This window comes from Pseudomonas putida group bacterium ESBL64, from assembly GCF_045277175.1.
Lineage (GTDB): Bacteria > Pseudomonadota > Gammaproteobacteria > Pseudomonadales > Pseudomonadaceae > Aquipseudomonas > Aquipseudomonas alloputida.
This window is the reverse complement of record NZ_CP145799.1, coordinates 4,060,600-4,173,462: the sequence shown is the minus strand read 5'-3', so window position 1 is coordinate 4,173,462 and position 112,863 is coordinate 4,060,600. Positions and strand designations below refer to the sequence as shown.

The window sequence follows — 112,863 nt, the reverse complement described above, 5'->3', positions numbered from 1 at the left end:
AACGAATCACCTTGATCCCGCCGGCATTGGTGCCGATATTGCCGCCAATCTGGCTGGAACCGCTGGAAGCGAAGTCCACCGGGTAATAGAGACCTTGCTCTTCGGCGTAGGTTTGCAACTGGCGGGTGACGACCCCTGGCTGGCAAACCACAGTACGGTCGAAAGCATTGAAGCCAAGGATCTGGTTCATGTAGTCGAAGGCGACGACAACCTCGCCATTGGCCGCCACGGCGCCGGCAGAAAGCCCGGTGCGCCCGCCAGAGGGCACCAGCGCCACCTTGTGCGCATTGGCCCAGCGCACAATGGCTTGCACCTGTTCTATCGTTTTGGGAAAGACGATGGCGCTGGGCGCTGGCGGGTAATGCTTGGTCCAGTCCTTGCCATACGCTTCGAGGGAAACCGGGTCAGTCAGGACCTTGCCAGGGTCGACAAGGGTCATCAGTTCTTCAATAACAGCGGGGTGGGTCATCGCTGGAACTCTCGACTTATTCATGGTCACCCTGAGCACTCTTCACCTGTCGGGATAAGCTCAGATTGTGTCGCGTATGCTAGCATAGCCCTCCCGCTGTTCATGCTAAGGCTGCCCTCGCGCCTGGCATCACCCCTCGCCAATTTATCTCCGGGATACAGGTTTACGCAGATGAGCAAGACTTCTCTCGACAAGAGCAAGATCCGGTTCCTTCTTCTTGAAGGTGTGCACCAGAACGCGGTCGATACCCTCAAGGCCGCCGGCTACACCAACATCGAATACCTCACTGGTTCGTTGCCGGAAGCCGAGCTGAAGGAAAAGATCGCTGATGCCCACTTCATCGGCATCCGTTCGCGTACCCAGCTCACTGAAGAGATCTTCGACTGCGCCAAGAAACTGGTCGCTGTTGGCTGCTTCTGCATCGGTACCAACCAGGTTGACCTGGAAGCTGCCCGCGCGCGCGGTATCGCCGTGTTCAACGCACCGTACTCCAACACCCGTTCGGTGGCCGAGCTGGTGCTGGCCGAAGCCATCCTGCTGCTGCGCGGCATCCCTGAGAAGAACGCCTCCTGCCACCGTGGTGGCTGGATCAAGAGCGCGGCCAACTCGTTCGAAATCCGCGGCAAGAAACTGGGCATCGTCGGCTACGGCTCGATTGGTACCCAGCTTTCGGTACTGGCTGAGAACATGGGCATGCAGGTGTACTTCTTCGACCCGCTGACCAAGCTGCCACTGGGCAACGCCGTGCAGGTCACCAGCCTGAACGAGCTGCTGGGCCTGGCTGACATCGTCTCGCTGCACGTGCCTGAGCTGCCCTCCACCCAGTGGATGATCGGCGAGAAGGAAATCCGCTCGATGAAGAAGGGCGCGATCCTGATCAACGCCGCCCGTGGCACCGTGGTCGAACTAGACCACCTGGCCGCTGCCATCAAGGACAAGCACCTGATCGGCGCCGCCATCGACGTGTTCCCGGTCGAGCCACGCTCCAACGACGAAGAGTTCGAGAGCCCGCTGCGCGGCCTCGACAACGTGATCCTGACCCCGCACATCGGTGGTTCCACCGCCGAAGCCCAGGCCAACATCGGCCTGGAAGTGGCCGAGAAACTGGTCAAGTACAGCGACAACGGTACTTCGGTGTCCTCGGTCAACTTCCCAGAAGTGGCCCTGCCGGCTCACCCAGGCAAGCACCGTCTGCTGCACATCCACGAAAACATCCCGGGCGTGCTCAGCGAGATCAACAAGGTCTTCGCCGAGAACGGTATCAACATCTCCGGTCAGTTCCTGCAGACCAACGAGAAAGTCGGTTACGTGGTAATCGACGTTGACGCAGAGTACTCGGACCTGGCGCAGGAAAAACTGCAACAGGTCAAAGGCACCATCCGTTCGCGCGTCCTGTTCTAAGGTCGCTGGCGGTATGAAAAAGGGAGGCCCTGGTGGCCTCCCTTTTTTTATTTCACTTCAACCGTGATCTTCGTCGACTCGACGCTAGGCTTGAACGGCACATGATACTGGTCACCCAGAATCAGTTGCAGGGTGTGCTTGCCCGGGGTCAGGGTAATGCTGGTTTCGGTCTGTGCCTTGCCGAAGTGCAGCACTTGCGGCCCCTTCGGCAGTGCGACGCCGGCCTCTGGCATCAGGCTGGTCGGCAGCGGCATGTCAGCCACCGGCTCTTTGTCGACATCCACCAGCAGATGGTGGTGCCCGGTGTGCGGGGTTTGGTCACCCGCAGGTTTGAGGCCCATACCCTCGATACCGAACTTGACGGTGAAGGTCTTGTCGACCGTGGCACCATCGGCGGGGGAAACGATGAAGACCTTCGCCTCCTTGGGCGGCTCCTGGCTCTTCAGGGCGTCTGCGGCACTGGCGAACACCGACGCTCCCATCAGCAGACCGGCAACGGCAGCACGCGAAAATAGGCTGTTCATTCACTTCTCCTGTGGTTCACTTATTGACCGCAGCCTGTCATCCAAACGCGGCGGTAGTTCACCTTAGTTGAAATAACCGCCAAGGTGTTCACATTGCCTGGCAGAAATATTTCAGTCAGGGTTAAACAATGCCGAGGCTTGAAGGTCATAGGCTGCGCTCGATTACGGCGAGGAAGAAAGCCGTGGCGATCGATTTCAAACTGCTAAAAGAAAAGGGGCATACATGCGTTCGACCATAGGGGTACTGCTGGCAGTACTGATCAGTCCATTGGCTCAGGCAGAGCTGATCGACGAAATCGCCGACCGGGGCGAACTGCGCATTGCCGTACAGGCCGAGAACTCGCCATACGCCTTCAAACAAGACGACCACCTGACAGGTTTCGACATCGAATTTGGCCAGGCCCTGGCCAAGGAACTGGACTTGCGCGCCGAGTTCGTCGAAGCCCCGTCTGCCGAAGTGCTGGCGGGTGTCGAGAGTGGCAAGTACGACATCGCATTCACCCCATCGAGTGAATCGCTCACAGACGACGGCCCGCTCGATGTGAGCCTGCCGATTGGTGATAAGAAGCTGGTGATCCCGTTCCAGAAGGACAACCCGGCGTTTGAAAGTGCCGTAAACAATGCGTTGCAGCGTTTGAAAGACAGTGGCCGGACTGCCGAGCTTGAGCAGAAGTGGTTCAAGGGTGTGCAGGAGACTGCAGGCGGGCAGTGAGGTCTTCTTTGCAACCTGTACCCGCTAATACAGTGGCGGCGGCAACGGTGATCGGCGGGGGGAGATTGGCCAGCAGGACCGGCCTCTTCGCGGGTGAACCCGCTCCTACACGACGGGCTGTGTCCAACCACCGATGTGTGTCCACCGCCAATCTGTGTAGGAGCGGGTTTACCCGCGAATACGGTAGCGGCGGCAATGGTGGACGCCGGGTGGAGATTGGCCAGCAGGGCCGGCCTCTTCGCGGGTAAACCCGCTCCTACACGACGGTCTGTGTCCAACCACCGATGTGTGTCCACCACCGATCTGTGTAGGAACGGGTTTACCCGCGAATGCGGTAGCGGCGGCAATGGTGAACGGCGGGTGGAGATTGGCCAGCAGGGCCGGCTTCTTCGCGGGTGAACCCGCTCCTACACGACGGGCTGTGTCCAACCCCCGATGGGTGTCCACCACCGCGGTAGGAACGGGTTCACCCGCGAAAGGGCCGGCACAGGTTCAAACAGATCTATCAGCCAAAGCCCGCTGCGCCTGGTCCAGCTCCAGCTCGCTGAACACCTGCACGCCCGCCCGCCGCAGCAGCGCCGTGGTTACCCCTTCCCCCGCCACTTTCACACCCCTGAAGGTGCCATCATAGGTCAACCGGTTGCCACACGAAGGGCTGCCAGACTTCAGCACCGCTACGCGAATGCCATGCCGCCGTACCAGCTCCAGCGCCAACTGCGCACCCGCCAGAAACGCGGCACTGACATCTTCACCCGTCACCGTCAGCACCTGCGTGTCGCCATCGAGCACTGCGCTGCCCTGCCCTCCCGGGATCTCCGCTGGTGGCCGCGGTGTCGGCAAGCCGCCGGCTACCTCCGGGCACAACGGCACTACGCGCCCTTCGGCCTGCCACTGCTGCAACAAATCAGGATGACCGCTTGCCCGGCCGTCATAGCGTACTGGCTGCCCCAACAGGCAGGCGCTCACCAGCACCTTGGGCCTCTCAGAACGGGTCATTGCCACGCCGCCTGAACCAGCCGGTCAACGACAACCGCTCACGCCCGGCCGGCAGGACTTCGTGAGGCACTTCGCCCGACAGGAATACCACCAGGCAACCGGCCACTGGCTCGACATCGTGCTCGACACCGTCGGCCAGGAACATACGCAACTGGCCACCGTCATGCGATTGCCAACCTTCATTGAGGTAAAGCACCGCTGAGACCATGCGACGGTCATCGTCGCGGAAGCGGTCCAGGTGCCGGCGATAGAACGCCCCCGGTGGGTACAGGGCAAAGTGGCACTCAAAGTCTTCCAGGCCCAGGAAAAGGCCTTGGTTGATTGCCAGGCGCAGCTGATCCATCGCCGCCAGGTACTGGTCGCAGGCCTCGGCCTGCCCCGGGTCGATCCACTGGATCTGGTCACCGCGAATGGCTTCGCGCACCTCCTGGGTAGCACCCCGCCCAACCCCTGCGGGGTTCAGTTCGCCTTCGGCATCACGCCGCCGGCACTCGGCTGCCAGCGCGCGCACCAGGTCGGCAGGCAGAAAGTGCGCCTGCTGGGACCAGCCATGGGTGGCCAGATCGTCGACGACGGCCGCAAGCATCGGGTGTTCAGGGGATATGTGCATGGCGCGCATCATATCCATTCGCCCTGTCGCCGCACAGCGCCACTTGGCCGAGAAACACGCGGGTATCTCGACAAACCGGCGCCGGGCCAAGGACAATAGCCACCTGCCGACAGGAGTCCTGAATGCGCCGTCTGTTTTCCCTGATTCTGCTGATGATCTGCACCATGCCTGTCTGGGCAGACAACCTGGATCAACTGTACAAGGCCGCCGGCTGGCCCGACCAGCGCGCCCACTTCAACGATGCCCTGACCGCTGCCCAGGAGCGCTACCGCAACAGTTTGCCACCCGCCGTCTACCAGGCGCTGGTCAACAACAGCAACCAGCGCTTCCAGGCCCAGGCGGTGGACCGTCGCGCCCAGGCAAAGCTGCGCGCCACCCTGGCCAACCCGGCACCGGCCCTGGCCTTCTTCCAGTCACCGCTAGGGCGCAAAGTGGTGGCGGCCGAGCTCAAGGCCACCCGCAAGGACGAACTGGCCAAGAACGCCAAAGGCCTGCCCAAGATCCAGGCCAGCGACGATCGCCTGCTGGTCATCGGCCACCTGGCCCAAGCCCTGCCTGCGCGTGAAGCCGGCGCCGAAGTCAGCCTTGCCATCGCCGGTGTAGCCGCCGACAGCCTCAGCTCGATGATCCCCGGCCTGTTCGGCGGCGGCCAGGCCCAGAACCTGCTGGATGGCCAGCGCCAGCGGTTGATGGGGCAGATTGGCGAAGACCTGAACAACACCCTGCTGTACGTCTACCGCGACCTGTCCGATGCCGAGCTGGAAGCGTTCGCCACCTTTGCCGAGTCGCCCGAGGGCAAGGCTTACTACCAGGCGGCCCTGGCCGCTGTACGCGCCGGCCTGGCGGTTGGCCAAAGCACCAACGACCTGAAGTGATCAGCCCAGGCGCTGGTCGATGAAGTCGAAGTAGCGCTGGCGGATACCCGGCAACTCGTTGGCCAGGTGGTGACGGGCCTCGGGCAGCATCAGGATCTGCGGCTCGGCAAACTTGGCCTTGAGCACTTCGAGGTTGTAGGGCCAGTCCACCGTGCCATCCGCCTCCCCCTGCACGATCAATGGCCGACGCGCACTGCGCGGCGCGGCCTCGATGCGTTTGACCCAGGCGATCAGTGCGCCCACCCAAGCCGTTGGCAGGCGGCGCGGTTGCAGCGGGTCGGCCTCCAGGAACGGCAGGAAGGCCGGGTCGTTGGTGTTCTCACTGAAGCGCCGTTCGATGCCATTGACGAAGTGGCGCAGCACGCAATAACTGAACTTCGACCAGCGCCAGGAACTTGGCCGCACCAGCGGGGCCAGCAGGATGACCTGGCCATCGACGGGGCTGCGTGCGCCCTGGTGCAGCAGATGGTCCACGGCAATCGCCCCCCCCGTGCTCTGCCCACAAAGGTGCCACGGGTGCGGCAGTTGCAGCGTGTGCGCCTGTTCGAACAAGGCCTCCAGCACCTGCTGGTACACCGCAAAATCATTGATGCTGGCCCGCTCACCGCTGGACAGGCCGTGGCCGGGCAGGTCACAGCTGATCACGGCGAAACCCTGCTTGAGTGCCCACTCGATCACATGTCGGTAGAGGCCCATGTGGTCGTAATAGCCGTGCAGCAGGAACAGCGTCGCGCTTGGCTGCTCGGGCAGCCATGCCTGCCCGACCAGGTCGAACCCCGCTGCCTGAAAGCTGCCCAGCCAGCTGTGTGCCGGCAGGTTCAGGCCATAGAAGCGCTGGTAGTCCTGCGCTTGTGCCGACAGTGGCTGGCGAGTGGTGAACGGCGCCAGGCTGGTGCGCAGGCGGTCGGGGTGAAAGGCAGGGGGCATCGGGTACATCCACATTGATGCAAGTATTGATCTGGAATCTTCAGCTTTGGCCGGCGCCATGGCAAGCTTGCTCACCTCGAACAACCAGCACCGAACTAATTGTGGGAGCGGCCTTGTGTCGCGAGCGGGCCGCAAAGCGGCCCCAGCGATCTGTGCATGATGCCGAGATCCTGGGGCCGCTGCGCGGCCCTTTCGCGACGCAAGGCCGCTCCCACAGGGATCGCGCCAGCTTTTAGAAATTGAGCAAGACAGTTGCTCCCACAAGGGCCACCGACTCTTCATGAATAGCCGAATCATCAAACCGCTGTGCACGGTCATCGCCTTGTTGGTCGGCGCCGTAATTCTCTGGCAGGCCTACAGCGCCTTTCAGGCTCGCTACCTGCGCCCGTTCGACAACCAGGCCACGCTGTTCGACGGCAGCCAGTTACAGTTACCTGCAGAGCTGGCCGGTGCTGGCCCGATCCGCGTCGTGCATTTCTGGGACCCGGCCTGCCCATGCAACGTTGGCAACCAACAGCACCTGGGCGACCTTATCAGCCAGTTCGCTGGCCACGACGTTACCTTCCATGTGCTGCAAAAGCCCGGCAGCCACGGCCAGCTACCGGCCAATATCGGTAGCTTGCAACCCATCACCCACCTGCCCGGCAGCGAGCACCTGCCTGCGTCCCCGGCCGTGGCCATCTGGGACCGGCAAGGCCGCCTGGCTTATTTTGGCCCCTACAGCGAAGGCGCCGTGTGCAACGCCAGCAACAGCTTCATCGAGCCAATCCTCAAGGCTTTGCTCGACGGCCGCCCGGTCAACGCCTCCAATACCCTGGCGGTAGGCTGCTACTGCCCTTGGTCGGGCTGACGGACCCTCGCCGGGTTACCCACCACCGTCGCGCCCGCGGGCACATCCCGGGTCACCACACTGCCGGCGCCGACGATGGCGTTATCACCGATGGTCACCCCCGGCAGGATGATCGCCGCACCGCCGATCCACACGTTGTCGCCGATGGTCACCGTCCGCCCACTCTCCAGCCCGCTGCGCCGCACTTCAGGATCGAGCGGATGGTCGGCGGTATAGATCTGCACGTTGGGGCCGATCTGGCAGTCCTCGCCGATACGCACCGGCACCACGTCGAGGATCACGCAGTTGAAGTTCATGAACGTATTACGGCCGACGCTGATGTTGTAGCCGTAGTCGCAATAGAACGGCGGGCGAATCACCGCGCCTTCGCCAACCTGGCCAAAGTGCTCCATAAGCAGCCCGTGGCGTGCGTCGTTGAGCAGTTCGACACTGTTGTTGTAGCGGTGCATCCAGTGCTTGTTGGCGATCTGCTCGGCCTGCAGTTCAGGGCAGCCAGCATGGTAGAGCTGGCCGGTGAGCATTTTGTGTTTTTCGCTGAGGGACATGGAAACTCCTTCCTGGGGCTATGCTCTGTTCGCGAATCCACCGATGATCGGACCACATTTTTCGTTTGAATGCACAAGGAGTCTGAATGAAGCGCAGCCTGACCCTGCTGGCGGTGGTAGTCACCGTTTCCGCTGGCGCCGCCGGTTACTGGTACGTGCAGGGGAAGCTGCCGCAGCGCGAGGGCGAGGTCGCCATTACCGGCCTGCAAGCACCGGTCAGCGTGCGCTACGACGCCCGCGGCGTGCCACACCTGCAGGCACAGAGCGAGCCGGACCTTTACCGTGCACTGGGCTACGTGCATGCCCAGGACCGGCTGTTCCAGATGGAGATTTTGCGCCGCCTGGCCCGTGGCGAACTGGCTGAGGTGCTCGGCGACAAGCTGCTGCCCACCGATACCCTGTTCCGCAGCCTGCGCATACGCGAGCAGGCCGCGCTGATGGCCAAGCGGCAGGATCCGCAGGCGCCGGCATGGCAGGCCCTGCAAGCCTACCTCGAGGGGGTCAACAGTTGGCAGGCCAGCCACCCCAAGCCCACGGAATTCGACCTGCTCGGCATCACCCCGCGCCCGTTCACCGCCGAGGACACGCTGAGCATCGCCGGCTACCTGGCCTACAGTTTTGCCGCCGCGTTCCGCACCGAGCCAGCGCTGACCTACATCCGCGACCAGCTGGGGCCTGACTACCTGAAAATATTCGACCTTGGCTGGCAACCCGAGGGCGCACTGGGCACGCCACTGGCCGCTGCCGACTGGCAAAGCCTGGAAGCACTTGCGCGCTTAAGCAATGAGGCACTGGGCGACGCCGGCATCCCGCAGTTCGAAGGCAGCAACGCCTGGGCGGTCGCGGGTAGCCGCACCCGCAGTGGCAAGCCGTTGCTGGCTGGCGACCCGCACATCAGCTTCGCCGTACCTGCGGTGTGGTACGAGGCCGAACTGTCAGCGCCCGGTTTCAATCTCTACGGCTATTTCCAGGCACTCAACCCGTTCGCTCTGCTCGGCCACAACCGTGATTTTGGCTGGAGCCTGACCATGTTCCAGAACGATGACGTCGACCTGATCGCCGAAAAGACCAACCCTGCCAACGCCGATCAGGTGATGGTCGATGGCCAGTGGCGCACACTGGAAAAGACCGAGCAGACGATTGCCGTCAAAGGCGAGCAGCCGGTCACCATCAGCCTGCGCCGCTCGCCCCATGGCCCGATCGTCAACGACGTACTGGGCAGCACCACTGGCCCCACGCCAATCGCCATGTGGTGGGCATTCCTAGAAACCGAAAACCCGATCCTCGACGGCTTCTACCAGCTCAACCGCGCCGATACCTTGGGCAAGATGCGCGAGGCCGCCGCCAAGGTTCACGCGCCCGGGCTCAACCTTGTCTGGGCCAATGCCCGTGGCGACATCGGCTGGTGGGCGGCGGCAAAGCTGCCAATCCGCCCCGACGGGGTCGACCCGGCGTTCATCCTCGACGGCACCCGCGCACAGGCCGACAAGCTCGGTTTCTACCCCTTCAGCGTCAACCCACAACAGGAAAACCCGGCCCGCGGCTATATCGTCTCGGCCAACCACCAGCCACCGGCGGCGGTGCCGATACCGGGTTACTACAACCTGCCCGACCGTGGCCGCCAGCTCGATCACCACCTGGCCAACCCAGAGGTGAAATGGGACACCCAAAACAGCCAGGCCCTGCAGTTGGACACCGCCAGTGACTATGGCCCGCGCACGCTTGCCCCGCTTCTGGCAACCCTGCGGGCGGTGGCAGAAGGTGATGAAGAGCAAGAGCTGGTCGAGCAACTGGCGGCTTGGGCTGGGGACTACCCGCTCGACTCGACCAGCGCCACGCTGTTCAACCAATTCCTTTATGAACTGGCATTCGCGGCCCTGCATGACGAGCTGGGCGATACCTGGTTCCCGGTGCTGATCAGCACCCGCGCCATCGACGCCGCCCTGCCACGCCTGGCAGCACAAGCCGATTCACCCTGGTGGAACACCCGTGGTGGCAGCCAGCGAACGGACCGTACCACCGTCGTGCGCACAGCGTGGCAAAGCAGCTTGAAGCACCTGCGCGACACCCTGGGCAGTGATCCGACCAGCTGGCAATGGGGCAAGGCCCATACCCTGACCCACAACCATCCGCTTGGGGTGAAAAAGCCGCTGAACCTGCTGTTCAACGTTGGGCCGTTCGCCGCACCTGGTACCCACGAAGTGCCGAACAACCTTTCGGCGAAGATCAGCGCTGCGCCATGGCCGGTAACCTATGGGCCGTCGACGCGGCGGCTGATCGACTTTGCCGATGCCGGGCAGGCCCTGACCATCAACCCGGTCGGGCAGAGTGGCGTGCCGTTTGACCGGCATTACGCGGACCAGGCTGAGGGGTATGTGCAGGGGCAGTATCAGCGGGCGCAGATGGGGGTAATCCCGGCGCAGACTACCTTACGGCTGGTACCCCCAAGGTAAGGGGCTGCTTTGCAGCCCGTTCGCAGCACAAGGCTGTCTCTACAGATGCTGCGTGTGCCTGCCCGTGCAGGGCAAAAAAAAAACGCCGACACTAAAGGTGTCGGCGTTGGCGCATACCGGGGTTGCAAGCGAAATCAGAACGCCGGCAGTACGGCACCTTGGTACTTCTTGGCAATGAATTCCTTCACTTCAGGGCTGGTCAGGGCCTTGGCCAGTTTCTGGATGGCTTCGCTGTCCTTGTTGTCCGGGCGGGCAACCAGGAAGTTCACGTACGGCGAGTCGGCACCTTCGATCACCAGCGCGTCCTTGGCCGGGTTCAGGCCGGCTTCCAGGGCGTAGTTGGTGTTAATCATGTCCAGGTCGACCTGGTCCAGCACACGCGGCAGCATGGCCGATTCAAGCTCGCGGAACTTCAGCTTCTTCGGGTTCTCGGCAATGTCCTTTGGCGTGGCCAGGGCGTTTTTCGGGTCTTTCAGGGTGATCAGGCCAGCCTTCTGCAGCAGGATCAGGGCGCGGCCGCTGTTGCTGCCTTCGTTAGGGATGGCAACGGTGGCGCCCTCCTTCAGCTCGGACAGGTTCTTGATCTTCTTCGAGTAACCACCGAACGGCTCGACGTGCACACCGATCACGGTTTCCAGGTGGGTGCCCTTGCCTTCGTTGAAGCTCTTCAAGTACGGCAGGGTCTGGAAGTAGTTGGCGTCCAGACGCTTCTGGTCCACCTGCACGTTCGGCTGTACGTAATCGGTGAAGACCTTGATCTGAAGGTCCACGCCTTCTTTTGCCAGGGTCGGCTTGATCAGTTCGAGAATTTCGGCGTGCGGTACCGGGGTAGCGGCAACCACCAGTTTCTCGGCAGCAGCGGCCAGGCCGGAGAACGACAGGGCAGCAGCCAGGGCAGTGGTCAGCAGGGTCTTCTTCATGGTGGTCCTTGTTCTGAATCTGGGCCATCGACGATGGCAAATCGGGTGCCCAACCGGTTCACCAGTGGGCTTGAGGCGGACGATACCCAAATTTTTTATTCCGCAACAATATCTTTTACTTAGCTGCTTATTCCAAAAACACAATACCATCAGCCTCTTTACCCATGAGCGATGTCTAACGCGCGGGGTCAGGCAGTTCGAGGTCTTCTGGCAGGATCTCTTCGCCGTCATTGACCAGCAAGGCAAAGTGGATGACGTTCTCCAGTTCGCGGGTATTGCCCGGCCAGAAATGCGCCTCCAACACCCGCTGCGCCGCCTCGCTCACCAAGGGCACAGGCCGTTGCAGGCGCACGCTGTAGATGCCCACGAAGTACTCGGCCAGCGGCAGGATATCGCCCGGCCGCTCGCGCAGCGGCGGCAGTTCCAGCGCGCCCTCGCGCAGATACTGGTACAGGCGCTCGTTGAAGCGCCCTGCACGTACTACACGGGCCAGGTCGATGCTGGTGGCGGCTACCAGACGCACATCCACCGGCTGTGGCTGCTGCGCGCCCACCCGAGTGACCTCGCGGTTTTCCAGGGCCGCCAGCAGCTTGCCTTGGATGGCCAACGGCAAGTCGGCAATCTCGTCCAGGTACAAGGTGCCGCCGCTGGCCGAACCGAACCAGCCGGCGCGGCTGCTGGCCGTACCGCCATGGGTGCCCGCGCTATAGCCAAACAGCTCGGCATCGGCGTAGGTGGGGCTGATGGCCGCGCAGTTGACCGACACGAACAACCCTCCACGGTCGCTGGTACGGTGGATCTGCCGAGCCAGCAGCTCCTTGCCGGTGCCGGTCTCGCCTCGGATCAGCACCGGCAAAGGTTGTGGCGCCAGGCGCTCAAGGTCCTCGCGCAGCTGCTGCGAGCGCGGGTCGATGAACACCAGCGCCTTGGCACGAATGCTCAGCGGGCTCTTGTCCAGCTCGGGGAAGGTCAGCAGCGGCTGGCCGAACGGGTTTTGAAACGTCATGACGAACTCCCGCCCCAGGCCCGTAATGGCCAGGCGTCAGGCAAAGGGTGAACAGTAAGGGCGATCAGGCGCGGCGCAGTGCGCGCTGCTCGATCCGGCTCTGCAAGCGATACAGGTAGGCGAAGCCTTGTTCCCAGCGCTCATGACCGGACTTGACGTTGATGTGCCCGGCATTGCTCAGCAAACCCGCTTCGGCGCCCCATGCCTGGGCCAGGTACAGCGCCCGTGGCACGTTCACGGCCGGGTCGTTGTCCGAGCTGACGACCTGGCTAGGGAACGGCAGCACCTCGGTAGGGATCGGCGCAAAGTTGCGCAGCACGGGTGCACAAGTGGGCCGTTCGACATCTGCCGGCGCCACCAGCAGTGCACCACGCACCTGCCGCAGCAAGGCTGGGCTTGCCTGCGCTGCCCAATGGGCGACAGTGATGCAACCAAGGCTGTGGGCAATCAGGATCACCGGCGAGCGCTCGGCGGCAATCGCCTGCTCCAGCGCGTGCACCCAGTCCTGCCGCTGCGGGGTGAGCCAGTCTTGCTGTTCAACCCGTGCACTGTTGGGCAGGGTGCGCTGCCAGTGACTCTGCCAATGGTTGTCTGGCGATCCTTGCCAACCCGGCACAATCAGGTAGCGAATCGACTCATTGCGCATGGGGACGCCTCCAGTAAGTTTGCGTGCTTGGAGACAAGTATAGGGAGGGCGAAATATTCGTAAAGGAATAAGAAGATATTTATTAATACCCATAGGGCATAACAAGTGCGCTACCGCCACTCGCTTGTAAAAGGCTGTAAAGCTGCCCTGTCAAACGTTCAGGCAAGAAAAACCCGGGACCATGCCCGGGCTCTCTTTTCCTTGTGCGACTCAGATATCCGCCACCTTCTGCCATACCTTCGGCCGGAAGAACAACGTCTCTCCCCGCGCCAGCCCGGTCAGGCTGTCATGGTCTTTCACCACCTCGGCCTCGATCAGCTCGCTCTGCCCTTCCACCTTCAAGGTCACCCGCGTGGTCGCGCCCAACGGCCGAATGTCGCGCACCTCGGCCGCATGGTGCCCTTCGGTCTCATGCCGCGACAGCGACACCTCGTGCGGGCGAAACAGCACGTGATGCCCTTCGCTCAAGGCCAGGCGGTTGGAGTCACCGAGGAAGTGATAGACGAAATCGTTGGCCGGCTGATCGTACACCTCACCCGGCGAGCCGATCTGCTCGATCACGCCCTTGTTCATGACCACGATGCGGTCGGCTACTTCCATGGCTTCTTCCTGGTCGTGGGTAACGAACACCGACGTCAGGTTGATATCCTCGTGCAGCCGCGCCAGCCAGCGCCGCAGCTCTTTTCGCACCTTGGCATCCAGCGCACCGAATGGCTCGTCCAGCAGCAGCACCTTCGGCTCCACCGCCAGGGCACGGGCCAGGGCGATACGCTGACGCTGGCCACCGGAAAGCTGCTCGGGGTAGCGGTCGGACAGCCAGTCCAGTTGCACCATGTTCAGCAGCTCATGCACCTTCTCGGCAATCTTGCTCTCGCTTGGGCGCTCGCCCTTGGGCTTCATGCGCAGGCCGAAAGCAACGTTGTCGAACACGCTCATGTGGCGGAACAGCGCGTAGTGCTGGAACACGAACCCGACGTTACGGTCACGCACGTCATGGCCGGAAACGTCCTCGCCATGGAACACGATGTTGCCCTGGTCCGGGGTTTCCAGGCCGGCAATGATGCGCAGCAGGGTGGTTTTGCCACAGCCGGACGGGCCGAGCAGAGCCACCAGCTCGCCGCTGTTGATGTCCAGGTTGATTGCGTTCAGGGCCTGGAAGCTGTTGAAGCGCTTGCTGACGTTACGAACTTCGATCGACATGAATCATTCCTCCGCGGCGCTATGGCGCAGGCGGTTAATACGGTTCTCGCTCCACTGCTTGAGCAGCAGGATGAAGAGCGCCAGGATCAGCAACAGGCTGGCCACGCTGAAGGCTGCGACGTGGTTGTACTCGTTGTAGAGAATCTCCACATGCAGCGGCAAGGTGTTGGTCACGCCACGGATGTGGCCCGACACCACCGACACCGCACCGAACTCGCCCATGGCCCGCGCGGTACACAGCACCACGCCGTAGATCAGCCCCCATTTGATGTTCGGCAGGGTCACGTGCCAGAACATCTGCCAGCCGTTGGCACCGAGCAGCCGTGCAGCCTCCTCCTCCTGCGTGCCTTGCTCCTGCATCAGCGGGATCAGCTCACGGGCCACGAACGGTACGGTAACGAAAATGGTCGCCAGGACAATGCCCGGCAGGGCGAACACGATCTGGATATCGTGGTCCTGCAGCCACGGACCGAACAGGCCCTGCGCGCCGAACATCAGCACGTAGACCAGGCCGGCGATCACGGGTGACACCGAGAACGGCAGGTCGATCAGGGTGACCAGGATGCTCTTGCCACGGAAGGTGTACTTGCTCACGCACCAGGCAGCGCTTACGCCAAATACCAGGTTCAGCGGCACCGAGATAACCACGGCGAGCAGGGTCAGCTTCAGCGCCGACAACGCATCGGGTTCGAAGATCGCCTCGAAGAAGGTGCCAAAACCGTTCTTCAGCGCCTGCGATACCACGATCACCAGCGGCAGCAGCAGGAACAGGGCGAACACCAGCCAGCCAAGGCCGATCAGGATACGCCGTGACGTGGCGCTGCCACGGCGGGCGGCGTTGGCTGCGGCACTTGCACTCAGGGATGAACTGGACATGCCGGCCTCCTTCAAGGGGTTTCGATGCGGCGCTGCAGCAGGTTGATCAGCAGCAGCAGGATGAAGGAAACCACCAGCATCAACACGCCGATGGCGGTCGCGCCGGTGTAGTCGTACTGGTCGAGCTTGACCATGATCAGCAGCGGCAGGATCTCGGTCTTCATCGGCATGTTGCCAGCAATGAAGATCACCGAACCATACTCGCCCACGCCACGGGCGAAGGCCAGGGCAAAGCCGGTGAGCCATGCCGGCAGCAGGGCCGGTGCCAGGATGTGGCGGAACACCTGCAATGGCTTGGCCCCCAGGCAGGCTGCGGCCTCTTCCACTTCACGCGGGATGTCGGCCAGTACCGGCTGCACCGTGCGCACCACGAACGGCAGGGTCACGAAGGTCAGTGCCAGGGTGATGCCCAGCGGGGTGTAGGCGATCTTGAAGCCCAGGTCGGTGGCGAACTGGCCGACCCAGCCCTGCGGCGCGTACAGGGCAGTCAGGGCGATACCGGCAACCGCGGTCGGCAAGGCGAACGGCAGGTCGATCATCGCATCGATGATCTTGCGCCCAGGGAAGGTGTAACGCACCAGCACCCAAGCCAGCAGGGTACCGATCACACCGTTGATGATGGCGGCGAACAGGGCAGTGCCGAAGCTCAGCTTGAGCGCAGCGATCACCCGCGGCGCACTGATGATGGTCCAGAACTGCTCGAAGGTCAGCTGCGAGGCATGGATGAACATGGCCGCCAGCGGTATCAGCACGATCAGGCTGAGGTACACCAAGGTGTAGCCCAGCGTCAGCCCGAAGCCGGGTATGACGGGGGAGATGCGACGCGACATAAATATCCCTGGTTGAACGCACTAAGCCCGGAAACAATCCCGGGCCGGTGCAAGCTTTTGTATCCTGGGGCTGCTTGGCAGCCCATTCGCGACACAAGGCCGCTCCCACAGGGGACTATGGTTCCTTGTGGGGGCGGCCTTGTGCCGCGAATGGGCCGTAACGCTGCCCCGCGTTCCTTTGGCCCTTACTGTGCCTGATAGATCTGGTCGAACACACCGCCATCATTGAAGAATTTCGGTTGTGCAGTCTTCCACCCACCAAAGTCCTTGTCGATGGTCACCAGGTCCAGTTTCGGGAACTGCTTGCCGAACTCCGCAGCGACTTTCTCGTCACGCGGGCGGTAGAAGTTCTCGGCGGCAATCTTCTGCCCGGCCGGGCTGTACAGGTGCTTGAGGTATTCGGTGGCAATCTCGGTATTGCCCTTCTTCTCGGCGTTCTTGTCGACCACGGCCACTGGCGGCTCGGCCAGGATCGACAGCGACGGCACGACGATGTCGAACTTGTCGGCACCCCCGTCTTCCTTCAGGGCCAGGAAGGCCTCGTTTTCCCAGGCCAGCAACACGTCGCCCTGGCCATTGTTGACGAAGGTAATGGTCGAACCACGGGCGCCGGTATCCAGCACCGGTACATGCTTGAACAGTTCCTGCACATAGGCCTTGGCCTTCTCTTCGCTACCGCCGGCCTTCAGGCCGTACGCCCATGCTGCGAGGAAGTTCCAGCGCGCACCGCCGGAGGTTTTCGGGTTCGGAGTGATGACCGACACGTCCTTCTTGATCAGGTCGCCCCAGTCCTTGATGCCTTTCGGGTTGCCCTTGCGCACCAGGAACACGATGGTCGAGGTGTACGGGGTGCTGGCGTCAGGCAGGCGGGTCTGCCAGTTCTCGGGCAGTGTCTTGCCAAGCTTGGCCACTTCGTCGATGTCACCGGCCAGGGCCAGGGTCACCACGTCAGCGCGCAGGCCGTCGATCACCGCACGGGCCTGCTTGCCCGACCCCCCATGGGATTGCTGGATTTTCACCTTGTCACCCGGATGGGCCTGTTGCCAGTGTTTGATGAACTCAGCGTTGTACTGCTGGTACAGCTCACGGGTCGGGTCGTAGGACACGTTGAGCAGTTCGTAGTCCTTGGCGATGGCGGAACCGGCAAAAACAGCACTGGCCAGGGCGGCGAGCGCATAACGGCGGATGGACATGGTGAAGCTCCCGATTGGCATTTTTCTAGTTTTGGATGTTGTGGCGCCGATCAGCCGGGCTTGTTGCCGGGCTGTTGCAGGCGGAACTTCTCCTTGCGCTCGATCTGTACGACCTGAGCGTTGTGCACGGTGATCTCCACCGCACCGAAACGCAGGTCGCGCAAGGCGCTCTGGATTTCACGCAAGATGGTGGCTTCGTCCTGACCGTCGATGCTACGCAGAGATGCACTCATGCTCGTTCTCCTTGGAGTGAGGGCGCCGGGCAGAGGTTTGAAGGGGATTTGCGCCTGGCTTGAGGGCAATAGTAGTGAGGCGGGATTATTCTTAAAAATACTGTTTAAGAATTTTTATATAACCATTTAAAAGCACACGCCCCTTGTAGGAGCGGGTTTACCCGCGAATACGGTGGTCGATGCACCATCGCATTCGCGGGTAAACCCGCTCCTACAAGGGGCCATATGGGCCTTCAGGCGTGTTTCTGCGGCTCGCGGATCTTGTACCAGGCCACGTACAGCGCCGGCAGGAACAGCAGCGTCAGCAAGGTCGCCACGATGATCCCGCCAATCATGGCGTAGGCCATGGGGCCCCAGAACACCTCGCGTGCAATCGGGATCATGCCCAGGCTCGCCGCCGCCGCGGTCAGCAGGATCGGCCGGCGCCGATGGTTGGTGGCCTCCACCACCGCATCCCACGGCGACAGGCCCTGGGCTTCGAACTCGTCGATCTGGGTCACCAGGATCACCGAGTTACGAATGATGATGCCCGCCAGCGCAAGGATGCCGAGGATCGCCACAAAGCCCATCGGCGTACCCGTAGGCACCAGCGCCAACACCACGCCAATCAGCCCCAGCGGCGCCACGCTGACCACCAGGAACAGCTTCTGCACGCTGTGCAACTGGATCATCAGGAAGGTCGCCATGAGGAACAGCATCAGTGGGATGACCTTGGCGATCGGCCCCTGGGCCTTGCTGCTTTCTTCAACCGTACCCCCCGTGGCCACTTCGTAACCGACCGGCAGCTTGCTGGCGAACTCGTCAATTTTTGGCTTCAGCTGGGCCACCAGGTCAGTGGGCTGGATCTCGCCATTGACTGAGGCCTTGATGGTGATGGTCGGCTTGCGGTCGCGGCGCCACACCAGCGGCTGTTCCAGTTCGTAGCGCACGGTGGCGAACGACAGCAGCGGGATCGACGTGCCGTTAGGGGTGAGAATTTGCAGGTTCTGCAGGGTATCAGGCGAGCCACGCTCGCTGTCTTCGGCGCGCGCGACCACATCGACCAGGTAGATGTTGTCGTTGACCTGGGTGATCTGCACGCCACTGACGATGCTGTTCATCACATTGGCAACATCTTCGGACGACAGCCCCAGCTGGCGTGCCTTGTCCTGGGCAATTTCCACGCGCAGCACCTTACCCGGCTCGTTCCAGTCGTAGATCATCTCGCCGATGTGCTCGTTCTGGTCGAGCAAGGTGGCCAGCTCGATGGCGTGTTTGCGCACCTGGTCGATGTCGGCACCGCTGACCCGGTACTGGATCGGCCGGCCTACCGGCGGGCCCATCTCCAGCGATTGCACGTTGGTGCCGACGCCGACGAACTCTTCGTGCAGGATCTTCTGCAGGCGGTCCATCATGGCCTCACGCTCTTCGAAGCCCTTGCTGACAATCACCAGCTGCGCGTAGTAAGGGTTCTGCAACTGCTGATCGAGGGGCAGGTAGAAGCGGATCGCGCCCTGGCCGATGTAGGTACTCCAGTGCACCAGGTCCGGGTCGTCCTTGATCCGTGCCTCGAAGCGGTCGACCACCTTGCGCGTCTCCTCGATCGAGGCGTTCTGCGGCAGGTTGAGGTCGACGAGAATTTCCGGGCGGTCCGAGGACGGGAAAAACTGGTTCTGCACAAAACGCATGCAGAAGATCGCCAGGGCAAACAGCACCACGGTGCCGATGATGGTCAACCAGCGGTTGCGCATGCACCACAGCAACCCGCCTTCAAATGCCCGCCCGACCCGGCCAGGCTCAGCCTCGTGAGCCTTGAGCTTGTCGCCTTTGAGAATATGCACGCCAAGCACCGGCGCGAAGAACACAGCCACCACCCACGACACGATCAGGGCCACGGCAATCACCGCGAACAGGGTGAAGGTGTATTCACCCGCAGAGCTGGCGTTGAGGCCGATAGGCACGAACCCGGCCACGGTCACCAAGGTGCCGGTAAGCATGGGGAAGGCTGTGGAGGTGTAGGCGAACGTCGCCGCCTGCTCCTTGCTTTCACCCATTTCCAGCCGCGTGACCATCACCTCCACGGTAATCATCGCATCGTCCACCAGCAGGCCAAGCGCAATGATCAGCGCCCCCAGCGAAATACGCTGCATGGTGATGCCGCTGTACTCCATGAACACGAACACCATGGCCAGCACCAGCGGGATCGAGCAGGCCACCACCAGCCCGGCGCGCACGCCAAGACTGACAAAGCTCACGGCCAGCACGATCACCACCGCCTCGAACAGCGCGCTGGTGAAACCGCCGACCGCCTGCTTGACCACCACGGCCTGGTCAGAAACGGTGTGTACACCGACACCCACCGGCAGGTCCTGGACCACCTGGTCCATGCGCTTTTTCAACGCCGCACCGAACACCTGGATGTTGCCGCCGGCCTTCATGCCGATGGCCAGGCCAAGGGCTGTCTGGCCGTTGTAACGGAACATTGGCGAGGGTGGGTCGACATAGCCGCGCTCGATGTCGGCGATATCAGCCAGGCGGAAGAAGCGGTCGTTGATCCTCAAGTTGACGGATTGCAGGTCTTTTTCCGAGGCAAACTGCCCGGACGTGCGCACCGAGATGCGCTCCGGGCCGGCCTCGATCATGCCGGCCGGCGTCACCGCATTCTGCGCTTGAAGTGCCTGCATTACCTGGCGCTGGTCAATGCCCAGGGCAGCCAGCTTGCGGGTGGAGAAGTTCAGGTAAAGCACTTCGTCCTGGGTACCGACCAGCTCGATCTTGCCGATGTTGGGTACATCGCGGACCTCGGCCCTTGCCTGTTCCACGTAGTCCCGCAGTTGGCGCAGCGTCAGGCCGTCGGCGGTAAAGGCATAGATCGAACCGAATACATCACCGAATTCGTCGTTGAAGCCCGGCCCCTGGATACCGGCAGGAAATTCGCCACGAATGTCCTGGATCTTCTTGCGCACCTGGTACCAGATTTCCGGGATGTCCTTGGCCTTGGTGGTGTCGCGAAGGTACACGTAGACCGTGGACTCGCCGGGGCGGGTGTAGCTTTTGGTGTAGTCGAGTGAATCGAGTTCCTCGAGCTTCTTCTCGATACGGTCGGTGACCTGGTAGAGGGTTTCGTCCTGGGTTGCACCGGGCCAGCGGGTCTGGATGACCATGGTCTTGATGGTGAACGACGGGTCTTCCTCACGGCCCAGGTTGAAGTAGGAAAAAATCCCCATCAACAGGCCAACGAACATCAGGTACCAGACGAACGATTGATGCTTGAGCGCCCAGTCGGACAGGTTGAAGCTTCCTTTCATTGCGCATCCTCGTCGAAGATGACCTTCTGGCCAGGCTTGAGGCTGTTGACGCCGGCAGTGACCACACGCTCACCGGGCTGCACGCCGGCGCTCAGTACGATGCTGTCATCGGTGCGGTCGATCAGCGCCACGTCACGGGTGGCCACGGTCTTGTGCTGCGTATCGATCACCCACACCTGGGTCTTGCCGTCGCGCTCGAGCAAGGCACTCAAGGGCAGTTCGCTGCGCGGGGACACTTCCGAGCTAAGGGTCACACTGATGGCGGTGCCAAGGTGAAAGGCCGCCGGTGTGCTGGCCAGGGTCAGGCGAGCACGGCGGGTCCGGGTGGTGGCATCGGCCTGGGGCTCCAGTTCGCGCAGGCTGGCCGTGGTGTTGATGGTCGGGTCCAGTTGCGAAGCAACGGTGAAGGTCAGGCCTTTGCTCAACTGCTCGGCCAGATCGATCGGCAGGTCGATTACCGCTTCCTTCACGTCCGGCCGGGCCAGGGTCACCACGGCTTGCCCGGCGGTAACGGTTTGCCCGGCTTCGGCCTGCCACGCGGTAATCACGGCAGCGTGGTCGGTACGCAGGGTGCTGTAGTCGAGCTGGTCGCGGGCCTGGCTGACGGCGGAGCGCGCCTGCTCCAACGCCGCGCTGGTGGTTTTCAGGTTGGTCTGGGCAATATCCAGCTGTGCCTGGGCGCCTACCCCACGGTCATACAGCTGCTGCTGGCGACGGGCATCGGCCTGGGCGTTGATCCACTGTGCCTGCACCTTGGCCAGATCGCCTTCGGCGGCGCGCAGCTGGTTCTGCTGGTCGGTGGGGTCCAGGGTGGCCAAGGTGTCACCCGGTTTCACCTGGGCGCCCACGTCCAGCCAGCGCCGGGCAATGCGCCCGGAAACCCGGAAGCCCAAGGTGCTTTCGAAGCGCGCCTGGATACTGCCGGCGAAGCGGCCCAGCTGCGACTGCACCTGGGGTTCGACCTTGACCGACAGCACTGGCCGGATCGCCTCTGGTGCCTCTTCTTCGCTACTGCAACCGACCAGCAGCACCCCGGCCGACAGCATCAGCAGCAGACGCTTCATAGCTCACCCCCTGGGCCCTTGGCGTCGACCTTCTGTACCTGCATGCCGGGGTGCAGCAACTGGCCGCCATTGACCACTACGGTCTCGCCGGCTTTCAGGCCGCTGGCGACCACGATCTTGCCGGTGAGGTAACGGCGGATTTTGACTTTGCGCAGTTCCACCTTGTCGCCCTCGCCCACCACCCACACGGCAGGCTCATGCAAGGCCTTGGTCAGCGCCGACCACGGCAGCTCGATGCTGGGCCGGCCCTGGGCATTGGTGGTGGCAGTAACCGGTGCCCCCAATTGCATCCCGGGCGGCACGTCCTTGAGCCCCACCTTGACCTGCACGGTGCCGCTTTGCGCCGACACGGTGGGGGTTATTTCGCGCACGAAGCCACGGGCCTGGACCTTGGGATCGTCCAGCAGGCTCACGACTACCCCGGCATCGCTGGGCGGCGCCACCAGCAGCGACTCGTAGACGTTGAACACCGCATCGCGGTCGCCATCGACGGCCAGGCTGAAGATCGGCATGGTCGCCTGCACCACCTGGCCGACCTCGGCCTGACGCTCGGTGATCACCCCGGCGGCCTCGGAGACCAGTGCGGTGTAGCTGAGTTGCTCGTTGGCATTGGCCAGTTGCGCCTGGGCGGCCTTGAGTGCGCTCTGATTGCTGCGCAGCGCGGCCTCGGCAGCATCGTACTCGCTCTGGCTGGTGTAGCCCTTGGGCAGCAGTTTTTGCTGGCGCACGAAGGCCGCACTGGTCTGGGTGACCCGCGCCTGCGCGGCGAATACCTCGGCCTTGGCCGAGTCGACATTGTTCTGCAGGTCTTTCGGGTCAAGCCGGGCCAGCACCTGGTTGGCCTTGACGTGATCGCCTACGTCGACGCTACGCGAAATGATCTTGCCGCCGACGCGGAATGACAAATCGGTCTGCACCCGTGCCTGTACGTCGCCGGTCAGGGTGACCCTGGCAGCGAAATCGGTGGGTTGTACCTGCTGCACCCCCACCCGAGGCAGCGTCTTGGGGACCTCTTCCTTGCTACAGCCGGTGAGCATGTACAACAACACCAGACAGATGACCGACAGCGGACGCATCAACGCCATGCTGGCTCCTTGCTTGCGCACAAATGATTTGTGGGATGCGACTGTGAGCGTAGTTCAGGGTTCGATAAACATCACTGGCGGGGGCCATGCTGGCATTTTTGGTGCCTGTGGGGGCCTCTTCGCGGGCACGCCCGCTCCCACAGAGAGAGCGCACTATTTGAGACCTGCGCGGTACCTGTGGGAGCGGGCGAGCCCGCGAACAGGCCTCCACAGCCAGGTATCAGTATCTGCCATATCCAGAAACCATCGGTCTTCTGCCATCCCCGCTCCAACCGCTACCTTTCACAGGGAGGTTCACATTCAAGGAAGATCAAAATGCCGTTAGCCGAATCCCACCGACTGCGCCGCGGGCGCTTCTCCGAGCCTGGCAGGCTCTACATGCTGGCCACCATCACGCATCAACGCAAACCACTGTTCCGCGACTTCCACCATGCCCGTCTGGTGGTCAAACACCTTCGGGTCTCAGATGACATTCAGGACTGCCAATCGTTGGCCTGGGTAGTGATGCCGGACCATCTGCATTGGCTGATCGAGCTGAAAGAAGTGACATTGGGAACGCTGATGCACAAGTTCAAATCACGCACAGCGATTGCCTTGCGCAAGGCCGGTGTCGGGCACAAGCCGATATGGCAATCGGGTTACCAGGACCATGCGCTGCGGCGCGAAGAGTGTGTGGTTCATGTAGCCCGGTACATTGTTGCCAATCCCTTGAGGGCTGGATTGGTCAGAAGTATCAGGGACTATCCACATTGGGATGCGGTATGGCTTTGAATCGGTGCTGGAGCCTTCGCGGGCATGCCCGCTCCCACAGGGCTCACCACAACCCTGAAGGCTGTGAGGTCCCTGTGGGAGCGGGCGTGCCCGCGAAAGGGCCAGGTCAGGCCGACGCAGCCACCTGCGCCGGGCGCTTGACCTGCGGCTGCGAAGCGTTGGCTGCAGCACCCTCTTCGATCGCCTGCTGAATCGCCTTGCGACGACGCTCTTCGGCCTGGCGGCTGAAGTACCAGACGAAGAAGGTCACCAGCGATACCGACAGCAAGATCAGGCTGGCCACGGCGTTGATCTCCGGTTTCACACCCAGACGCACCGCCGAGAACACTTCCATCGGCAAGGTGGTCGAGCCAGGCCCGGAGACGAAGCTGGCCAGTACCAGGTCGTCCAGCGACAGGGCGAACGACATCATGCCGCCCGCCGCCAGCGATGGCGCGATCATCGGGATGGTGATCAGGAAGAACACCTTCCACGGCTTGGCACCCAGGTCCATCGCCGCTTCCTCGATCGACAGGTCCAGCTCACGCAGGCGAGCCGACACCACCACCGCCACATACGCCGCACAGAACGTTGTATGGGCGATCCAGATGGTGACGATACCCCGCTCCTGCGGCCAGCCGATCATCTGCGCCATGGCCACGAACAGCAGCAACAGCGACAGACCGGTGATCACTTCGGGCATTACCAGCGGCGCAGTGACCAGGCCACCGAACAGCGTGCGGCCCTTGAAGCGGGTGACGCGGGTCAGCACGAAGGCCGCCAGGGTACCCAGCGCCACTGCCGCCACCGCCGTGTAGCAGGCGATTTCCAGCGAGCGCATCACCGAACCCATCAGCTGGGTGTTGTCGAGCAGGCCGACGTACCATTTGATCGACCAGCCGCCCCACACCGTCACCAGCTTGGAGGCGTTGAACGAGTAGATCACCAGGATCAACATCGGCAGGTAGATGAACAGCAAGCCGAGCACCAGCATCAGCTTGGAGAAACTGAAGCGTTTCATGCGCGGCCCTCCATCTCTTTGGCCTGGCTACGGTTGAACAGCAGGATCGGCACGATCAGGATCGCCAGCATCACCACTGCCAGGGCGGATGCCACCGGCCAGTCACGGTTGTTGAAGAACTCCTGCCACAGCACTTTACCGATCATCAGGGTTTCCGGGCCGCCGAGCAGTTCCGGGATCACGAACTCGCCCACCACCGGGATGAACACCAGCATGCAGCCGGCGATGATGCCGTTTTTCGACAGCGGTACCGTGATCTTCCAGAAGCTGTTGAAGGTGCTCGAACCCAGGTCGGAGGCAGCTTCGAGCAGGCTCGGATCATGCTTCACCAGGTTGGCGAACAGCGGCAGGATCATGAACGGCAGGTACGAATAGACCACGCCGATGTACACCGCCAGGTTGGTGTTGAGGATCTGCAACGGCTGGTCGATCAAGCCGGTCCACAGGAGGAAACCGTTGAGCAGGCCGTTGTTGCTGAGGATACCCATCCAGGCATAGACGCGGATCAGGATCGCGGTCCAGGTTGGCATCATGATCAGCAACAGCAGGACCGTCTGGGTCTCCTTCTTGGCGTTGGCAATGGCGTAGGCCATCGGGAAGCCGATCAGCAGGCACAGCAGGGTGCTGAAGAACGCCATCTTCAACGAACCCAGGTAGGCCGAGAGGTACAGCTCATCCTCGGTCAACAGCCCGTAGTTGGCCAGGTTGAGGACCAGCTGGATCTTGTCTTCGACGTAGGTGTAGATCTCGGTATACGGCGGGATTGCCACATCAGCTTCGGCAAAACTGATCTTCAGGACGATGAAGAACGGCAGCATGAAGAACAGGAACAGCCAGATGAACGGCACGCCGATCACCAAGTGCCGCCCCTCCGGGACCAGACGCTGGAAGGCTCGCTTGAGCTTGCGCAGTTTCATGACCGCAGTACCACGCCGCTGTCGTCTTCCCACCATACGTACACTTCATCGCCCCAGGTCGGACGGGTACCTTGGCGCTCGGCGTTGGCAACGAACGACTGCACGATCTTGCCGCTCGGCAGCTCCACATAGAACACCGAGTGGCCGCCCAGGTAGGCGATGTCGTGGATCTTGCCGCGCGACCAGTTGTGCTCGCAGGTTGGCTGCTGGGTGGTGACCAGCATCTTTTCCGGGCGCAGGGCGTAGGTGATGTGCTTGTCTTCCACCGAGGTGGTGATGCCGTGGCCCACGTAGATCTTGCGCTCCAGCTCCGGGCTGGCAATGATCGCGTAGCCTTCGGCGTCGTCGACCACGTCACCTTCGAACAGGTTGACGTTACCGATGAACTCGCACACCAGGCGGCTGGTAGGTGTCTCGTAGATGTCCACTGGCGAGCCGATCTGGGCGATCCAGCCCAGGTGCATGATGGCGATGCGCTGGGCCATGGTCATGGCCTCTTCCTGATCGTGGGTCACCATCACGCAGGTTACACCCACGCGCTCGATGATCTCGACCAGCTCCAGCTGCATCTGCGAACGCAGTTTCTTGTCCAGCGCACCCATCGGCTCGTCGAGCAGCAGCAGTTTGGGGCGCTTGGCCAGCGAGCGGGCCAACGCCACACGCTGACGCTGGCCGCCCGACAACTGGTGCGGCTTGCGCTTGGCGTACTGGGTCATGTGCACCAGCTTGAGCATCTCGGCCACGCGGGCATCGATCTCGGCCTTGGGCATCTTGTCCTGCTGCAGGCCGAAGGCGATGTTCTGCGCCACGGTCATGTGCGGGAACAGCGCGTAGGACTGGAACATCATGTTGATCGGCCGCTCGTACGGCGGCATGTCGGTGATGTCGACGCCATCGAGGAAGATCCGCCCTTCGGACGGGCGCTCGAAGCCGGCCAGCATGCGCAGCAAGGTGGACTTGCCGGAACCGGAGCCGCCCAGCAGGGCGAAGATCTCGCCCTTGCGGATTTCCAGGGACACATCGTCCACGGCTACCGTTTCGTCGAACTTTTTCGTGACCCGGTCGATCTTGACCAGCACCTGCTTGGGTTGCTGGCCACCCTCGAGGGCTTTTTTATAGGCACCGGAGGCAACTGCCATGAGTGAAACTCCCAACAAGATTTTTGTGCCCGCGTGGCCTGTTCTACGGTGCCGTCGCGGGTCTGGATTTTTACTTGCCCGACTTGACCTTGGTCCAGCTGCGGGTCATCAGCCGTTGCACCTTGGGTGGCAACTCTGAGTTCACGAACATCTTGTCCAGCACTTCCTGCGGTGGGTAAACCGCGGCGTCAGTCCTTACGGCCTGGTCCATCAGGGCGCCAGCCTTGGGGTTCGGGTTGGCGTAACCGACGTAATCACTGACCTGGGCGATAACCTCAGGTTTCAGCAAATAGTTGATGAAGGCATGCGCCTCTTTGACGTTCTTGGCGTCCTTGGGGATCGCCAGCACGTCGAACCAGAGGTTGCCGCCTTCCTTGGGAATGGCGTAGGCCAGGTTCACGCCCTTCTTCGCTTCTTCAGCGCGGGCCTTGGCCTGGAACACATCACCCGAAAAACCTGCCGCGACGCAGATGTCGCCGTTGGCCAGGTCGGTGATGTACTTGGACGAGTGGAAGTAGGTCACATACGGGCGCACCGCCAGCAGCTTCTGCTCGGCCTTGGCGTAATCCTTGGGGTCGGTGCTGTTGGGGTTGAGGCCCATGTAGTTGAGCACCGCGGGCAGCATTTCGTCTGCCGAGTCGAGGAAGGCCACACCGCACTTGGAGAGCTTCTTCATGTTTTCGGGCTCGAACAGCACGGCCCAGGAATCGATGGTATCCACGCCCAGCGCAGCCTTGACCTTGTCGACGTTGTAACCGATGCCGTTGGTACCCCACAGGTAAGGCACCGCGTACTGGTTGCCCGGGTCGTTCTTTTCCAGGCGCTTCATCAACGCCGGGTCGAGATTGGAATAGTTGGGCAGCAGGTTCTTGTCGAGCTTCTGGAAGGCGCCCGCCTTGATCTGCTTGCCCAGGAAATGGTTGGACGGCACCACCACGTCATAGCCGGTATTACCGGCCAGCAGCTTGCCTTCCAGGGTTTCGTTGGAGTCGAACACGTCTTGCACAGGCTTGATGCCCGTAGCTTTCTCGAAGTCCGCGAGTGTAGTCGGGCCGATGTAGTCGGACCAGTTATAGAAGTGCACCGTCGGCGCCGCTTGGACGCTGCATGCCAGCGTCAGGCCCGCGCTGGCCATCAAGGCCTTGCGGAATACAGAAATAGACAAGTGGGGGTCCTCACAATCAGTGCCTGGGTAGCGACAATGCTGCCGCACACGCAAAACCGGCGCGCAACTTAACTTCGCAGCTTCGATGCCGCAATCATCAATTACCTTTCAATGGCTCTGGGCCGGCAAACCCGGCCCAGAGGTGTCGCATCAGGCTTACTTGCCCGACTTGATCTTCGTCCAGCTGCGGGTGATCACTCGCTGCACGGAAGCGTCAGGCGCAGCGATCGCGTACAGCTGCTTCTTCACTTCGGCAGGCGGGTAGATGCTTGGGTCGCTGGTGATGTCTTTGTCCACGAACGGGGTGGCAGCAGCGTTACCGTTCGGGAAGCGCACGGCGTTGGTGATTTCAGCCATGATTTCCGGCTGCATCAGGAAGTTCATGAACTCGTAGGCCGCGTCTTTATGCTCGGCATCTTTCGGGATGGCGACCATGTCGTAGAAAGTACCGGCACCTTCCTTCGGAATGACGTAGTCCACTTTGACCTTGTCGCCCGCTTCATGGGCACGGGCCTTGGATTGCTCCAGGTCACCCGAGTAACCGACGGCTACACAGATGTTGCCGTTGGCCATGTCGCCGATGTACTTGGACGAGTGGAAATAGGTGATCGAAGGACGGATCTTGAGGAACAGGTCCTCGGCGGCCTTCAGGTCTTCTTTCTTGGTGCTGTCGGTCGGCTTGCCGAGGTAGTGCAGCGCAGCCGGGAGCATTTCGGTCGGGGCGTCGAGGAAGCTCACGCCGCAGCTCTTGAGCTTGGCGATGTTCTCAGGCTTGAACACCACATCCCACGAATCGATCTTGTCCACGCCCAGCGCAGCCTTGACCTTTTCCGGGTTGTAGCCAATGCCGATCGAGCCCCACATGTAAGGGAAGGCATGCTTGTTGTCCTTGTCGCTGGCATCGCCAACGGCCTTGAGCAGGTCGGGGTCGAGGTTCTTCCAGTTCGGCAGCTTGGACCGGTCCAGCTCCTCGTACACACCCGCCTTGATCTGCTTGGCCAGGAAATTGTTCGAAGGCACGACGATGTCATAACCCGACTTGCCTGCCAGCAGCTTGGCTTCCAGGGTTTCGTTGCTGTCGAAGACGTCGTACTTGACCTTGATCCCCGTCTGCTTCTCGAACTTGGCGATGGTGTCCGGAGCGATGTAGTCCGACCAGTTATAGACGTTCAACACTTTGTCTTCAGCCTGAACAGCGGAGGCCATGGCACCCATCAGGGCGGCGGCCAGCAACGTCTTGCCCATTTTATTCATGCGTAATGCTCCAGAATTTTTATTTAGCAACTGTCCAGCAGCCAGAACCCACGGTGCAGAGCGCGCGGCGACTGAAACAGTCGCTAGTCTGGCAAGTTACAAGGCCCTGTATCAAGGAAAGCAGGGCCATGTAACGACTTAATGTCACAACGCTAGCCTAGCAAACGCTTATCGAATCGCCTCAAGGGTCAGGTCCAGGCACTTGCGCGCCTTTTCCACTAGTTCGTCGATCTCCGCATGGCTGATTACCAGCGGCGGCGCGATGATCATGGTGTCACCCACCGCACGCATGATGAGCCCGTTCTCAAAGCAGAAGGTGCGGCAGATCATGCCCACGCCCTTGCCCTCGTAACGGCTGCGGGTGGCCTTGTCCTTGACCAGCTCGATCGCACCCAGCATGCCCAGGCCGCGCACTTCACCCACCAGTGGATGGTCCTGCAGCTCACGCAAACGCTTTTGCAAATACGGTGCCGCTTCCGTGCGCGCCTTCTCGACAATTTTCTCGTCACGCAGGATGCGCAGGTTTTCCAGGCCCACCGCGGCCGCCACCGGGTGACCGGAGTAGGTGAAACCGTGGTTGAAGTCGCCGCCTTCGCTGATCACCTTGGCCACGGTGTCACGCACAATCACACCGCCCATGGGGATGTAACCGGAGGTCAGGCCTTTCGCGATGGTCATCAGGTCAGGCTTGAGGTCGTAGTAATCAGAGCCAAACCACTCGCCGGTACGGCCGAAGCCGCAGATCACCTCGTCGGCGACGAACAGAATGTCGTACCTGGCGAGGATCTCCTTCACCTTCGGCCAGTAGGTTTGCGGCGGGATGATCACGCCACCTGCGCCCTGGATCGGCTCGGCGATGAAGGCAGCGACGTTGTCTTCGCCGACTTCGAGGATCTTCTTCTCCAACTGCTCGGCGGCCCAGACACCGAATTCGTCAGGGGTCATGTCGCCACCCTCGCCGAACCAGTACGGCTGAGGGATGTGCACGATGCCCGGGATCGGCAGGCCACCCTGCTCGTGCATGCCGCTCATGCCGCCCAGGCATGCACCGGCGAAGGTGGAGCCGTGGTAACCGTTGATGCGGCCGATGATGGTCTGCTTGTGCGGTTTGCCCTTCAGCGCCCAGTAGTGGCGCACCATGCGCAGCACAGTGTCGTTGCCTTCGGAGCCGGAGCCGGTGAAGAACACATGGGTCATACCTTTCGGCGCCACGTCGGTGATCGCCTTGGCCAGCTCGAGCGCAGGCGGGTGAGCGGTCTGGAAGAACAGGTTGTAGTACGGCAGCTCGCGCATCTGTTTTTCCGCCGCCTGCACCAGCTCTTCACGTCCGTAGCCGACCGCCACGCACCACAGACCGGCCATGCCGTCGAGGATCTTGTGCCCCTCGCTATCCCACAAATGCACACCCTGGGCCTTGGTGATGATGCGCGGCCCCTTCTCCTTCAGTTGCTTGTAGTCACTGAAAGGTGCGAGGTGATGCTCCCCGCTCAGGGTTTGCCATTCACGGGTTTGCGGGTTGTTGACGCTCATGTGCTTCTCCGTTATTGGACCGCCGCGCTCCTGCGGCACCAGGGTTGATCAGACAGCGAACAGCAGGAACTCACGCTCCCACGAACTGATGACACGCTTGAAGTTTTCGTGCTCGGCGCGCTTGGTAGCGACATACCCGGTGATGAATTTCTTGCCCAGGTACTGCACCAGCGCACGGCTGTTTTCCATGCGTTCCAAGGCGTCTTCGATGGTCAGGGGCAGGCGCAGGTTGCGGCGTTCGTAACCACGGCCCTGCACTGGCGCGCTGGCCTCGATGCCTTCGACCATGCCGATGTAGCCACACAGCAGGCTGGCGGCGATGGCCAGGTATGGGTTGGCGTCGGCGCCCGGCAGGCGGTTTTCGACGCGCCGGCTTTGCGGGCCGGCATCCGGTACACGCAGGCCGACGGTGCGGTTTTCTTCGCCCCACTCCACGTTTACCGGCGCCGAAGTGTCGGGCAGGAAGCGGCGGAACGAGTTGACGTTGGGCGCGAACAGCGGCAGCGCCTCGGGGATGAACTTCTGCAGGCCACCAATGTGGTTGAGGAACAGCTCGCTCATGCTGCCGTCTTCATTGCTGAAGATGTTCTTGCCGGTGGCCACGTCGACCACACTCTGGTGCAGGTGCATGGCACTGCCCGGCTCGCCGGTCATCGGTTTGGCCATGAAAGTGGCAGCCACGTTGTGCTTGAGCGCCGCCTCGCGCATGGTGCGCTTGAACACCAGGATCTGGTCGGCCAGGTGCAGAGCGTCGCCGTGACGGAAGTTGATTTCCATCTGCGCCGTGCCGTCTTCGTGGATCAGCGTGTCGAGGTCCAGCTGCTGCAGCTCGCACCAGTCGTAGACGTCTTCGAACAGCGGGTCGAATTCGTTGGCAGCTTCGATCGAGAACGACTGACGGCCGGTTTCCGGGCGACCGGAACGGCCTACCGGGGGCTGCAGCGGGAAGTCCGGGTCTTCGCTGCGCTTGGTCAGGTAGAACTCCATCTCCGGTGCGACGATCGGCTGCCAGCCCTTGTCAGCGTATAGCTTGAGCACTTTCTTCAGCACGTTGCGCGGCGACAGTTCGACCGGGTTGCCCTTCTTGTCGTAGGTGTCGTGGATGACCTGTGCGGTTGGCTCGATGGCCCACGGCACGAGGAACACGGCGTTCTCGTCAGGGCGGCAGATCATGTCGATGTCTGCAGGGTCGAGCAGTTCGTAATAGATGTCGTCGTCGACGTAGTCGCCGGTCACGGTCTGCAGCAGCACGCTTTCGGGCAGCCGCATGCCTTTTTCAGCGATGAATTTGTTGGTTGGCGAAATCTTGCCGCGCGTGATGCCGGTCAGGTCGCTGATCATGCATTCGACTTCGGTGATCTTGTGCTCTTTCAACCAATCGGTGAGCTGGTCGAGGTTGTTACTCATAAATACCTCAGGAGGTAAGGTGGTCCGCGACTTGATTCTGGATGGAGTCGATTGCTAAAGCAAAAACCCACGCGCAGAGCCACAGTGGATACACTGAAATCAGCTGTGTCCGTAATGAGTTCAAAAGGCAGGAAGACGAAGCGAAGGGCGGCAAGCCGCTACGAGGACGGGTCCGGGAACGCCAAACGTCAATTATTGCGGCCAGGGCGACCACGCCATTGACGAAGCTTGCAAAAACGACGGAAGTACCCGATTGCACTGCGCACGCAGTACTTTCAGGTCGCGGCAAGCGGACCATGTGACCCTCGTATTATTGTGTTCTGGGTTGTGACCGAGCTTAGCCTTGTTCATTTTTTTACACAACACTTCCGTAAAAAATAAAACACGGCACGTTTGAGATCACCCTTTCAGGCAGAAATAGCGGATAATGGCCTGCCCCGATATGCAGCAAATCTGCCGTAGATGTGCCATTTCAGGGCGTCATGGGGTTGGCTTGACATCAGTATGGCTTTTCGGTTGACTGGTCCTGCAAGCCCCCCTTGATTGATATTTTTAACAACAAAGGTGTTGCATCATGTCGGTACCCCCGCGTGCCGTTCAGCTTAACGAAGCGAACGCGTTCCTTAAGGAACATCCTGAGGTTCTCTACGTTGACCTTCTGATTGCAGATATGAATGGTGTGGTGCGTGGCAAGCGCATAGAGCGCACCAGCCTCCACAAGGTTTACGAGAAAGGCATCAATCTGCCGGCCTCCCTCTTTGCCCTGGACATCAACGGTTCCACCGTCGAAAGCACCGGGCTGGGCCTGGACATCGGCGATGCTGACCGCATCTGCTATCCAATCCCCGACACGCTCTGTAATGAGCCGTGGCAAAAACGCCCTACCGCCCAGCTGCTGATGACCATGCACGAGCTGGAAGGCGAGCCGTTCTTCGCCGACCCGCGTGAAGTGCTGCGCCAGGTGGTGAGCAAGTTCACCGATATGGGCCTGACCATCTGCGCCGCATTCGAGCTGGAGTTCTACCTGATCGACCAGGAGAACGTGAATGGCCGCCCGCAGCCGCCGCGCTCGCCAATCTCGGGCAAGCGCCCGCAGTCGACCCAGGTGTACCTGATCGACGACCTCGACGAGTATGCCGACTGCCTGCAGGACATCCTCGAAGGCGCGAAGGAGCAAGGCATCCCGGCCGACGCCATCGTCAAGGAAAGCGCCCCGGCGCAGTTCGAAGTCAACCTGCACCACGTGCCCGACCCGCTCAAGGCCTGCGATTACGCGGTACTGCTCAAGCGGTTGATCAAGAACATCGCCTACGACCATGAAATGGACACCACTTTCATGGCCAAGCCCTACCCGGGCCAGGCTGGTAACGGCCTGCATGTACACATTTCCGTGCTGGACAAAGATGGCAACAACATCTTCACCAGCGAGGATCCCGAGCAGAACGCCGCGCTACGTCACGCTGTCGGCGGTGTGCTCGAGACCCTGCCCGCGTCCATGGCGTTCCTCTGCCCGAACGTCAACTCGTACCGCCGCTTCGGCGCGCAGTTCTACGTACCGAACGCGCCAAGCTGGGGCCTGGACAACCGCACCGTGGCCCTGCGCGTACCGACCGGCTCGCCGGACGCCGTGCGCATCGAGCACCGCGTGGCCGGTGCCGACGCCAACCCGTACCTGATGATGGCTGCGGTGCTGGCGGGCGTGCACCACGGCCTGACCAACAAGATCGAACCGGGCGAGCCGATCGAAGGCAACTCGTACGAGCAGCTGGAGCAGAGCCTGCCGAACAACCTGCGCGATGCCCTGCGCGAGCTGGACGACAGCGAAATCCTGAACAAGTACATCGATCCGAAGTACATCGACATCTTTGTCGCGTGCAAGGAAAGCGAGCTGGAAGAGTTCGAGCACTCGATCTCCGACCTCGAGTACAACTGGTACCTGCATACCGTGTAAACGAAAACGCCGCCCCCCATTGTGGGAGCGGCGTCGCGATAGGGGCGAAAGTGCCCCCCAATATTTGCGCATCAAGCTGATAATGTCGGGGCCGCTTTGCGGCCCTTTCGCGACGCAAGGCCGCTCCCACATGAGCTGCGGTACAGGCTTACAGGGGCTTCTCGAAAATCTTCGAATTGCGCTGGTAGTTGTACAGCGAAGCCCGCGCCGCCGGCAGCCGCTCCACGCCACTGGGCGCAAAGCCGCGCTCGCGAAACCAGTGCGCAGTGCGCGTAGTCAGCACGAACAAAGTACTCAAACCCATCTGCCGTGCCCGGCTCTCGATGCGTTCCAGCAGCTCATCGCCACGTCCGCCATGGCGGTACTCCGGGTTCACCGCCAGGCAAGCCAGCTCCCCGGCCTCGGAATCGGCAATCGGGTACAGCGCCGCACAGGCGATGATCATGCCCTCGCGCTCGACCACGCTGAACTGCTCGATCTCTCGCTCCAGCACTTCGCGCGAACGGCGCACCAGGATGCCCTGCTCTTCCAGCGGGCTGATCAACTCCAGCAGGCCACCGACGTCCTCGATGGTCGCCTCGCGCACCACTTCGAACTGCTCCTGCGACACCAGCGTACCGCCACCGCCCCGGGTGAACAGCTCGGTGAGCAGCGCGCCGTCCTCGGCATAGCTGACGATATGGCTGCGCGCCACACCGCCTTTGCAAGCCTCGGCCGCAGCATCCAGCAGTTCGCCCTGGTAGTCGCTGCCTAGACGCTGCAGATGCGGAGCAACCTGCTGCGGGCGCAGTTCACGCACCAGCCTTCCGTCAGCGTCCAACAGGCCCGGCTCGGCGCCGAACAGCAACAATTTGTCGGCACCCAGTTCGATGGCCGCGCGGGTAGCCACGTCTTCGCAGGCCAGGTTGAAGATTTCACCGGTAGGCGAGTAGCCCAAGGGCGACAACAGCACGATAGAGCGCTCGTCGAGCAGGCGGCTGATGCCCTTGCGGTCGACGCGGCGCACTTCGCCAGTGTGGTGGTAGTCCACGCCTTCGAGCACGCCGATCGGCCGCGCAGTGACCAGGTTGCCGGAGGCCACGCGCAGGCGCGAGCCCTGCATGGGCGAAGCGGCGATGTCCATCGACAGCCGCGCTTCAATGGCCAGGCGCAGGGCGCCGACGGCATCGATCACGCAGTCCAGGGTGGCCGCATCAGTAATACGCATGCCCCGGTGATAGTGCGGCGTCAGGCCGCGATCGGCCAGCCGGCTTTCGATCTGCGGGCGCGAGCCATGCACCAGCACCAGGCGCACGCCCAGGCTGTGCAGCAGCACCAGGTCGTGGACGATATTGCCGAAATTAGGGTGTTCCACCCCATCGCCAGGGAGCATGACCACAAAGGTGCAGTCGCGATGGGCATTGATATAGGGGGATGCATGACGCAGCCAGTTGACGTAATCGGGCATGACAGGGCCTGTGGATAAGTGGACGGAGAACGGCGATGCAGGGGGCGTTCAGGATCATCGTCGGAACAGGCTTGCGGTCACGCGCGGTCTCCTCTAGGCAGGAACGAATCAGTTCGATTGACGTTTAGTGCAGGCAATAGTGCCGGATCAGGTCACGCAATAGACGCACGGTAGGCTCGATTCGTGACATTTCAAGGTATTCGCCGGGCTGGTGGGCGCAGGCAATGTCGCCAGGGCCCAGCACGATGGTCTGGCAGCCCAGTTGCTGAAGATAAGGTGCTTCGGTGCCGAACGCCACCGCTTCAGCGCGATGGCCAGTCAGGCGCTCCGCGACCTGAACCAGTTCGACATCGGCAGCCTGCTCGAACGGCGGCACCTCCGGGAACAGCGGCGCATAGTCGATGCGCACCTCATGGCGCTCGGCCACGGGTACCAGCTTTTCGCGAATGGCCGCGCGCAGTTGCTCCACATCCATGCCCGGCAGCGGCCGCAGGTCGAATTCCAGGGCACACTGGCCGCAGATGCGGTTGGGGTTGTCACCGCCGTGGATGCAGCCGAAGTTCATGGTCGGGGTTGGCACGGTGAATTGCGGGTTGCTATAGGTGTTTTGCCAGTGCTGGCGCAGGCCCATCAGCTCGCCCATGACTGCGTGCATGGCCTCCATGGCGCTGCGGCCCAGGCTTGGATCCGACGAATGGCCACTGCGGCCGAGGATGTCGATGCGGTCCATGAGGATGCCCTTGTGCATGCGAATTGGCCGCAGCCCGGTAGGCTCACCGATGACCGCTGCACGCCCCAGTGGCTGGCCGGCCTCGGCCAGGGCACGGGCGCCGGACATGGAGCTTTCTTCGTCGCAGGTGGCAAGGATCAGCAGTGGCTCCTTGAAGTCGTGCTCCAGCAGCGGGATGACCGCTTCGATGACCAGGGCGAAGAAGCCCTTCATGTCGCAGCTGCCCAGGCCGACCCAACGGCCATCGGCTTCGGTCAGCTTCAGCGGGTCGCTGGCCCACAGCTGTTCGTCATAGGGCACGGTATCGCTGTGCCCGGCCAGCACCAGCCCTCCTGGGCCGGTGCCACGGCTGGCCAGCAGGTTGAACTTGCCGGGGCTGACCTGCTGGATATCGCACTTGAAACCCAGGTCGCCGAGCCAACCGGCCAACAGGTCGATAACCTGGCGGTTGGACTGGTCCAGCGCAGGTTGGGTACAGCTGACCGAAGGCGCGGCGATCAAGGCGGCAAACTGGTCTTTCAGCGTCGGCAACGGCATGCGCGTACTCCTCGGAAACGTTGCCCATCATAGGACTATCCGCTGTCTGGAATAAACCGTTGAGGGCTGACTGCTGTAGACTCTCTGCCAACCACGCCCCCTCTTTCGAGTCTGTGATGCACAAAGAAACCGAACTGAAGCTCCGCGCCAGCCGCGAGACCCTTGCCGCACTGCGCGAGCACCCTCTGCTGAAAAAGCGCAACAAGTCCGGCTGGCAGACCCGTGAACTGCTCAACCAGTACTTCGACACCCCCGAGCGTGAGCTGTCCGCCGCCCGTGTCGCCCTGCGCCTGCGCCGCGATGGCGACGCTGTCATCCAAACCCTCAAGTGCCGCGGCCAGAGCGTGGCTGGCCTGTCCGAGCGCAACGAGTACGAATGGAACCTGGACAAGGTCAAGCTCGACCTGAAGAAGCTGGACGCCACCTGCTGGCCCGAGCAACTGGCCAACTTGGACAAGAAAACCATCAAGCCGCTGTTCACCACCGACTTCAGCCGTGAATACGCCGAAATCGCCTGGGGCCGTGGCAAGAGCAAGGTGGTGATCGAGGCCGCGCTGGACCAAGGCTTCGTGATCGCCGGCAAGCGCAAGGAAGAGATCTGCGAACTGGAGCTGGAGCTGCGTGAAGGTGAACCGCAAGCACTGCTGGAACTGGCTGCAGAACTGGCCGCCAGCCTGCCGCTGATGCCGTGCGACATCAGCAAGGCTGAGCGCGGTTACCGCCTGCTGGAACCGGACAGCTACGAGCTGGACCTGCCGCACACCGCGCTGGAAGCCGAAATGGCCTTGGACGACGCCTATGCCGCCCTCGCCTGGCAACTGCTGGGCAGCAGCCAGCGCCTGGCCGAGCAGTACCGCCACAACGGCCACTGGCGCCTGCTCCAGGACTGGGTCGAGTGCCTGAGCGAGCTGCGCGCAATCACCGCCAGCCTGGGCCAGGCAGCACCGCGCGCCACCACCCGCGACCTGCGCGCCAGCCTTGATGCCTTGCTTGAAGACTGGCGCCCGCTGGTTCAGGCCGGCAACGATGACGAAGACATCCGTCGCGCCGCGCCCGAGCAGTTCGCCGAAGAGCTGGAAGACGTACGCTGGGGCCAGTTCTCGCTGGAAACCTCACGCTGGCTGATGGCCCGGACCTGGACCGCTGAGCGCAAGGGCCGCGGCGAACGCCAGGGCAAGGCGCAGTTGGCCAGCTGGCTGGGTCACCTGCTGGGTGAGGAAGGCCGCGCGCTGAAGCTGCCGCTGTACACCCAGCGCCCGGAAGACCTGGCTGAGCAGCTGCCACGTATCGAGCAACTTCTGGCCTGGCTGCACCACGCCCGCCAGGTGCTGGAAGCGCCGCAAATGGACCGCTTGTACGGCGACCTGAAAAAGCTGCACGAGCTGGCCGAGCAGCCTATCAGCGATGAAGTGCTGGAAGCGCGTATCGAACAGGCTCGGGCGGTGGACCAGAGCCGCGGCTGGAAGCACCTGCTCAAGGCGTGATACCGCGTCGCCTGCTTCGCGGGTAAACCCGCTCCTACGTACGATCCGCGCCAGGCGTGGGGCCAGTGTAGGAACGGGTCCACCCGCGAATGGCCTCACCGGTGTAGGAGCGGGTTTACCCGCGAATGGCCTCAACGCGATAGCGGCAGGCTAGTGGTGGACTTGATCTCGGAAAGCGCCACAATCGAATTCACCTCCTGAATCCCCGGCACGTTCGACAGTTTTTCGAAGAAGAACCGCTCGTAGGCCTCGATGTCAGACGTGACGATGCGCAGCAGAAAGTCCACAGCCCCCATCAGTACATAACACTCCAGCACCTCAGGGAACCCGCGGATCGCCTCGGTGAACTCGGTGAAGTTGGAGCGCCCGTGGGCGTTCAGTTTCACTTCGGCGAAAATCTGCGTGTTCAGGCCGACCTTCTTGCGGTCCAGCAAGGTCACCTGCCCACGAATCACCCCCTCTTCCTTCAAGCGCTGAATGCGCCGCCAGCACGGCGATTGCGACAGCCCGACGCGCTCGGCGATCTGTGCACTGGACAGCGAAGCGTCCTCCTGCAGCAGTTCGAGGATGCGACGGTCGTAGGCGTCCAGCTCGCTGTGCATTATCTATTCTCCACATCAGATTTTTTTGAATAAAAGAATTCACCAATAAGGTGAAATCACCCAATCATAGCGAAAAAATACCGCCACCAACGTGCAAGAATTTCTCCCTCATTTGCGGAGACCAGCATGAACGCACAGCCCCGTACCGACGCCTGGGCCGCCACCAACGCCCACAGCACCGTGCACTATCGCCTGCAGGCCGAGGCCGAGCCCGATAGCCTGTGCCGGGTACTCAACCTGTTCGCCTTGCAGTTCCTGACCCCGCATAGCGTGCAGGTCAGCCAGCAGGATGACTGGCTGGATATCGAAATCGGCATTGGCGGGTTGAGCTGGCACCGGGCCGAGGTCATTGCACAGAAGCTGCGTAACCTGGTGTGTGTGGGTGAGGTGAGCCTGACCAACTTGCAGCGAGTGGCGTTGGCAGTGGTCTGAACTCCCTCTCTGCCGGGCCTGTACCGCATAGCACTCAAGGCCCGTGCGATCCCTGTAGGAGCGGGTCCACCCGCGAAGCGTCCGGTACAGGCGCAGCAAAATCCCGAAACCTTTCACCCCCGATAGCCTCCCACCGCCCGGCTAGCCTTGATCAGCACTACCCGATCAGGCACGGACGCCACCCATGCATACCCCCGACAACCCCGCACTCGACCTCAAGCGCGTGCTCCAGGCCCTGCTCGCTGACCAGCACCTGCACGCCAGCGATACCCTGCAAGTACTCGAACACGCCGCCGCCCACCCCGCTAGCCACCCGCTGGAGCACATTGCCGCCTGCAGCCTGGAAAGCCGCCAGCACCCCGGCCAGCCCCTGGACCTTGAGCACCTTTGCCAGTGGCTGGCCGACAAGGTCGGCCAACCCTACCTGCGCATCGACCCCATGCAACTCGACCTGCCCCAGGTCACCGGCCTGATCTCCCCAGCCTTCGCCCAGCGCCACGGCATCCTCATCGTCGCGGCCGATGCCTCCAGCGTCACCGTCGCCAGCGCCCAGCCTTTCCAGGATGACTGGCAGGCCGACCTGGCCCGTAGCCTCGGCCGATCGATCCGTCGCGTACTGGCCAGCCCGCAGCAGATCCGTGAGTCAGCGCAGTCGTTCCACCGCCTGGCCCAGTCGGTAAAAGGCGCGCAATACCAGCAGTCGGCCAGCCTGGGGGAACTTGAGCAATTGCTGGAGCTGGGCAAACGCCAGGCCGAGGCCAGCGCAGACGACGCACACATTGTGCATATCGTCGACTGGCTGCTGCAGTACGCCATTGAGCAACGCGCCAGCGATATCCACTTGGAACCGCGCCGCGAACAGGGCCAGCTGCGCTACCGCATCGATGGCCTGCTGCACACCGTCTATGCCTTCCCCGCCGGGGTCACCCTGGCCCTCGTCAGCCGCCTGAAACACCTGGGCCGCATGGACGTTGCCGAGAAACGCCGGCCGCAGGACGGCCGGCTGCAAAGCCGCCTGCCCGGTGGTGGCGAAGTGGAGCTGCGGCTTTCAACCCTGCCCACCCCGTTTGGCGAGAAACTGGTGCTGCGCCTGTTCGACCCGCACCAGTTGCAAGAGGGCTTCGACCGCCTTGGCCTGCACGGCCAGCAACTGGCCCAATGGCAGCGCCTGCTACGTCAGCGCCAAGGCATCATCCTGGTCACCGGCCCCACCGGTTCCGGCAAAACCAGCACGCTGTACACCAGCCTCAAACTGCTGGCCACCCCACAGGTCAACCTGTGCACCATCGAAGACCCGATCGAGCGCCTGGAGCCTGCCTTCAACCAGCTGCAGGTGCAGCCCGCGCTGGACCTGGGGTTTGCCAACGCGGTCAGGGCCATGCTGCGCCAAGATCCCGATATCATCATGATCGGTGAAATTCGCGACCGCGAAACCGCACTGGTGGCAGTTCAGGCAGCGCTGACCGGGCACCTGGTACTGTCGACCCTGCATACCAACGACGCCTGTGCAGCAATTACCCGCTTGCAAGAGCTGGGTGTGGCCGACTACCTGATCAAGGCGACGCTTATCGGGGTGATGGCCCAGCGCCTGGTGCGAACCGTCTGCACCGACTGCCAGGCAGGTTCATCAGCCACCTGCCGAGCCTGCCGCGGCACCGGTTTTCAGGGGCGCACAGGATTATTCGAACTGCTCGAGCCCAGCGACACCTTGCGTGCATTGATCGGCCCTGATGCCGACCTGACCCGATTGCGGCAACAGGCACTGGCCGATGGCCTGGTTGACCTGCGCCATTGCGGCGAGGCCAAAGTGGCCGCTGGGCAGACCCGTGCCGAGGAAGTGCTGCGCGTCTGCAACTGACGAAAAGTCCTTTGTATTCAAGGAACTTGCCTCGCCCGAAAAGATCCAAGCGCGCATCTTCAACCATCACCCTTCGAGGTGTTTCAACATGCGTCTCAAAACCGCCATTGCCGCCGCTACCTTGCTTTCGCTGCCTCTTGGCTCGGCCATGGCCGATACCTTCTGGCGTAACGTGATGACTTCCGGTGCTACCACGGCATCGAGCTACCTGACCTCGCGGGATCACAAGCTGGTAGTGGCCGCGCAGGATGACGCCAGCAGCTTCGTCGCCAGCGAAGGCGCGATCCGCGGGCCGTTCCTGGAAGCGGCCATGCGCGAGGCACGGGCAGAGAACCCAGGGATGCAGGCTTCCGACATGGAGTTGGCCAATGCCATCCTGGCCAAAAATGCAGTAGCCGAGTAACTGCGTCGCCTGCTTCGCGGGTAAACCCGCTCCTACAGGCACCCGCGAAGCATCCAACACCTACCTCAGCGATAAGCCTCCACCGGCACACACGCACAGAACAGATTCCTGTCCCCATACACGTTGTCTACCCGGTTCACCGCCGGCCAGTATTTGTGCTGGCGCACGTGAGCACTGGGGGCCACCGCCTGCTCCAGGCTATACGGCCTGTCCCACCCCCCCAGCACATCAGCCAAGGTATGCGGTGCATGCTTCAGCGGGTTGTTCTCCGCTGGCCAGTTGCCCTGCTGTACTTCGTCAATTTCCGCCCGAATCGCCAGCATCGCCTCGACGAACCGGTCCAGCTCGGCCTTCGATTCACTCTCGGTCGGCTCCACCATCAGCGTGCCCGGCACCGGGAACGACATGGTCGGTGCGTGGAAGCCATAGTCCATCAGGCGCTTGGCCACGTCCTCTTCGCTGATGCCTGTCAGCGCTTTCAACGGCCGCAGGTCGAGGATGCATTCATGCGCCACGCGCTGGTTGCGGCCGCGGTAGAGCACCGGGAACGCCGCGCCCAACTGGCTGGCCAGGTAGTTGGCCGAAAGGATGGCCACCTCGCTGGCGTCGGCAAGCTGCGGGCCCATCATGGCGATATACATCCAGCTGATCGGCAAGATGCTTGCGCTGCCCCAGGGCGCGGCGCTGACCGCGCTGTTGTTCGGGTCCAGCCCAGGCACCGGCACCACCGGGTGGCTGGCGACGAACGGCTTGAGGTGCGCGCGGATACCGATCGGCCCCATACCGGGGCCGCCACCGCCGTGGGGAATGCAGAACGTCTTGTGCAGGTTCATGTGTGAAACATCGGCCCCAATGTCTGCGGGGCGCGCCAGGCCCACCTGGGCGTTGAGGTTGGCACCGTCCATGTAAACCTGGCCGCCGTGCTGGTGCACCACATCGCAGATTTCGCGTATCCCCTCTTCGTACACGCCGTGGGTCGAGGGGTAGGTAATCATCAGGCACGACAGACGCTCCCCGGCCGCGTGCGCCTTGGCTTTGAGGTCAGCCAGGTCGACGTTGCCATCGTTGTCGCAATCGACGATCACCACTTCCATGCCGGCCATCTGTGCCGACGCCGGGTTGGTGCCGTGGGCCGACGAAGGGATCAGGCACAACGTGCGCATCGGCTGATGGCGGCTGCGGTGATAGCGCGTAATGGCCATCAGGCCGGCGTATTCACCCTGAGCACCGGAGTTGGGCTGCATGCAGATCGCATCGAAGCCGGTGATCGCGCACAGCCAGCTTTCCAGTTCGTCGATCATCGCCTTGTAGCCTGCCGCCTGGGCCGCCGGAGCGAACGGGTGCAGCTGGGCAAAACCGGGCCAGGTGATGGGGATCATCTCACTGGTGGCGTTGAGCTTCATGGTGCACGAGCCCAGCGGAATCATCGACTGGTTCAGCGCCAGGTCCTTGTTCTCTAGCTGCTTGAGGTAGCGCAGCATCTCTGTTTCGCTGTGATGCAGGTTGAACACCGGGTGGGCGAGGAATGGCGTGCGTCGCACCAGGCTGGCGGGGATGCCTTCAGGCAGGGCCAGCTGGTCGAGGGCGGTGATTTCCAGGCCATGATCCACCCCCAGGAAGATGTCGAGCAGGCGCAGCACCGTCTGTTCGTTGCAGGTTTCGTCCAGGCTCACGCCCAGGTGCCCGCGACCGAGAATGCGCAAATTGATGTGCGCGGCCTCGGCGCTTTCAATGATGGCCGCCTGGGCACCACCAACATTCAGGGTAAGGGTGTCGAAGAAGTGCTGATTGAGGCGTTTGATGCCTTTGGCCTCAAGGCCGGCAGCCAGGATGAAGGTCAGCCGGTGCACACGCTGAGCGATGCGTTGCAGGCCTTCCGGGCCGTGGTACACCGCGTAGAAGCCGGCGATGTTGGCCAGCAGCACCTGGGCCGTGCAGATGTTGGAGTTGGCCTTTTCGCGGCGAATATGCTGCTCGCGGGTTTGCAGGGCCATCCGTAATGCGGTGTTGCCACGGGCATCGCGCGACACGCCGATGATGCGCCCCGGCATGGCTCGCTTGTAGTCATCGCGACAGGCGAAATAGGCCGCGTGAGGCCCGCCATAGCCCATCGGCACACCAAAGCGCTGGGTCGAGCCCAGCACCACATCGGCGCCCAGCTCTCCGGGCGGTGCCAGCACCACCAGGCTCAGCAGGTCAGCGGCTACGCAGGCCAAGGCCTGCTGGCTGTGCAGCTGGTCGATCAGCGGGCGCAAATCGCGCACTTCGCCGTGGGTGTCGGGGTACTGCAGCAAAGCGCCGAACACCGAGTGTTTGGCAAGGTTATCCACAGAATCGACGATCAGCTCGAAGCCGAACCCCTCGGCGCGGGTCTTGAGTACCGATAGGGTCTGCGGATGGCAGTGCTCGTCAGCAAAGAAGGCGTTGCTCTTGTTGCGTGCCACCCGCTTGGCCAGGGCCATGGCTTCGGCGGCAGCGGTGGCTTCATCGAGCAGCGAGGCATTGGCCAGAGGCAGGCCAGTGAGGTCGATGACCATTTGCTGGAAGTTCAGCAGCGCCTCCAGCCGGCCTTGGGCAATTTCGGGTTGGTAGGGCGTGTAGGCGGTGTACCAACCGGGGTTTTCCAGCACGTTGCGCAGGATGACCGTGGGGGTGATGGTGCCGTGGTAGCCCATGCCGATGAGGCTGGTCCAGACCTGGTTCTGTTCGGCATAACCGGCCAGCTTGGCCAGGGCGGCTTGCTCGTCCAGTGCCGCTGGGAGGTCGAGGGGGCGATTGAGGCGGATGTCTGGGGGAACGGTCTGCTCGATCAGCTCGTTGCGGCTGGCGATACCCAGCGCGTTGAGCATGGCCTGCTGCTCTGTGGCATCGGGGCCCAGGTGGCGGCGCAGAAATGGGTTGAGCTCTTGCAGTTGATGCAGGGATGGCGACTGGGACATGACGACGCTCTCTTCCTAGACCAGGCCTCATGGAGACTTACAAGTCTAGGAAGGGATTGCCGATTGTGCGGGGAAACTTGTCTGCAGGCCCGGCCTCTTCGCGGCTAAAGCCGCTCCTACAGGGGCTGCACCGGTCTCGAATGCAGCGCTGTACCTGTGTAGGAGCGGCTTTAGCCGCGAAGCAAGCGACGCGGTCTTACTCGCCAATCAGCGCCTGGTAGCCAGCCGCATCCAGCAAGTTGTCCAGCTCGGCCGGGTTGCTTGGCTTCAATTTGAAGATCCACGAACCGTAAGGCTCTTCGTTGAGCAGTTCCGGGCTATCGGCCAGCTCTTCGTTGACCGCAATCACTTCGCCACCGACCGGGGCATAGATGTCCGAAGCGGCCTTGACCGACTCCACCACACCTGCAGCGTCGCCAGCGCCAAACACTTTGCCGACTTCAGCCAGTTCGACGAACACCACATCACCCAAGGCTTGCTGGGCGTGATCGCTGATACCCACGGTCACGCTGCCGTCGGCTTCCAGGCGAGCCCACTCATGGCTTTCGGCAAAACGCAGTTCGGCGGGGATATTGCTCATGTCTTGAATTCCTCGATTGGCTCAGCGGTACGCCCGCCGGTTATAAATTGTTCAGATCAGGATCTTGCCGTGGCGCACGAAGGTCGGTTTGACCACCCGCACCGGGTACCACTTGCCGCGAATTTCCACCTCGGCCCGATCACCGGTAGCCATAGGCACGCGCGCCAACGCAATGGACTTGCTCAGCGTAGGCGAGAAACTACCACTGGTGATCTCCCCTTCGCCAATGCCGGCTACACGCACGACCTGATGGGCGCGCAGTACACCGCGCTCTTCCAGCACCAGACCCACCAGTTTTTCCTGCACGCCGTGCTCGATTTCCGCAAGCAGGCCGACACGGCCGATGAAGTCGCGCTCGGCCGGTTCCCAGGCGATGCTCCAGCCCAGGTTGGAGGTGAGCGGGGTGTGGTTTTCGTCGATGTCCTGGCCGTACAGGTTCATGCCGGCTTCCAGGCGCAGGGTATCGCGGGCGCCCAGGCCGCTTGGGGCGATACCGGCGCCGACCAGGTCGTTGAAGAAGGCCACCGCCTGATCGCCCGGGAAGATGATCTCCAAGCCGTCCTCACCGGTATAGCCGGTGCGGGCAATGAACCAGTCGCCGTCAGCAACGCCCTCGAACGGGCGCAGTTCGCGGATGAGTGCAGCGCGCGCGGGGCTGAGCAGGGCCGCGACCTTTTCGCGGGCCCGCGGCCCCTGGATGGCAAGGATGGCCAGATCAGGGCGGACCTGGAAGTCCACGGAAAACCCGGCACGCTGCGATTGCAGCCAATCGAGCACCTTGGCACGGGTGGCGGCGTTGTTGACCAGGCGATAGCCGGTTTCCGTGCGGTAGACGATCAGATCATCGATTACACCGCCCTGTTCGTTCAGCAGTGGGCTATACAGCGCCTTGCCGGTGTCGTCGAGGCGGGCCACATCGTTGGCCAGCAAGCGCTGCAGCCAAACAGTGGCATCAGTGCCGTCGACATCGATCACGGTCATATGGGAGACATCGAAGACGCCGCAATCGCTGCGCACCTGGTGGTGCTCCTCGACCTGCGAGCCATAGTGCAGGGGCATGTCCCAGCCACCGAAATCGACCGTCTTGGCGCCTAGCGCCAGGTGCAGGTCATACAAAAGCGTGCGCTGTCCCATGGGTTTCTCCTTCCGGGCGTGGCGAAGCGGCGGCGGTCGATGACGTTGGGTCGTCAGCTTTTCTTGTTACTCACACCCGCCGCGCGAATGCCGCGCATTGTAGCCGCAAGGTCGCAAACTGACATCCTCAGTGACTGTGACCGGGTCGACGTGCCGAACGGCGAATCAGGCCGATGACCGGCAGCAGCCCCACCAATACCAAGGTCAGTGCCGGCAGCGAGGCGCGCGCCCACTCGCCTTCGCTGGTCATCTCGAACACCCGCACGGCGAGGGTGTCCCAGCCGAACGGCCGCATCAGCAAGGTGGCGGGCATTTCCTTGAGCACATCGACGAACACCAGCAGCGCGGCGCTAAGTGCCCCCGGCACCAGCAGCGGCAGATACACCTTGAAAAACAATCTTGCGCCGCCAACACCCAGGCTGCGCGAGGCTTCAGGGAGTGACGGGCGGATGCGCTCCAGGCTGCTCTCCAGCGGCCCGTAGGCCACCGCGATGAAGCGTACCAGGTAGGCCAGCAGCAACGCCGAGAGGCTGCCTAGCAGCAGCGGCTTGCCGGCGCCGCCCATCCAGCTGGACAGCGGGATGACCAGGTGGTTGTCGAGGTAACTGAAGGCCAGCATGATCGATACCGCCAACACCGAACCGGGCAGGGCATACCCCAGATTGGCCAGGCCAACCCCGGCGCGGATTCCGCCCGTCGGTGCCTGGCGCCGGGCGAAGGCCAGCAGCAGCGCCACGCATACCGTGACCAGCGCCGCCATGCTGCCCAGGTACAGGGTGTGCAGCACCAGGCCGACGTAACGCTCATCCAGGTCATGCCGACCGCGTTGCCAGAACCACACCAGCAACTGCGCCAGCGGGATGACGAAAGCGCAGGCAAACACCAGCAGGCACCAGCCACTGGCCAACAGCGCCTTGAGGCCGCGCAGGTGATACAGCGCCTGCGCGCGCGGCCGTTCGTTGCCGCTCCGGCTGGCACCGCGGGCGCGGCGCTCACCGTACAGCACCAGCATCACCGCCAGCAGCAGCAGGCTGGCCAGCTGGGCCGCACTGGACAAGCTGAAGAAGCCGTACCAGGTCTTGTAGATGGCCGTGGTGAAAGTGTCGAAGTTGAACACGGCCACTGCACCGAAGTCGGCCAGGGTTTCCATCAGCGCCAGGGCGATACCGGCACCGATCGCCGGCCGAGCCATGGGTAAGGCCACCCGCCAGAAAGCCTGCAGGGGCGATAACCCAAGTACCCGCGCCGCCTCCATCAGGCCCTTGCCCTGAGCCAGAAAAGCCGTGCGCGCCAACAAGTAGACATAGGGATAGAAGACCAGCACCAGGACGGTGATTACCCCACCAGTGGAACGCACACGAGGCAGGCGCATTGGCCCGAACACCTCGCGCAGGGCGCTTTGCACCGGGCCGGCAAAGTCCAGCAGGCCGACGAAGACGAATGCCAGCACGTAGGCCGGGATGGCGAACGGTAGCATCAGCGCCCAGTCCAGCCAGCGTCGACCGGGGAAGTCGCAGAGGCTGGTGAGCCAGGCCAGGCTGACGCCCAGCACGGTGACACCCACACCCACACCCACCACCAGGGTCAGGGTATTGCCGAGCAGGCGCCCCATCTGGGTGTCGAGCAGGTGGGACCAGATCTGCAGGTCGATGGATTGCCAGGACAACAGCAGCACGCTCAGGGGCAGCAGCACCAAGGCGGCGATCAGGGAGACCGGGAGGTACCAGCGGCGTTGGGAGGTGTGGGGCAAGGCTGAAATCTCGAGTGCGATTGCTACCGCTGCGCGGTCGTTCGCGGGTAAACCCGCTCCTACGGGGACCGCGCAAGGCAGTGCAGATCCCGTAGGAGCGGGTTTACCCGCGAAAGGGCCCTAACGGGCCCAAAGAGGATAAGGCCTGGCGCTTAGTTGTAGCCAGCCCGATCCATCAGGCGAATGGCTTCAGCCTGGCGCTTGCCGGCAATTTCCACCGGAATGCTGTCGGCCTTGAAGCTGCCCCACGCCGCCACTTCCTCCGATGGCTTCACCTTCGGGTTGGCCGGGAACTCCTGGTTGATATCAGCAAACAGCTTTTGCGCTTCTTCGCCGGTCATCCATTCCACCAGTTTCTTCGCGGCCTCCGGGTGTGGCGCATGCTTGGTCAGGCCAATGCCCGACAGGTTCACGTGCACACCACGGTCACCCTGGTTGGGCCAGAAGATCTTCACCGGCAGGTTCGGGTTCTGCTTGTGCAGACGGCCGTAGTAGTAGGTGTTGACCACGCCCACATCACACTGCCCGGCCTCGATGGCCTGGATCACCGCGTTGTCGTCGGAGAACACATCGGTGGACAGGTTGTTGACCCACCCTTTGACGATTTGCTCGGTCTTGGCCTCACCGTGGGTTTCGATCAGGGTGGCGGTCAGCGACTGGTTGTACACCTTCTTGGCCGTACGCAGGCACAGACGGCCTTCCCACTGTTTGTCAGCCAGGGCTTCGTAGGTGCTCAACTCCTCGGGTTTGACCCGCTCGGTGGAGTAGATGATGGTGCGGGCACGCAGGCTCAGGCCGGTCCAGTCATGGGACGAGGCGCGGTACTGCGACGGGATGTTCTGGTCGATGACGTCGGACTTGATCGGCTGCAGGATGCCCATCTGCTCGGCCTGCCACAGGTTGCCTGCATCGACGGTCAGCAGCAGGTCGGCCACGCCGTTGTCGCCCTCGGCCTTGATGCGCTGCATCAGCGGGGCTTCCTTGTCGGTGATGAACTTGATCTTGACCCCGGTCTTGGCGGTATAGGCATCGAACACCGGCTTGATCAGCTCGTCGATGCGCGAGGAGTACACCACCACTTCGTCCGCTGCCTGGGCAGTGCCGCCGAACAGGGTCAGGGCCAAGGCGGCCAGTAGGGGCTTGCGTGGCAACATGAAATGCACTCCTCGATCGTATGAGAGGTGCGAATGGTAGTGAATCCCATTTTCTGGCTCACCTACCTAGGCGTTACCGGATGTTGCAAAGGGCTGCCACAGGTGATTGCGCCACGCTGTGGGAGCGGCCTTGTGTCGCGAAAGGGCCGCAAAGCGGCCCCGCCACTCTCAAGCCTTGGCCAGATCCGGCAGGTCACCACTCAAACCCAACGCCTGGCGCACAAACAGCGCCTTGGCCTCCGGCATCTGCTCCACCAGTTTCAACCCGCTGTTGCGCAACCAGCGCAACGGCAGCGGATCGGCCTGGAACAACCTCTCGAAGCCCTCCATCGCCGCCATCAACGCCAGGTTGTGTGGCATGCGCCGGCGCTCGTAACGGCTCAGCACCTTCACATCGGCCAGTCTCTCGCCGCGCTCGCAAGCATTGACCAGCACCTCGGCCAGCACCGCCGCGTCGAGGAAGCCGAGGTTCACACCCTGCCCGGCCAGCGGGTGGATGGTGTGCGCGGCATCGCCAATCAATGCCAGGCCTTCACCCACATAGCGCTTGGCGTGGCGCTGACGCAGCGGCACGCATACCCTTGGGTCGGCCTGCAACACGTCGCCCAGGCGGCCCTCGAAGGCACGCCCGAGGGCTTGCAGGAAGGCCGCTTCATCCATCGCCATCAGCTGCTCGGCATGCTCCGGAGTGGTCGACCATACGATTGAGCACCAGTCTTGCTGGCCATCGCGGCTCAAGGGCAAAAAGGCCAATGGCCCTTCGTCAGTGAAGCGCTGCCAGGCCGTGGCCTGGTGCCCGGCGCTGCAACGCACGCTGGTGACAATGGCATGGTGCAGGTAGTCCCATTCGCGGGTTTCGCAGCCGGCCAGACGCCGCACCGCCGAATTGGCACCGTCGGCGGCGATCACCAACGGTGCACGCAGTTGCCGGCCATCGGCCAACGTCAGCAGCCACTCATCGCCAGAGCGGCGTAATTGCTCCAGCCGCGCATTGGCCAGCAGGCCGATGTCGCTGTCGTGCAGGCGCTCCAGCAGGCCGTCCTGCACCACCCGGTTCTCGACGATATGGCCGAGCACCTGGGCATGCACACTGGCCGCCGAGAAGTGAATCTGACCGGTGCCGCTGCCATCCCACACATGCATGTCGGAATACGGCGTGGCGCGTCGCTGGGCAATGCCGTCCCAAGCGCCAAGGCGCTCGAGGATGCGCTGGCTGGCCGCCGATAGCGCGCTGACACGCGGCTCGAACGGGGCCTGGGCATCGAAAGGTACGACCGTCAGCGGGCCACCGTCGAGCAACAAAATTTGCAGGCCACTGTGGCGCAACGCCAAGGCCAGGGCGCTGCCGACCATACCGGCACCCACAATCAACAGATCTGCGCGCATGTCCATGCCTTACGCCAGCCTCGCTTGCGGCTTGAGCCGCACGTATAGGGTTTTATCGACCCGCGCCACCAACTCGCCGGCGCCATCGCGGATATCGACCTGCAAACGCGGCAGGCATTTCTTGCCGGTGGCGGCCTGCTGGCGGATTTCCTGCAGCAGCGCATCATCGACGTGGAATTCGGCATACACCGGGCCTTTGCCCGGCGAGATGAAATCGATGCTGGCGGCCTTGTCCCAGACGATGTAGTCACGCCCCAGCTGCTCGATCAACAGCAGCATGTAGAACGGATCGACCATGGCATACAGGCTGCCACCGAACTGGGTACCGACGTAATTGCGGTTCCAGCGAGTCAGTTTCATCGCCACCTTGACGCTACGCAGGTCCGGGCTGATGTGCTGCACACGGATACCGGCACCCAGGTATGGTGGGTAGAGGTTCAGCATCCAGCGCAGCATGCGCGCCCGACGCGCCAGTTTACGCGGGTTGCTCATGCCTGGCCCCGCGGATCAGGGCGGGTGCCCAGGCCCATGGCCTGGCGGGCGAACCAGCTTTTTGCCGGTGGCAGCAGGTCGAGCCCAAGCAGGCCAAGGTTGCGCCCGGCAGCCAGCAACGGCTGATTGCTGCCAAACAGGCGGGTGACCTGGTCAGAGAAGCCGATGGTCATCGCCTGGTCCAGGCGCTGGCGCTGGTGATAGGCCTGCAGCGTGGTCAGGTCGCCAGGCTGCTGTGGACCCGCCAGCAGCGCCTCGGCCAGGGATTGCACGTCACGCAACGACAGATTGAAACCCTGGCCCGCGATGGGGTGCAGGCTGTGTGCTGCGTTGCCCAGCACCACCAGGTGCGGCCGCACCTGCTCCTGGGCCTCGATCAAGGACAGCGGGTAGAGGTGCCGTGCGCCTACCTGGCGCAGCGCGCCCAAGCGGTAGCCGAACACACCCTGCAGTTCGCGCAGGAAGCTGCGCTCGTCGATGTCGGCCAGGCGCCGCGCATCCATGCCCTGGCGGGTCCACACCAGTGCGCAGCGGTTTTCCGGCAACGGCAGCAAGGCCATGGGGCCCTCTTCGGTGAAGCGCTCGAAAGCCTGGCCGCCGTGGGCCTCACCCGGGGTAATGTTGGCGATCAACGCGCTCTGCTGGTAAGGCGTGTGGCGTACATGGATACCCAACTGCTCGCGCAGGCCAGAGCGGCCACCATCGGCCAGTACCGCCAGGTCACATTCCAGCTGGGTGTCGTCGTTCAGCCGCAGGCGGTAACCGCGTTCGATGGCCTGCATCGAGGTCACTTCGGCCGGGCAGCGCCAGCTCACCACCTCGCTGTCCAGCCCTTGCCACAGGCACTGGCCGAGCCAGGCGTTTTCCACCACGTAACCCAGCGCCGGTACGCCCTCTTCCAGGGCATCCAGGCGGGTGGCGCCAAAGCGACCACGGTCGGACACGTGAATCTGGCGAATAGGCTCGGCGCGGCGGCCGATGACCTGCCACAGGCCCAGTTGCTGATAAATCTGCTGGGTGCCGAAGGACAATGCCGACGAGCGCGCATCGTAGCTGGGCTGGTAGCTGTCGCCGGGGGCGAACGGCTCGATCAGCAGGATCTTCCAGCCGCGCGCCTTGGCGCCGGCCTGCAGGGCCAACGCCAGGCTTGCGCCAACCAGGCCACCGCCGATAATCGCCAGGTTTACCCGGCTCATGCCACGGCCTTGCGGGCAGCCTGCATCAGCGCCTCGATCTCGGCGACGGTACGCGGCACGCCCGAAGTCAGGATTTCACAACCTTGCCTGGTCACTACCACGTCGTCCTCGATCCTTACCCCAATGCCGCGCCACTTTTTGGCCACGGCCTGATTGTCGGCGCCAATGTAGATACCCGGCTCCACGGTCAGCGCCATGCCGGGTTCCAGCACCCGCCACTCGCCGCCCACCTTGTACTCGCCCACGTCATGCACATCCATGCCCAGCCAGTGCCCGGCGCGGTGCATGTAGAAGGCGCGATAGGCTTCGCTGTCGATCAGCGCCTGCACATCACCTTCGAGCAAGCCCAGCTCCACCAGGCCCGCGGTGATGACCCGCACGGTCGCCTCATGGGCGTGGTTCCAGTGCTTGCCGGGGGCTATTTCGGCAAACGCCGCCGCCTGAGCCTTGAGCACCAGCTCGTAGATGGCCTTCTGCTCGGGCGAAAACCGCCCACTGACCGGGAAGGTGCGGGTGATGTCGCTGGCATAGCAGTCGATTTCGCAGCCGGCGTCGATCAGCACCAGGTCGCCATCCTTGAGCGGCGCATCGTTCTGTTGATAGTGCAGGATGCAGCCATTGCGCCCGGCCGCAACGATCGAGCCGTAGGCCGGCATCTTCGCCCCGCCCTTGCGGAATTCGTAGTCCAGCTCGGCTTCCAGGCTGTACTCGTGCAGCCCGGCGCGGCAGGCCTGCATGGCCCGCACATGGGCACGCGCAGAAATGTCTGCAGCAGCACGCATCACCTTCACTTCCGCCGCCGATTTATACAGGCGCATATCATGCAGCAGATGATCCAGCGCAACGAACTCGTTCGGTGGCTGGGCGCCCAGGCGTGCCTTGGAGCGGATCACGTTGATCCAGTCCATCAGCCGGCGGTCGAACTCCGGGTTGCTGCCCATGGCGCTGTAGACCCGCTCGCGGCCTTCGATCAGGCCAGGCAGGATCTCGTCGATATCCGTGATGGGGAAGGCATCGTCAGCGCCGAAATCGCGCACCGCCCCTTCCTGGCCGGCCCGCAGGCCGTCCCACAGCTCGCGCTCGGGGTTGCGTTCACGGCAGAACAGCACGTACTCGCCATGCTCGCGCCCTGGAATCAAAGCAATCACCGCCTCGGGCTCCGGGAAGCCGCTGAGGTACTGGAAGTCGCTGTCCTGGCGGTACACGTGCTCGACGTCGCGGTTGCGGATGGCAACCGCGGCGGCGGGCAGAATGGCGATGCTGTTGGGGACCATCTGCGCCATCAGCGCCTTGCGCCGACGGGCATACTCGGCCTTGGGAATGTGGCTCATGGGCAGACTACCCCTGGTTGATCAGTGCAGCGAGGGCTTGGGTGCGGGTGCGGCCGGCTTGGCCAGCTCGGAGAACAGCAGCAGGGGCGCCACACGCAGGTATTCCATGACTTCCATGTAGTCGCTCTCGCCGTCTTCGGACTCTTCGAGCGCTTCCTGGACCTGCGAAATGGCCACCAGGTCCTGCAGCACTTCCTTGGCCTCATCGGACAAGTCCTTACCGCCAGCGTTCAGGCCGAAACCGGTCACGAAGCCTTGGCACCACTGGCCCAGCGCGGTGGCGCGGTCGCTCAGTGGAGCATCATCGGAAGGCAGCAGCAGGACGATCGCCATGTCGTCGCTGGTCAGCTCGCCCTTGACCATTTCCTGCAAGCCGACCAAGGCGTTGCGGACACTGTCACCAGGCTCGATTTCCAGCAGTTGGGCGGCATCGGCCAACCAGGCATCGGCATCGAAGCCGGCGCCGGCGCAGCTGCGGCCAATCAGCAGGCCGTGCAGTTCGGCCGGGGTGACAGGATGGCCATTGCTCGAGAGCAGCATGGCGAAAGCGTTGTAGGGCGATTGAGTATTGGGCATGGGCAGCTAGGCGCCAGACGGCGCAATGTCTAGAATGAAGACCTTGTATCCTAGCACCGGCAGGCGCGCCAAGACCATCGGCACTGGCCGTTGCCGCCCAGGGAGAGGCATCATCGCCAGGTGACTCAACGACGGAGCGAATCGAGTGCAACCCACGCAAGAGAACGACCTGCAGGCACTGATGAGCCGATTCGAGTTGCTGATCGAACGCGTCGAGCAACTAAAACGGCAAAATGCACTCCTAGTAGCTCAGGAAAAATCCTGGCGCGAAGAGCGCGCCCACCTCATCGAAAAGAACGAGATCGCCAAGCGCAAAGTCGAGTCGATGATTTTACGCCTCAAGGCTCTGGAGCAAGACTCATGAGTTCAAGCAATAGCGTCACCGTGCAGATCCTCGACAAGGAATACTCGATCATCTGCCCGCCGGAAGAGCGCAACAACCTGGTCAGCGCTGCGCGCTACCTGGACGGCAAGATGCGCGAGATCCGCAGCAGCGGCAAGGTGATCGGTGCCGACCGCATCGCGGTGATGGCGGCGTTGAACATTACCCACGAAATGCTGCACCGCCAGGAAGACCGCAACGATGCGCCGGTCAGCGGCACAAACCGCGAACAGGTGCGCGACCTGCTGGATCGGGTAGATAAGGCTTTGTCCGACGACACGGATACCAAAATCGGCTGAGATTGGTATACTGGCGCCACTCCCTGGGGGATGCGCCAGTCGGTTATGTCCCTGAGCCGATACGCACAACCACGGGGGTTGCACGCTGGGGCCGGTGTGCATGTCCGCCCGACGGAAAGCCTTAACGCCCCCTGCAATCTCCACCTTGAACTTTCGGGTTCAAGGGCTACACCGATAGCGGTCTTATCGGGGAGCCTGAATTTTCTTGCCCGCCCCCCAAGGCGGGCAATTCGTTTTGGCCGACTTTATTCAAGCTTTGTACGACGATTCACCGCGCAGGCACTGTTCGTACCAAGCCAGCACATCTGGGATTGCCCGTGCCATGACCGAAAACGTGCCGCTCACCCGCCCCCAGCTTCGTCGCCTGCTTCGCAATGCCCGCCGCGCCCTTACCCCTGCCCAGCAACGCCAGGCCACCCTCGGCCTGTACCGCCAACTGGCGCAACACCCCTTGTTCCGCCGCGCCCGCCACATCGCCCTGTACCTGCCCAACGACGGTGAAATCGACCCTCGCCTGCTGATGCGCGAAGCCCAGCGTCGCGGCAAGTGCACCTACCTGCCGGTGCTGCACGCCTGGCCGCGCACGCGCATGGTGTTCCAGCGTTTTGAGCAGGGTGAGAAGCTCAAGCCCAACCGCTTCCGTATTCCAGAGCCGATCATCGATCGCAAACGCCAGCGGCCGATCTGGGCGCTGGATCTGATTCTGCTACCGCTGGTCGGTTTTGACGAAGTGGGCGGCCGCTTGGGTATGGGCGGTGGCTTCTATGATCGCAGCCTGGCCTACCAGGCGCGTCGGCAAACCTGGAAAAAACCGTTGCTGCTGGGGCTGGCGCATGAATGCCAGAAGGTCGAGCGGCTGGCGCAGGCCAGTTGGGATGTGCCGCTGAAGGGCACGGTCTCGGACCGTGGCTGGTACCTGGCGCCACGTTGAGCGGCGCCAGCGGGGGTATCAACGTTGTGGCTGGCTGGCGTCGACCGGCATCTGATAGGCGTTGTCCAGCTTGCGCTCCCAGAACCCTTGCGCATAACCGGTAGTGACCACACCCAGGCCAAAAATGAACACCAGGATCCACAGCAGATCCGGCTTTTTACGTTGATTCATCGAAGATTGCCCCCCAGGCAAACTGTTCAGTACTCGGCGATATTCTGGGTACCGCCGGCGCACGCGCTTTAAACGGGGCGCATTTTCCGACAACATGCGTCCGCACGCAAACCTTGACGCCAACCGGCTGTCGGTTTCGTGCAACAGGTTATTTCAAACCTTTTCAGGAGCAGCATCCATGGCTTACTGGCTGATGAAATCCGAGCCCGACGAGCTCTCCATCGAAGCCCTCGCACGCTTGGGCGAAGCGCGCTGGGACGGCGTGCGCAACTATCAGGCGCGTAATTTTCTGCGGGCCATGAGCGTGGGTGACGAATTCTTCTTCTACCACTCCAGCTGCCCGCAACCCGGCATCGCCGGCATTGCCAAAATCACCCGCGCGGCCTACCCGGACCCGACCGCGCTGGACCCGGAAAGCCATTATCACGATGCCAAGGCCACGATCGACAAGAACCCGTGGAGCGCGGTGGATGTGGCCCACGTACAAACCTTTCCAAGGGTGCTGGAACTGGGGTGGCTGAAACAGCAGGCCGGTCTGGTCGAGTTGCCCCTGGTGCAAAAAGGCAGCCGCCTGTCGGTCATGCCGGTAACGCCCGAGCAATGGGCGGTGATTGTCGCGTTGCGCTGAATACGCAGCTAAGGTCAAGGGCTTGACCGATATCAACACGCCACACATGGCCGCCAGGCATGATGTACTGTGCATGACCGCAAGGATGCAGAACGATGAACCGATACGCCCCTAGAATCTTCGCCACTGCACTGATCGCACTGCTCGCTGCAGCCGGCGGGCTGGGGTACTGGAAGTCGCTTCACGACCAGTTGCCCGAAGGCCTGAGCATGGGCAACGGCCGCCTTGAAGCCACCGAAGTGCAGATCGCCAGCAAGATCCCCGGTCGCCTGGCCGAAGTACTGGTCGATGAAGGCGACAACGTGACCCGTGGCCAGCTACTGGCACGCATCGACACACGCACCATGGAAGCCCAGCGCAGCCAGGCCGAAGCCGAAGTGCTGCGCGCCCGGGAAAACTACGCCGCCGCCCAGGCCACCGTGCAACTGCGCCAGAGTGAACTGCTGTTGGCCAGCCAGGAGCTCAAGCGCGTACGCGAAATCTTCCAGCGCAAGTTCGCCAGCCAGCAGTTGCTCGACCAACAGCAGGCGCGCTTTGACACGGCCAACGCAGCAGTAGTCGCTGCCCGCGCCCAACTGGCAGCGATCAAGGCCGCCATTGGCGCCGCCGAAGCCCAAGTGGCGCAGCTCACCAGCGAAATCGACGACAGCAGCCTGCGTGCGCCCATCAACGGCATCATCCAGCTGCGCCTGGCCGAACCCGGTGAAGTGCTGGGTGCCGGCGGCCGTGTGCTGATGCTGATCGACCCCAGCGACCAGTACATGAACCTGTACCTCCCGGCCTCTACCAGCGGCCGGCTGACCGTAGGCGATCAGGCGCGCATCGTGCTCGACGCCCTGCCCGAGCGCGCACTGCCGGCCAAGGTGGCCTTTGTCGCAGCCAAGGCCCAGTTCACCCCCAAACAGGTGGAAACCCGCGACGAACGGCAAAAGCTGGTGTTCCGGGTCAAACTGCGCCTGAGCGACCCAGGCGCCGTGCCGCAAGCCAAACCAGGCATGCCAGGCGCCGGCTATGTACGCACGGCTGAGGTGGACTGGCCGGCCAACCTGCAATGAACGCCCCGGCACTGCTGGCCGAAGGCATCAGCCACCGTTACGGCGACGTGATAGCCCTCCACCCACTAGGCTTCAGCCTCCCTGTGGGTACCCGCTGCGCGCTGATAGGCCCTGACGGGGCTGGAAAGTCGACCCTGCTGGGGCTGATCGCCGGCGTGAAACGCCTACAGCAGGGAGAGCTGCAGGTGCTGGGTGGCTCGATCCGCCAACGCCGCCATCGCACGGCGCTCTACCCCAAAGTGGCGTTCATGCCGCAAGGGCTGGGCAACAACCTGTACCCGGAACTGTCGATCAGCGAGAACATCCGTTTTTTTGCCACCCTGTTCGGGCTGGGCCGCCGTGAGTGTGAACAGCGCATGGCCAATCTGTTGCAGGCCACCGACCTGCAGCGCTTTGCCCAGCGCCCGGCCGGCAAGCTGTCGGGGGGCATGAAGCAGAAGCTGGGCCTTTGCTGCGCGCTGATCCACGAACCAGACCTGCTTATCCTGGACGAGCCGACCACCGGCGTCGACCCACTGTCGCGGCGGCGCTTCTGGGAGCTGGTTGAACAGGTTCGCGCACAACGCCCGCAACTGACCTTGCTGGTGGCTACCGCCTACATGGAAGAAGCCGAACAGTTCGAGCATTGCCTGATGCTCGATGGCGGCCGGCTGCTGGCCGCCGGCCCTAGCCACGAACTGGCTGCAGTCACCCCGAGCGGCAAACTGGATGATGCCTTTACCCACTACCAGGGCGCGGGCAAGGCGCAGCATCAACCACTGGCAATCCCGCCGCGCCAAGCCACGGACGGCCCGGTCGCCATCGAGGCACACGACCTGACCCTGCGCTTTGGCGACTTCACAGCGGTGAACAAGGTCAGTTTCGCCATTGGCCGCGGGGAGATCTTCGGCTTCCTGGGTTCCAACGGTTGCGGCAAGACCACCACCATGAAAGTGCTCACCGGCCTGATGCCGGCCAGCGAGGGCAGCGCCAGCCTGCTGGGGCGCCCGGTGGACGCCAGCGACCTGGCCACACGCAAGCGGGTCGGCTTCATGTCGCAGAGTTTCTCTCTGTATGGCGAGCTCAGCACCCGGCAGAACCTGGCCCTGCATGCCCGCCTGTTCGACTTGCCCAAAGCCGAGAGCGCCCAGCGCATCGATGAGCTGATCGAGCGCTTCGACCTCGCCGCTATCGCCGACCAACCGTCTGGCGCCCTGCCCCTTGGTTTGCGCCAGCGCCTGTCGCTGGCAGTGGCGGTTCTGCATCGCCCGGAAGTCTTGATCCTCGACGAACCGACCTCCGGCGTCGACCCGGCCGCCCGCGACGACTTCTGGCGCCTGCTGGTAGAACTGTCCCGCGAGCAGGGCGTGACCATTTTCCTCTCCACCCACTTCATGAATGAAGCCCAGCGCTGCGATCGTATTTCGCTGATGCACGCCGGGCGGGTGCTGGCCTGCGACACGCCCGATGCCCTGCAGCACCAGTACCAGGGCGACACGCTGGAAGACGCGTTCGTCCGCTGCCTGGAACAGGCCCAGGAACTGGCGCCAGCCGCCACCGACAGCAGCGTGCTGGAACAGGCGTCCACCCCCACCCTACCGCTGCGCCAGGGTTTCAGCCTGCGTCGCCTGCTCGCAGTGGCCGGCCGTGAGGGCAAGGAGCTGCTGCGCGACAAGGTGCGCCTGGCCTTCGCCTTACTGGGTGCACTGTTCATGATGGTGATCTTCGGCTACGGCATTTCACTGGATGTGGAAAACCTCGCCTTCGCCGTGCACGATCAGGACCAGAGCCCGCAAAGTCGTGCCTACCTCGAAGCCTTCCGTGGCTCACGCTACTTCGCCGAACAGGCGCCGATCCGCGACAGCAGCGAGCTGCACCAGCGCCTGCAACGCTCGGAAATCAAACTGGCACTGGAAATTCCGCCCGGCTTTGGTCGCGACCTGTACGCAGGACGCCAGCCGGTGGTGGCTGCCTGGCTCGACGGTGGCATGCCGTTCCGCGCCGAAACCAGCCGCAACTACGTGGAAGCCGTGCACCAGGCCAACCTGGAGCAACTGGCAAAGGCCAGCCCACAACCGCAGCCACGCCAGGACCCGGTGCGCCTGGAAACGCGTTTCCGCTACAACCAGGATGTGGTCAGCGTGAACGCCATCGGCCCGGGCGTGATGGCACTGATACTGGCCTTCATTCCGGCCATGCTCACGGCACTGGGCATCGTGCGCGAGAAGGAGCTCGGCTCCATCACCAACTTCTACGCCACACCCCTCACCCGCCTGGAATTCCTGCTTGGCAAGCAGATGCCCTACCTGGCTGTGAGCCTGGTCAACCTGGCGCTGCTGGTGGCGATGAACCGCTGGCTGTTCGCCGTACCGCTCAAGGGCAGCGTACTGGCTTTGGCATGTGGCGGCGTGGCCTACCTGCTGGCAACCACCAGCCTGGGCCTGCTGATTTCGGCATTCACCCGCACCCAGATCGCCGCCATTCTCGGCACCATGATCATTACCAGCCTGCCGACCATCCAGTTTTCCGGGCTGATCGTGCCACGCTCGTCGCTGGACGGCGCGGCAGCGGTGATGGGCCAGTTGTTCCCGGCGGGCTACTTCCTCGACATCGCAGTCGGCACCTTCACCAAGGCGTTAGGCCTGCGCGAGTTGTGGCCGCAGTGCCTGATCCTGCTGAGCTTCTTTGCCGCATTCACCGGCCTGAGCCTGGCAATGCTGAAAAAGCAGGAGGCCTGACATGTCGCGCCTGAACCACACCCTGCGCCTGGGCCTGAAAGAACTGACCAGCCTGCGCCATGACAGCGTCCTGCTGCTGTTCCTGCTATATGCCTTCAGCGTGGCGATCTACATGCCGGCAGCCGGCTCGGTGATCGGTGTACACAACGCCAGCGTGGCGGTGGTGGATGAAGACCATAGCCTGCTCTCGCGCAAGCTCAGCGAAGCCCTGCAACCGCCCGAGTTCCAGCCAGCCGTGCCGCTGCCTCCGCAGCGCCTGGACCAGGCCATGGACAGTGGCCAGTACACCTTCGTCATCAACATACCGGTGAACTTTCAGAGCGACCTGCTGGCCGGGCGCTCGCCGGAGCTGCAGATCAACGTCGATGCTACAGCCATGAGCCAAGCGTTCATGGGCGCCGGCTACATCGGCCGCATCTTCGAGCGCGAGCTGCTCGACTACAGCCAGCGTGGTAACGAGCAAAGCCCGGTGCTGATCAACCCCAAGGCGCTGTTCAACCCCAACCTGGAGGGGGGCTGGTTTCTGGCCGTGATCCAGATCGTCAACAACATCACCATCCTGGCGATCATCCTCACCGGGACCGCGCTGCTGCGCGAGCGTGAGCATGGCACCCTCGACCACCTGCTGGTGCTGCCGTTGACCGCGCTGGAGATCATGCTGGCCAAGATCGGCAGCAACGCGCTGGTGGTGGTGATCTGCACCTGGATTTCGTTGGTGGTAGTCGTCAAAGGTGCACTGGGCGTGCCGCTGTCTGGCTCGATGGGGCTGTTCCTGGCCGTGACCGCGCTGTACCTGTTCGCCAGTACATCGCTGGGCATTTTCCTCGCCACCCTGGCGCGCTCGACGCCGCAGTTCGGCCTGCTGGCGATCCCGGTGATCATCCCGATGCTGTTGCTGTCCGGCGGCAGCACACCTCTGGACAGTATGCCGCAGTGGCTGCAGTGGGTGATGCAAGGGTCACCCTCAACGCACTTTGTCAGCCTGAGTGCCGCAATCCTGTTCCGGGATGCCGGGTGGGCGGTGGTATGGCCGGATATCCTGGCGCTGACGCTGATCGGCCTGGTGTTCTTCAGCGTGGCGCTGGCACGGTTTCGTCGGAGCCTGGCGTCTTGAAGGCATGCGCGAGCGTCCGCCGAAAATTGGAAAACTGGCACAAAGACAAAGGGCGCCTTTCGGCGCCCTACTCACAGACAGGTCGACTTGTCATCGCCATATACCTGCCCGGCTCTGTAATTGCTGGTCGAACCAGGATCCTCAGAGTCTTACAAGCCCCTTGCGGGAACAGGCTGATTATCACGCATCGAGCGTAACATTGACAACAGACCGCTCTGTTGCTGGATATGTGAAACCCAGCGTAAAGCCAACTGCAGCCCTCACGGCGGCGAAATGCTCTGGCCGCATTGTAAAGGTCATGTATTCCCGACCACTTCCTTGCCGCGATTTGACCCGACATCTGTCCAATCTGGAGGTAGCCACCGTGTAGATCATGTCGCACTTGGCCCAGCATGTCAGGGCCGAACCAGGCAGATAACTCGGCAGCACAACGTGATGCCCTGCCATGTGATCCGGTGCCGTGGTACTCAACGGGACTATCGTCACTAACTGGCGATTTTGACTGTGCTTGTGAAGAACGACCACGGGACGCACCTTGATCATTTCAGGCACTTGAAAGCCTGAAAAGTCGCACATCAGTACAGTCGCCTCTTTCGGCTGGTACTTCAAAGCCATTGCCAACACTCTCGAGCAACTGAAGACAAGGCACAATCTAGCTTGGCCATGGCCCCAAAAACTGAAAACTGGCGGGCTTACAGGAAAGACAGAAGGGTCCTACACACGGGGTAAGCCTGAATTCAATCCGACTTACCAGTGATGGACCTCACCCTGTTTCAGGTCACTGCACGATCAGGTTGTTGAATAGCAAGTCTTCAACGATCGGCTTGCCCTCTTCCGCCTCCAGCACCTGCTGCACCTGTTTCAGCGCCTCTTGGCGAAGGTGCTCCTTGGCCTCGACGTTGCTCATGCTGTCCACCGTCTGCTGGGTGAACAGTGCCACCAGCTGGTTACGGATCAGCGGTTCGTGGTGCTTTACCGTCTTGGCCGCTTCGTCGCCCGTCACGCGCAGGGCCACGTCAGCCTTGTACACGCGCAGCCGCGGGCTGCCGTCGAGCGCATAGTTGCCAACGAAGGGCGGGCTCAGACTGATGTAGGCGACCTTGGGCACCCCTTCCTTGGCTTCCTCGGCCATGGCCGCAGCCGGCAGCAGCAGCGCCAGCACCATCAAGATCCACGCTTTCACGAATTCGCTCCTCAATACAGTTGGCGCCAGCTTACCCAGCACACCGCTCAAACCCAAGCCCGGGCTTATGCCGGCCCATCAGGGCGGGCCATGCTCGTTGACCTGCCAAGCGGCCCTCCTACGCTTATCGGCCACTACCCGCAAAGGAATAGCCCCGATGAAAGCTGTGTTGTGCAAAACCCTGGGTCCGGCGCGCAACCTGGTGCTGGAAGAGGTGGCCAGCCCACTGCCGAAGAAGAACGAGATCCTGCTGGACGTGCAGGCTGCCGGGGTCAACTTCCCCGACACCTTGATCATCGAAGGCAAGTACCAGTTCCAGCCACCGCTGCCGTTCTCTCCAGGTGGCGAGGCAGCAGGCGTGGTGGCCGCCGTTGGCGAAAAGGCCGGCGCGTTCAAGGTCGGCGACCGGGTCATGGCGCTCACCGGCTGGGGTGCGTTCGCCGAGCAAGTGGCGGTGCCGTTCTATAACGTTCTGCCGATCCCGGCGAGCATGGACTTCACCACCGCTGCGGCCTTCGGCATGACCTACGGCACCTCGATGCACGCCCTGCGCCAGCGTGGCCAGTTGCAAGCCGGCGAGACCCTGCTGGTACTGGGCGCTTCCGGCGGGGTGGGCCTGGCGGCGGTGGAGATCGGCAAGGCCATGGGCGCGCGGGTGATCGCGGCGGCCAGCAGTGCCGAGAAACTGGCCGTGGCCAAGGCTGCCGGGGCGGATGAGCTGATCGACTACAGCCAGGCCAACCTGCGCGAAGAAATCAAACGCCTGACCGGTGGCCAGGGCGTGGACGTGATCTATGACCCGGTCGGTGGCGAGCTGTTCGAACAAGCGGTGCGCGGGTTGGCCTGGAATGGCAGGCTGCTGGTGGTGGGTTTTGCCAGTGGCAGCATTCCACAGCTGGCGGCCAACCTGGTGCTGCTCAAGGGCGCGGCGGTACTGGGCGTGTTCTGGGGGGCATTTGCCCAGCGCCAGCCGGAGGACAACGCGGCCAACTTTCACCAGCTGTTTGCCTGGCATGCCGAGGGCAAGTTGAAGCCGCTGGTGTCGCAGACTTATCCACTGGAAGAAGCCGGGGCTGCTATCGAGAAGCTGGGGCAACGGCAGGCGGTGGGTAAGTTGGTGGTGCTGGCCAGGTAAGGCAGTACCGGCCTCTGCGCGGTCGCCTGTAGGCGCGGGTTTACCCGCGAAAGGGCCGGGCCTGCCGGCCAATTCCACCCGCCGTTCACCGTTGTCGGCACCACCGTATTCGCGGGTAAACCCGCGCCTACAGGGATTACCCGCGAAGAGGCCGGAACAGGTTGCTCACACTTCGCGCAGATTGTGGCAACGCCTGAATCGCGCTTCCAGGTTGCGATCGGGCATCTGGTGACTGCGCAGTGCATTCAAGGTCTGCTCGACATAGTCACGCGTGGTGCCATAACGCCCCTTGGCACTGGCCAGGATCTGGCTGAGCAACGTATCCGGCAAGTTACCGGCATAGCACGGCAGATGCCGCTCCAGTACAAAGCCCAAGGCCTGCACCTTGCTACCATCGCCCAGGCGGCAGTTGAGCCAGTGCGGCCGGTATGCCGGATAGGGCATCTCGCGTTGCCACAGGGCCATCAGTGAGTCGTCCAGGTTGCGTTCATCCAGCCGGTAGGCAAAGCCGCTGCAGGAGCCACCGCGGTCCAGGCCAAACACCAGCCCGGGCGTTTCCGGGGTACCGCGATGTTCATGCGACCACAGGTACAAGCCACGGTGATAACCATGTACCCGCGCGCGCTGGCGCTCCACCGAATTGCACTCCGGGCGCCAGATCAACGAACCATAGGCAAACAGCCACACCGGCCCACCCTGATGCCTGGACATGGTTGTTTTCATGGAGCTGAACAACTGTTCGCGAGTATGTTGCTGACCGAAATCAAGTGCCGGAGGGTATGAAACTTCCCAAGACATACTTTCAAGTGCCGACATAAGCTGCCGCCATTATTCCTGTGAACTACGGATGTAGCGAGCTTCGATTACGCTGCGGCCCCAGGCCGCTTTACCAAGGGCGCTTGCAGTAACCATAGGCCAGAATTGCAGGAATACTCAAGCCCTTGAGCACGTGTTTCATACACGGCTCCGACGACTGGGAAGTACTGTTTCAGCAGCGGTGAAAGTTATTGGCCAAGGCGGTAACAATTACCGCCTTATACCGACACTTTCAAACTTCGGTTATTAACCGCGCGGCGCGTAGGCGAACACATCGGCACGCATGCGGTGCGCATCCATACCGGCTTCGACCAAGGCGTCGAGCGTGGCGTAGATCATGTTCGGTGAGCCGCTGGCATACACATGCACGCTATTGAGGTCGGCAATGTCGTCGCAGACCGCTTCATGCAGCATGCCGCAGCGGCCTTCCCAGCCACACAGGTCGCTGACCACTTGATGCAGGAACAGATTAGGCAGACGCTGCCATTCGTCCCAGTGCTCGATCTGATAGAAATCCTCGGGCCGGCGCACCCCCCAGTACAGGTGTACCGGGTGCTTGAAGCCCTGAGCCCGGCAGTGCTCGACCAGGCTGTGCATCTGGCCCATGCCAGTGCCGGCGGCAATCAGCACCAGCGGCCCGTCGGGCAGCTCGGCCAGGTGGGTGTCGCCAAACGGCATTTCAATGCGCGCCAGGCCATCTCGCCTCAGCTGGTCGATCAGTTGCACCGCACTGGGCTCACGCGCCAGCACATGCAGCTCCAGTTCACGCCCGGCATGTGGCGCGGACGCCAGCGAAAAAGCTGCCTGCTTGCCGCCCTCACGTTCGATCATCAGGTATTGCCCCGCGTGATAACGCAGAGGTTTACCGGCAGGCGCACGCAGGCGCACCCGCCAGACGTCGCCGCCGACGTCGACGCACTCACTGACGCTGCACGCCAGCTTGCGCACTGGCAGCTCGCCCAAGGCAAGCACACCGTCCCAGAGCAACACGCAGTCCTCCAGCGGTTCGGCAATGCAGGTGAACAACTCGCCATGGTCGCGGACTTCGCCATCCTGGCGAACCCGTCCTTCAACCAACAACGCGGCGCAAACATGGCAATTGCCATTGCGGCAGCTGTTTGGGCAGTCATAGCCCAGCCGCCGTGCTCCATCCAGGATCCGTTCCCCGGGTTCAAGCGCCAGCACCGCCCCGGACGGCTGCAACGTTACCTGCATCAATCTATTCCCAACTGATCCCACAGCTCATCGATACGGCGGGTGACGGCCTCATCCTTGACGATGACCCGGCCCCATTCGCGTGTAGTCTCGCCCGGCCACTTGTGCGTAGCGTCCAGGCCCATCTTCGAACCCAGCCCCGACACCGGTGACGCAAAGTCCAGGTAGTCGATCGGGGTATTGTCAATCATTACCGTATCACGCTTGGGGTCCATGCGCGTGGTAATGGCCCAGATCACATCGTTCCAGTCACGAGCGTTGATATCGTCATCGGTGACAATAACGAACTTGGTGTACATGAACTGTCGCAGGAACGACCACACACCCAGCATTACGCGCTTGGCGTGGCCTGGGTACTGTTTCTTCATGGTCACCACCGCCATGCGGTACGAGCAGCCTTCCGGCGGCAGGTAGAAGTCGGTGATTTCCGGGAACTGCTTCTGCAGGATCGGCACGAACACTTCGTTCAGCGCCACGCCGAGAATGGCCGGCTCATCAGGCGGCCGGCCGGTGTAGGTGCTGTGGTAGATCGGTTTTTGCCGGTGGGTGATGCGCTCAACGGTGAACACCGGGAAACTGTCCACTTCGTTGTAGTAGCCCGTGTGATCGCCGTAAGGGCCTTCCGGGGCCATTTCGCCTGGGTGGATCACCCCTTCCAGAATGATCTCGGCGGTTGCCGGTACCTGCAGGTTGCTGCCACGGCACTTGACCAGCTCGGTGCGATTGCCTCGCAGCAGGCCGGCGAAGGCGTACTCGGAAAGGGTGTCCGGGACCGGGGTCACCGCGCCGAGAATGGTCGCTGGGTCAGCGCCCAGGGCCACGGCGACCGGAAACGGCTGGCCGGGGTTCTTCTCGCACCACTCTCGGTAGTCGAGGGCGCCGCCACGGTGGCTGAGCCAGCGCATGATCACCTTGTTGCGGCCGATCACCTGCTGGCGGTAGATGCCCAGGTTCTGGCGGTCCTTGTTCGGACCACGGGTCACGGTGAGGCCCCAGGTAATCAGCGGCGCCACGTCGCCAGGCCAGCAGTGCTGAATCGGCAGCGTGCCAAGGTCGACATCGTCACCCTCGACCACCACTTCCTGGCACACCGCGTCCTTGACCACTTTTGGCGCCATCGACACGACCTTCTTGAAGATCGGCAGCTTCGACCAGGCGTCCTTCAGGCCCTTGGGCGGCTCGGGCTCCTTGAGGAAGGCCAGCAGCTTGCCGATTTCCCGCAGTTCGCTGACCGACTCGGCGCCCATGCCCATGGCCACCCGCTCCGGAGTACCGAACAGGTTGCCCAGCACTGGGATGTCGAAGCCGGTGGGCTTTTCGAACAACAATGCCGGGCCCTTGGCGCGCAGGGTGCGGTCGCAGACCTCGGTCATTTCCAGGACGGGGGAGATCGGTACCTGGATGCGCTTGAGCTCGCCGCGCTGTTCCAGGCCACGGATGAAGTCGCGCAAGTCGCGATACTGCATGCAGAAGCCTCGTGTTGGCCGTATCGGTCGGGGTGCAGAGTGTAGCGCCGTTCGGGCCTTGTTTGGGGGTGAAAATGCATTGGGGCCGCTTTGCACCCCTTCGCGGGCAAGCCCGCTCCTACAAGGGCCGCAGTGACCTGTGTAGGAGCGGGCTTGCCCGCGAAGGGCCGCAAGGCGGCCCCAATCAATCCAGCCTGAAACGCTCGCTTACTTGCGCTTCATCGACAGGAAGAACTCATCGTTGGTCTTGGTCTGCTTGAGCTTGTCGACCAGGAACTCGATGGCGGCGATTTCGTCCATCGGGTGCAGCAGCTTGCGCAGAATCCACATACGCTGCAGTTCGTCGTCAGCGGTCAGCAACTCTTCGCGGCGGGTGCCGGAACGGTTGATGTTGATGGCCGGGAACACACGCTTCTCGGCGATGCGGCGGTCCAGCGGCAGCTCCATGTTGCCGGTGCCCTTGAACTCTTCGTAGATCACTTCGTCCATCTTCGAGCCGGTTTCAACCAGCGCAGTGGCGATAATGGTCAGCGAACCGCCTTCCTCGATGTTACGCGCAGCACCGAAGAAGCGCTTGGGCTTCTCGAGGGCGTGGGCGTCGACACCACCGGTCAGCACCTTGCCGGAGCTCGGGATCACGGTGTTGTAGGCACGCGCCAGTCGAGTGATCGAGTCCAGCAGGATAACCACATCTTTCTTGTGCTCGACCAGGCGCTTGGCCTTCTCGATCACCATCTCGGCAACCTGCACGTGGCGGGTTGGCGGCTCGTCGAAGGTGGAAGCAACGACTTCGCCACGCACGGTGCGCTGCATTTCGGTCACTTCTTCCGGGCGCTCGTCGATCAGCAGGACGATCAGGTGGCACTCAGGGTTGTTGCGAGTGATGTTGGCCGCAATGTTCTGCAGCATGATCGTCTTACCGGCTTTCGGCGGGGCAACGATCAGGCCGCGCTGGCCTTTGCCAATCGGGGCGCACAGGTCGATGACGCGACCGGTCAAGTCCTCGGTGGAGCCGTTACCGGCCTCCATCTTCAGGCGCTTGTTCGGGAACAGCGGCGTCAGGTTTTCGAACAGGATCTTGTTCTTCGCGTTTTCCGGGCGGTCGAAGTTGATGGTATCGACCTTCAGCAGGGCGAAGTAACGCTCCCCTTCCTTCGGTGGGCGGATCTTGCCGACGATGGTGTCGCCGGTACGCAGGTTGAAACGGCGGATCTGGCTGGGCGAGACATAGATGTCGTCTGGGCCGGCCAGGTAGGACGCATCAGCCGAACGCAGGAAACCGAAACCATCCTGGAGAATCTCCAGCACGCCGTCACCCGAGATCTCTTCGCCGCTTTTCGCATGCTTCTTCAGCAGGGCGAAAATCACGTCCTGTTTGCGCGAACGGGCCATGTTTTCGATGCCCATCTGTTCGGCCATTTCCAAAAGATCGGTAATCGGCTTTTGCTTGAGTTCAGTCAGGTTCATAAGGGGAATGACGTAATCATGTAAGAAGGGAGAATTAAGCTTCTGGCTTAATGAGGCCGCGCCGCTGGATGGCGACAGGATCGCGTACTGATTCGAATTAGGGATGCTTCGGCGACGGCATGTAGAGGGCACTGGAAAAGCAGTGCGAGGCCGAATGTAACACTTGCTTTTTTCTGCGTCTAGTGCTCTGAAAAAGAAAAGCCCCGCATTTGCGGGGCCTTTTCACATCACAGGTGGGCGTCGAGGAATGCGGCCAGCTGCGATTTGGACAGTGCACCAACCTTGGTGGCTTCGACGTTGCCGTTCTTGAACAGCATCAGCGTCGGGATACCACGCACACCGTGCTTGGCCGGGGTTTCCTGGTTCTCGTCGATGTTCAGCTTGGCGACGGTCAGTTTGCCCTCGTAGGTGGAAGCGATGTCGTCCAGAACCGGAGCGATCATCTTGCATGGACCGCACCATTCAGCCCAGTAGTCGACCAGTACCGCGCCTTCGGCCTTCAGGACATCGGCTTCGAAGGAGGCGTCGGTGACATGTTTGATCAGATCGCTGCTCATGGATATCTCCAGGGTCGTAAGCAAAAAACGTGGCCCATGATAGCCGCACCTACGCCGGACAGGAAGCCACGGACGATTGAGTGTAACTATAGTTGCGCAAGACGCCGCGAATCGAAACTGTCATATGGCCGTCATAGAATCGAATGGCACATTGCCTTGCATCAAGGCCAGTACAACGGCTGAGTGTCACGCGTTGGCGATAGCCTGCTATCGTGGCACGATTGCCAGGTTAACGACCGAGAACAACCAGATCATGCCGCATACCATCGCGAAGAACCTGTCCCTGATCGCCGCCATCGACCTTGGCTCCAACAGTTTTCACATGGTCGTGGCCAAGGCCCACCATACCGAAATCCGTATCCTTGAGCGGCTCGGCGAGAAGGTTCAACTGGCCGCCGGCATCGACGAAGAGCGCATGCTCAGTGAAGAGGCAATGGAAAGGGGCCTGGATTGCCTCAAGCGCTTTTCCCAGCTGATCAACGGCATGCCGGCAGGCGCCGTGCGTATCGTCGGTACCAACGCCTTGCGCGAAGCGCGCAATCGTAACGAATTCATCCAGCGCGCCGAAGCCATCCTCGGCCACCCGGTGGAGGTCATCTCTGGCCGTGAAGAGGCGCGCCTGATCTACCTGGGCGTGTCGCACACCCTGGCCGACACCCCCGGCAAGCGCCTGGTGGCCGACATCGGCGGCGGCAGTACCGAGTTCATCATCGGCCAGCGCTTCGAGCCGCTGCTGCGCGAAAGCCTGCAGATGGGTTGCGTGAGCTTTACCCAGCGTTACTTCCGCGACGGCAAGATCACCCCAGCCCGCTATGCCCAGGCCTACACGGCCGCGCGCCTGGAACTGATGAGCATCGAAAATGCCCTGCACCGCCTGACCTGGGATGAGGCCATCGGCTCATCCGGCACCATTCGCGCCATCGGCGCTGCCATCAAGGCCGGTGGCCTGGGCAATGGCGAGGTCAACGCCGAAGGCCTGGCCTGGGTCAAACGCAAGCTGTTCAAGCTGGGCGAGGTCGACAAGATCGACTTCGACGGCGTCAAGCCAGACCGCCGCACTATCTTCCCGGCGGGCTTGGCGATTCTCGAAGCGATCTTCGATGCCCTTGAACTGAACCGCATGGACCACTGCGACGGCGCCCTGCGCGAAGGTGTGCTGTTCGATCTGCTTGGCCGCCACCACCACGAAGACGTGCGCGAACGCACCCTGAACTCGCTGATGGAGCGCTATCACGTGGACCAGGGCCAGGCTGCGCGCGTCGAGCGCAAGGCGTTGCACGCATTCGACCAGGTGGCCGACGCTTGGAACCTGAAAGACGGAAACTGGCGCGATCTACTGGGCTGGGCCGCGAAAGTGCACGAAATCGGGCTGGACATTGCCCATTATCACTACCACAAGCACGGCGCCTATCTGATCGAGCACTCGGACCTGGCAGGCTTTTCCCGGGAAGATCAGCAGATGATGGCCCTGCTGGTACGCGGCCACCGCCGCAACATCCCCAAGGACCGTTACGCCGAACTGGGTGATGAAGGGGTCAAGCTGCTGCGCCTGTGCGTGCTGCTGCGCTTTGCCATCCTGTTCCACCACATCCGCGGCACTCAGCAAATGCCAAAGGTAGAACTGCACGGCGGGGACAACAGCCTGGATGTAGCCTTCCCTGACGGTTGGCTGGAGCAGAACCAGCTGACCCAGGCCGACTTCGCCAACGAGGCGGAGTGGCTGGCCCGGGTCGGCTTCGTCCTCAGCGTACGTTGAGGACCGGGTTGCTCAGGCGCTCCAGCAAGGTCGCCTGAACGCTGCGCGGGTTCTGGTTGCCGGTCGGGGTGCTGCGCACGTAGCGCCCGTCCGGCTGCAAGGTCCAGGCGTGGGTATTGTCGGTCAGGTAGCCTTCCAGCTCCTTCTTCACCCGCAGCAACAGTTTCTTGCCTTCCACCGGGAAGCAGGTCTCGACACGCTTGTCGAGGTTGCGCTCCATCCAGTCGGCGCTGGACAGGTAGATCTGCTCTTCGCCGCCATTGAGGAAGTAGAACACCCGCGTGTGCTCGAGGAAGCGGCCAATGATCGAGCGCACCTGGATGTTGTGCGAAACCCCCGGAATGCCCGGGCGCAGGCAGCACATGCCACGCACCACCAAGTCGATTTTCACGCCCGACTGGCTGGCCTTGTACAGCGCCTTGATGACTTTGGCGTCGGTCAGCGAGTTGAACTTGGCAATGATGTGCGCCGGCTTGCCTTCAAGGGCAAACTGGGTTTCCCGCGCGATCATGTCGAGCATGCCCTTTTTCAGGGTGAACGGCGCATGCAGCAGCTTCTTCATGCGCAAGGTCTTGCCCATGCCGATCAACTGGCTGAACAGCTTGCCGACGTCTTCGGTGAGCGCATCGTCAGAGGTCAGCAGGCTGTAGTCGGTGTACAGGCGGGCGTTGCCGGCGTGGTAGTTACCGGTACCCAGGTGCGCATAACGCACGATCTCGCCCTGCTCGCGGCGCAGAATCAGCATCATCTTGGCGTGGGTCTTGAACCCGACCACACCGTAGATCACTACCGCACCGGCCGCTTGCAGGCGGCTGGCCATCTGCAGGTTGGACTCTTCGTCAAAGCGCGCACGCAACTCGATCACCGCAGTGACCTCCTTGCCGTTACGCGCTGCGTCCACCAGGGCGTCGACGATTTCCGAGTTAGCCCCCGAGCGGTACAGGGTCTGGCGCACGGCGAGCACGTGCGGGTCCTTGGCGGCCTGGCGCAGCAGGTCGACCACTGGCGTGAAGGACTCGAACGGGTGCATCAGCAGGATATCCTGCTTGCTGATCACACTGAAAATGTTGTCAGCGTTCGCCAGCAGCTTGGGGATCGCCGGGGTGAACGGTGTGTATTGCAGCTCCGGGTGGCTGTCCAGGCCGGTGATGCTGAACAGGCGGGTGAGGTTGACCGGGCCATTGACCTGGTACAGCTCACTTTCGCTGAGGCTGAACTGCTTCAACAGGTAGTCCGACAGGTGTTTCGGGCAGGTGTCGGCCACTTCCAGGCGCACGGCGTCACCGTAGCGGCGCGAGAACAGCTCGCCGCGCAGCGCGCGGGCCAGGTCGTCGACCTCTTCAGAGTCAAGCGCCAGGTCGGCGTTGCGCGTCAGACGGAACTGATAGCAGCCCTTCACCTTCATGCCCTGGAACAGGTCGTCGGCGTGCGCGTGGATCATCGACGACAGGAACACATAGTTTGCGCCCGGGCCGCCCACCTCTTCCGGCACGCGAATAACCCGCGGCAGCAGGCGTGGCGCCGGAATGATCGCCAGGCCCGAGTCGCGACCGAAGGCGTCCACCCCCTCGAGCTCAACGATGAAGTTGAGGCTCTTGTTCACCAGCAGCGGGAACGGGTGAGTCGGGTCGAGGCCAATCGGGGTAATGATCGGGGCAATTTCGTCGCGGAAGTAGCGGCGTACCCAGGTCTTGAGCTTGGGTGTCCAGTAGCGGCGGCGGATGAAGCGGATCTGGTGCTTTTCCAGCTCTGGCAGCAGCACGTCGTTAAGAATCGCGTACTGGCGCTCTACCTCGATGTGCACCAGTTCGCTGATACGCGCCAGCGCCTGGTGCGGTTGCAGGCCATCGGCGCCGGCCTGTTCACGGGCGAAGTTGATCTGCTTCTTCAGGCCTGCGACACGAATCTCAAAGAACTCGTCGAGGTTGCTGGAGAAGATCAACAGGAACTTGAGGCGTTCCAGCAGCGGGTAGCTCTCATCCAGTGCCTGCTCCAGCACCCGGATATTGAACTGCAGTTGCGAGAGTTCGCGATGAATGTACAGGCTGCTGTCGTCCAGGCCAGGGACGGCGATGGCCGGGGACGGCGCAGGCACCGGAGCTACAGGCTCGGCCACCGGCTCCGCTACAGGCTCAGCCGCCGGAGGCAGGTCTGGCGGGGTCTGCAGCATCTCTTCTGGGAGCTCCTGAGCATCCTTGATCGCGACAGGGCTTAGCACTTCATTATTCATCTGGCGTTCCTGAGGACGTTAACGCCCTATCATCTATTGAGCGGCAAGATAAGCGCCCATTATGACGCCCGTGTTACACATATGGGCAAGCCGTGGCAAGGGGCCTCTGGCATTGTCTGCGCTGGAATTGTTCACGTCGAGACACATTTGGACACTTTCACGAACGCGCGCGAAGGGGTAGGCTGCGCGTTCATTTCGCCAGCACCTCAGAAAATGCTTCAACAATTCCTGCAGGATTTCGGCTACTTCGCCCTTTTTCTAGGCACCTTCTTTGAAGGCGAGACCATTCTGGTGCTTGCGGGGTTCCTTGCGTTCCGCGGTTACATGGATATCAATCTGGTGTGCCTGGTGGCCTTCTTCGGCAGCTACGCGGGCGACCAGTTGTGGTACTTCATGGGCCGACGCCACGGGCGCAGGATCCTGGCGCGCAAGCCGCGCTGGCAGGCAATGGGCGACCGGGCGCTGGACCATATCCGCCGCCACCCCGATATCTGGGTGCTGAGCTTCCGCTTTGTCTATGGTTTGCGCACGGTCATGCCGGTGGCCATCGGCCTGTCGGGTTACCCGCCACGTCGCTACCTGCTGCTGAACGGGATTGGCGCGGGCATCTGGGCAGTGGCCCTGGGCGCCGCCGCCTACCACTTCGGCGCCATCCTCGAAGGCTTGCTGGGCAACGTCAAACGTTACGAGCTATGGGTGCTTGGCGGCCTGGTGGCGCTGGGCGGCCTGCTGTGGCTGCGCCGGCGCTTCCGTACTCTGCGCGCGGAGCGCAGGGCGGCGAGCCAGGCCCAGCCCCCAGAGGCTGAGCAGGCTGTAAGCCACGAGCAGAAACCAGGCCAGCGGCGCGACCACCGCTAAGCCCAAGGCGCCGGCCAGGTACAATGCCGGCGCATTCAGACACAACCGCGCCAGCTCCAGGCGTGCAGACCAGGGCCGGTTCTCCAGCAACGCGCCCAGCACGAACAAACCAAACGCCATCAGTGACCAGCCGAGCACCAGCGCGGCGGCCGGCACGCGGTCGGCCACGTCCATCAGGTAGCTGCCCAAGGCCACATAAACCACGAACTGCGCCGCCACATAGGCTTGCTGCCCGCGCCCCAGGGCAATCTCGAACTTGCGAAACAGCGCCAAGTCCTGTTTGGCCTGTGGGTAGCGTGCGGCCACATCGGCCGGGCGCCAGCCGGTAGGCATGAACCAGATACGCAGCTTGTCCCACAGGCTGGTGGTGCGCCGGGCGTCGTGCCAGAGCTGGGCATAGAACTGCAGGTTGGCCCATAGCGGGTTCCAGCTGGCCAGCGGCGTGGTCACCCCGAACACCACCGGCTCGGCCGGGTCCTCCTCCTTGAACGTGCCGAACAGACGGTCCCAGAGAATGAACACACCACCGTAATTGCGATCCAAGTAAGCAGGGTTTTGCGCATGGTGGACGCGATGATTGGACGGCGTGATCAACACCCACTCCAGCCAGCCAAGTTTAGGTATATGCCGGGTATGCACCCAGAACTGATACAGCAGGTTGAGCGAGGCGACGGTGATGAACACCAGTGGCGGCACACCCAGCAGCGCCAGCGGCAGGTAGAACAACCACGAGAAGAGGAACCCGCTACTGGTCTGGCGCAGCGCCGTGGTGAGGTTGTACTCCTCGCTCTGGTGATGCACCGAGTGCGCAGCCCACAGTACGTTGCGCTCATGCCCCAGGCGGTGCAGCCAGTAGTAGCAGAAGTCGTACAGGACAAAGGCCAGCAACCAGACCCACCCTGCCTGCGCCGGCAATTGCAACAGCGCCAGGTGCTCGAAGACCAGAGCATAGGTGACCAGCCCTACGCCTTTGGTCAGCAGGCCGGTACTGGTCGACAGTGCGCCGGTACTCAGGCTGTTGATCGAGTCGGCCAGGGTGAAGTTGTGCTGGCCGCGCACGCGGTCGGCGACCAGCTCGACGGCTATCAGCACAAAAAAGAACGGCACGGCCAGCAGTATCAGGTCCATGGGCGCGACCTCAGGCGTTATCCACCAAGATTAGGCCGCCCCCGCAGGAATCCCTATGGCGACATCTGCCAAACTAGAGGACATTTAGCGCCTCGACACTGGAGTAATGAGCATGACAAAAAAAGTAGCGGTGATTCTTTCCGGCTGTGGCGTGTATGACGGCGCCGAAATCCACGAAAGCGTGATCACGCTGCTGCGCCTCGACCAGCGCGGTGCGCAGGTGCAGTGCTTCGCGCCGAACATCGCACAGATGCATGTAATCAACCATCTGACCGGCGAAGAAATGCCCGAATCGCGCAATGTGCTGGTGGAGTCGGCGCGCATTGCCCGCGGCGAGGTCAAGGATATCCGTGAAGCCAAGGCCGAAGACTTCGACGCACTGATCGTGCCGGGCGGTTTCGGGGTGGCTAAAAACCTGTCCAACTTTGCCGTGGAAGGCGCCAACTGCAGCGTGAACCCAGACGTGCTGGCCTTGGCCGAAGCCTTTGCCGACGCCTGCAAACCCGTTGGCCTGATCTGCATCTCGCCGGCGCTTGCGGCGAAGATCTACGGGCCGGGCGTGGTCTGCACCATCGGCAGCGATGCCGGCACTGCGGCGGCTGTCGAGAAGATGGGCGGCACCCATGAAGCGTGCGATGTACACGACATTGTCGAAGACACCCAGCGCAAGCTCGTGACGACCCCGGCGTACATGGAGGCCAAGTCGATCAGCGAGGCGGCGGGCGGGATCTACAAGCTGGTAGACCGAGTGCTGGAGCTGACGCACGAGTAAGTTATTGCGTTGGCTTCTTCGCGGGCATGCCCGCTCCCACAGGTCCAGCACAGGCTTCAAGGTCACGCGGTACCTGTGGGGGCAACTCATGAAAAGCCTGCGCGATCACCTGTAGGAGCGGGTTTACCCGCGAACACCGGCAAAGCCGGTGCCATCCACCGCGCCACGCTGGGCTGTCGCCGACAGGAACCGTGTCAGCGCTCAGCTTTTCGAGAGGCGGGCAATGATCCGGTCCAGTGCATTGGCAAACGCCTGTTTCTCGCGTTCGCCATAGGCCGCCTGCCCGCCCCCCACCTGCCCCTGCTCACGCAGCTCGGTGAACAGGTTGCGCGCCGCCAGGCGGTCGCCCATGTTGCGCTCGTCGAACTCACGCCCACGCGGGTCCAGTGCGGCCACGCCCTTTTTCACCAGGCGGTCGGCCAGCGGCACATCACTGCAGATGACCAGCTCGCCAGGCACGGCGTGCTCCACTATGTAATCGTCGGCCGCATCCATGCCGCTGGGCACCACGATCAGACGCACGATCGCGAACGCCGGCTTGGCCACCGCCTGCCCCGCCACCATCACCACCTCGAACTTGCGCTTGAGGGCGAACTTGACGATCAGATCCTTGGCCGCCTTGGGGCAGGCGTCGGCATCGATCCATACACGCATTGGACACTCTCTACATGAACTCAATGCGCCCATCATGCCTGAAGCGCAGCGAAAGCTGGAGCAGGCCAGCGCTGGAAAAATGGCGCCAGAATTTCAATTACCGCTTATCCGACCCCGCCACTCAGGCTAAACTCGCCACAGCTTCAATGGCCTGCCCGAGCGCGCAATGAACCACCCTCACGAAATCCGCCCTGACCTGGACGAAGGCATCGACCGCAAGGTCCTGGCGACATTGCGTGCGCGCTTCCTGCATCTCAACCAGGGCCGACTGCAGCGGGCAAAGGAAGGCCTGTCAACGCGCCAGCAACAGGTACTGTCGTTGCTGCCGCTGCTGTTTCACGTGAACCACCCGCTATTGCCGGGTTACGTCTCCGGCAGCACCCCTGCGGGCGTATCGGCTTACGAGCCAAGCGCCGAGCTGGTGGCCGATGCCCAACGCCTGGCCCGCTCGTTCACTTACAAGGCCCAGCATGGCAACCCGCCACGCCCGATCCACGGCCTGTTCCTGATGGGCAGCCTGGGCTCGCTGGCGCAGGCCGAGCACAGCGACATGGACCTGTGGGTGTGCCATGCACCCGGCTTGCCCGAACAGCTGCTGGGTGAGCTGCGCCGCAAGTGCCAGCTGCTGGAGGCCTGGGCGGCAAGCCTGGGCGCCGAAGCACACTTTTTCCTGATCGACACACAGGGCTTCGCCCAGGGTCAGCGCGATGGCCAGCTCGGTTCCGACGACTGCGGCACCACCCAGCACTACCTGCTGCTGGACGAGTTCTACCGCACCACCCTGTGGCTGGCCGGGCGTACGCCGCTGTGGTGGCTGGTACCGGTGTACGAGGAACACAACTACTACAGCTACACCCAGACGTTGCTGTCCAAGCGCTTTATCCGCAGCCAGGAAGCCCTTGACCTCGGCAACCTGGCGCACATTCCGCCCGGTGAGTTCGTCGGCGCTGGCCTGTGGCAATTGTTCAAAGGCATCGACTCGCCCTACAAATCGCTGCTCAAACTGCTGCTGACCGAAGCCTACGCCGGCGAACACCCTGCGGTGCGCTGCCTGAGCCTGGACTACAAGCAGGCAGTATTTGCCAACCAGCTCGACCTCGACGAGCTGGACCCCTACGTGATGGTCTACCGGCGCATCGAACGTTACCTGCTGCAACGCGGCGAACCCGCGCGCCTGGAGCTGGTACGGCGCAGCCTGTACCTGAAGGTGAACAAGAAGCTCAGCGACCAGGGCCGCAGCCATGGCTGGCAACGCCGGCTGCTGCAGCGCCTGACCGACGAGTGGGGCTGGGACCAGCGCCAGTTGGCCCTGCTGGACAGCCGCAGCCAATGGAAAGTGCAGCAGGTTGCCGTCGAGCGGCGTGAGCTGGTGGCCGAGCTTAACCTCAGTTATCGCTTCCTCAGCCAGTTCGCTCGCACCCAGAACGCCAGCAGCCGCGCCGACCAGCGCGACCTCAATGTGCTGGGCCGGCGCCTGTACGCAGCCTTCGAGCGCCGCGCCGGCAAGGTCGAAGTGATTAACCCCGGCATCGCCCCTGACCTCGCCGAAGGCACCCTGACGCTGGTCCAGGCACCCAACCGCAAGGAGCCGGGCAGCTACCACTGGGAGCTGTACAGCGGCAACCTGAGCACCCATGAGGTGCAGCACTTCAGCCCGATCAAACGCTGCCGCGAGCTACTCGAACTGCTGACCTGGGCCCATCGCAACGGAGTGATCGACAGCAGCACCCGCATGGCGCTGCATCCAGGGGCCAGCGACCTTGGGGAATTCGAGCTGTTCAACCTGCTGGGCTGTCTGCGGCAAAGTGTCCCCCTGCCCTTGCCGACCGTCAGCGAAGTGCGCCTTTTGCAGCCCAGCGTTGCCGATGAGGTGTTGTTGCTGGTCAACGTCGGCGTCGACCCGCTGCGCCACCACCGCGAGCTGAACGTTTTGATGACCACAGAGCGCACCGACGCGTTGAGCTACGCTGGCGTGCGCGAAAACCTGGTGCTGACCCTGGACCAGGTCACCGTCAACAGCTGGAACGAGGTGCTGGTCCAGCGCTACGACGGTGAACACGCGCTGGTGCGCTGCCTGCGCGACTTCCTCAACAGCCCGGCGCAGCGCGGCCACCGGCCAAGGGTGCGAGTACGCTGCTTCTGCCAAAGCCGCGCCCAGCCGATCGGCCAGCGCGTAGAGGAAATTTTCGACACCGCCCAGCTGCTGCGGGATCAAGGGCTCCACCACCGCTACCTGCTGCAAGTGGCCCACCACACCCATGTGCTGGAGCTGTTGCCCGAGCATGTCAGCCTGACGACCCTGGCCGAGCATGAGGCGCTACTGGCCTACCTGGGCGAAGAGCGAGGCACCTACAGCCCGCTGTACCTGGATGCCAATGCGCTGCAGGACCACGACCTGCGCCTGGTGCTGGAGCAAGGCCGGCCAGCCTGCATTCAGGTGTTCTACCGCCTGCAGGGCGGCTGGGCCGATGTGTATGTGCTGGATGAATACAACGCATTGTGGCAACAACGCCTGCCGCTGCATGACGAAGCGCATCTGCTGTTGCCACTGCAACGTTTTCTGCGCTCGGTGGTGATGCGCCGCGATGCCCGCCTGCCCCTCGATAGCCTGCGACCCGCCTCGCTGGATATCCACTACGCGCAGCTGCTGCCCACCGGCCCAGGCAAGGCACGCAACATCGAGCCGCGCCTGGCCCCGGCCGAGGGCAGCGACCAGCCTTACTATGAGGTACAGGCGATTATCCAGGCGGGTGTAGCGGGCGTGGCGCATGTGACGCTGTACTGCGACCAGCAGGAGTTTTCCGAGCTGGAACATGGTGAGCAGCTGTATGCGGTGGTGGCCAGGCAGATCATCGGTCAGCGCCGTGGCACAGCGCAGTACCGGTGCTATATCACCGACCTGGATTTGTCCGAGTTGCTGGATGACCGGCTGGGGGCAACCCAGGCCTACCTGAGCTACAAGCGGGTGCTGGAGCAGGCTTTGAATGAGGGGTTGGAGCAGGTTTTGGCGGAGGGCGCCTGAACTCGCAGCACAAGGCGGCGACAAAAGAGTGCATCTCTCTGTAGCAACAGCCTTGCGCTGCAAACGGGCCGCGAAACGGCCCCCTGGCCCTTACAGGTCGTAATCGCCCGCCGCCTCCGGCTGGTACTCCACTTCCAGCAGCTTCAGCTTGAGGGTCTTGCCCCCCGGTGCCGGCCAGTCGATCTGCTCGCCCACCGACAGCCCCAGCAAAGCGCAGCCAATCGGCGCCAGGATCGAGACCTTGCCTTCCGGCCCGGCATCCTTGGGGTACACCAGTGTCAGGTGGTAGTCCTTGCCGCTGGCTTCCTCACGGCAGTGCACCCGCGAGTTCATGGTCACCACGCCCGCCGGCACTTCCTCGTGACCGACCACCTGCTCGGCGCGGTCAAGCTCGTCCTGCAGGGCGAGCACACCCGGCGTACTCTCGTCGAGGCTGTCGATCAGACGCTCCAGACGTTGTACGTCCAATCGGGTGAGGATGAGGGAAGGCTTGGTGCTCATGATCCAGTCAGACTCCTTTGAACAGGCAGTTTTCAATGTGCAAATAAAGCAAAACCCCGCCCAAGGGCGGGGTTTGAGAAGGCTTTGGCGTCACCGACGCAGAACCCGACACTACCACAGCCGGGCAAATACTCAAGCCCCTGCGCTCAGTGTGCCTTAGCCTGCTCGCGCAAGACCTGGGCCTCGCGGCAGATCTGACGGCGCCGTTCGTCATCGGCCGAGCGCCATTCGCGAATGTGCTCGACATGCCGATGGCAACCGGTGCACACCCGCTGTTCGTCCAGCCGGCATACGCTGATGCACGGTGACGGCACTGCAGGGCTGACGTTGCTGTAAAGCGGCTTGGGCGGCCGGGCCTGGGCGCTACTCATGTCAGATTTCGTCGAAGTCCAGCTTCTCGCCGGCCCGCTCCCAGACGATACGCTCGAGCATTTCACCCAGCAACTCTTCGCTCTTTTCGCACACCCACTTGCCGCTGTCTTCGTCGTAATCGAAGTGGAAACCACCGGAGCGGTCGGCAAGCCACAGCTGGCGCAATGGCTCCTGACGGCTGAAGATCAGCTGGGCGCCGCCCTCGAACTTGACGGTCAGGACACCGGCGGAGTTCTCCATGTCCAGGTCCAGACCGCTCTCGTCGAACAGATCTTCCAGGGCCTGTTGGGTCGCGTCGACCAGATCATGGAAACGCGCTTCACTCAAACTCATTGCAGGAACCTCGAAATTGGCTGCGTTACAGGCAAGCCGGGCAAGATACGGGCGCTTGCCGCCGAATGCAAAGGTTTAGCCGTTGCGTTCACCGGCCTCTTCGCGGGCGAGCCCGCTCCTACGGGGGGCTGCGCAGAGGCTAAGCATAGCCCGCCCGGCGGACCGGTCCTTGCATAGGCAAGCCGCCGGTCGCTCGGTATACTCGGGCGCAATACTGCATTTTTCTAAGGATTTCACCCATGAAGCGCCTGATTTCCTCCTTCGCGGCGCTGGTCGCTGTTGCCTGCCTCGTTTCGGCCTGTGGCCAGAAAGGCCCGCTGTATCTGCCTGAAGATGGCGATAACGGCAAAGCGCACACGTCGCACCAGCACCAGCCAAAAGCCAAGCCGGCCCCGGCACAAGAACAGCAGCCCGAGCTGCAGTCCGAGTCCGAGTCCGAGCAGTCGCCAGCGCAGTAAGGAAACCAGATGAACGCTTTCAACTACCGCGACGGTGAGCTGTTCGCGGAAGGCGTGGCCCTGTCGGCCATTGCTGAACGTTACGGCACCCCCACCTATGTGTACTCGCGCGCCCACATCGAGGCCCAGTACCGTAGCTACGCAGACGCCCTGCAAGGCACCGAGCACCTGGTGTGCTTCGCGGTCAAGGCCAACTCCAACCTTGGCGTGCTGAACGTGCTGGCGCGCCTGGGCGCAGGCTTTGACATTGTCTCCGGTGGTGAACTGGAGCGTGTATTGGCCGCTGGCGGGCGTGCCGACCGCGTGGTGTTCTCCGGCGTTGGCAAAACCCGTGAAGACATGCGCCGTGCCCTGGAAGTTGGCGTGCACTGCTTCAACGTCGAATCCACCGACGAGCTGGAGCGCCTGCAAGTAGTCGCCGCCGAAATGGGCAAGGTTGCCCCGGTGTCGCTGCGGGTCAACCCGGACGTCGATGCCGGTACTCACCCGTACATCTCCACCGGCCTTAAAGAAAACAAGTTCGGCATCGCCATTGCCGATGCCGAGGCCATCTACGTACGCGCCGCACAGCTACCGAACCTGGAAGTGGTCGGTGTCGACTGTCACATCGGCTCGCAACTGACCACCGTCGAGCCATTCCTCGACGCCCTCGACCGCCTGCTGGTGCTGGTCGACCGCCTGGCCGAGTGCGGCATACACCTGCGCCACCTGGACCTGGGTGGCGGTGTCGGCGTGCGCTACCGCGACGAACAGCCACCATTGGTGGCCGACTACATCAAGGCCATCCGCGAACGCGTGGGCGAGCGCGACCTGGCCCTGGTGTTCGAGCCTGGCCGCTACATCGTCGCCAACGCTGGCGTGCTGCTGACCCGCGTGGAATACCTCAAGCACACCGAACACAAGGACTTCGCGATCATCGATGCAGCGATGAACGACCTGATCCGCCCAGCCCTGTACCAGGCCTGGATGGGTGTCAGCGCGGTCAAGCCACGTGCAGGCGAAGGCCGTGCCTATGACCTGGTCGGCCCTATCTGCGAGACTGGCGACTTCCTCGGCAAGGACCGCGTACTCAACCTGGCCGAAGGTGACCTGCTGGCCGTAGAGTCCGCGGGCGCCTATGGTTTTGTCATGAGCTCCAACTACAACACCCGCGGCCGTTGCGCTGAAATCCTGGTCGACGGCGACCAGGCGTTCGAAGTACGCCGCCGCGAGACCGTCGCCGAACTGTATGCTGGCGAAAGCCTGCTGCCGGAGTAAGCCCATGCTGCTGCGTTTTACCAAGATGCATGGGCTGGGCAACGACTTCATGGTCCTGGACCTGGTCAGCCAGCACGCGCACATTCAGCCCAAGCACGCCAAGCAATGGGGTGACCGTCACACCGGCATCGGCTTTGACCAGTTGCTGATCGTCGAGGCGCCGAACAACCCGGAAGTGGACTTCCGCTACCGCATCTTCAACGCCGACGGCTCCGAGGTCGAGCAATGCGGCAACGGTGCGCGCTGCTTTGCCCGCTTTGTGCTGGACAAGCGCCTGACCGCGAAAAAGCGCATCCGCGTGGAAACCAAGAGCGGCATCATCGTGCTGGACGTGCAGAACGACGGCCAGGTGAGTGTCAACATGGGCCCGCCGCGCTTCATCCCTGCCGAAATTCCCTTGGTCGCCGACGCACAAGCGCCAAGCTACCCGCTGGAAGTTGACGGCCAGTTGTACTCGATTGCCGCCGTGTCCATGGGTAACCCGCACGCCGTGCTGCGTGTCGACGACGTGTCTACTGCGCCTGTGCATGAGCTGGGCCCGAAGATCGAAAACCACCCACGCTTCCCACAGCGGGTGAATGCCGGCTTCATTCAAGTCATCGACCGCCACCGCGCCAACCTGCGCGTGTGGGAACGCGGCGCCGGCGAAACCCAGGCTTGCGGCACCGGCGCCTGCGCCGCAGCCGTGGCGGCGATCAGCCAGGGCTGGATGGATTCCCCGGTGTCCCTCGACCTGCCCGGTGGTCGCCTGCACATCGAATGGGCCGGCCCCGGCAAGCCCGTGATGATGACCGGCCCGGCCGTACGCGTCTACGAAGGACAGGTTCGTCTCTAAACGAGTAACCGCCATGACCGATCAGCCCAAGGTTGTACCCAAGCAGTCCGCCGAGCTCGATGCCGAAGCGGTGGTCGCCTACCTGCGCGCCCACCCCACCTTCTTCGCCGAGCACGACGAGCTGCTGATCGAACAGCACATCCCGCACCAGCGAGGAGACAGCGTGTCGCTGGTGGAACGCCAGCTCAAGCTGCTGCGTGACCGCAACATCGAAATGCGCCATCGCCTGTCGCAACTGATGGACGTGGCCCGCGACAACGACCGGCTGTTCGACAAGACCCGCCGGCTGATCCTTGACCTGCTTGATGCCGGCAGCCTGGAAGAAGTGGTAATGGCGGTCGAAGACAGCCTGCGCCAGGAATTCCAGGTGCCCTTCGTCAGCCTGATCCTGTTCGGCGACAACGTCGCGCCGGTGGGGCGCTGGGTCAGCAATGCCGAGGCGCAGCAAGCCATCGGTGCCCTGCTGGGCGGTGGCAAGACCGTCAGTGGCAACCTGCGCGAGCACGAGCTGGCTTTCCTGTTCGGTGAAGAACAGCGCCGGGAAGTAGGCTCCAGCGCCGTGGCAGCTCTTGAGTACCAAGGGCTGCATGGGGTTCTGGCCATCGGCAGCCGCGACCCGCAACACTACAAGAGCAGCGTCGGCACCCTTTTCCTCGGCTATATCGCCGAAGTGCTCGGCCGCGTTGTGCCACGCGTTACCCAGACACTGCGCTCGGTACGCTGATGAAACGCCAGCTGGAGGCTTATTGCGCACACCTGCGCAACGAGCGCCAGGTGTCGGAGCACACCTTGCTGGGCTACCGTCGCGACCTGGAAAAAGTCATCGCCTACTGCAAAGAACACGGCATTGCCGAGTGGCAGGCGCTGCAAATCCAGCAACTGCGCCAGCTGATCGCCCGCTTGCACCACCATGGCCAGTCCCCGCGCAGCCTGGCACGCCTGCTGTCGGCAGTACGCGGCCTGTACCGTTACCTCAACCGCGAAGGCCTGTGCCAGCACGACCCGGCCACCGGCCTGAGCGCACCCAAAGGTGAGCGTCGGCTGCCCAAGGTACTGGATACCGATCGCGCACTGCAGCTGCTCGATGGTGGCGTCGACGACGACTTCATTGCCCGGCGTGACCAGGCGATCCTCGAGCTGTTCTATTCCTCAGGCCTACGCCTATCGGAACTGACCAACCTCGATCTTGATCACCTCGACCTCGCCGCCGGCCTGGTGCAGGTACTGGGCAAGGGTGGAAAAGCCCGCGTACTGCCGGTGGGTCGCAAGGCTCGCGAGGCGTTGCAGGCCTGGTACCGCTTGCGCGGCATCGGCAACCCACGCGACCGTGCAGTGTTCATCACCCGCCAGGGCAATCGCATCAGCCCCCAGGCAGTTCGGCTGCGGGTAAAGGCCGCCGGTGAGCGTGAGCTGGGCCAACACCTGCACCCGCACATGCTTCGCCATTCCTTCGCCAGCCATGTGCTGGAATCATCCCAGGACCTGCGCGCGGTGCAGGAGATGCTCGGCCACGCCGACATCAGCACGACGCAAATCTACACCCACCTGGACTTCCAGCACCTGGCCGCGGTGTACGACAGCGCCCACCCTCGGGCCAAACGCAGCAAAGGCACAGACTCATGAGCATCAAGCTGATCACCTTCGACCTCGACGATACCCTGTGGGACACCGCGCCGGTGATTGCTACCGCGGAAGTCGTGCTGCGCGACTGGCTCGAGGCCAACGCACCCACCCTCGGCAGTGTGCCGGTGGAACACCTGTTCGCCATCCGCGAGCGCCTGGTGCAAGCAGAGCCCGGCCTCAAGCACCGCATCAGTGCCCTGCGCAGGCGCGTGCTGTTTCATGCTCTGGAAGAGGTCGGCTACAGCGAGCAGCACGCACAGGCGCTGGCCAACGAAGGCTTCGAAGTGTTCCTGCATGCCCGCCACCAGGTGGAGATCTTCCCAGAGGTGCAGCCGGTGCTCGAAATCTTGCGCCATCAATACATCCTGGGCGTGGTCACCAACGGCAATGCCGACGTCAGCCGGCTAGGGCTGGCGGATTACTTCCGCTTTGCCCTGTGCGCCGAGGACCTGGGCATCGGCAAACCAGACCCTGCACCATTCCTTGAAGCGTTGCGCCGGGGCGAGGTGGACGCGGGTGCGGCAGTGCACATCGGCGATCACCCTGGCGATGACATTGCCGGTGCCCAGCGCGCCGGGTTGCGGGCGGTGTGGTTCAACCCGCAAGGCAAGGCCTGGGCTGGCGATCAGGCGCCGGACGCCGAGATCCAGCGCCTGTCGCAACTACCTGACGTGCTTGCACGCTGGCGCTGACGGGGCCGCTTTGCGGCCCATTCGCGGGCACGCCCCCTCCCACAGGGACCGCGCAGGTCCTGAACCCTGTGGTGAACCTGTGGGAGCGGGCATGCCCGCGAAGAGGCCGGCACGGGCAACACAAAACCCACAGGCGTAAAAAAGCCCGCAGCGACGGCGGGCTTTTTTGCGATCAGCCACTCAGATAGGGCGGCTGCCGTACTTGTTGTCCGGCTTCTTGGGCGGGTCAGCGACCACGTTGGCCTCGACTTCCTGCACCTTGCCACCACGAGAAAGGAATTCTTCCATCGCCTTGGCCAGTGCATCACGCTCTTTCTGCTTGGCTTCCATGCTCGGCATCTCGTCTACCGAGACTGCGGCCTTGGATTTGCCCTTGGCAACGGGTGCCGGGCTGCTGTCGTCATCGCCAGCGTCTTCAACGCCGTCATCAGCCGCCCCTTCAAGGACCTCATCACCCTCGTCTTCGTCGCCTACTTCGAGGTCATCATTTTCCAGATCGTCGTCGCTCATGTTCTACCTCATGACTTGCGAAAAGCAGGTTGGTTATAGACCAGTGCAGCCGTAGACCGGCAGCCACCAGTGAAAATTCAACTGGCCGTGGGTTAGGCCACTGCCCTTGGGTCGGCACTCCTGATGGGAGGCGGCACCCAGCAGGCCCTGCTCCTGGCAGGACCTGACAAATCCATTAGCCCCTGCTGGCCACACGCTATTGGCAAGCCTAGCAAAGGCTGGCGAAGTGTGTGGACTACTCGTCAAACACCCTTCGGCGCGCATTCTAGCGCGCCCGTGGAAAAAGCAAAGCACCATAAACGCCCTGTGGCTTGTAAGTTTTTTACCTACGTCACGAACGTGTCGAATAAACCGTTTGCCGTGCGGGAAATGCTGAAAAACTGGCAAAAAAATGCCCGGCAAGCCGGGCAATTTTTTACCGCGTCGCAGTTACAGGTTGTAGCCGCGTTCGTTGTGCTGAGCCAGGTCGAGGCCGACCGACTCTTCTTCTTCGTTGACCCGCAGGCCCATCACCACATCCAGCACCTTGAGAATCACGTAGGTGACGATGGCGGTGTAGACCACGGTGAAAATCACACCTTTGGCCTGGATCCAGACTTGCATGCCGATGTCGGTGACGGTACCGAAGCCGCCCAGCGCCGGGGCCGCGAACACACCCGTGAGGATGGCACCGATGATGCCGCCAACACCGTGCACGCCGAAGGCATCCAGGGAATCGTCATAGCCGAGTTTGCGCTTGAGCGTGGTGGCGCAGAAGTAGCAGAGCACACCCGATACCAGGCCGATAATCAGCGCGCCAATCGGCCCGACGGTGCCCGCAGCCGGGGTGATGGCAACCAGGCCAGCAACCACGCCCGAAGCGATGCCCAGAGCACTTGGCTTACCGTGACCGACCCACTCGGCGAACATCCAGCCCAGGGCGGCGGCAGCGGTCGCGATCTGAGTGACCAGCATGGCCATGCCGGCAGTACCGTTGGCGGCAGCAGCAGAGCCTGCGTTGAAACCGAACCAGCCGATCCACAGCATCGCTGCGCCCATCAGGGTATAGCCGAGGTTGTGCGGGGCCATCGGCGTGGTCGGGTAGCCCTTGCGCTTGCCCAGTACCAGGCAGCAGACCAGGCCTGCGATACCGGCGTTGATGTGCACCACGGTGCCGCCAGCGAAGTCCAGTACGCCCCAGTCCCACATCAGGGCACCGTCACCGCTCCACACCATGTGTGCGATCGGCGCATACACCAGGGTGAACCAGATGCCCATGAATACCAGCATCGCCGAGAACTTCATGCGCTCGGCAAAAGCGCCGACGATCAAGGCCGGGGTGATGATGGCGAACGTCATCTGGAAGGTGATGAACACCGCTTCAGGGAACAGCGCGGTGGCCGAGGTCAGGCTGTTGGGCGTGACGCCGCTGAGGAAGGCCTTGGAGAAGCCGCCAACGAAAGAGTTGAAGTTGAGCACGCCCTTTTCCATACCGGCGGTATCGAAGGCCATGCTGTAGCCGTAGACGACCCAGAGAATGCTCATCAGGCCGGTAATTGCAAAGCACTGCATCATCACCGACAGCACGTTCTTGGAACGCACCATGCCGCCATAGAACAGGGCCAGGCCTGGAATGGTCATGAACAGCACCAGCGCCGTTGCGGTCAGCATCCAGGCGGTGTCGCCGGAGTTCAGCGCTGGGGCAGCTTCCTCTGCCAGGGCAAGCCCGGGCATTACGAGGGACAATAGGGCTCCTAGCCCTGCGATCTTACGCAGAGTCATGTTGTTTTCTCCTGGGGCGTTGGGTTTGGTGAGGCTTTGTTGCTGCTTAAATCGCGTCGGTATCGGTTTCGCCGGTACGGATGCGGATTGCCTGCTCCAGATTCACCACGAAAATCTTGCCGTCACCAATCTTGCCGGTGTTGGCTGCCTTGGTGATGGCTTCGATTACCCGATCAAGGTCCTTGTCATCGATGGCGACATCGATCTTCACCTTGGGCAGGAAATCGACCACATATTCAGCACCGCGATACAGCTCGGTGTGGCCCTTCTGCCGACCGAAACCTTTGACTTCGGTGACGGTGATGCCCTGCACGCCGATTTCCGACAACGACTCGCGCACGTCGTCCAGCTTGAACGGCTTGATGATGGCTGTGACTAGCTTCATGAAACTCTCTCCCGATTTGGTGGACTTGCCCCAGGAAAACAAACCCGTCTCAAGTCTAAGCGCAGCGGTTGGCTTTGTAACGCGTCGTCGGCATCCGGCTCCGCGTGCGCACTGCCTGGTCACAAGGAACTGCTTCAGTGCATGGCTCGTACAGGTCTTTGCAGAAACCTTGCCAGTTCGGACAAAGCGCCGAAAAACAGAGCGTTATGTGATTTGGTCGGGATTGGCCAGTCGCCAGCATTGGAAACATGCACAATTTCGGTGCGCCGAGGCGGGGCAAGCTGCGCGAAAAATGTGCAACTGATTGAAAACCGCACGCGCTCTTTGTGGGGGCGGCCTTGCGTCGCGATGGGGCTGCGAAGCGCCCCTACGATTTGTGCCTTGGTGCCGATATTGCCGGGGCCGCTGTGCAGCCCAATCGCCACGCAAGGCCATTCCCACAAAGGCCAATGTGCACTCAGGCGCCAGGTTTGTGCGTGCTACACTGGCGGCCATTTCTCCGTTTCAGTGGACAGCCCCATGCTCGCGCCCAAAGCCCTTCTCGATGCCCTGAGCGACCAGGCCTCGCGCCTGTTCAGCAGCGATGCCGCCCAGCCCCGTGCGGAACTGGAAAGCCAGTTCAAAGTGTTGATGCAAGGTGCCTTCAGCAAGCTGGACCTGGTCAGCCGCGATGAGTTCGACAGCCAGATGGTCGTACTGGCGCGCACCCGCGCACGCCTCGAGGCCTTGGAAAAACAGGTAGCCGAGCTGGAAGCGCGGCTGAACCCAACTTCACAGGATGAGTGAATGCAGCCCTCCAGCGCATACCCGGTACTGTTGTTTTCCTACGGCACCTTGCAGGATAAAGCCGTGCAACTGGCCAACTTTGGCCGTGAGCTGAACGGCCAGGCCGACCGTATGCCGGGCTACCGCCTGGACTGGGTCGAGATCACTGACCCGGACGTACTGGCGACCAGCGGCAAGTCCCATCATCCCATCGTTTCCCCCAGCAGCCAGGCCAACGACAGCGTGGCCGGTATGGTCTTCCAGATCAGCGAAGACGAACTGGCAGCGGCGGACCGCTATGAAGTTGCCGACTACAAGCGTGTCGCCGTCACCCTCGCATCGGGCCTGACAGCCTGGGTTTATGTGCGCGCCTGAGCCCCTCCGATGCAGGTTGAACCCGTAACGACTCGGCGTGGGTAAAGGCCTGTTTCGGTGGTAGCTCGCTTGCATGCAAGGTGCCGCGGAACAACGCCGCCCCGCACTGAGTAAACAATGTCTTCACCCGGTTGTGCGAATTGAGGATCTGGGCCTGGATATCACCAATGGCCGTATCCCTTGGTTGCAAGCTGGCCGCTCGGTTGACCCATTCGATGGCGGCAAAGCGGCTTTGCTTGCGGGTGCCACGCCCCTGCATCCAGGCCAGCCCCAGTTCGGCGCTGGCACGCCCTGCAAGCCACGGGTCCGGGTGCTCGACCAGGCTCAGCAGGTAAGCAACCGCCTCGGTCCGCTCCTGCACCTCACCAAACCGGCGCAACAAAATCCCCAGATGCAAACGCGCACGCGCGTTGATCTGCGGGTTGCCCAGCGCGTCGACAAGCAGGCGCCTGACCGCCAGCATGGCACTGCGCTCGTTCAAATCCTCATCGCCGTCCATGCGCAGGCAGGCCAGGTTGTATTTGGCCTGACTGCTGCCCGCCTCCACCGCACGCTGCAGCCAGTACCCGGCGGCCTCGTCATCCAGGTAATGCGCCGGGGTGTTGGCCAGGCCGCCATGGTGCAGCTCGTACAAGGCCAGGGCAGCACCCGGCAGGTTCAGTTCGGCGAAGCGTTCGTACAGGTAGCAGGCCACTTCATGCCGGTTGGCTGCCCACAGCACCCGTGCCACTTCAAGCACTTCGAACCCCGGTGCCTGGCCCGCGCACTGGCGATTCACCGCCCGTTGCAACCATAGCCTTGCCTGCTCGGCCGAGCGTGGCAGCGCCCACAGCCCAAAACGGTGCCCAGCCGCGCGTAATGCACAGGCAGCAGCATGTGAACGGCCGTCACACAGGCGCTCAATAGCGCCGTGTAGCAGTTGCCTCTCATCTACCATGCCATCGCGCAGTATCAGCTCGACCAAACAGCGAAACGGCACGCCCATGGCGCGGATGGCACCAAGATCGGCATTGCACGCCACGCTCGCGGCAAAGTCGCGCATAGCGCCAGCATGGTCGCCCGATGCCCTGCTGCGCAGCGCCCCCCGCCATGCCAGAACGACAGCATGTTCCCTGGGCCTCAACGGGCGTTGTGACCAGTCTTCGAACACGTGCTGCCAGTCGGCGACAGACTGCACCTTGTCAGCCTGTGGCAGCTTCAGCCGGCCTTCGACAGCCATCCAACGCAGCGCATTACGCAAACGCTCGTCCCAGGTTGCGCACAGCGGGCCATTGACCAACAGCTCCAACGCATCGAGGCTGCCGCCCCAGCGGGGCAGCAAGTACACAGCAAGGGCCTGGATCGCTTCGAAGCAACCGGGGCGGGCGATCAGCGCATGGCGCAGCCAGTAATAGCGAGGGTCCTCGTTTTCATGGTCGACCCGCTTGCCCAGGTAGTGCGGTAGCGCCTGTGGCAGCTCGGCCAAGGGCAACAACCCATGCCTCACCAGCAACGGCGCTGCAGTTTCCTGTACCTCTACATCGGCATGGGCACTGGGCCTGAAGCGTGCAGGCTCCCCCTGGAACAGTTGGAGCAACCAACCAGGCTCATGGAGCTGCGCACTGATGCGCAGCATGCCAATGGCCGCTGCCACGGGGTGCGCAGAGCGGTCCATTGCACGCAACAGGTGCGCGGTGGCGGATTCACAAATTTGCGCGACCGCCAGCAAGCGTGCAGCGTTGCGTGGGCCATCAACCTGCACCTGGCAGGCCCGGTGGAAGCAGTGCATACCCATTACCACTTGTGGGTGGTAAGCCCTGGGGCACGCGTCAATCCAGGCTCTGAGCACTTGGCTCTGGGCCCTGTCGCCCTGGTTTTCCTGATCGAGCAGCATGTGCCCTTCAATGGCCGCCAGGTAGGCCGGGAACTCGCCGGGCGGGGCTTGGCGCCATTGAGCCTCAAGCGTGTCGAAAAAGCGGTTGAGTTCAACGAATGCACTGGCCTGCACCAGTTCGCGAATTGCCTGGTGCGTGCGGGTGAGCATTTGCACGGTGCAATACCTCAAGTCCATTTGAAAGAAGACGCAGTGCCATCCCATGGCAACTGCGGTTGCCCAACAACACTAAGTCATACCTGACGACTGCGCAAAGCCTATTGGATCCATTTTTGCCGAAGCGCATGAAAGCGCAGGGAAAACCCCTGCCCTGAAAAACCACGACGCACACTTGTTGCGCCTGCCATGGCAGCACTGGCTATTCTTTGCCCAGCCGCAGGAAGCGGCATTTTCCAGCAACAACGGAGTGTTCATGTCTCTAGCTCTCGTCCACAGCCGCGCCCAGGTAGGCGTGCAGGCACCGGCGGTCAGCGTCGAAACCCACCTGGCCAACGGCCTGCCTCATCTCACCCTGGTCGGCCTGCCGGAAACCACGGTCAAGGAAAGCAAGGACCGGGTGCGCAGCGCCATCGTCAACTCCGGGCTGAAGTACCCGCAGCGGCGCATTACCCAGAACCTCGCCCCCGCCGACCTGCCCAAGGATGGCGGCCGATATGACCTGGCCATCGCCCTGGGCATCCTCGCCGCCGACGGCCAGGTGCCGATTGCCACCCTGGCCGATATGGAATGCCTGGGCGAACTGGCGCTGTCGGGAAAATTGCGCCCGGTGCAGGGCGTGCTGCCTGCAGCACTGGCGGCACGCGAAGCAGGCCGGGCGCTGGTGGTACCACGGGAAAATGCCGAGGAAGCCAGCCTGGCCGGCGGGTTGGTGGTGTATGCGGTGGGCCACCTGCTGGAGTTGGTCGCCCACCTGAACGGCCAGGTGCCGCTGCCGCCCTACGCAGCCAACGGCCTGATCCTGCAGCAACGCCCCTACCCGGACCTGAGCGAAGTGCAGGGCCAACTGGCAGCCAAGCGTGCCTTGCTGCTGGCTGCGGCCGGGGCGCACAACCTGTTGTTCACCGGGCCGCCCGGCACCGGCAAGACCTTACTCGCCAGCCGCCTGCCCGGGCTGCTGCCACCGCTGGACGAGCACGAAGCGCTGGAAGTGGCGGCAATCCAGTCGGTCAGCGGGAAAGCGCCGCTGAACAGCTGGCCACAGCGCCCCTTTCGCCATCCCCATCACTCTGCGTCCGGCCCGGCGCTGGTCGGTGGCGGTAGCCGACCGCAACCAGGTGAAATCACGCTCGCCCATCACGGCGTGTTGTTTCTCGACGAACTTCCGGAGTTTGAGCGGCGCGTACTGGAAGTGCTTCGCGAGCCACTGGAGTCAGGTGAAATCGTGATTGCCCGTGCCCGCGACAAAGTGCGTTTCCCCGCGCGCTTCCAGCTGGTGGCGGCGATGAACCCCTGCCCTTGCGGCTACCTGGGCGACCCCACTGGCCGCTGCCGTTGCAGCACCGAGCAGATCGCGCGCTATCGCAACAAGCTGTCCGGGCCACTGCTGGACCGCATCGACCTGCACCTGACCGTGGCTCGCGAGAGCACTACATTGAACAACCAGCCTTGCGGTGAAACCAGTGCCGATGTCGCCGTCAGGGTGGCTGAAGCGCGGGAGCTGCAGCACAGGCGACAAGGGTGTGCGAATGCATTTCTCGACCTTGAAGGTTTAAGGCATCACTGTGGGTTGGTAGCGGCGGACCAAGTCTGGCTGGAAGGGGCCTGCGAGCGGCTGACCTTGTCGCTACGCGCGGCGCACCGGTTGTTGAAGGTGGCGCGGACGTTGGCGGACCTGGAGGGATGCGAGACGATTGGCCGGACGCACCTGGCCGAGGCCCTGCAGTACCGGCCGGGGAGCAGTTAGATTGCCAGGGCTGTGATGCCCCCTGCAGGCGCGGGTTTACCCGCGAAGAGGCCGGAACAGCCATACCTCACTGACCGCCAGCCAAAGCCTCTTCAACCACCTTCAGCAGCACCTCTTCAGAAAATGGCTTGCCCAGGCAGGCCAGTGCCCCAAGGCCCATCGCTGCCCGTACCGAGCCATCATCCCAATGTGCCGACATGCAGATCACCGGCAAGCGCCTCCCCCGCTGTGCCAACTCACGCTGTACCTCCAGCCCGCTCATTCCCGGCATCTTCAGGTCCAGCAACACACAACCCGCCTCGCCCGCCAGTGGCGAGGCCAGGAAGGCGTGCCCGGCGGAAAACGACAAGGTCTCGAACCCCGCCGAGCGCAGCAGGTTGGCCAGGCTTTTGCGCACCGAGGCATCGTCGTCGACGATGCACACCCCTCTGCTCATGCGCCGCCCAGGCTCGCAGACCGCGCTCCGAGGAGGTTGTGCATGGCCGCAAGCTCCAGCAGCGAGCGGGACTGCATCTTGTTCATGATGTTCTTCTTGTGCACCTTGGTCGTCACCTCGCTGGTGCCGATCTGCCTGGCGATCTGCTTGTGCGACAAGCCGCCTACCACCAGCGAGAAAACCTGGCGCTCACGCTGAGTCAGGCGCTGGTACTTTTCCTCGACCTGCCGCGCCTGCAGCCACTTGCGGCCTTCGGCCACGGCACGGGCGCGCACTGCCTGCAACAGGGTCAGCAACTGGTCTTCATCGAACGGCTTGGTCAGAAACTCCACCGCCCCGGCGCGCATGGCCTGGACGGTCATCGGGATGGTGCCGAAGCCGGTCATGAACACGATCGGCCAGGGCAGCGCCAGCCGGCACAGCGCATCCTGTACCTCCAGGCCGCTTGTACCCGGCAAGTGCATGTCCAGCAGCAGGCAGGCACAGGGGGTTTCCAGGCGGGCCTCGAACAGCGCCTCGGCACTGGCAAACAAGTGGTGCGGGATGTCCTGCGAGCGCAACAGCCGGCCCAACGCGGTGCGCACCGACGGGTCGTCATCCACCACCAGCACCGGCACATTCACGCGCTCATCGAGCGGCTCGACAGTCTCGGCCAGGCTGCGCAGCAATGACCTGCCCAGTGCCTGACCAGGCACCTCGAGGCTGATCTGCGCGGCCAGGCGATAGCCCCGGCGCGGCACGGTCTGGATCAGGCTACGGTCGCCAAAGGCCTTGCGCAGCAAGGACACCTGAACCTGCAAGTTATTGTCCTCGACCACCGTGCCGGACCACACCTGGCTGAACAACTCGTCCTTGCCGACCACGCGGCCCTTGGCCCTGATCAGCGTGGCCAGCACGTCGAAAGCACGCCCACCCAACAGGATCGGCTTGCCGTCGACAAAGACTTCGCGCCGCTCCAGCGACACCTGGGCATTGCCTATTCGGATCATGGCTTCCTCGCGCGGGCACAGGCGTTTTCGCTGTCCGGGGCAGCCTAGGCCAGCGTACGCGTTCAGACAATTATCCCGAGGGATAGGTTGGCCAAAGGACTATACAAAAGCCCGCCAGCCCTCAGGGGACGATAACGGACAACAGCGTGCCCGTTCCTGCCAAGCAGGCTGTAACCCGCATCCACGCTGGGCCCGCTGCGTATACTCGCGCCTCAGGATGTCGCTAGCGGGGGTGCTTTATGCTCGATGAACGCCTTGCCCACAGGCCCATCGATTACGACCAGTCAATCGACGAGGGCTGGCTGAACCGGTGCGAGATCAGCGCGCTGGGCCAGGAAGGTGAGCTCAGCTATTTCCGCCTGCGCGACCCCGCTTCACACCAAGCCTGGATCGCCGTGCGCGCGCCGCTCGAGGCACCTTCCGCCTGTCAGCGCCTGGAGCGTGACTACCGCCTGCAACTGGACCCGCAGTGGGCGGTGATCCCCTCGGCGTTCGTGCGCTCGGCCGAAGGCCCCTTGCTGGTGTACCCGGCCGGCCTCTCAGTCGCCGACCTGATCGCTGAAGGCCCTGCGGCGCTGGAGCCGTTTCTCGACATCGCGGTGAACGCTGCCCATGCGTTGGCGCAAGCGCACGAACGCAATGCGCTGCACGGTACATTGCAGCCCGAACATGTGTACCTGCGCGCCCACCAGCGGGTGCGCCTGGGCTTCTTTCGCGCCGACCCAGCAGAACGGATCAGCGAACAGGGCACCCCGCTCGGCAACTGGGCCTACCTGGCGCCGGAGCAGGTTTGCCCGCACGGAAGCAGCAGCGACCGACGCAGTGATATCTATGCCCTGGGGGCAATCCTCTACCAGTTACTGGTAGGCGAACTGCCGCTGGCCGGGCGCGACACCCAGCACTGGCGACAGCTGCATGCTGGTGTGCAGCCGCGGGCGGCCAGCGAAGTGGACAGCAAGGTGCCGCCCCCCCTCAGCCTGGTCCTGGCAAAGGCCTTGGCCAAAGAGCCGGACGCCCGCTACCAGAGCGCGCGCGCCTTTGCAGTGGACTTGGCTCACTGCCAGCGGCAGTGGGCCGCCCACAAAACCATGGCACCCTTCACCCCAGGCTGCGCCGACCCGGTAGCGCCCGACCACGCACGCCTGTATGGCCGCAGCGCCGAGCAAAAGGCTATCGCCCTGCTGCTCAAGGCCTTGCATCGCGACAGCAAACCACAAGCCCTGGTCATCTACGGCGCTGCTGGCATGGGCAAGTCGAGCCTGGTCAAAGCAGCTCTCAAGGCCAACGCCGAAGGTTACTGGGCCGTCGGCACGTGCAACAGCCACGCCCAAGCAGTGCCCTACACGCCCTGGATCGAAGTACTCGGTGCCCTGACTACCCAGTTGCTGGCCAAGAACAGTCAGGACCTCGTCACCCTGCGCCGCGAAATCCAGCGCCGCATCAAAAGTCATGGCCGTCTGCTTGGCAAGCTGGCCCCGGACCTGCAACTGATTCTCGGCCCCTTGCCCCAATTACCCGCCAAGCCCACGCGCCTTGCGTTGCACAAGGAACTGCACGCGATCATTGAATTCCTGCAGGTTTTCAGCCGGCCTGGCCAACCGCTGGTGCTGTTCTTCGACGACTTGCAATGGGCCGACGACGCCACCCGGCAACTGCTGGCCCAACTGCTGGCTAACGTGCCGGCTAACCTGCTGCTGATTGTCACCCAGTGCAACGATACGCCCACCACCAGCGCACCGTTGGCCATACCCGCAACGGTGCGAAGCACCACGCTGAACCTGCGGCCACTGGCCGTGGGGGCAGTGACCGAGCTGATTGGCGAGCGCTTCCATGTTGCCCCTGAAGACGCATATCAGCTGGCCGAACGGGTGCACGGCAAGACGGCGGGCAACCCGTTTTTCATCAACCAGATCCTCAGGGCCATGGTCGAAGACCAGCTGTTCATCTTCGACACCCAGGCCATGCGCTGGTCATGGTGCCTGCAGGCCGTGGCCCGGCACTGCTATTCCGACAATGTCGCCGACTTGATGGTCCACCGCCTGGAGCGCCTGACGGCACCGCAACGCGACCTGTTGCGGGTCGTCAGCGCGGCGGGCAGCCACTGCGATGAACGCCTGCTTCGGCAGGTACTCGCCCAACCGCCGGGCGAACCGTTGAAAGCCTTGATTCGCGCCGGTTTCCTGCAACCGGGCCAGAATGGCTTAGGCTGCACTCATGACCGGGTGATGGAGGCCGCTTATGCACTCACGCCCGTGCACGAGCGCGCCTCGCTGCATGCACGCATCGCCCTGGCCATGCGCCAGGCTTGGCCAGGGCGAACGCACGAGGTGTTGTTCGAGCTCGCCAGCCAGCTGCAACGCGCCAGCCCATGCGGGTTTGCAGCGGATGACTGCGAAGCGTTCCTGCAGCTTTTACGCGAAGCCGCATCCCGCGCACGCGACACCGGCGCCTTCGAACAGGCCGCTGGCTACCTGCACACCGCCGAGCAGTTGCTGCACCACAGCGCCACGCTGGAAAGCCGCGCCACGCATGGCTTTGCCGTCGCCTGCATGGCGACGGAGTGCGACATGCAACTGTCGCGAACGATCGCAGCGCAGGCCCGCCTCACTGAATGCCGCCAGCGTGCCCGCACGGTGTTGGACCAGGCGCGGGCGTGCCGGCTGCAGGCACTGCTGTACACCTTGCACGGTGACTATCAGGCGGCTATCGACAGCGCCCTGGACGGCCTGGACTTGCTGGGCATAAGCCCGGTGCGGGGCGTCGACTGGCAAGAGGTCGAGGCCAGTCATGCCCATGTGCAGGCGTTGATCGAACAGAAGGACCGGCATTGCCTGGAGTCACTGCCGCGCACCGATTCGGAGGAAGTGACGGTTGCCATCAGCCTGCTGGCCACTCTGTCATCATCCTTCTTCGTGAAGGACGACATCTGCTTCCTGCACCTGGCCAAGCTCATGGAGATGTCGCTACTGCACGGCGTTGCCCCTGGCAGCACCTACGGCATGGCCTGGTACGGCGTGATGATTGCCGAGCGTTTTGGCGCTTACCATGATGGCCATGCCTGTTGCCTGGCCGCGCTCAAGCTGATCGAGCGGCACGGTTTCGACGCTGATCTGACCAGCGCGTTGCTGGCCCTGGACCAGGTCAGCGCCTGGACCTCGCCCATGGAATTCGCCCGACGTACCGCGCTGGACGCGGTCGACTCGGCGCGCCTGAGCGGTGACCTGGCGATGAGCTGCTATGCCTGCAACCACCTGGTTTCAGATTCGCTGTTCATGGGCCGCTACCTGCCGGACGTGGTCGAGGAAGTGGCGCAAGGCCTGGCCACTGTGCGTCGCCACGGCTACGGCGATATCGAGCAGATCCTGCTGGCCCAGCAAGCGTTCGTCGCCAACCTGAGCGGCACGCCCTGCCCCGCCCCGGCCACCGCCTCGAGGTCGCCCACCACGCGGTTCTTCCAACACCTGTTCGCCGCCATGTGCGCCTTCTACATGGGCAATATCCCGAAGGCCATGCGCGACCTGGCATTGGCCGGTGACAACAGCTGGGCGGCACCGGCGCACATCAACCTGGCTGACTATCATCTGTTCCGCGGCCTGGCCCTGGGCAGCCCCGAGGCCCCGGGCAGTCTTGCCGACAAGCTGCGCCAGTTGCAGGCCCTGCGCGAGCGCTTCAGCCGCTGGGCCGGCTTCAACCCGGCCACCTTCCGCAGCAAGCAGTTGCTGATCGAGGGCGTCATCGCCAAGCTCGAAGGCGACGGCCTGGCCGCGATCCGCTGCTTTGACCAGGCGCAAATCGCCGCCACCGCTGCCGGTTTCATCCACGAGCAGGCACTGGCCCACGAACAGCTGGCCGAGGTGTGCATCCCCAGCGGCCTGATCTCCGGCGCCAACCTGCACCTGCGTATCGCCCGCGACTGCTTCCATATCTGGGGCGCGACCGGCAAGGTGCACCAGCTTGAGACGTTGCATCCGTTTCTGCGCACCCAGCCGATTCAGGAGACCTACCGTGCCACCCACCAGGCCAGGCTGGACCTCGAAGCCGGCATCGAAGCCGCGCGGGCGCTGTCCGAAGAAGTGCTGCTCGAAGGCCTGATCGAAACCCTGATGGGCCACCTGACCCAGCACTCCGGCGCCGACCATGGCGCGCTGCTGATTGTGAGCGGCGCCGAATTCCAGATGGCCGCCCTGGCCTACATCGACGATGCCGGGCTGCACGTGAGCATGGACAACTGCCAGAAGTTCATGACCCAGGCACCGCTGTCAGTCATCAACACCACCATGCGCACCCGCAAACCGCTGGTGCTCAACGATGCCCTCAGTGAGTGCCCGGAGGCCTTCCGCCAACAGCTGCAGGCGCGCAACGCCCGCTCGGTGCTGTGCCTGCCGCTGGTGATCCAGGGCGTGCTGATCGGCCTGGTGTACCTGGAAAACCGCCTTGTGCCCAACCTGTTCGGCGGTCAGCGCCTGGCCATGCTGGAAATCCTCGCCTCACAGGCAGCGGTGTCGCTACAAACGGCCAAGTTCTACACACGCCTGGCCGAAGAAAACCAGATCCGCGCACAGATGGAGGCTGAGTTGCGCCGCTCGCGTGCGGAACTGGCGCGCAGTGCGCACTTGCAGGCGATGAACGAGCTGTCAGCGTCCATCGCCCACGAGATCAGCCAACCGCTACTGGGCATCGCCTCCAATGCCGCGGCCAGCCTGCGCTGGTTGAAACGCCCCAATCCCGACCTGGAAGAAGCAATTGCCGGCCTGGAAGACATCCGCAACGACAGCGAACGGGCCGGCAACATCGTGCGGGCGCTGCGGTCCCTGGCCAAGCAGTCACCGATGCAACTCAAGGCGGTGAAGCTGGACGAATTGATCCGCGAGGTGGTGCGCCTGACCTCGGCCGACGCCGCCAAGGGCAAGGTGGATGTGCAGACGCAGCTGAAGGCCGGGGTGTGCGTGACAGCCGACCCGGTGCAGTTGCAGCAGTTGGTGTTCAACCTGATTACCAATGCCCTGGAAGCGTTGTCGGGGTATCGCAGTGACGGGGTGCTGAAGATTGCGTCGGCGGTGGTCGAGGATGGGGTGGAGGTCTGCGTGGACGACAACGGGCCGGGGATCGCAGCGGACGAGCGGGAGCGTGTATTCGATGCCTTTCACTCCACCAAGACCGGTGGCATGGGGATGGGCTTGGCGATCTGCAGTTCGGTGGCTCAGGCACACGGCGGGCAGTTGCAGGCGCTGGTGTCGCAGTTGGGTGGATGCCGGATTCGTTTCAGTCTGCCTGTGAGTCACGCATAGCCTGTGCCGGCCTCTTCGCGGGTTTACCCGCGAAGAGGCCGATTCAGGATTACATCAACGCGAGGCCAGCGCCGCGTAGCTGTTCATCAGGTTGCGGTAGTTGGGAATACGCTGCGACAGCAGGTTGCCCAGCCCTTCGATGTCGTTGCGCCAGTCGCGGTGCAGTTCGCAGGCCACCGAGAACCAGTTCATCATCTGCGCACCCGCCTGGGTCATGCGCACCCAAGCTGCTTGCTGCACGGTTTCGTTGAAGGTGCCCGAGGCGTCGGTCACCACGAACACTTCAAAACCTTCCGCCAGCGCCGACAGGGTCGGGAATGCCACGCACACATCGGTCACCACACCGGCGATGATCAGTTGCTTGCGGCCCGTGGCCTTGATTGCCTTGACGAAGTCTTCGTTGTCCCAGGCGTTGATCTGGCCCGGACGGGCAATGTACGGCGCATCCGGAAACATTTCTTTCAGCTCGGGCACCAGCGGGCCATTCGGGCCTTGCTCGAAGCTGGTGGTGAGGATGGTCGGCAGGCCAAAGAACTTGGCCAGGTCGCCCAAGGCCAGCACGTTGTTCTTGAATTCGTTGGGCGAAAAATCCTGCACCAGCGAGATCAGACCGGTCTGGTGGTCGACCAGCAGCACCACGGCGTCGTCTTTGTTCAGGCGCTTGTAATCGGGTTGGCTCATGGGGGTGACTCCTTGGGTTGGGATAACGGGCCGGCACTGTCCGCAGGGGGTTATACCGGTGGATAGCTTCGGCTTATGAAAGTACCTGCGCCTGCCGCCAGGCCTTGGGTGGCTGGCCGACCAGGCGGCTGAAAGCGCGGGTGAAATGGGCCTGGTCGCAAAAACCGCATTCCAGGCTCACATGGGTGATAGGCGCCTCGGTGGCGAGCAAGCGCTTGGCCTTTTCCATGCGCGCCAGCAGGCGCCAGGCCTGCGGCGAAAGGCCGGTGTTGACTTTGAAGGCGCGGGAAAAGTGGCTGCGTGTGAGGTTGCATACCGCAGCGATCTCAATGATCGACAACGGGCTGTGCAACATCAGCTCCTTGGCCCGGCGCAGCCGCGCGGGCGTGAGTGCGCCGGGGGTTTGCAGCGGCGCTTCGGGCGTCCCAGGGTACATGGCGACTCTCCTGTTCAATGCAGAAAGTCTCGCCCCCGGCACATGACGAAGTCCTGAGCCAAACCTGAATTGTTGTTAATTGTGCGCTGCTGGCCCTGGGCGTTTTGCCGATATCTTAAGATGCGTTTCGTATTCAGCTTCTGGCCGCTACCTGCGGCCGGCATTCAAGGCGACAGAGGCATGCAGGAAAAACCCGCCCACCGCACCGTGGCCATGGTGCTGTTCAACGATGTGCTACTGCTGGATGTCACCGGCCCCATGGATGCATTCGCCATCGCCAACCGGTTCTTGCCTGCAGCACGGCAATATCGGCTGCTGACCTTGGCCGAGGGGCAAGCAGTGGTGCGCGGCTCATGCGGCCTGAAGGTGGTGGCAGACCAGCGCCTGGAAGACTTGCCGGAGGCCGTCGACCTGTTGCTGGTGCCGGGCGGCCCAGGGGCCTATGACACCGCCCTGCCAGGGATCGAGCGCTGGCTGCCCAAGGCCGCACGCCAGGCGAAGCGCTTCGGCGCCATCTGCACCGGGGTGTTCCTGCTGGGGCGGGCCGGGTTACTGAATGGCTATCGCTGTACCACCCACTGGAACTACGTGGAGCGCCTGGCACAGGCGTTCCCCGAGGCCAAGGTGGAGACCGAGCAGATCTACGTGATGGACCGCTGCCTGATCACCTCGGGCGGTATCACTGCTGGGATCGACCTGGCATTGGCGGTGGTCGCCGAGGACCATGGCAAGGCGCTGGCCCTGGAAGTGGCCAAGGTACTTCTGGTTGCCCGCCACCGTCAGGGCGGGCAGACACCCTACGGGCCGTTGCTGGCTGCGGTACCACGCGATGACTCGCCGATTGCCCGGGTACAGGCCTATATCGTCGACCACATCGAGCAGGCGTTCACCGTGCAGAAAATGGCCGAACTGGTGGCCATGAGCGGGCGCAACTTTGCCCGGACGTTTCAGCGTGAGGTGGGCATTACGCCGCTGCAGTACCTGCAGAATGCGCGCATCGATCGCGCACGCAAGCTGCTCGAATGCGGTGACCTGCCGATGAAGGTGGTGGCGGCGCAGTGCGGGTTTGGCAGTGACCGACACATGCGCAAGGTATTCTTTGAGCGAATTGGCATGACGCCGGCGCAGTATCGGGCACAGTTTGGTGGCGGTGAACAGTCGGATTAGCGCTGCCTTCCTCGCGGGCGCGCCCGCTCCCACAGAGACAGCACAGGCCTTGAAGCCTGGGTAGGCGCCGGCACCGATTGTCACCCTGAACAGGACAATGTTTCTTCCCGTCAGATGATTGTCTGACCCCACCCCACCCCTCAGAATTGTCCGTCAAACTGTTCGAACGCTGCCCCGGCAGCTCATGGAGTACGAGCCAATGCCACACGAAGGCAGCCTTCTACAAACCGCGGTGATCTTCCTGCTTGCCGCCGTCCTCGCCGTCCCCCTGGCCAAGCGCCTGCAACTGGGTGCCGTGCTCGGCTACCTGCTCGCCGGTGTGGTCATCGGCCCGCAAGCACTTGGCCTGATCCGCGACACAGAAAGCGTGGCGCACATTTCCGAACTGGGCGTGGTCTTGCTGCTGTTCATCATCGGCCTGGAACTGTCGCCCAAACGCTTGTGGCTGATGCGCAAGTCGGTGTTTGGTGTCGGCACTGCCCAGGTGGTGCTGACCGGTGCAGTCATCGGCGCCATCGCCCTGTTCGGCTTCAGCCAGACGCTGCCAGCAGCCATCGTGCTCGGCCTGGGCCTGGCGCTTTCGTCCACCGCCCTTGGCCTGCAGAGCCTGGCCGAGAGCAAGCAGCTCAATGCACCGCACGGCCGTCTGGCGTTCGCCATCCTGTTGTTCCAGGACATCGCCGCGATCCCGCTGATCGCCTTGGTACCGCTGCTGGCCGCCAGTGGCCCGGACACCAGCCAAGGCGACAGCCTGCAACACGGCCTGAAGGTATTCGCCAGCATCGCCGTGGTGATCATCGGCGGTCGCTACCTGTTGCGCCCGGTGTTCCGCACCGTGGCCCGCACCGGCCTGCCGGAAGTGTCTACTGCCACCGCACTGCTGGTGGTGATCGGCACCGCCTGGCTGATGGAAGAAGCGGGTATCTCCATGGCCCTTGGCGCTTTCCTCGCCGGCCTGCTGCTGGCCGACTCGGAATACCGTCACGAGCTGGAATCGCAGATCGAACCCTTCAAGGGCCTGCTGCTGGGGCTGTTCTTCATCAGCGTGGGCATGGGCGCCAACCTGCGCCTGCTGCTGGAAATGCCACTGGTGGTGCTGGGCCTGACCCTGTTGCTGGTGGCCGTGAAGCTGCTGTTGCTGATAGGCGTCGGCCGCTGGGTCGGCGGCCTGAACAGCGCCAGCGCCCTGCGCCTGGGCATGGTGCTGGCGGCCGGTGGCGAGTTCGCCTTCGTGGTGTTCAAGCTGGGCAAGGACCAGGGCCTGTTCGACACCCAGACCTACGACCTGCTGCTGATGACCATTACCCTGTCGATGGCCATCACCCCGCTGCTGATGCTGGGTTGCGCCCGCGCCCTCAAACGCCCGCAACCGGCGCGTGAAGTGCCCGAGCAATACAAGCAGATCCAGACGGATACGCCGCGGGTGGTGATCGCCGGCATGGGCCGCATGGGCCAGATCGTCGCGCGCATCCTGCGGGCGCAGAAGATCCCGTTCGTTGCCCTGGAAACCTCGGTGGACACCATCGAGATGACCCGTATGTTCGAACAGGTGCCGGTGTTCTACGGCGACCCGCTGCGCCCGGAGGTGTTGCACGCCGCCAAGGTGGGTGAAGCGGAGTACTTCATCATCACCATTGATGACCCTGAAGCCGCCATTCATACCGCCGCACGGGTGAAGCGCCTGTACCCACACCTGAAGGTGCTGGCCCGGGCGCGCAACCGCCAGCATGTGCACAAACTGGCGGATGTGGGCGCCGAGCCGATTCGCGAAACGTTCTACTCCAGCCTGGAAATGACCCGCCGGGCACTGGTGGGGTTGGGCCTGAGCGATGAACAGGCGGCGGACCGCATTGCACGGTTTACCCAACATGACGAAGAGGTGCTGGAGGCCCAGGGGCAAGTGCGTGATGACCGGGCCAAGGTGATGCAGACGGCCAAGGAGGCGCGGGTGGAGTTGGAAAGGTTGTTTGATTCGGATGCGGATTGAGGCCTTTTGGCGCATGCCTTGAGGGTTGTAGTGCCTGTGAGATCGAGCGCCGCCGCGCGGCGCTTCGCGGGTAAACCCGCTCCTACATTTGTTTCGGGCCAGTTATTCCTGTGGGACGCGCACGCGAGCCCCCTGGCGCACGCCTCGATATCGCGTCGTACAAACAAGGCGGTCGCGCGCGCCTGGCACAGGAGGGACTGGCCAGAAACAAACGTAGGAGCGGGTTTACCCGCGAAGCGCCGCGCGGGCGGCGCTCGATCTCATGGGCGCCCAAAAACTATCGCCAGGCACCTGGAAGCCATCCTGCAATGTCCTGACGATCACCTCGCCGCCATTACGCGAACACACAAAAACCATCACAAAATCGTCTAATTCTCAGCTGGGTCCTACTTCCCCGCGAACCATTTCCTACGTTCACGCCAATCCCAAGGAATTATCCTACACACCGTGTCGACGCCCGTCTGATTGTCCAGGGAAGGCCTGCTCTCTAGGCTAACCGGGTCGCTGTCGGTTCAGCGATCGGGTGTGGAAACCCGGATGTGATGAAGGGCTGCCGTTATGGCAGTTGTGCGCGTGAGGCCGTTTGGCCTACCGGCTTGCCTTCTCACCGGTTTTCCACCCCGCGCACAACTGCCGCCTTCTGCGTGGAAACGGGTGGTTGCAGTTCAATCCTGGAGAAGGAATTGCCATGAAAAGAATCGTCCCCGATCCACCCCTCCCCAACACCACACAACGCTCTTTCAGCCGCTGCGATGCCGGCCATCCCCCATTGTTCACCGTAAACCCCGGCGTTTCCGCCAACGATGCCCTGGTGCATGTCGCCCAATACCTGCGCGGTGCCTACGACTGTGGCTACAAAGCCTTGGAGCATCTGGATGACACAGGCAAGAGCCTGTTCTGGAGCAACCTGAACGCACTCGAAATGGCAGAAGGGTTGGTTGAGGCATTGCTGGATGGGATTGAGTCACAGCCCATGAACTGAGTCGCCTGTATCGGCCTCTTCGCGGGTGAACCCGCTCCCACAGAGTCCTCGTCGACACGGGTGTCAGTACCAACCACAGAAAAGGGCCACTGTTTCCAGTGGCCCATCAGATGCTCGATATTCATATGCACACCTCAAGCCGGGGTGTGGAGGTCTCACCCTACACTGATGATTCAGCCATCGATGGGGTTCCTGATCCAGTTACTGCCGCTGAATGACAACTGGCTTCGCGCTCGGGTGAAACGCTAACAATGCCGCCAATACAGGTCAACGACTGGAACAAAGCGCAACAAAAAAACCGGCTCCCTACAGAGAGAGCCGGCCTTTGTGCGCGTTGCTGATGGTTGATTACTTACCCGCAGTCAGCGCGTTATAGCTGGTCATCAGGTTGCGATAATCCGGAATGTGGTTGGAGCAAAGTGCAGCCAGCCCTTCGACATCGTTGCGCCAGTCGCGGTGCAGCTCGCAAGCCACGCCGAACCAGGTCATCAGTTGGGCACCCGCCTGGCTCATGCGGTCATGGGCAGCATCGCGGGTCATTTCGTTGAAGGTGCCGGAAGCATCAGTCACCACGAACACGTCAAACTCTTCTTCCAGGGCAGACAGGGCCGGGAAAGCTACGCACACTTCAGTCACAACGCCGGCGATGATCAGTTGCTTCTTGCCAGTGGCTTTCACGGCCTTGACGAAGTCTTCGTTGTCCCAGGCGTTGATCTGGCCAGGGCGGGCAATGTACGGGGCGTCCGGGAACAGGGCTTTCAGTTCTGGCACCAGTGGGCCGTTGGGGCCTTGCTCGAAGCTGGTGGTGAGGATGGTCGGCAGGTTGAAGAACTTGGCCAGGTCAGCCAGCGCCAGCACGTTGTTCTTGAACTTGTCCGGCTCGATATCGCGCACCAGCGACAGCAGGCCAGCCTGGTGGTCAACCAGCAGTACGGCAGCGTCGTCTTTGTTCAGGCGGTTGTAGGTGAATTTGCTCATGGTCTGTGCTCCCAAGGGTTATGAATTTTTCAGCAATCCGGGGTGTTTCGCGTTGATGGGCACAGATTAAAATCATCACCTTTGCGGCGGTAGTTAGCAGAATCTGGCTTTAGCGTTCTGATTTATGAACGATGGATTTGTTGGGGCTGTGCCGGCCTCTTCGCGGCTAAAGCCGCTCCTACAAGCGAAGAGGCCGGCACAGGCAACCAAATACCCGGAGACCGATCATTGGAAGACCTCAACTCCCTCTACTACTTCACCCAGGTCGTCGAACATGGCGGCTTCGCCCCGGCCGGGCGGGCGCTGGACATGCCCAAGTCAAAACTCAGCCGGCGCATCGCCGACCTTGAAGACCGCCTGGGCGTGCGGCTGCTGCACCGCACCAGCCGGCACTGCTCGCTGACCGAGATCGGCCAGGCCTACTACAACCGTTGCCTGGCCATGCGCGTGGAGGCCGAGGGCGCGGCGGAAATCATCGAGCGCAACCGCAGCGAACCGCGCGGCTTGGTCCGCATCAGCTGCCCGACCACCCTGCTCAACTCCTGGGTCGGGCCGATGCTGACCCGCTACATGCTCAAGTACCCGCAGGTGGAGCTCTTCATCGAAAGTACCAACCGCCGTGTCGACCTGCTGCATGAGGGCTTCGACATCGCCCTGCGGGTGCGCTTTCCGCCGCTGGAGAACACTGACATGGTGATGAAGGTGCTGAGCAACAGCACCCAGTGCCTGGTCGGTCAACCTCAATACCTGGCGCAACTGCCCAAAGGCTTTGATCCGCAGCTGCTGGGCACACTACCCAGCGTGCATTGGGGCAGTGCCCAGCGCGAGTACCAGTGGGAACTGTTCCAGGGTGAGGACAACAGCCGCAGCATCGTCATCCCGCATACACCACGCATGGTGACTGATGACCTGTTTGCCTTGCGCCACTTCGTGGTAGCCGGAGTGGGGATTGCACACTTGCCGCGGGTGGCGGTGCGTGAGGACCTGGCGGCAGGACGCCTGGTTGAGCTGATTCCGGACTGGCACCCGCGTTGCGGCATCGTGCATGCGATCTTCCCATCGCGACGTGGGTTGCTGCCTTCGGTGCGAGCGCTGATCGATCATCTGGCTGAGGAGTTCGCCATCAGCGACATGGCTTGAGTGCCTGGCTGGCTGAGCCGGCCTCTTCGCGGGCCTGCCCGCGCCCACAGGTATTGCACAAGGCTCGGGGCCGGTGGTGGCCCTGTAGGAGCGGCTTTAGCCGCGAAAGGGCCGGTACAGGTAATGCAAATCCCCACCCAGCACACCCTTACAAGACCTTGGGTCTACTCTTCCTCCACACTTCCGGATCATCCCCCGGAGCCCCTCATGATCCGCGCCACTCACGGACCAGGCCGCGCCCTGCTCGCCACCCTCGCCCTGTGCCCGGCGCTCAGCCACGCCGAAGCGCCCGGCTGGTCGCTGCTCAGCCGCAACTATTTCCTGCACAGTGACTTCCGCTCGCCCTCCGGCAGCGGTCAGAACTACCGCCAGGAATGGGCCCAAGGCTTCATCGGCGAGGTGCGTTCCGGTTTCACCGAAGGCACTGTCGGCGTCGGCATCGATGCCCATGGCTTTCTTGGCCTCAAGCTCGACGGCGGCCGCGGCCATAGCGGCACCGGCCTGCTGCCACGCGACAGCGATGGCCGCGCCGAGTCCGAGTACTCCAGTGCCGGTGCCGCGCTCAAAATGCAGTTAGGCAACACCCAACTGCGCTATGGCGAGATGATGGTGGAAACCCCGGTGTTCGACACCGGTGACAAACGCCTGCACCCGGAATACGCCACCGGCTGGTGGGTGGAAAACACCGACCAGCCCGACTGGCGCCTGCAGGCCGGGCGTTTCACTGCCTTCAACAACCAGGACAACAGCTCCACCCACGACGACTTCAGCGGCTACGGCGCGACCACCCACAACCGGGCCATCAGCCTGGCCGGTGCCACCTTCGCACCCAACGGGCCGTTCGGCGCCGCAGTGTATGCCGGGCAGCTGGAAAACACCTGGCGCCAGGCCTACCTCAACCTGAACGTGGCCGAGGGCAACTGGCGCCTGGACGGCAACCTGTACAAAACCCGCGACACCGGCAACGCCAGCGCCGGGGCGATCGACACCCTCGCTTACAGCCTGCTGGCCAGGTACAGCTTCGGCGCCCAGGCGCTGAGCCTGGCCTACCAGAAGGTCGAGGGCGACACCCCGTTCGACTTCGTCGGCGGCGACTCCATCTACCTGGCCAACGCGATCAAGTACGCCGACTTCAACGGCCCTGGCGAGCACTCGTGGCAACTGCGCTATGACCTGAACTTCGCCACCCTCGGCGCACCTGGCCTGAGCCTGATGGGCCGCTATGTCAGCGGCCGCGGCATCGACGGCAGCCATGCGCCTGCGGGCGGCGCCTATGTGAACCAGTACGGCGACGGCGGCAAGCACTGGGAACGCGACATCGACCTGAAATACGTGGTGCAGTCGGGGGCTGCCAAGGACCTGAGCCTGTCGTTCTCCCACGTCAGCCACCGCGCCAACCAGGCCCAGGCGGGCAATGATATCGACCGCATCTACCTGATCATCGAATACCCACTCAAAGGCAGCTTCTGACATGAGCACATCCCCTTCAGGTGCCTGGAGCCCGTTGCGTAACACCACCTTCCGCATGCTGTGGATCGCCACCATCGCCTCCAATATCGGCACCTGGATGCACGAGGTGGGCGCCGGCTGGCTGATGACCACACTGTCGGCCAGCCCGCTGCACGTGGCGTTGATCCAGGTAGCCGGCTCGCTGCCGATGTTCTTCCTGGCCCTGCCGGCTGGCGCAGCGGCGGACATCGTCGACAAACGCCGCTACCTGTTGCTGGTGCAGCTGTGGATGTCTTGCGTAGCGGTTGTGCTGGCGGCCCTGACCTTGCTCGGGATGATGAACGTCACCTTGCTGCTGGTGCTGACCCTGGCACTGGGCATTGGTACAGCGCTGATGATGCCGGCGTGGAGCGCACTGACACCGGAACTGGTGGGCAAGGAGGACCTGGCCAACGCGGTGGCGCTTTCCAGTGTCGGCATCAACGTGTCACGGGCCATCGGCCCGGCACTGGCGGGGTTGGTGGTGAGCATGGTCGGCCCGTGGCTGACCTTTGCCCTGAATGCCATCTCGTTCGCGGGTGTGATCCTGGTGTTGTTCCTGTGGAAGCGCGAGGTGAAGGAACCACTGCTGCCGGCCGAACGCTTCGTTGGCGCCATGCGCACTGGGCTGCGCTTTGCCCGCAGCGCCAAGCCTTTGCAGGCCGTGATGCTACGCGCGTTGGCGTTCTTTTTCTGCGCCAGCGCCGGCACTTCGCTGCTGCCGCTGATCGTGCGTGGCGAGATGCGCGGCACCGCAGCGGACTTCGGCCTGCTGCTGGCGGCCATCGGTATTGGCGCAGTGGCGGGTGCCACCTTGCTGCCGCGCCTGCGTGAGCGCATCAGCCGTGACCGCCTGGTGTTACTGGCCAGCCTGCTGTATGCCCTGTTCCTGCTGGCCCTGGCGCTGGTGCGCAACTTCTATGCGCTGCTGCCCGCGATGCTGCTCAGTGGCGCGGCGTGGATCGCGGTGCTGTCCAACCTGCAGGTGGCTGCGCAGACTTCGGTGCCCGCCTGGGTAAGGGCGCGGGCTTTGTCGGTATACATTCTGATCTTCTTCGGCGCCATGGCCTGTGGCGGCCTGCTGTGGGGCACGCTGGCCAGCCATGCAACGATCACCTTCAGCCTGCTGCTGGCCGCAGGCGGCCTGGCGCTGGGCACCTTGCTGACCTGCAAGGTGGCGCTGCCGGAAACCGAGGCAGAGGAGCTGACGCCGTCGCTGCATTGGCCGGTGCCGGTGCTCAGCGATGACATGGACAAGGAAGTCGGACCGGTGATGGTCACCGTCGAGTACCACATAGCCCCCACCAAAGCCGAGGCCTTCCAGCAGGCGGCGCGGGAGCTGGAAGCGATGCGCAAGCGCAATGGCGCATTGTCGTGGGGGTTGATGCGGGACAGTGCTGATCCGGCGTTGTGGCTGGAGTTCTTCTTCGAGGAATCGTGGCTGGAGCATCTGCGGCATCACCACCGGGTGACCCGTGGTGAACTGAAGATCGAGGCGCGGGTCAGGATGCTGCAGACCGATGGGGTTGAAGTGCGGATTCGGCATTTGTTGGCTGGCGGGGAGCATAAGGCTCACCATTGATGCTGGCCTTTGCGGCCCTTTCGCTACAAGGACCGCGCAGCCCCCGTATGCGCGGGTTTATCCGCGAAAGGACCACAAAGGCCCCGTAGGTGCGGGTTACCTGCGAAAAGGCAGCAAAGGCCCTGTAGGAGCGGGTTTACCCGCGAAAGGGCCGGCACTGAAGACACAAGAAAGGGGCCAGATATTGGCCCCCGTTCTTCAAATCAGCTCAGCTTAGAAAGCGAAGCACGAACAGCCCAGCGCCCCCCAGAATCCCTGGAAGTCATTGACCGGAACACTCGATTTGCGCGCCTTGTCATGGCTGTGTGCATGCACCCCGCACGGCCCCGAGCACTGGTGCACAGCGGCTGCCAACGATGGCGTACCAACGCGCCAGTGCCCAGGCACCTTGGTCACCGGCGACCACTCTGGCAGCACCGGCACCTGCGGCGGGCCAAGCTTGTCGAACTCGCCAGCACCGTACACCACCTTGCCATCAACGATGGTCAGCACCGACTCGATGCCCTTGATCGCCTCTTCATCGACACTGAAGAAGTCCAGCGACAATGCTGCCAGGTCAGCCAGCTGGCCCACCTTGATCTGGCCCTTCTTGCCTTGCTCGCTGGAGAACCAGGCACTGCCTTGGGTAAACAGCTGCAAAGCAGTGTCGCGGCTGAGGCCTTCCGGGTACAGCTCCATGCCACCAACGGTCTTGCCGCTGACCAGCCAGTACAGCGAAGTCCACGGGTTGTAGCTGGACACCCGGGTGGCATCGGTACCGGCACCGACCGGCACGCCCATGTCGAGCATGCGCTTGATCGGCGGGGTCTGTTCGGCAGCCTTGGCGCCGTAACGATCGACGAAGTACTCACCCTGGAAGGCCATGCGATCCTGAATGGCAATACCGCCACCCAGCGCCCGCACGCGCTCGATGTTCTGGGGGGTGATGGTTTCGGCGTGGTCGAAGAACCACGGCAAGCCATTGAACGGGATGTCCCGGTTGACCTTTTCGAACACGTCGAGCATGCGCGTGATCGACTCGTTGTAGGTGGCGTGCAGGCGGAACGGCCAGCGCTGCTCGACCAGGTGGCGCACCACCGGCTCCAGTTCTTCTTCCATGGTCTGCGGCAGGTCCGGGCGCGGCTCGAGGAAGTCCTCGAAGTCGGCGGCAGAGAACACCAGCATTTCGCCCGCGCCATTGTGGCGCAAGAAATCGGTGCCGCTGTGCAGCTTGACGCTGGAGGTCCACTTCTTGAAGTCGTCCAGTTCTTCCTTGGGCTTCTGGGTGAACAGGTTGTAGGCGATGCGCACGGTCAGCTGGTTGTTGTCGGCCAGCTCCTGGATCACCGAGTAGTCATCGGGGAAGTTCTGGTAGCCGCCACCGGCGTCGATGGCGCTGGTCAGGCCCAGCCGGTTGAGCTCACGCATGAACTGGCGAGTGGAGTTGACCTGATACTCCAGCGGCAGCTTAGGCCCCTTGGCCAGCGTGGCGTAGAGGATCATCGCGTTCGGGCGGGCGATCAGCATGCCGGTCGGGTTGCCGAACTTGTCACGCTGGATTTCGCCACCTGGCGGGTTCGGGGTGCTCTTATCGTAGCCGACGGCCTTGAGCGCAGCGCGGTTGAGCAGCGCGCGGTCATACAGGTGCAACAGGAATACCGGGGTATCGGGCGCAGCCTGGTTGATTTCTTCCAGGGTGGGCATGCGTTTTTCGGCGAACTGGAATTCGTTCCAGCCACCGACTACCCGCACCCACTGCGGGGTTGGCGTGCGCGCAGCCTGGTCCTTGAGCATGCGCAGGGCATCGGCCACCGACGGTACCCCTTCCCAACGTAGCTCGAGGTTGTAGTTCAGGCCACCGCGGATCAGGTGCAGGTGCGAGTCATTGAGGCCCGGGATCACCGTGCGCTGCTTGAGGTCGATGATTTGCGTGGCGGCGCCCTTGTGGGCCATGGCCTCGGCGTCGCTGCCCACGGCGATGAAGCGGCCGTCCTTGATGGCGACGGCGGTCGCGGTGGGCTTTTCGCGGTCAACGGTGTGCAGTTTGCCGTTGAACAGAATCAGGTCGGCGGTCATGGAACCTCCTTGCGTGGATGCGTGAGCGGAACCGGCTTGGCCGGTAAAAGGCAATGCGGACCAGAGCGCGCCAGCGGCACCGAGCACAGTGCTGGTGGCGAGGAACTGGCGACGGGTCTTGTCGTTGCGATCCTGGGACATGGGCTTCTCCGACTAGGGGCCGGCAGGGGGACTGCGAAGCATGCCGGTTGATGCAAGGCCTGGGCTTGAATGGATGTGCGGTGGGTTGAAGAAGGTTAGTCCTGGTCAAGCTTTTTGCTGCCTGGGCCGGCCTCTTCGCGGGTAAACCCGCTCCTACAACGTCTGTAGGAACGGGTTTACCCGCGAATGTTTTCCACCATTACCGCTGAAGGAACGCCAGCAAGTCCTCATTCAGTTGCTGTGCATGGGTCACCGCAAACCCGTGCGGCGCCCCGGCATACACCTTCAGCTCGGCGCCGCGAATCAGCTCCGCCGCCTGCTTGCCGGTGGTCTCGAACGGCACGATCTGGTCGTCATCGCCATGGATCACCAACGTCGGCACATCGACCTTGGCCATGTCGGGACGGAAATCGGTCTCCGAGAAGGCCGTCACACAGTCCAGGGTGC

100 protein-coding genes, 1 other RNA gene and 1 pseudogene (2 of these 102 cut by a window edge) are annotated in these 112,863 nt (G+C 62.8%); 40 read left to right on the top strand and 62 right to left on the bottom strand.

Annotated elements, in window-relative coordinates; translation table 11 throughout:
* A protein-coding gene (locus tag V6093_RS19015) for an FAD-binding oxidoreductase (protein ID WP_265977852.1) crosses the window boundary here: on the bottom strand, positions 1 to 469 show its 5' end (the start). 929 nt of this gene lie to the left of the window's left edge; only the first 469 of its 1,398 coding nucleotides appear in the window; its start codon is at positions 467 to 469; the stop codon falls past the left edge of the window.
* A gap of 171 nt (positions 470 to 640) precedes the next feature.
* Between V6093_RS19015 and serA the strand changes: the two genes are divergently transcribed.
* Positions 641 to 1,870 carry a phosphoglycerate dehydrogenase gene (gene serA, locus V6093_RS19010; RefSeq protein WP_003248995.1) on the top strand — a complete coding sequence of 410 codons (1,230 nt, stop codon included), beginning with the start codon at positions 641 to 643 and terminating at the stop codon, positions 1,868 to 1,870.
* A 47-nt stretch (positions 1,871 to 1,917) separates the two neighbouring features.
* Here the strand turns inward: serA and V6093_RS19005 are convergent, their stop codons facing one another.
* Positions 1,918 to 2,394 carry a DUF4399 domain-containing protein gene (locus V6093_RS19005; protein WP_047603662.1) on the bottom strand — a complete coding sequence of 159 codons (477 nt, stop codon included), beginning with the start codon at positions 2,392 to 2,394 and terminating at the stop codon, positions 1,918 to 1,920.
* A 223-nt stretch (positions 2,395 to 2,617) separates the two neighbouring features.
* Here V6093_RS19005 and V6093_RS19000 point away from each other — a divergent pair, with 223 nt between their 5' ends.
* Positions 2,618 to 3,106: a transporter substrate-binding domain-containing protein gene (locus V6093_RS19000; protein WP_047603664.1), complete on the top strand. Its 489-nt coding sequence runs from the start codon at positions 2,618 to 2,620 to the stop codon at positions 3,104 to 3,106.
* 492 nt (positions 3,107 to 3,598) lie between these two features.
* Here V6093_RS19000 and V6093_RS18995 read toward each other — a convergent pair whose 3' ends face one another.
* A complete protein-coding gene (locus V6093_RS18995; RefSeq protein ID WP_108079015.1) occupies positions 3,599 to 4,102 on the bottom strand; it encodes a DUF523 domain-containing protein in 504 nt (167 codons plus the stop codon).
* The gene (locus V6093_RS18990) at positions 4,089 to 4,721 is read right to left on the bottom strand and encodes a 2OG-Fe(II) oxygenase (RefSeq protein ID WP_014861370.1); all 633 of its coding nucleotides are present in this window, start codon (positions 4,719 to 4,721) and stop codon (positions 4,089 to 4,091) included. The genes V6093_RS18995 and V6093_RS18990 overlap by 14 nt, the downstream gene beginning before the upstream one ends.
* Positions 4,722 to 4,834: 113 nt before the next feature.
* On the opposite strand from V6093_RS18990, the gene V6093_RS18985 reads away from it, so the two are divergent.
* Positions 4,835 to 5,587, top strand: a complete 753-nt coding sequence (locus tag V6093_RS18985) for a DUF2059 domain-containing protein (RefSeq protein WP_003248984.1) — start codon at positions 4,835 to 4,837, stop codon at positions 5,585 to 5,587.
* On the opposite strand, the gene V6093_RS18980 is transcribed toward V6093_RS18985, so the two are convergent.
* The gene (locus V6093_RS18980) at positions 5,588 to 6,514 is read right to left on the bottom strand and encodes an alpha/beta hydrolase (RefSeq protein WP_047603667.1); all 927 of its coding nucleotides are present in this window, start codon (positions 6,512 to 6,514) and stop codon (positions 5,588 to 5,590) included. It abuts the gene before it with no gap.
* Positions 6,515 to 6,794: 280 nt separating this feature from the next.
* On the opposite strand from V6093_RS18980, the gene V6093_RS18975 reads away from it, so the two are divergent.
* Positions 6,795 to 7,364, top strand: a complete 570-nt coding sequence (locus V6093_RS18975) for a DUF6436 domain-containing protein (protein ID WP_047603668.1) — start codon at positions 6,795 to 6,797, stop codon at positions 7,362 to 7,364.
* Here the strand turns inward: V6093_RS18975 and V6093_RS18970 are convergent.
* Positions 7,343 to 7,909 (bottom strand): sugar O-acetyltransferase, encoded by a 567-nt coding sequence (locus V6093_RS18970; RefSeq protein ID WP_047603669.1) that lies wholly within the window; start codon positions 7,907 to 7,909, stop codon positions 7,343 to 7,345. The genes V6093_RS18975 and V6093_RS18970 overlap by 22 nt on opposite strands.
* 86 nt (positions 7,910 to 7,995) lie before the next feature.
* On the opposite strand from V6093_RS18970, the gene V6093_RS18965 reads away from it, so the two are divergent.
* The gene (locus V6093_RS18965; protein WP_108079016.1) at positions 7,996 to 10,362 is read left to right on the top strand and encodes a penicillin acylase family protein; all 2,367 of its coding nucleotides are present in this window, start codon (positions 7,996 to 7,998) and stop codon (positions 10,360 to 10,362) included.
* Between the two features lie 134 nt (positions 10,363 to 10,496).
* Here the strand turns inward: V6093_RS18965 and V6093_RS18960 are convergent, their stop codons facing one another.
* The 11 genes from V6093_RS18960 to V6093_RS18910 form a co-directional block, all read right to left on the bottom strand.
* Entirely contained in the window at positions 10,497 to 11,282 is a 786-nt protein-coding gene (locus V6093_RS18960; protein WP_016502129.1) for a MetQ/NlpA family ABC transporter substrate-binding protein, read from the bottom strand.
* A 175-nt stretch (positions 11,283 to 11,457) separates the two neighbouring features.
* Positions 11,458 to 12,288, bottom strand: coding sequence for a sigma 54-interacting transcriptional regulator (locus V6093_RS18955; RefSeq protein ID WP_004575844.1), 831 nt, complete (start codon positions 12,286 to 12,288; stop codon positions 11,458 to 11,460).
* A 64-nt stretch (positions 12,289 to 12,352) separates the two neighbouring features.
* Positions 12,353 to 12,934 carry an alpha/beta hydrolase gene (locus V6093_RS18950; RefSeq protein ID WP_010955697.1) on the bottom strand — a complete coding sequence of 194 codons (582 nt, stop codon included), beginning with the start codon at positions 12,932 to 12,934 and terminating at the stop codon, positions 12,353 to 12,355.
* A gap of 210 nt (positions 12,935 to 13,144) precedes the next feature.
* Entirely contained in the window at positions 13,145 to 14,134 is a 990-nt protein-coding gene (locus V6093_RS18945; RefSeq protein WP_003248965.1) for a sulfate/molybdate ABC transporter ATP-binding protein, read from the bottom strand.
* A gap of 3 nt (positions 14,135 to 14,137) precedes the next feature.
* Positions 14,138 to 15,010, bottom strand: a complete 873-nt coding sequence (cysW, locus tag V6093_RS18940) for a sulfate ABC transporter permease subunit CysW (RefSeq protein WP_004575843.1) — start codon at positions 15,008 to 15,010, stop codon at positions 14,138 to 14,140.
* Positions 15,011 to 15,021: 11 nt separating this feature from the next.
* A complete protein-coding gene (gene cysT / locus V6093_RS18935) occupies positions 15,022 to 15,840 on the bottom strand; it encodes a sulfate ABC transporter permease subunit CysT (protein WP_003248961.1) in 819 nt (272 codons plus the stop codon).
* Between the two features lie 185 nt (positions 15,841 to 16,025).
* On the bottom strand, positions 16,026 to 17,033 hold the full coding sequence (locus tag V6093_RS18930; RefSeq protein WP_003248959.1) for a sulfate ABC transporter substrate-binding protein: 1,008 nt from the start codon (positions 17,031 to 17,033) through the stop codon (positions 16,026 to 16,028).
* A 50-nt stretch (positions 17,034 to 17,083) separates the two neighbouring features.
* Positions 17,084 to 17,266, bottom strand: coding sequence for a sulfur starvation response protein OscA (gene oscA / locus V6093_RS18925; RefSeq protein ID WP_003248957.1), 183 nt, complete (start codon positions 17,264 to 17,266; stop codon positions 17,084 to 17,086).
* 233 nt (positions 17,267 to 17,499) lie between these two features.
* Entirely contained in the window at positions 17,500 to 20,553 is a 3,054-nt protein-coding gene (locus tag V6093_RS18920; protein ID WP_003248945.1) for an efflux RND transporter permease subunit, read from the bottom strand.
* The gene (locus tag V6093_RS18915; RefSeq protein WP_012054039.1) at positions 20,550 to 21,617 is read right to left on the bottom strand and encodes an efflux RND transporter periplasmic adaptor subunit; all 1,068 of its coding nucleotides are present in this window, start codon (positions 21,615 to 21,617) and stop codon (positions 20,550 to 20,552) included. Before V6093_RS18915 ends, V6093_RS18920 begins: the two co-directional genes overlap by 4 nt.
* Positions 21,614 to 22,702, bottom strand: coding sequence for an efflux RND transporter periplasmic adaptor subunit (locus tag V6093_RS18910; protein ID WP_014861361.1), 1,089 nt, complete (start codon positions 22,700 to 22,702; stop codon positions 21,614 to 21,616). Before V6093_RS18910 ends, V6093_RS18915 begins: the two co-directional genes overlap by 4 nt.
* A gap of 315 nt (positions 22,703 to 23,017) precedes the next feature.
* Here V6093_RS18910 and V6093_RS18905 point away from each other — a divergent pair, with 315 nt between their 5' ends.
* Positions 23,018 to 23,473: an REP-associated tyrosine transposase gene (locus V6093_RS18905; RefSeq protein ID WP_047603674.1), complete on the top strand. Its 456-nt coding sequence runs from the start codon at positions 23,018 to 23,020 to the stop codon at positions 23,471 to 23,473.
* 106 nt (positions 23,474 to 23,579) lie between these two features.
* On the opposite strand, the gene V6093_RS18900 is transcribed toward V6093_RS18905, so the two are convergent.
* The 7 genes from V6093_RS18900 to V6093_RS18870 all read right to left on the bottom strand — a co-directional run bounded on the left by V6093_RS18900 (position 23,580) and on the right by V6093_RS18870 (position 31,885).
* A complete protein-coding gene (locus V6093_RS18900; RefSeq protein WP_016712586.1) occupies positions 23,580 to 24,473 on the bottom strand; it encodes an ABC transporter permease subunit in 894 nt (297 codons plus the stop codon).
* Positions 24,470 to 25,390 (bottom strand): ABC transporter permease subunit, encoded by a 921-nt coding sequence (locus V6093_RS18895; protein WP_003253736.1) that lies wholly within the window; start codon positions 25,388 to 25,390, stop codon positions 24,470 to 24,472. Before V6093_RS18895 ends, V6093_RS18900 begins: the two co-directional genes overlap by 4 nt.
* Positions 25,387 to 26,529 (bottom strand): polyamine ABC transporter ATP-binding protein, encoded by a 1,143-nt coding sequence (gene potA / locus V6093_RS18890; protein ID WP_003253733.1) that lies wholly within the window; start codon positions 26,527 to 26,529, stop codon positions 25,387 to 25,389. The genes V6093_RS18895 and potA overlap by 4 nt, the downstream gene beginning before the upstream one ends.
* 70 nt (positions 26,530 to 26,599) lie before the next feature.
* Entirely contained in the window at positions 26,600 to 27,694 is a 1,095-nt protein-coding gene (locus V6093_RS18885; protein WP_003253732.1) for a polyamine ABC transporter substrate-binding protein, read from the bottom strand.
* Positions 27,695 to 27,850: 156 nt separating this feature from the next.
* Positions 27,851 to 28,948: a polyamine ABC transporter substrate-binding protein gene (locus tag V6093_RS18880; protein ID WP_010955708.1), complete on the bottom strand. Its 1,098-nt coding sequence runs from the start codon at positions 28,946 to 28,948 to the stop codon at positions 27,851 to 27,853.
* 168 nt (positions 28,949 to 29,116) lie between these two features.
* A complete protein-coding gene (locus tag V6093_RS18875; protein WP_003253728.1) occupies positions 29,117 to 30,478 on the bottom strand; it encodes an aspartate aminotransferase family protein in 1,362 nt (453 codons plus the stop codon).
* 48 nt (positions 30,479 to 30,526) lie between these two features.
* Positions 30,527 to 31,885: a glutamine synthetase family protein gene (locus V6093_RS18870; protein WP_003253727.1), complete on the bottom strand. Its 1,359-nt coding sequence runs from the start codon at positions 31,883 to 31,885 to the stop codon at positions 30,527 to 30,529.
* A gap of 574 nt (positions 31,886 to 32,459) precedes the next feature.
* Here V6093_RS18870 and V6093_RS18865 point away from each other — a divergent pair.
* Positions 32,460 to 33,836, top strand: coding sequence for a glutamine synthetase family protein (locus V6093_RS18865; RefSeq protein ID WP_003253725.1), 1,377 nt, complete (start codon positions 32,460 to 32,462; stop codon positions 33,834 to 33,836).
* 148 nt (positions 33,837 to 33,984) lie between these two features.
* Here the strand turns inward: V6093_RS18865 and argA are convergent, their stop codons facing one another.
* Positions 33,985 to 35,283 carry an amino-acid N-acetyltransferase gene (gene argA / locus V6093_RS18860; RefSeq protein WP_003253723.1) on the bottom strand — a complete coding sequence of 433 codons (1,299 nt, stop codon included), beginning with the start codon at positions 35,281 to 35,283 and terminating at the stop codon, positions 33,985 to 33,987.
* Between the two features lie 124 nt (positions 35,284 to 35,407).
* The gene (gene argE, locus V6093_RS18855) at positions 35,408 to 36,550 is read right to left on the bottom strand and encodes an acetylornithine deacetylase (RefSeq protein WP_003253722.1); all 1,143 of its coding nucleotides are present in this window, start codon (positions 36,548 to 36,550) and stop codon (positions 35,408 to 35,410) included.
* Between the two features lie 116 nt (positions 36,551 to 36,666).
* Between argE and V6093_RS18850 the strand changes: the two genes are divergently transcribed.
* Complete coding sequence (locus V6093_RS18850; protein ID WP_108079019.1) at positions 36,667 to 38,034, top strand: inorganic triphosphatase; 1,368 nt, start codon at positions 36,667 to 36,669, stop codon at positions 38,032 to 38,034.
* A 131-nt stretch (positions 38,035 to 38,165) separates the two neighbouring features.
* Here the strand turns inward: V6093_RS18850 and V6093_RS18845 are convergent, their stop codons facing one another.
* The gene (locus V6093_RS18845; RefSeq protein ID WP_003253717.1) at positions 38,166 to 38,636 is read right to left on the bottom strand and encodes an Lrp/AsnC family transcriptional regulator; all 471 of its coding nucleotides are present in this window, start codon (positions 38,634 to 38,636) and stop codon (positions 38,166 to 38,168) included.
* Positions 38,637 to 38,762: 126 nt separating this feature from the next.
* Between V6093_RS18845 and V6093_RS18840 the strand changes: the two genes are divergently transcribed.
* The 3 genes from V6093_RS18840 to V6093_RS18830 all read left to right on the top strand — a co-directional run bounded on the left by V6093_RS18840 (position 38,763) and on the right by V6093_RS18830 (position 41,329).
* Positions 38,763 to 39,068, top strand: coding sequence for a hypothetical protein (locus V6093_RS18840; protein ID WP_003253715.1), 306 nt, complete (start codon positions 38,763 to 38,765; stop codon positions 39,066 to 39,068).
* A 184-nt stretch (positions 39,069 to 39,252) separates the two neighbouring features.
* Positions 39,253 to 40,926, top strand: a complete 1,674-nt coding sequence (locus V6093_RS18835; RefSeq protein ID WP_047603680.1) for a GspE/PulE family protein — start codon at positions 39,253 to 39,255, stop codon at positions 40,924 to 40,926.
* 88 nt (positions 40,927 to 41,014) lie between these two features.
* A complete protein-coding gene (locus tag V6093_RS18830; RefSeq protein ID WP_003253711.1) occupies positions 41,015 to 41,329 on the top strand; it encodes a DUF2388 domain-containing protein in 315 nt (104 codons plus the stop codon).
* A gap of 65 nt (positions 41,330 to 41,394) precedes the next feature.
* On the opposite strand, the gene gcvP is transcribed toward V6093_RS18830, so the two are convergent.
* The 10 genes from gcvP to V6093_RS18780 form a co-directional block, all read right to left on the bottom strand.
* A complete protein-coding gene (gene gcvP / locus V6093_RS18825; RefSeq protein WP_108079021.1) occupies positions 41,395 to 44,268 on the bottom strand; it encodes an aminomethyl-transferring glycine dehydrogenase in 2,874 nt (957 codons plus the stop codon).
* A gap of 196 nt (positions 44,269 to 44,464) precedes the next feature.
* Positions 44,465 to 44,848 carry a glycine cleavage system protein GcvH gene (gcvH, locus tag V6093_RS18820; protein WP_014754789.1) on the bottom strand — a complete coding sequence of 128 codons (384 nt, stop codon included), beginning with the start codon at positions 44,846 to 44,848 and terminating at the stop codon, positions 44,465 to 44,467.
* A gap of 51 nt (positions 44,849 to 44,899) precedes the next feature.
* Positions 44,900 to 45,982, bottom strand: coding sequence for a glycine cleavage system aminomethyltransferase GcvT (gcvT, locus tag V6093_RS18815; RefSeq protein ID WP_003253703.1), 1,083 nt, complete (start codon positions 45,980 to 45,982; stop codon positions 44,900 to 44,902).
* Between the two features lie 127 nt (positions 45,983 to 46,109).
* Positions 46,110 to 47,732 (bottom strand): iron ABC transporter permease, encoded by a 1,623-nt coding sequence (locus V6093_RS18810; protein WP_144000501.1) that lies wholly within the window; start codon positions 47,730 to 47,732, stop codon positions 46,110 to 46,112.
* A gap of 152 nt (positions 47,733 to 47,884) precedes the next feature.
* Positions 47,885 to 48,886, bottom strand: a complete 1,002-nt coding sequence (locus tag V6093_RS18805; RefSeq protein WP_003253699.1) for an extracellular solute-binding protein — start codon at positions 48,884 to 48,886, stop codon at positions 47,885 to 47,887.
* Between the two features lie 168 nt (positions 48,887 to 49,054).
* Positions 49,055 to 50,272, bottom strand: coding sequence for a 2-octaprenyl-3-methyl-6-methoxy-1,4-benzoquinol hydroxylase (locus V6093_RS18800; RefSeq protein ID WP_162996151.1), 1,218 nt, complete (start codon positions 50,270 to 50,272; stop codon positions 49,055 to 49,057).
* Positions 50,273 to 50,281: 9 nt separating this feature from the next.
* On the bottom strand, positions 50,282 to 50,764 hold the full coding sequence (locus V6093_RS18795; protein ID WP_003253696.1) for a DUF4442 domain-containing protein: 483 nt from the start codon (positions 50,762 to 50,764) through the stop codon (positions 50,282 to 50,284).
* Positions 50,761 to 51,960 carry a 2-octaprenyl-6-methoxyphenyl hydroxylase gene (gene ubiH / locus V6093_RS18790; RefSeq protein ID WP_003253694.1) on the bottom strand — a complete coding sequence of 400 codons (1,200 nt, stop codon included), beginning with the start codon at positions 51,958 to 51,960 and terminating at the stop codon, positions 50,761 to 50,763. The genes V6093_RS18795 and ubiH overlap by 4 nt, the downstream gene beginning before the upstream one ends.
* Positions 51,957 to 53,291, bottom strand: coding sequence for a Xaa-Pro aminopeptidase (gene pepP, locus V6093_RS18785; protein WP_003253692.1), 1,335 nt, complete (start codon positions 53,289 to 53,291; stop codon positions 51,957 to 51,959). Before pepP ends, ubiH begins: the two co-directional genes overlap by 4 nt.
* A gap of 21 nt (positions 53,292 to 53,312) precedes the next feature.
* Positions 53,313 to 53,867, bottom strand: coding sequence for a YecA family protein (locus V6093_RS18780; RefSeq protein WP_014861353.1), 555 nt, complete (start codon positions 53,865 to 53,867; stop codon positions 53,313 to 53,315).
* A 181-nt stretch (positions 53,868 to 54,048) separates the two neighbouring features.
* On the opposite strand from V6093_RS18780, the gene V6093_RS18775 reads away from it, so the two are divergent.
* The 4 genes from V6093_RS18775 (at position 54,049) to V6093_RS18760 (ending at position 55,479) form a co-directional block, all read left to right on the top strand.
* Positions 54,049 to 54,231, top strand: coding sequence for a TIGR02449 family protein (locus V6093_RS18775; RefSeq protein ID WP_029886233.1), 183 nt, complete (start codon positions 54,049 to 54,051; stop codon positions 54,229 to 54,231).
* Positions 54,228 to 54,548, top strand: coding sequence for a cell division protein ZapA (locus V6093_RS18770; protein ID WP_003253687.1), 321 nt, complete (start codon positions 54,228 to 54,230; stop codon positions 54,546 to 54,548). Before V6093_RS18775 ends, V6093_RS18770 begins: the two co-directional genes overlap by 4 nt.
* Before the next feature lie 17 nt (positions 54,549 to 54,565).
* Positions 54,566 to 54,745: non-coding RNA, 6S RNA (gene ssrS / locus V6093_RS18765), on the top strand.
* A gap of 125 nt (positions 54,746 to 54,870) precedes the next feature.
* Positions 54,871 to 55,479: a 5-formyltetrahydrofolate cyclo-ligase gene (locus V6093_RS18760; protein ID WP_003253685.1), complete on the top strand. Its 609-nt coding sequence runs from the start codon at positions 54,871 to 54,873 to the stop codon at positions 55,477 to 55,479.
* 18 nt (positions 55,480 to 55,497) lie between these two features.
* Here V6093_RS18760 and V6093_RS18755 read toward each other — a convergent pair whose 3' ends face one another.
* On the bottom strand, positions 55,498 to 55,650 hold the full coding sequence (locus tag V6093_RS18755) for a hypothetical protein (RefSeq protein ID WP_003253683.1): 153 nt from the start codon (positions 55,648 to 55,650) through the stop codon (positions 55,498 to 55,500).
* Between the two features lie 178 nt (positions 55,651 to 55,828).
* Between V6093_RS18755 and V6093_RS18750 the strand changes: the two genes are divergently transcribed.
* From V6093_RS18750 to V6093_RS18735, 4 genes are all read left to right on the top strand, one after another.
* On the top strand, positions 55,829 to 56,278 hold the full coding sequence (locus V6093_RS18750) for an EVE domain-containing protein (RefSeq protein ID WP_003253680.1): 450 nt from the start codon (positions 55,829 to 55,831) through the stop codon (positions 56,276 to 56,278).
* Positions 56,279 to 56,373: 95 nt separating this feature from the next.
* Positions 56,374 to 57,333, top strand: coding sequence for an HlyD family secretion protein (locus V6093_RS18745; protein ID WP_003253678.1), 960 nt, complete (start codon positions 56,374 to 56,376; stop codon positions 57,331 to 57,333).
* Positions 57,330 to 60,050 (top strand): ribosome-associated ATPase/putative transporter RbbA, encoded by a 2,721-nt coding sequence (gene rbbA / locus V6093_RS18740; RefSeq protein WP_014754796.1) that lies wholly within the window; start codon positions 57,330 to 57,332, stop codon positions 60,048 to 60,050. Before V6093_RS18745 ends, rbbA begins: the two co-directional genes overlap by 4 nt.
* Before the next feature lies 1 nt (position 60,051).
* Positions 60,052 to 61,164, top strand: coding sequence for an ABC transporter permease (locus tag V6093_RS18735; protein ID WP_003253673.1), 1,113 nt, complete (start codon positions 60,052 to 60,054; stop codon positions 61,162 to 61,164).
* 180 nt (positions 61,165 to 61,344) lie between these two features.
* Here the strand turns inward: V6093_RS18735 and V6093_RS18730 are convergent, their stop codons facing one another.
* Both V6093_RS18730 and V6093_RS18725 read right to left on the bottom strand, forming a co-directional pair.
* A complete protein-coding gene (locus V6093_RS18730) occupies positions 61,345 to 61,779 on the bottom strand; it encodes a type II toxin-antitoxin system PemK/MazF family toxin (protein WP_052196235.1) in 435 nt (144 codons plus the stop codon).
* Positions 61,780 to 61,942: 163 nt separating this feature from the next.
* Complete coding sequence (locus tag V6093_RS18725; RefSeq protein ID WP_003253671.1) at positions 61,943 to 62,347, bottom strand: flagellar basal body-associated protein FliL; 405 nt, start codon at positions 62,345 to 62,347, stop codon at positions 61,943 to 61,945.
* A gap of 157 nt (positions 62,348 to 62,504) precedes the next feature.
* Here V6093_RS18725 and V6093_RS18720 point away from each other — a divergent pair, with 157 nt between their 5' ends.
* A complete protein-coding gene (locus V6093_RS18720; protein WP_003253669.1) occupies positions 62,505 to 63,482 on the top strand; it encodes an NADPH:quinone oxidoreductase family protein in 978 nt (325 codons plus the stop codon).
* Between the two features lie 165 nt (positions 63,483 to 63,647).
* On the opposite strand, the gene V6093_RS18715 is transcribed toward V6093_RS18720, so the two are convergent.
* The 5 genes from V6093_RS18715 to trxA form a co-directional block, all read right to left on the bottom strand.
* Positions 63,648 to 64,298 carry a gamma-glutamylcyclotransferase gene (locus V6093_RS18715; protein ID WP_012054059.1) on the bottom strand — a complete coding sequence of 217 codons (651 nt, stop codon included), beginning with the start codon at positions 64,296 to 64,298 and terminating at the stop codon, positions 63,648 to 63,650.
* A 246-nt stretch (positions 64,299 to 64,544) separates the two neighbouring features.
* Positions 64,545 to 65,513 (bottom strand): CDP-6-deoxy-delta-3,4-glucoseen reductase, encoded by a 969-nt coding sequence (locus V6093_RS18710; RefSeq protein ID WP_003253665.1) that lies wholly within the window; start codon positions 65,511 to 65,513, stop codon positions 64,545 to 64,547.
* Positions 65,513 to 66,979, bottom strand: a complete 1,467-nt coding sequence (gene ubiD / locus V6093_RS18705) for a 4-hydroxy-3-polyprenylbenzoate decarboxylase (RefSeq protein ID WP_003253663.1) — start codon at positions 66,977 to 66,979, stop codon at positions 65,513 to 65,515. Before ubiD ends, V6093_RS18710 begins: the two co-directional genes overlap by 1 nt.
* A 207-nt stretch (positions 66,980 to 67,186) precedes the next feature.
* Positions 67,187 to 68,446: a transcription termination factor Rho gene (gene rho / locus V6093_RS18700; RefSeq protein WP_003253661.1), complete on the bottom strand. Its 1,260-nt coding sequence runs from the start codon at positions 68,444 to 68,446 to the stop codon at positions 67,187 to 67,189.
* A gap of 227 nt (positions 68,447 to 68,673) precedes the next feature.
* A complete protein-coding gene (gene trxA / locus V6093_RS18695) occupies positions 68,674 to 69,003 on the bottom strand; it encodes a thioredoxin TrxA (protein WP_003253660.1) in 330 nt (109 codons plus the stop codon).
* 253 nt (positions 69,004 to 69,256) lie between these two features.
* Between trxA and ppx the strand changes: the two genes are divergently transcribed.
* Positions 69,257 to 70,759, top strand: a complete 1,503-nt coding sequence (gene ppx / locus V6093_RS18690; protein WP_003253659.1) for an exopolyphosphatase — start codon at positions 69,257 to 69,259, stop codon at positions 70,757 to 70,759.
* Here the strand turns inward: ppx and ppk1 are convergent.
* Positions 70,746 to 72,989, bottom strand: coding sequence for a polyphosphate kinase 1 (ppk1, locus tag V6093_RS18685; protein WP_019752735.1), 2,244 nt, complete (start codon positions 72,987 to 72,989; stop codon positions 70,746 to 70,748). The two genes, ppx and ppk1, sit on opposite strands and share 14 nt — an antisense overlap.
* Before the next feature lie 213 nt (positions 72,990 to 73,202).
* On the opposite strand from ppk1, the gene V6093_RS18680 reads away from it, so the two are divergent.
* Complete coding sequence (locus tag V6093_RS18680) at positions 73,203 to 73,847, top strand: DedA family protein (RefSeq protein WP_012054060.1); 645 nt, start codon at positions 73,203 to 73,205, stop codon at positions 73,845 to 73,847.
* Positions 73,848 to 74,348: 501 nt separating this feature from the next.
* On the opposite strand, the pseudogene V6093_RS18675 reads toward V6093_RS18680, so the two are convergent.
* Positions 74,349 to 74,975: pseudogene (locus tag V6093_RS18675) on the bottom strand (sterol desaturase family protein); the annotation flags it as partial.
* A 112-nt stretch (positions 74,976 to 75,087) separates the two neighbouring features.
* Between V6093_RS18675 and elbB the strand changes: the two are divergent.
* Positions 75,088 to 75,747 carry an isoprenoid biosynthesis glyoxalase ElbB gene (gene elbB / locus V6093_RS18670; RefSeq protein ID WP_003253655.1) on the top strand — a complete coding sequence of 220 codons (660 nt, stop codon included), beginning with the start codon at positions 75,088 to 75,090 and terminating at the stop codon, positions 75,745 to 75,747.
* A 201-nt stretch (positions 75,748 to 75,948) separates the two neighbouring features.
* Here elbB and V6093_RS18665 read toward each other — a convergent pair whose 3' ends face one another.
* The gene (locus tag V6093_RS18665; protein ID WP_003253654.1) at positions 75,949 to 76,401 is read right to left on the bottom strand and encodes a YaiI/YqxD family protein; all 453 of its coding nucleotides are present in this window, start codon (positions 76,399 to 76,401) and stop codon (positions 75,949 to 75,951) included.
* Positions 76,402 to 76,567: 166 nt separating this feature from the next.
* Between V6093_RS18665 and V6093_RS18660 the strand changes: the two genes are divergently transcribed.
* Positions 76,568 to 79,423, top strand: coding sequence for a class I adenylate cyclase (locus V6093_RS18660; RefSeq protein WP_070096551.1), 2,856 nt, complete (start codon positions 76,568 to 76,570; stop codon positions 79,421 to 79,423).
* Positions 79,424 to 79,513: 90 nt separating this feature from the next.
* Here the strand turns inward: V6093_RS18660 and rnk are convergent, their stop codons facing one another.
* The 3 genes from rnk to cyaY all read right to left on the bottom strand — a co-directional run bounded on the left by rnk (position 79,514) and on the right by cyaY (position 80,629).
* Positions 79,514 to 79,924: a nucleoside diphosphate kinase regulator gene (gene rnk / locus V6093_RS18655; protein WP_003253652.1), complete on the bottom strand. Its 411-nt coding sequence runs from the start codon at positions 79,922 to 79,924 to the stop codon at positions 79,514 to 79,516.
* 146 nt (positions 79,925 to 80,070) lie between these two features.
* Positions 80,071 to 80,295 (bottom strand): DUF1289 domain-containing protein, encoded by a 225-nt coding sequence (locus tag V6093_RS18650; protein WP_003253651.1) that lies wholly within the window; start codon positions 80,293 to 80,295, stop codon positions 80,071 to 80,073.
* 1 nt (position 80,296) lies between these two features.
* A complete protein-coding gene (gene cyaY / locus V6093_RS18645; protein ID WP_004575827.1) occupies positions 80,297 to 80,629 on the bottom strand; it encodes an iron donor protein CyaY in 333 nt (110 codons plus the stop codon).
* Between the two features lie 239 nt (positions 80,630 to 80,868).
* Here cyaY and V6093_RS18640 point away from each other — a divergent pair, with 239 nt between their 5' ends.
* From V6093_RS18640 to V6093_RS18615, 6 genes are read left to right on the top strand one after another with little or no spacing between them, the layout of a single operon-like run.
* Positions 80,869 to 81,087: a lipoprotein gene (locus tag V6093_RS18640; protein WP_003253649.1), complete on the top strand. Its 219-nt coding sequence runs from the start codon at positions 80,869 to 80,871 to the stop codon at positions 81,085 to 81,087.
* Positions 81,088 to 81,096: 9 nt separating this feature from the next.
* The gene (lysA, locus tag V6093_RS18635; RefSeq protein WP_070096549.1) at positions 81,097 to 82,344 is read left to right on the top strand and encodes a diaminopimelate decarboxylase; all 1,248 of its coding nucleotides are present in this window, start codon (positions 81,097 to 81,099) and stop codon (positions 82,342 to 82,344) included.
* Positions 82,345 to 82,348: 4 nt separating this feature from the next.
* Positions 82,349 to 83,179 carry a diaminopimelate epimerase gene (gene dapF / locus V6093_RS18630; protein ID WP_406669580.1) on the top strand — a complete coding sequence of 277 codons (831 nt, stop codon included), beginning with the start codon at positions 82,349 to 82,351 and terminating at the stop codon, positions 83,177 to 83,179.
* Positions 83,180 to 83,192: 13 nt separating this feature from the next.
* Positions 83,193 to 83,903 (top strand): DUF484 family protein, encoded by a 711-nt coding sequence (locus tag V6093_RS18625; RefSeq protein ID WP_003253646.1) that lies wholly within the window; start codon positions 83,193 to 83,195, stop codon positions 83,901 to 83,903.
* Positions 83,903 to 84,802 carry a tyrosine recombinase XerC gene (gene xerC, locus V6093_RS18620; protein WP_003253645.1) on the top strand — a complete coding sequence of 300 codons (900 nt, stop codon included), beginning with the start codon at positions 83,903 to 83,905 and terminating at the stop codon, positions 84,800 to 84,802. The genes V6093_RS18625 and xerC overlap by 1 nt, the downstream gene beginning before the upstream one ends.
* Complete coding sequence (locus tag V6093_RS18615) at positions 84,799 to 85,494, top strand: HAD family hydrolase (RefSeq protein WP_003253644.1); 696 nt, start codon at positions 84,799 to 84,801, stop codon at positions 85,492 to 85,494. Before xerC ends, V6093_RS18615 begins: the two co-directional genes overlap by 4 nt.
* 180 nt (positions 85,495 to 85,674) lie before the next feature.
* Here V6093_RS18615 and sutA read toward each other — a convergent pair whose 3' ends face one another.
* The 3 genes from sutA to glnK form a co-directional block, all read right to left on the bottom strand.
* Positions 85,675 to 86,004: a transcriptional regulator SutA gene (gene sutA, locus V6093_RS18610; RefSeq protein ID WP_003253643.1), complete on the bottom strand. Its 330-nt coding sequence runs from the start codon at positions 86,002 to 86,004 to the stop codon at positions 85,675 to 85,677.
* 429 nt (positions 86,005 to 86,433) lie between these two features.
* Entirely contained in the window at positions 86,434 to 87,765 is a 1,332-nt protein-coding gene (locus tag V6093_RS18605; protein WP_003253642.1) for an ammonium transporter, read from the bottom strand.
* 46 nt (positions 87,766 to 87,811) lie between these two features.
* Positions 87,812 to 88,150: a P-II family nitrogen regulator gene (glnK, locus tag V6093_RS18600; protein WP_002555808.1), complete on the bottom strand. Its 339-nt coding sequence runs from the start codon at positions 88,148 to 88,150 to the stop codon at positions 87,812 to 87,814.
* 519 nt (positions 88,151 to 88,669) lie between these two features.
* On the opposite strand from glnK, the gene V6093_RS18595 reads away from it, so the two are divergent.
* Both V6093_RS18595 and V6093_RS18590 read left to right on the top strand, forming a co-directional pair.
* Positions 88,670 to 88,936 carry an accessory factor UbiK family protein gene (locus V6093_RS18595; protein WP_003253640.1) on the top strand — a complete coding sequence of 89 codons (267 nt, stop codon included), beginning with the start codon at positions 88,670 to 88,672 and terminating at the stop codon, positions 88,934 to 88,936.
* Positions 88,937 to 89,290: a gamma-glutamylcyclotransferase family protein gene (locus tag V6093_RS18590; RefSeq protein WP_004575824.1), complete on the top strand. Its 354-nt coding sequence runs from the start codon at positions 88,937 to 88,939 to the stop codon at positions 89,288 to 89,290.
* Here the strand turns inward: V6093_RS18590 and V6093_RS18585 are convergent.
* The gene (locus V6093_RS18585) at positions 89,244 to 91,313 is read right to left on the bottom strand and encodes a DUF4034 domain-containing protein (RefSeq protein ID WP_406669827.1); all 2,070 of its coding nucleotides are present in this window, start codon (positions 91,311 to 91,313) and stop codon (positions 89,244 to 89,246) included. The two genes, V6093_RS18590 and V6093_RS18585, sit on opposite strands and share 47 nt — an antisense overlap.
* Positions 91,314 to 91,575: 262 nt before the next feature.
* On the opposite strand from V6093_RS18585, the gene V6093_RS18580 reads away from it, so the two are divergent.
* Positions 91,576 to 93,066: a YifB family Mg chelatase-like AAA ATPase gene (locus tag V6093_RS18580; protein WP_012054072.1), complete on the top strand. Its 1,491-nt coding sequence runs from the start codon at positions 91,576 to 91,578 to the stop codon at positions 93,064 to 93,066.
* Positions 93,067 to 93,133: 67 nt separating this feature from the next.
* On the opposite strand, the gene V6093_RS18575 is transcribed toward V6093_RS18580, so the two are convergent.
* Positions 93,134 to 93,502, bottom strand: a complete 369-nt coding sequence (locus tag V6093_RS18575; protein ID WP_173881306.1) for a response regulator transcription factor — start codon at positions 93,500 to 93,502, stop codon at positions 93,134 to 93,136.
* Complete coding sequence (locus V6093_RS18570) at positions 93,499 to 94,491, bottom strand: response regulator (RefSeq protein ID WP_004575820.1); 993 nt, start codon at positions 94,489 to 94,491, stop codon at positions 93,499 to 93,501. The genes V6093_RS18575 and V6093_RS18570 overlap by 4 nt, the downstream gene beginning before the upstream one ends.
* A 239-nt stretch (positions 94,492 to 94,730) precedes the next feature.
* On the opposite strand from V6093_RS18570, the gene V6093_RS18565 reads away from it, so the two are divergent.
* Positions 94,731 to 99,779 (top strand): ATP-binding sensor histidine kinase, encoded by a 5,049-nt coding sequence (locus V6093_RS18565; RefSeq protein ID WP_108079032.1) that lies wholly within the window; start codon positions 94,731 to 94,733, stop codon positions 99,777 to 99,779.
* Between the two features lie 54 nt (positions 99,780 to 99,833).
* On the opposite strand, the gene ycaC (V6093_RS18560) is transcribed toward V6093_RS18565, so the two are convergent.
* Together ycaC (V6093_RS18560) and V6093_RS18555 are read right to left on the bottom strand one after the other, a co-directional pair.
* A complete protein-coding gene (gene ycaC / locus V6093_RS18560) occupies positions 99,834 to 100,460 on the bottom strand; it encodes an isochorismate family cysteine hydrolase YcaC (protein ID WP_003253573.1) in 627 nt (208 codons plus the stop codon).
* Positions 100,461 to 100,533: 73 nt separating this feature from the next.
* Positions 100,534 to 100,896, bottom strand: a complete 363-nt coding sequence (locus V6093_RS18555) for an AraC family transcriptional regulator (protein WP_012054076.1) — start codon at positions 100,894 to 100,896, stop codon at positions 100,534 to 100,536.
* Positions 100,897 to 101,076: 180 nt separating this feature from the next.
* Between V6093_RS18555 and V6093_RS18550 the strand changes: the two genes are divergently transcribed.
* The 3 genes from V6093_RS18550 to V6093_RS18540 all read left to right on the top strand — a co-directional run bounded on the left by V6093_RS18550 (position 101,077) and on the right by V6093_RS18540 (position 105,032).
* A complete protein-coding gene (locus V6093_RS18550; RefSeq protein WP_019752770.1) occupies positions 101,077 to 102,063 on the top strand; it encodes a GlxA family transcriptional regulator in 987 nt (328 codons plus the stop codon).
* A 199-nt stretch (positions 102,064 to 102,262) separates the two neighbouring features.
* A complete protein-coding gene (locus V6093_RS18545) occupies positions 102,263 to 104,050 on the top strand; it encodes a monovalent cation:proton antiporter-2 (CPA2) family protein (protein WP_047603699.1) in 1,788 nt (595 codons plus the stop codon).
* 688 nt (positions 104,051 to 104,738) lie between these two features.
* A complete protein-coding gene (locus V6093_RS18540) occupies positions 104,739 to 105,032 on the top strand; it encodes a hypothetical protein (protein WP_406669579.1) in 294 nt (97 codons plus the stop codon).
* Between the two features lie 348 nt (positions 105,033 to 105,380).
* Here V6093_RS18540 and ycaC (V6093_RS18535) read toward each other — a convergent pair whose 3' ends face one another.
* The gene (gene ycaC / locus V6093_RS18535; protein ID WP_012274792.1) at positions 105,381 to 106,010 is read right to left on the bottom strand and encodes an isochorismate family cysteine hydrolase YcaC; all 630 of its coding nucleotides are present in this window, start codon (positions 106,008 to 106,010) and stop codon (positions 105,381 to 105,383) included.
* 228 nt (positions 106,011 to 106,238) lie between these two features.
* On the opposite strand from ycaC (V6093_RS18535), the gene V6093_RS18530 reads away from it, so the two are divergent.
* The 3 genes from V6093_RS18530 to V6093_RS18520 all read left to right on the top strand — a co-directional run bounded on the left by V6093_RS18530 (position 106,239) and on the right by V6093_RS18520 (position 110,220).
* Positions 106,239 to 107,150 (top strand): LysR substrate-binding domain-containing protein, encoded by a 912-nt coding sequence (locus V6093_RS18530; RefSeq protein WP_003253563.1) that lies wholly within the window; start codon positions 106,239 to 106,241, stop codon positions 107,148 to 107,150.
* Positions 107,151 to 107,357: 207 nt separating this feature from the next.
* A complete protein-coding gene (locus V6093_RS18525; RefSeq protein WP_108079034.1) occupies positions 107,358 to 108,620 on the top strand; it encodes an OprD family porin in 1,263 nt (420 codons plus the stop codon).
* A gap of 1 nt (position 108,621) precedes the next feature.
* Complete coding sequence (locus tag V6093_RS18520) at positions 108,622 to 110,220, top strand: MFS transporter (RefSeq protein WP_406669578.1); 1,599 nt, start codon at positions 108,622 to 108,624, stop codon at positions 110,218 to 110,220.
* Positions 110,221 to 110,433: 213 nt separating this feature from the next.
* On the opposite strand, the gene V6093_RS18515 is transcribed toward V6093_RS18520, so the two are convergent.
* Both V6093_RS18515 and V6093_RS18510 read right to left on the bottom strand, forming a co-directional pair.
* Positions 110,434 to 112,416 carry an amidohydrolase gene (locus V6093_RS18515; RefSeq protein WP_080756744.1) on the bottom strand — a complete coding sequence of 661 codons (1,983 nt, stop codon included), beginning with the start codon at positions 112,414 to 112,416 and terminating at the stop codon, positions 110,434 to 110,436.
* A gap of 199 nt (positions 112,417 to 112,615) precedes the next feature.
* On the bottom strand, positions 112,616 to 112,863 hold the final stretch of the coding sequence (locus V6093_RS18510; protein ID WP_003253555.1) for an alpha/beta fold hydrolase. The gene runs 571 nt beyond the window's last position; only the last 248 of its 819 coding nucleotides appear in the window; its start codon lies off the right edge, out of view — the gene reads right to left on this strand; it ends in the stop codon at positions 112,616 to 112,618.

What these genes read in the sequence shown, in the direction of transcription:
- serA (WP_003248995.1), top strand. Translation starts at nt 641, where the DNA reads ATGAGCAAGACTTCTCTCGACAAGAGCAAGATCCGGTTCCTTCTTCTT.
- V6093_RS19005 (WP_047603662.1), bottom strand. Translation starts at nt 2,394, where the DNA reads ATGAACAGCCTATTTTCGCGTGCTGCCGTTGCCGGTCTGCTGATGGGA.
- V6093_RS19000 (WP_047603664.1), top strand. Translation starts at nt 2,618, where the DNA reads ATGCGTTCGACCATAGGGGTACTGCTGGCAGTACTGATCAGTCCATTG.
- V6093_RS18995 (WP_108079015.1), bottom strand. Translation starts at nt 4,102, where the DNA reads ATGACCCGTTCTGAGAGGCCCAAGGTGCTGGTGAGCGCCTGCCTGTTG.
- V6093_RS18990 (WP_014861370.1), bottom strand. Translation starts at nt 4,721, where the DNA reads ATGCGCGCCATGCACATATCCCCTGAACACCCGATGCTTGCGGCCGTC.
- V6093_RS18985 (WP_003248984.1), top strand. Translation starts at nt 4,835, where the DNA reads ATGCGCCGTCTGTTTTCCCTGATTCTGCTGATGATCTGCACCATGCCT.
- V6093_RS18980 (WP_047603667.1), bottom strand. Translation starts at nt 6,514, where the DNA reads ATGCCCCCTGCCTTTCACCCCGACCGCCTGCGCACCAGCCTGGCGCCG.
- V6093_RS18975 (WP_047603668.1), top strand. Translation starts at nt 6,795, where the DNA reads ATGAATAGCCGAATCATCAAACCGCTGTGCACGGTCATCGCCTTGTTG.
- V6093_RS18970 (WP_047603669.1), bottom strand. Translation starts at nt 7,909, where the DNA reads ATGTCCCTCAGCGAAAAACACAAAATGCTCACCGGCCAGCTCTACCAT.
- V6093_RS18965 (WP_108079016.1), top strand. Translation starts at nt 7,996, where the DNA reads ATGAAGCGCAGCCTGACCCTGCTGGCGGTGGTAGTCACCGTTTCCGCT.
- V6093_RS18960 (WP_016502129.1), bottom strand. Translation starts at nt 11,282, where the DNA reads ATGAAGAAGACCCTGCTGACCACTGCCCTGGCTGCTGCCCTGTCGTTC.
- V6093_RS18955 (WP_004575844.1), bottom strand. Translation starts at nt 12,288, where the DNA reads ATGACGTTTCAAAACCCGTTCGGCCAGCCGCTGCTGACCTTCCCCGAG.
- V6093_RS18950 (WP_010955697.1), bottom strand. Translation starts at nt 12,934, where the DNA reads ATGCGCAATGAGTCGATTCGCTACCTGATTGTGCCGGGTTGGCAAGGA.
- V6093_RS18945 (WP_003248965.1), bottom strand. Translation starts at nt 14,134, where the DNA reads ATGTCGATCGAAGTTCGTAACGTCAGCAAGCGCTTCAACAGCTTCCAG.
- cysW (WP_004575843.1), bottom strand. Translation starts at nt 15,010, where the DNA reads ATGTCCAGTTCATCCCTGAGTGCAAGTGCCGCAGCCAACGCCGCCCGC.
- cysT (WP_003248961.1), bottom strand. Translation starts at nt 15,840, where the DNA reads ATGTCGCGTCGCATCTCCCCCGTCATACCCGGCTTCGGGCTGACGCTG.
- V6093_RS18930 (WP_003248959.1), bottom strand. Translation starts at nt 17,033, where the DNA reads ATGTCCATCCGCCGTTATGCGCTCGCCGCCCTGGCCAGTGCTGTTTTT.
- oscA (WP_003248957.1), bottom strand. Translation starts at nt 17,266, where the DNA reads ATGAGTGCATCTCTGCGTAGCATCGACGGTCAGGACGAAGCCACCATC.
- V6093_RS18920 (WP_003248945.1), bottom strand. Translation starts at nt 20,553, where the DNA reads ATGAAAGGAAGCTTCAACCTGTCCGACTGGGCGCTCAAGCATCAATCG.
- V6093_RS18915 (WP_012054039.1), bottom strand. Translation starts at nt 21,617, where the DNA reads ATGAAGCGTCTGCTGCTGATGCTGTCGGCCGGGGTGCTGCTGGTCGGT.
- V6093_RS18910 (WP_014861361.1), bottom strand. Translation starts at nt 22,702, where the DNA reads ATGGCGTTGATGCGTCCGCTGTCGGTCATCTGTCTGGTGTTGTTGTAC.
- V6093_RS18905 (WP_047603674.1), top strand. Translation starts at nt 23,018, where the DNA reads ATGCCGTTAGCCGAATCCCACCGACTGCGCCGCGGGCGCTTCTCCGAG.
- V6093_RS18900 (WP_016712586.1), bottom strand. Translation starts at nt 24,473, where the DNA reads ATGAAACGCTTCAGTTTCTCCAAGCTGATGCTGGTGCTCGGCTTGCTG.
- V6093_RS18895 (WP_003253736.1), bottom strand. Translation starts at nt 25,390, where the DNA reads ATGAAACTGCGCAAGCTCAAGCGAGCCTTCCAGCGTCTGGTCCCGGAG.
- potA (WP_003253733.1), bottom strand. Translation starts at nt 26,529, where the DNA reads ATGGCAGTTGCCTCCGGTGCCTATAAAAAAGCCCTCGAGGGTGGCCAG.
- V6093_RS18880 (WP_010955708.1), bottom strand. Translation starts at nt 28,948, where the DNA reads ATGAATAAAATGGGCAAGACGTTGCTGGCCGCCGCCCTGATGGGTGCC.
- V6093_RS18875 (WP_003253728.1), bottom strand. Translation starts at nt 30,478, where the DNA reads ATGAGCGTCAACAACCCGCAAACCCGTGAATGGCAAACCCTGAGCGGG.
- V6093_RS18870 (WP_003253727.1), bottom strand. Translation starts at nt 31,885, where the DNA reads ATGAGTAACAACCTCGACCAGCTCACCGATTGGTTGAAAGAGCACAAG.
- V6093_RS18865 (WP_003253725.1), top strand. Translation starts at nt 32,460, where the DNA reads ATGTCGGTACCCCCGCGTGCCGTTCAGCTTAACGAAGCGAACGCGTTC.
- argA (WP_003253723.1), bottom strand. Translation starts at nt 35,283, where the DNA reads ATGCCCGATTACGTCAACTGGCTGCGTCATGCATCCCCCTATATCAAT.
- argE (WP_003253722.1), bottom strand. Translation starts at nt 36,550, where the DNA reads ATGCCGTTGCCGACGCTGAAAGACCAGTTTGCCGCCTTGATCGCCGCG.
- V6093_RS18850 (WP_108079019.1), top strand. Translation starts at nt 36,667, where the DNA reads ATGCACAAAGAAACCGAACTGAAGCTCCGCGCCAGCCGCGAGACCCTT.
- V6093_RS18845 (WP_003253717.1), bottom strand. Translation starts at nt 38,636, where the DNA reads ATGCACAGCGAGCTGGACGCCTACGACCGTCGCATCCTCGAACTGCTG.
- V6093_RS18840 (WP_003253715.1), top strand. Translation starts at nt 38,763, where the DNA reads ATGAACGCACAGCCCCGTACCGACGCCTGGGCCGCCACCAACGCCCAC.
- V6093_RS18835 (WP_047603680.1), top strand. Translation starts at nt 39,253, where the DNA reads ATGCATACCCCCGACAACCCCGCACTCGACCTCAAGCGCGTGCTCCAG.
- V6093_RS18830 (WP_003253711.1), top strand. Translation starts at nt 41,015, where the DNA reads ATGCGTCTCAAAACCGCCATTGCCGCCGCTACCTTGCTTTCGCTGCCT.
- gcvP (WP_108079021.1), bottom strand. Translation starts at nt 44,268, where the DNA reads ATGTCCCAGTCGCCATCCCTGCATCAACTGCAAGAGCTCAACCCATTT.
- gcvH (WP_014754789.1), bottom strand. Translation starts at nt 44,848, where the DNA reads ATGAGCAATATCCCCGCCGAACTGCGTTTTGCCGAAAGCCATGAGTGG.
- gcvT (WP_003253703.1), bottom strand. Translation starts at nt 45,982, where the DNA reads ATGGGACAGCGCACGCTTTTGTATGACCTGCACCTGGCGCTAGGCGCC.
- V6093_RS18805 (WP_003253699.1), bottom strand. Translation starts at nt 48,886, where the DNA reads ATGTTGCCACGCAAGCCCCTACTGGCCGCCTTGGCCCTGACCCTGTTC.
- V6093_RS18800 (WP_162996151.1), bottom strand. Translation starts at nt 50,272, where the DNA reads ATGCGCGCAGATCTGTTGATTGTGGGTGCCGGTATGGTCGGCAGCGCC.
- V6093_RS18795 (WP_003253696.1), bottom strand. Translation starts at nt 50,764, where the DNA reads ATGAGCAACCCGCGTAAACTGGCGCGTCGGGCGCGCATGCTGCGCTGG.
- ubiH (WP_003253694.1), bottom strand. Translation starts at nt 51,960, where the DNA reads ATGAGCCGGGTAAACCTGGCGATTATCGGCGGTGGCCTGGTTGGCGCA.
- pepP (WP_003253692.1), bottom strand. Translation starts at nt 53,291, where the DNA reads ATGAGCCACATTCCCAAGGCCGAGTATGCCCGTCGGCGCAAGGCGCTG.
- V6093_RS18780 (WP_014861353.1), bottom strand. Translation starts at nt 53,867, where the DNA reads ATGCCCAATACTCAATCGCCCTACAACGCTTTCGCCATGCTGCTCTCG.
- V6093_RS18775 (WP_029886233.1), top strand. Translation starts at nt 54,049, where the DNA reads ATGAGCCGATTCGAGTTGCTGATCGAACGCGTCGAGCAACTAAAACGG.
- V6093_RS18770 (WP_003253687.1), top strand. Translation starts at nt 54,228, where the DNA reads ATGAGTTCAAGCAATAGCGTCACCGTGCAGATCCTCGACAAGGAATAC.
- V6093_RS18760 (WP_003253685.1), top strand. Translation starts at nt 54,871, where the DNA reads ATGACCGAAAACGTGCCGCTCACCCGCCCCCAGCTTCGTCGCCTGCTT.
- V6093_RS18755 (WP_003253683.1), bottom strand. Translation starts at nt 55,650, where the DNA reads ATGAATCAACGTAAAAAGCCGGATCTGCTGTGGATCCTGGTGTTCATT.
- V6093_RS18750 (WP_003253680.1), top strand. Translation starts at nt 55,829, where the DNA reads ATGGCTTACTGGCTGATGAAATCCGAGCCCGACGAGCTCTCCATCGAA.
- V6093_RS18745 (WP_003253678.1), top strand. Translation starts at nt 56,374, where the DNA reads ATGAACCGATACGCCCCTAGAATCTTCGCCACTGCACTGATCGCACTG.
- rbbA (WP_014754796.1), top strand. Translation starts at nt 57,330, where the DNA reads ATGAACGCCCCGGCACTGCTGGCCGAAGGCATCAGCCACCGTTACGGC.
- V6093_RS18735 (WP_003253673.1), top strand. Translation starts at nt 60,052, where the DNA reads ATGTCGCGCCTGAACCACACCCTGCGCCTGGGCCTGAAAGAACTGACC.
- V6093_RS18730 (WP_052196235.1), bottom strand. Translation starts at nt 61,779, where the DNA reads ATGGCTTTGAAGTACCAGCCGAAAGAGGCGACTGTACTGATGTGCGAC.
- V6093_RS18720 (WP_003253669.1), top strand. Translation starts at nt 62,505, where the DNA reads ATGAAAGCTGTGTTGTGCAAAACCCTGGGTCCGGCGCGCAACCTGGTG.
- V6093_RS18715 (WP_012054059.1), bottom strand. Translation starts at nt 64,298, where the DNA reads ATGTCGGCACTTGAAAGTATGTCTTGGGAAGTTTCATACCCTCCGGCA.
- V6093_RS18710 (WP_003253665.1), bottom strand. Translation starts at nt 65,513, where the DNA reads ATGCAGGTAACGTTGCAGCCGTCCGGGGCGGTGCTGGCGCTTGAACCC.
- ubiD (WP_003253663.1), bottom strand. Translation starts at nt 66,979, where the DNA reads ATGCAGTATCGCGACTTGCGCGACTTCATCCGTGGCCTGGAACAGCGC.
- rho (WP_003253661.1), bottom strand. Translation starts at nt 68,446, where the DNA reads ATGAACCTGACTGAACTCAAGCAAAAGCCGATTACCGATCTTTTGGAA.
- trxA (WP_003253660.1), bottom strand. Translation starts at nt 69,003, where the DNA reads ATGAGCAGCGATCTGATCAAACATGTCACCGACGCCTCCTTCGAAGCC.
- ppx (WP_003253659.1), top strand. Translation starts at nt 69,257, where the DNA reads ATGCCGCATACCATCGCGAAGAACCTGTCCCTGATCGCCGCCATCGAC.
- ppk1 (WP_019752735.1), bottom strand. Translation starts at nt 72,989, where the DNA reads ATGAATAATGAAGTGCTAAGCCCTGTCGCGATCAAGGATGCTCAGGAG.
- V6093_RS18680 (WP_012054060.1), top strand. Translation starts at nt 73,203, where the DNA reads ATGCTTCAACAATTCCTGCAGGATTTCGGCTACTTCGCCCTTTTTCTA.
- elbB (WP_003253655.1), top strand. Translation starts at nt 75,088, where the DNA reads ATGACAAAAAAAGTAGCGGTGATTCTTTCCGGCTGTGGCGTGTATGAC.
- V6093_RS18665 (WP_003253654.1), bottom strand. Translation starts at nt 76,401, where the DNA reads ATGCGTGTATGGATCGATGCCGACGCCTGCCCCAAGGCGGCCAAGGAT.
- V6093_RS18660 (WP_070096551.1), top strand. Translation starts at nt 76,568, where the DNA reads ATGAACCACCCTCACGAAATCCGCCCTGACCTGGACGAAGGCATCGAC.
- rnk (WP_003253652.1), bottom strand. Translation starts at nt 79,924, where the DNA reads ATGAGCACCAAGCCTTCCCTCATCCTCACCCGATTGGACGTACAACGT.
- V6093_RS18650 (WP_003253651.1), bottom strand. Translation starts at nt 80,295, where the DNA reads ATGAGTAGCGCCCAGGCCCGGCCGCCCAAGCCGCTTTACAGCAACGTC.
- cyaY (WP_004575827.1), bottom strand. Translation starts at nt 80,629, where the DNA reads ATGAGTTTGAGTGAAGCGCGTTTCCATGATCTGGTCGACGCGACCCAA.
- V6093_RS18640 (WP_003253649.1), top strand. Translation starts at nt 80,869, where the DNA reads ATGAAGCGCCTGATTTCCTCCTTCGCGGCGCTGGTCGCTGTTGCCTGC.
- lysA (WP_070096549.1), top strand. Translation starts at nt 81,097, where the DNA reads ATGAACGCTTTCAACTACCGCGACGGTGAGCTGTTCGCGGAAGGCGTG.
- dapF (WP_406669580.1), top strand. Translation starts at nt 82,349, where the DNA reads ATGCTGCTGCGTTTTACCAAGATGCATGGGCTGGGCAACGACTTCATG.
- V6093_RS18625 (WP_003253646.1), top strand. Translation starts at nt 83,193, where the DNA reads ATGACCGATCAGCCCAAGGTTGTACCCAAGCAGTCCGCCGAGCTCGAT.
- xerC (WP_003253645.1), top strand. Translation starts at nt 83,903, where the DNA reads ATGAAACGCCAGCTGGAGGCTTATTGCGCACACCTGCGCAACGAGCGC.
- V6093_RS18615 (WP_003253644.1), top strand. Translation starts at nt 84,799, where the DNA reads ATGAGCATCAAGCTGATCACCTTCGACCTCGACGATACCCTGTGGGAC.
- sutA (WP_003253643.1), bottom strand. Translation starts at nt 86,004, where the DNA reads ATGAGCGACGACGATCTGGAAAATGATGACCTCGAAGTAGGCGACGAA.
- V6093_RS18605 (WP_003253642.1), bottom strand. Translation starts at nt 87,765, where the DNA reads ATGACTCTGCGTAAGATCGCAGGGCTAGGAGCCCTATTGTCCCTCGTA.
- glnK (WP_002555808.1), bottom strand. Translation starts at nt 88,150, where the DNA reads ATGAAGCTAGTCACAGCCATCATCAAGCCGTTCAAGCTGGACGACGTG.
- V6093_RS18595 (WP_003253640.1), top strand. Translation starts at nt 88,670, where the DNA reads ATGCTCGCGCCCAAAGCCCTTCTCGATGCCCTGAGCGACCAGGCCTCG.
- V6093_RS18590 (WP_004575824.1), top strand. Translation starts at nt 88,937, where the DNA reads ATGCAGCCCTCCAGCGCATACCCGGTACTGTTGTTTTCCTACGGCACC.
- V6093_RS18585 (WP_406669827.1), bottom strand. Translation starts at nt 91,313, where the DNA reads ATGCTCACCCGCACGCACCAGGCAATTCGCGAACTGGTGCAGGCCAGT.
- V6093_RS18580 (WP_012054072.1), top strand. Translation starts at nt 91,576, where the DNA reads ATGTCTCTAGCTCTCGTCCACAGCCGCGCCCAGGTAGGCGTGCAGGCA.
- V6093_RS18575 (WP_173881306.1), bottom strand. Translation starts at nt 93,502, where the DNA reads ATGAGCAGAGGGGTGTGCATCGTCGACGACGATGCCTCGGTGCGCAAA.
- V6093_RS18570 (WP_004575820.1), bottom strand. Translation starts at nt 94,491, where the DNA reads ATGATCCGAATAGGCAATGCCCAGGTGTCGCTGGAGCGGCGCGAAGTC.
- V6093_RS18565 (WP_108079032.1), top strand. Translation starts at nt 94,731, where the DNA reads ATGCTCGATGAACGCCTTGCCCACAGGCCCATCGATTACGACCAGTCA.
- ycaC (WP_003253573.1), bottom strand. Translation starts at nt 100,460, where the DNA reads ATGAGCCAACCCGATTACAAGCGCCTGAACAAAGACGACGCCGTGGTG.
- V6093_RS18555 (WP_012054076.1), bottom strand. Translation starts at nt 100,896, where the DNA reads ATGTACCCTGGGACGCCCGAAGCGCCGCTGCAAACCCCCGGCGCACTC.
- V6093_RS18550 (WP_019752770.1), top strand. Translation starts at nt 101,077, where the DNA reads ATGCAGGAAAAACCCGCCCACCGCACCGTGGCCATGGTGCTGTTCAAC.
- V6093_RS18545 (WP_047603699.1), top strand. Translation starts at nt 102,263, where the DNA reads ATGCCACACGAAGGCAGCCTTCTACAAACCGCGGTGATCTTCCTGCTT.
- V6093_RS18540 (WP_406669579.1), top strand. Translation starts at nt 104,739, where the DNA reads ATGAAAAGAATCGTCCCCGATCCACCCCTCCCCAACACCACACAACGC.
- ycaC (WP_012274792.1), bottom strand. Translation starts at nt 106,010, where the DNA reads ATGAGCAAATTCACCTACAACCGCCTGAACAAAGACGACGCTGCCGTA.
- V6093_RS18525 (WP_108079034.1), top strand. Translation starts at nt 107,358, where the DNA reads ATGATCCGCGCCACTCACGGACCAGGCCGCGCCCTGCTCGCCACCCTC.
- V6093_RS18520 (WP_406669578.1), top strand. Translation starts at nt 108,622, where the DNA reads ATGAGCACATCCCCTTCAGGTGCCTGGAGCCCGTTGCGTAACACCACC.
- V6093_RS18515 (WP_080756744.1), bottom strand. Translation starts at nt 112,416, where the DNA reads ATGTCCCAGGATCGCAACGACAAGACCCGTCGCCAGTTCCTCGCCACC.